Source organism: Halodurantibacterium flavum (assembly GCF_042681825.1).
Classification (GTDB): domain Bacteria; phylum Pseudomonadota; class Alphaproteobacteria; order Rhodobacterales; family Rhodobacteraceae; genus Halodurantibacterium; species Halodurantibacterium flavum.
Genome location: NZ_JBHUGH010000009.1, coordinates 109,159 through 219,939, shown reverse-complemented (window position 1 = coordinate 219,939; position 110,781 = coordinate 109,159). Strand labels below are relative to the sequence as shown.

Annotated in this window: 109 protein-coding genes, 3 tRNA genes and 2 riboswitches (2 of these 114 cut by a window edge); of the genes, 52 read left to right on the top strand and 60 right to left on the bottom strand. The window is 67.3% G+C overall.

The genetic code is table 11. The features are described 5' to 3' along the window. The 4 genes in view from ACFSGJ_RS11730 to ACFSGJ_RS11715 are tightly spaced (at most 54 nt apart) and all read left to right on the top strand, a layout consistent with a single transcriptional unit that may run on beyond the window. A protein-coding gene (locus ACFSGJ_RS11730; RefSeq protein WP_390261792.1) for a 2-hydroxyacid dehydrogenase crosses the window boundary here: on the top strand, positions 1–307 show its 3' end. 632 nt of this gene lie to the left of the window's left edge; only the last 307 of its 939 coding nucleotides appear in the window; the start codon falls outside the window, past its left edge; it ends in the stop codon at positions 305–307. Between the two features lie 54 nt (positions 308–361). Continuing rightward, positions 362–1,606: an NAD(P)/FAD-dependent oxidoreductase gene (locus tag ACFSGJ_RS11725; protein WP_390261790.1), complete on the top strand. Its 1,245-nt coding sequence runs from the start codon at positions 362–364 to the stop codon at positions 1,604–1,606. 49 nt (positions 1,607–1,655) lie between these two features. Next, on the top strand, positions 1,656–2,675 hold the full coding sequence (locus ACFSGJ_RS11720; RefSeq protein WP_390261787.1) for an SDR family NAD(P)-dependent oxidoreductase: 1,020 nt from the start codon (positions 1,656–1,658) through the stop codon (positions 2,673–2,675). 1 nt (position 2,676) lies between these two features. Beyond that, positions 2,677–3,630, top strand: a complete 954-nt coding sequence (locus tag ACFSGJ_RS11715; RefSeq protein WP_390261784.1) for an agmatinase — start codon at positions 2,677–2,679, stop codon at positions 3,628–3,630. Between the two features lie 3 nt (positions 3,631–3,633). Here ACFSGJ_RS11715 and ACFSGJ_RS11710 read toward each other — a convergent pair whose 3' ends face one another. Genes ACFSGJ_RS11710 through ACFSGJ_RS11700 form a run of 3 tightly spaced genes read right to left on the bottom strand, consistent with a single transcriptional unit; the run spans position 3,634 to position 5,734 of the window. Next, on the bottom strand, positions 3,634–4,425 hold the full coding sequence (locus ACFSGJ_RS11710) for a metal ABC transporter permease (RefSeq protein ID WP_390261780.1): 792 nt from the start codon (positions 4,423–4,425) through the stop codon (positions 3,634–3,636). Beyond that, a complete protein-coding gene (locus ACFSGJ_RS11705) occupies positions 4,425–5,231 on the bottom strand; it encodes a metal ABC transporter ATP-binding protein (RefSeq protein ID WP_390261777.1) in 807 nt (268 codons plus the stop codon). The genes ACFSGJ_RS11710 and ACFSGJ_RS11705 overlap by 1 nt, the downstream gene beginning before the upstream one ends. Beyond that, positions 5,228–5,734, bottom strand: a complete 507-nt coding sequence (locus tag ACFSGJ_RS11700; protein ID WP_390261774.1) for a Fur family transcriptional regulator — start codon at positions 5,732–5,734, stop codon at positions 5,228–5,230. Before ACFSGJ_RS11700 ends, ACFSGJ_RS11705 begins: the two co-directional genes overlap by 4 nt. Positions 5,735–5,801: 67 nt before the next feature. On the opposite strand from ACFSGJ_RS11700, the gene ACFSGJ_RS11695 reads away from it, so the two are divergent. Together ACFSGJ_RS11695 and ACFSGJ_RS11690 are read left to right on the top strand one after the other, a co-directional pair. Then, positions 5,802–6,854 carry a zinc ABC transporter substrate-binding protein gene (locus tag ACFSGJ_RS11695; RefSeq protein ID WP_390261771.1) on the top strand — a complete coding sequence of 351 codons (1,053 nt, stop codon included), beginning with the start codon at positions 5,802–5,804 and terminating at the stop codon, positions 6,852–6,854. A gap of 69 nt (positions 6,855–6,923) precedes the next feature. Then, positions 6,924–7,748 carry a 2-dehydro-3-deoxygalactonokinase gene (locus ACFSGJ_RS11690; RefSeq protein ID WP_390261768.1) on the top strand — a complete coding sequence of 275 codons (825 nt, stop codon included), beginning with the start codon at positions 6,924–6,926 and terminating at the stop codon, positions 7,746–7,748. A 6-nt stretch (positions 7,749–7,754) separates the two neighbouring features. Here ACFSGJ_RS11690 and ACFSGJ_RS11685 read toward each other — a convergent pair whose 3' ends face one another. Further along, positions 7,755–8,984 carry a urate hydroxylase PuuD gene (locus ACFSGJ_RS11685; RefSeq protein WP_390261765.1) on the bottom strand — a complete coding sequence of 410 codons (1,230 nt, stop codon included), beginning with the start codon at positions 8,982–8,984 and terminating at the stop codon, positions 7,755–7,757. Between the two features lie 160 nt (positions 8,985–9,144). Continuing rightward, the gene (gene uraH, locus ACFSGJ_RS11680; RefSeq protein WP_390261762.1) at positions 9,145–9,492 is read right to left on the bottom strand and encodes a hydroxyisourate hydrolase; all 348 of its coding nucleotides are present in this window, start codon (positions 9,490–9,492) and stop codon (positions 9,145–9,147) included. Positions 9,493–9,629: 137 nt separating this feature from the next. On the opposite strand from uraH, the gene puuE reads away from it, so the two are divergent. From puuE to ACFSGJ_RS11665, 3 genes are read left to right on the top strand one after another with little or no spacing between them, the layout of a single operon-like run. Beyond that, a complete protein-coding gene (gene puuE / locus ACFSGJ_RS11675) occupies positions 9,630–11,030 on the top strand; it encodes an allantoinase PuuE (protein WP_390261759.1) in 1,401 nt (466 codons plus the stop codon). Further along, positions 11,027–11,866, top strand: coding sequence for a bifunctional allantoicase/(S)-ureidoglycine aminohydrolase (locus ACFSGJ_RS11670; RefSeq protein WP_390261756.1), 840 nt, complete (start codon positions 11,027–11,029; stop codon positions 11,864–11,866). Before puuE ends, ACFSGJ_RS11670 begins: the two co-directional genes overlap by 4 nt. Then, the gene (locus ACFSGJ_RS11665) at positions 11,863–12,360 is read left to right on the top strand and encodes an ureidoglycolate lyase (RefSeq protein ID WP_390261753.1); all 498 of its coding nucleotides are present in this window, start codon (positions 11,863–11,865) and stop codon (positions 12,358–12,360) included. The genes ACFSGJ_RS11670 and ACFSGJ_RS11665 overlap by 4 nt, the downstream gene beginning before the upstream one ends. Here the strand turns inward: ACFSGJ_RS11665 and ACFSGJ_RS11660 are convergent. Then, positions 12,349–13,317: a type I glyceraldehyde-3-phosphate dehydrogenase gene (locus tag ACFSGJ_RS11660; RefSeq protein ID WP_390261750.1), complete on the bottom strand. Its 969-nt coding sequence runs from the start codon at positions 13,315–13,317 to the stop codon at positions 12,349–12,351. The two genes, ACFSGJ_RS11665 and ACFSGJ_RS11660, sit on opposite strands and share 12 nt — an antisense overlap. Before the next feature lie 83 nt (positions 13,318–13,400). After that, positions 13,401–16,733: a carbamoyl-phosphate synthase large subunit gene (gene carB / locus ACFSGJ_RS11655; protein ID WP_390261747.1), complete on the bottom strand. Its 3,333-nt coding sequence runs from the start codon at positions 16,731–16,733 to the stop codon at positions 13,401–13,403. A 216-nt stretch (positions 16,734–16,949) separates the two neighbouring features. Between carB and ACFSGJ_RS11650 the strand changes: the two genes are divergently transcribed. The 3 genes from ACFSGJ_RS11650 to ACFSGJ_RS11640 all read left to right on the top strand — a co-directional run bounded on the left by ACFSGJ_RS11650 (position 16,950) and on the right by ACFSGJ_RS11640 (position 20,294). Next, positions 16,950–17,645: a CPBP family intramembrane glutamic endopeptidase gene (locus ACFSGJ_RS11650; protein ID WP_390261744.1), complete on the top strand. Its 696-nt coding sequence runs from the start codon at positions 16,950–16,952 to the stop codon at positions 17,643–17,645. 73 nt (positions 17,646–17,718) lie between these two features. After that, on the top strand, positions 17,719–19,491 hold the full coding sequence (gene aspS, locus ACFSGJ_RS11645; protein ID WP_390261741.1) for an aspartate--tRNA ligase: 1,773 nt from the start codon (positions 17,719–17,721) through the stop codon (positions 19,489–19,491). 89 nt (positions 19,492–19,580) lie between these two features. Then, positions 19,581–20,294, top strand: coding sequence for a GNAT family N-acetyltransferase (locus ACFSGJ_RS11640; RefSeq protein ID WP_390261738.1), 714 nt, complete (start codon positions 19,581–19,583; stop codon positions 20,292–20,294). Here the strand turns inward: ACFSGJ_RS11640 and ACFSGJ_RS11635 are convergent. The 5 genes from ACFSGJ_RS11635 to ACFSGJ_RS11615 form a co-directional block, all read right to left on the bottom strand. Continuing rightward, positions 20,291–21,247 (bottom strand): 2-hydroxyacid dehydrogenase, encoded by a 957-nt coding sequence (locus ACFSGJ_RS11635; RefSeq protein WP_390261735.1) that lies wholly within the window; start codon positions 21,245–21,247, stop codon positions 20,291–20,293. The two genes, ACFSGJ_RS11640 and ACFSGJ_RS11635, sit on opposite strands and share 4 nt — an antisense overlap. Then, complete coding sequence (locus ACFSGJ_RS11630) at positions 21,247–21,579, bottom strand: tRNA-binding protein (protein WP_390261733.1); 333 nt, start codon at positions 21,577–21,579, stop codon at positions 21,247–21,249. The genes ACFSGJ_RS11635 and ACFSGJ_RS11630 overlap by 1 nt, the downstream gene beginning before the upstream one ends. After that, positions 21,576–22,388 carry a pyrroline-5-carboxylate reductase gene (gene proC, locus ACFSGJ_RS11625; protein WP_390261730.1) on the bottom strand — a complete coding sequence of 271 codons (813 nt, stop codon included), beginning with the start codon at positions 22,386–22,388 and terminating at the stop codon, positions 21,576–21,578. Before proC ends, ACFSGJ_RS11630 begins: the two co-directional genes overlap by 4 nt. 30 nt (positions 22,389–22,418) lie before the next feature. Then, complete coding sequence (locus tag ACFSGJ_RS11620; protein ID WP_390261727.1) at positions 22,419–22,922, bottom strand: type III secretion system chaperone family protein; 504 nt, start codon at positions 22,920–22,922, stop codon at positions 22,419–22,421. A 235-nt stretch (positions 22,923–23,157) separates the two neighbouring features. Continuing rightward, on the bottom strand, positions 23,158–23,466 hold the full coding sequence (locus ACFSGJ_RS11615) for an accessory factor UbiK family protein (RefSeq protein ID WP_390261724.1): 309 nt from the start codon (positions 23,464–23,466) through the stop codon (positions 23,158–23,160). A gap of 139 nt (positions 23,467–23,605) precedes the next feature. On the opposite strand from ACFSGJ_RS11615, the gene lgt reads away from it, so the two are divergent. From lgt to pgeF, 3 genes are read left to right on the top strand one after another with little or no spacing between them, the layout of a single operon-like run. Then, positions 23,606–24,505 carry a prolipoprotein diacylglyceryl transferase gene (gene lgt / locus ACFSGJ_RS11610; RefSeq protein WP_390261721.1) on the top strand — a complete coding sequence of 300 codons (900 nt, stop codon included), beginning with the start codon at positions 23,606–23,608 and terminating at the stop codon, positions 24,503–24,505. Continuing rightward, complete coding sequence (locus ACFSGJ_RS11605; protein WP_390261718.1) at positions 24,502–25,575, top strand: class I SAM-dependent methyltransferase; 1,074 nt, start codon at positions 24,502–24,504, stop codon at positions 25,573–25,575. Before lgt ends, ACFSGJ_RS11605 begins: the two co-directional genes overlap by 4 nt. Continuing rightward, positions 25,572–26,327, top strand: a complete 756-nt coding sequence (pgeF, locus tag ACFSGJ_RS11600; protein ID WP_390261716.1) for a peptidoglycan editing factor PgeF — start codon at positions 25,572–25,574, stop codon at positions 26,325–26,327. Before ACFSGJ_RS11605 ends, pgeF begins: the two co-directional genes overlap by 4 nt. A 29-nt stretch (positions 26,328–26,356) precedes the next feature. On the opposite strand, the gene ACFSGJ_RS11595 is transcribed toward pgeF, so the two are convergent. After that, positions 26,357–26,857: an Lrp/AsnC family transcriptional regulator gene (locus ACFSGJ_RS11595; RefSeq protein WP_390261713.1), complete on the bottom strand. Its 501-nt coding sequence runs from the start codon at positions 26,855–26,857 to the stop codon at positions 26,357–26,359. Between the two features lie 162 nt (positions 26,858–27,019). Here ACFSGJ_RS11595 and trxB point away from each other — a divergent pair, with 162 nt between their 5' ends. Both trxB and ACFSGJ_RS11585 read left to right on the top strand, forming a co-directional pair. Continuing rightward, positions 27,020–27,964, top strand: a complete 945-nt coding sequence (gene trxB / locus ACFSGJ_RS11590; RefSeq protein ID WP_390261710.1) for a thioredoxin-disulfide reductase — start codon at positions 27,020–27,022, stop codon at positions 27,962–27,964. Positions 27,965–28,099: 135 nt separating this feature from the next. After that, positions 28,100–29,806 (top strand): bifunctional sulfate adenylyltransferase/adenylylsulfate kinase, encoded by a 1,707-nt coding sequence (locus tag ACFSGJ_RS11585; RefSeq protein WP_390261707.1) that lies wholly within the window; start codon positions 28,100–28,102, stop codon positions 29,804–29,806. 159 nt (positions 29,807–29,965) lie between these two features. Here the strand turns inward: ACFSGJ_RS11585 and ACFSGJ_RS11580 are convergent, their stop codons facing one another. Next, positions 29,966–30,193, bottom strand: coding sequence for a DUF1150 family protein (locus ACFSGJ_RS11580; RefSeq protein ID WP_390261704.1), 228 nt, complete (start codon positions 30,191–30,193; stop codon positions 29,966–29,968). A gap of 12 nt (positions 30,194–30,205) precedes the next feature. After that, entirely contained in the window at positions 30,206–30,619 is a 414-nt protein-coding gene (locus ACFSGJ_RS11575; RefSeq protein ID WP_390261701.1) for an Hsp20 family protein, read from the bottom strand. A gap of 178 nt (positions 30,620–30,797) precedes the next feature. On the opposite strand from ACFSGJ_RS11575, the gene ACFSGJ_RS11570 reads away from it, so the two are divergent. The 3 genes from ACFSGJ_RS11570 to ACFSGJ_RS11560 are packed head-to-tail and all read left to right on the top strand — an operon-like array spanning position 30,798 to position 32,667. Then, a complete protein-coding gene (locus tag ACFSGJ_RS11570) occupies positions 30,798–31,016 on the top strand; it encodes a YdcH family protein (protein WP_390261698.1) in 219 nt (72 codons plus the stop codon). 54 nt (positions 31,017–31,070) lie between these two features. Then, positions 31,071–31,559 carry a 5-(carboxyamino)imidazole ribonucleotide mutase gene (gene purE / locus ACFSGJ_RS11565; RefSeq protein ID WP_390261695.1) on the top strand — a complete coding sequence of 163 codons (489 nt, stop codon included), beginning with the start codon at positions 31,071–31,073 and terminating at the stop codon, positions 31,557–31,559. Continuing rightward, positions 31,552–32,667: a 5-(carboxyamino)imidazole ribonucleotide synthase gene (locus ACFSGJ_RS11560; RefSeq protein ID WP_390261692.1), complete on the top strand. Its 1,116-nt coding sequence runs from the start codon at positions 31,552–31,554 to the stop codon at positions 32,665–32,667. The genes purE and ACFSGJ_RS11560 overlap by 8 nt, the downstream gene beginning before the upstream one ends. On the opposite strand, the gene ACFSGJ_RS11555 is transcribed toward ACFSGJ_RS11560, so the two are convergent. Next, positions 32,633–33,379 carry an esterase/lipase family protein gene (locus tag ACFSGJ_RS11555; protein ID WP_390261690.1) on the bottom strand — a complete coding sequence of 249 codons (747 nt, stop codon included), beginning with the start codon at positions 33,377–33,379 and terminating at the stop codon, positions 32,633–32,635. The genes ACFSGJ_RS11560 and ACFSGJ_RS11555 overlap by 35 nt on opposite strands. 200 nt (positions 33,380–33,579) lie before the next feature. On the opposite strand from ACFSGJ_RS11555, the gene ACFSGJ_RS11550 reads away from it, so the two are divergent. Continuing rightward, on the top strand, positions 33,580–34,026 hold the full coding sequence (locus ACFSGJ_RS11550; protein WP_390261687.1) for an NUDIX domain-containing protein: 447 nt from the start codon (positions 33,580–33,582) through the stop codon (positions 34,024–34,026). On the opposite strand, the gene hmuQ is transcribed toward ACFSGJ_RS11550, so the two are convergent. Continuing rightward, positions 34,023–34,331: an antibiotic biosynthesis monooxygenase family protein gene (hmuQ, locus tag ACFSGJ_RS11545; protein WP_390261684.1), complete on the bottom strand. Its 309-nt coding sequence runs from the start codon at positions 34,329–34,331 to the stop codon at positions 34,023–34,025. The genes ACFSGJ_RS11550 and hmuQ overlap by 4 nt on opposite strands. A gap of 86 nt (positions 34,332–34,417) precedes the next feature. On the opposite strand from hmuQ, the gene pth reads away from it, so the two are divergent. Continuing rightward, the gene (gene pth, locus ACFSGJ_RS11540) at positions 34,418–35,125 is read left to right on the top strand and encodes an aminoacyl-tRNA hydrolase (protein ID WP_390261681.1); all 708 of its coding nucleotides are present in this window, start codon (positions 34,418–34,420) and stop codon (positions 35,123–35,125) included. 10 nt (positions 35,126–35,135) lie between these two features. Next, on the top strand, positions 35,136–35,504 hold the full coding sequence (locus tag ACFSGJ_RS11535; protein ID WP_390261678.1) for a DUF2237 family protein: 369 nt from the start codon (positions 35,136–35,138) through the stop codon (positions 35,502–35,504). Between the two features lie 88 nt (positions 35,505–35,592). Here the strand turns inward: ACFSGJ_RS11535 and trpB are convergent, their stop codons facing one another. The 14 genes from trpB to miaB form a co-directional block, all read right to left on the bottom strand. Further along, complete coding sequence (gene trpB, locus ACFSGJ_RS11530) at positions 35,593–36,819, bottom strand: tryptophan synthase subunit beta (RefSeq protein ID WP_390261676.1); 1,227 nt, start codon at positions 36,817–36,819, stop codon at positions 35,593–35,595. Position 36,820: 1 nt separating this feature from the next. Beyond that, entirely contained in the window at positions 36,821–37,474 is a 654-nt protein-coding gene (locus tag ACFSGJ_RS11525; RefSeq protein ID WP_390261673.1) for a phosphoribosylanthranilate isomerase, read from the bottom strand. Positions 37,475–37,483: 9 nt separating this feature from the next. Further along, on the bottom strand, positions 37,484–37,843 hold the full coding sequence (locus ACFSGJ_RS11520) for a LapA family protein (protein ID WP_390261670.1): 360 nt from the start codon (positions 37,841–37,843) through the stop codon (positions 37,484–37,486). Further along, entirely contained in the window at positions 37,840–38,136 is a 297-nt protein-coding gene (gene ihfB, locus ACFSGJ_RS11515) for an integration host factor subunit beta (RefSeq protein WP_390261667.1), read from the bottom strand. The genes ACFSGJ_RS11520 and ihfB overlap by 4 nt, the downstream gene beginning before the upstream one ends. Before the next feature lie 258 nt (positions 38,137–38,394). Then, positions 38,395–40,077, bottom strand: coding sequence for a 30S ribosomal protein S1 (gene rpsA, locus ACFSGJ_RS11510; protein ID WP_390261664.1), 1,683 nt, complete (start codon positions 40,075–40,077; stop codon positions 38,395–38,397). 107 nt (positions 40,078–40,184) lie between these two features. Continuing rightward, positions 40,185–40,802, bottom strand: a complete 618-nt coding sequence (locus ACFSGJ_RS11505) for a (d)CMP kinase (RefSeq protein ID WP_390261661.1) — start codon at positions 40,800–40,802, stop codon at positions 40,185–40,187. Beyond that, positions 40,795–42,138 (bottom strand): 3-phosphoshikimate 1-carboxyvinyltransferase, encoded by a 1,344-nt coding sequence (aroA, locus tag ACFSGJ_RS11500; protein WP_390261658.1) that lies wholly within the window; start codon positions 42,136–42,138, stop codon positions 40,795–40,797. Before aroA ends, ACFSGJ_RS11505 begins: the two co-directional genes overlap by 8 nt. An 83-nt stretch (positions 42,139–42,221) precedes the next feature. Then, the gene (gene trmB, locus ACFSGJ_RS11495) at positions 42,222–42,920 is read right to left on the bottom strand and encodes a tRNA (guanine(46)-N(7))-methyltransferase TrmB (protein ID WP_390261655.1); all 699 of its coding nucleotides are present in this window, start codon (positions 42,918–42,920) and stop codon (positions 42,222–42,224) included. A 54-nt stretch (positions 42,921–42,974) separates the two neighbouring features. Next, positions 42,975–44,141 (bottom strand): methionine adenosyltransferase, encoded by a 1,167-nt coding sequence (gene metK, locus ACFSGJ_RS11490; RefSeq protein ID WP_390261653.1) that lies wholly within the window; start codon positions 44,139–44,141, stop codon positions 42,975–42,977. Between the two features lie 7 nt (positions 44,142–44,148). Beyond that, positions 44,149–44,198, bottom strand: a riboswitch (SAM-SAH riboswitch). Between the two features lie 32 nt (positions 44,199–44,230). Continuing rightward, complete coding sequence (gene lnt / locus ACFSGJ_RS11485) at positions 44,231–45,637, bottom strand: apolipoprotein N-acyltransferase (RefSeq protein ID WP_390261650.1); 1,407 nt, start codon at positions 45,635–45,637, stop codon at positions 44,231–44,233. 67 nt (positions 45,638–45,704) lie between these two features. Beyond that, entirely contained in the window at positions 45,705–46,571 is an 867-nt protein-coding gene (locus ACFSGJ_RS11480) for a transporter associated domain-containing protein (protein ID WP_390261647.1), read from the bottom strand. Further along, complete coding sequence (ybeY, locus tag ACFSGJ_RS11475) at positions 46,555–47,124, bottom strand: rRNA maturation RNase YbeY (RefSeq protein ID WP_390261646.1); 570 nt, start codon at positions 47,122–47,124, stop codon at positions 46,555–46,557. Before ybeY ends, ACFSGJ_RS11480 begins: the two co-directional genes overlap by 17 nt. Continuing rightward, positions 47,105–48,121, bottom strand: a complete 1,017-nt coding sequence (locus ACFSGJ_RS11470; protein WP_390261644.1) for a PhoH family protein — start codon at positions 48,119–48,121, stop codon at positions 47,105–47,107. Before ACFSGJ_RS11470 ends, ybeY begins: the two co-directional genes overlap by 20 nt. A gap of 132 nt (positions 48,122–48,253) precedes the next feature. Beyond that, on the bottom strand, positions 48,254–49,573 hold the full coding sequence (gene miaB / locus ACFSGJ_RS11465) for a tRNA (N6-isopentenyl adenosine(37)-C2)-methylthiotransferase MiaB (protein ID WP_390261642.1): 1,320 nt from the start codon (positions 49,571–49,573) through the stop codon (positions 48,254–48,256). A gap of 114 nt (positions 49,574–49,687) precedes the next feature. Between miaB and ACFSGJ_RS11460 the strand changes: the two genes are divergently transcribed. Continuing rightward, positions 49,688–50,560: a hypothetical protein gene (locus ACFSGJ_RS11460; RefSeq protein WP_390261640.1), complete on the top strand. Its 873-nt coding sequence runs from the start codon at positions 49,688–49,690 to the stop codon at positions 50,558–50,560. A 27-nt stretch (positions 50,561–50,587) separates the two neighbouring features. On the opposite strand, the gene irrA is transcribed toward ACFSGJ_RS11460, so the two are convergent. After that, on the bottom strand, positions 50,588–51,019 hold the full coding sequence (gene irrA / locus ACFSGJ_RS11455; protein WP_390261639.1) for an iron response transcriptional regulator IrrA: 432 nt from the start codon (positions 51,017–51,019) through the stop codon (positions 50,588–50,590). Between the two features lie 228 nt (positions 51,020–51,247). On the opposite strand from irrA, the gene fabA reads away from it, so the two are divergent. From fabA to ACFSGJ_RS11440, 3 genes are read left to right on the top strand one after another with little or no spacing between them, the layout of a single operon-like run. Continuing rightward, positions 51,248–51,757: a bifunctional 3-hydroxydecanoyl-ACP dehydratase/trans-2-decenoyl-ACP isomerase gene (gene fabA / locus ACFSGJ_RS11450; protein ID WP_390261637.1), complete on the top strand. Its 510-nt coding sequence runs from the start codon at positions 51,248–51,250 to the stop codon at positions 51,755–51,757. 21 nt (positions 51,758–51,778) lie between these two features. Then, positions 51,779–53,008: a beta-ketoacyl-ACP synthase I gene (gene fabB, locus ACFSGJ_RS11445; protein WP_390261635.1), complete on the top strand. Its 1,230-nt coding sequence runs from the start codon at positions 51,779–51,781 to the stop codon at positions 53,006–53,008. A gap of 16 nt (positions 53,009–53,024) precedes the next feature. Further along, the gene (locus ACFSGJ_RS11440) at positions 53,025–53,816 is read left to right on the top strand and encodes an enoyl-ACP reductase FabI (RefSeq protein ID WP_390261633.1); all 792 of its coding nucleotides are present in this window, start codon (positions 53,025–53,027) and stop codon (positions 53,814–53,816) included. A 76-nt stretch (positions 53,817–53,892) separates the two neighbouring features. Here the strand turns inward: ACFSGJ_RS11440 and ACFSGJ_RS11435 are convergent, their stop codons facing one another. Both ACFSGJ_RS11435 and ACFSGJ_RS11430 read right to left on the bottom strand, forming a co-directional pair. Further along, on the bottom strand, positions 53,893–55,323 hold the full coding sequence (locus tag ACFSGJ_RS11435; protein ID WP_390261632.1) for a Glu/Leu/Phe/Val family dehydrogenase: 1,431 nt from the start codon (positions 55,321–55,323) through the stop codon (positions 53,893–53,895). 127 nt (positions 55,324–55,450) lie between these two features. After that, complete coding sequence (locus ACFSGJ_RS11430) at positions 55,451–56,038, bottom strand: TetR/AcrR family transcriptional regulator (protein WP_390261630.1); 588 nt, start codon at positions 56,036–56,038, stop codon at positions 55,451–55,453. A gap of 96 nt (positions 56,039–56,134) precedes the next feature. Here ACFSGJ_RS11430 and ACFSGJ_RS11425 point away from each other — a divergent pair, with 96 nt between their 5' ends. The 14 genes from ACFSGJ_RS11425 to ACFSGJ_RS11360 all read left to right on the top strand — a co-directional run bounded on the left by ACFSGJ_RS11425 (position 56,135) and on the right by ACFSGJ_RS11360 (position 68,354). Continuing rightward, positions 56,135–56,410 carry a hypothetical protein gene (locus tag ACFSGJ_RS11425; protein WP_390261628.1) on the top strand — a complete coding sequence of 92 codons (276 nt, stop codon included), beginning with the start codon at positions 56,135–56,137 and terminating at the stop codon, positions 56,408–56,410. A gap of 76 nt (positions 56,411–56,486) precedes the next feature. Continuing rightward, the gene (locus ACFSGJ_RS11420; protein WP_390261627.1) at positions 56,487–57,773 is read left to right on the top strand and encodes a homoserine dehydrogenase; all 1,287 of its coding nucleotides are present in this window, start codon (positions 56,487–56,489) and stop codon (positions 57,771–57,773) included. A gap of 34 nt (positions 57,774–57,807) precedes the next feature. Beyond that, positions 57,808–58,773, top strand: coding sequence for a class II fructose-bisphosphatase (glpX, locus tag ACFSGJ_RS11415; RefSeq protein WP_390261625.1), 966 nt, complete (start codon positions 57,808–57,810; stop codon positions 58,771–58,773). After that, entirely contained in the window at positions 58,770–60,518 is a 1,749-nt protein-coding gene (gene recJ / locus ACFSGJ_RS11410; RefSeq protein ID WP_390261623.1) for a single-stranded-DNA-specific exonuclease RecJ, read from the top strand. The genes glpX and recJ overlap by 4 nt, the downstream gene beginning before the upstream one ends. Positions 60,519–60,729: 211 nt before the next feature. Next, positions 60,730–60,804: transfer RNA gene (locus tag ACFSGJ_RS11405), tRNA-Glu, on the top strand. 116 nt (positions 60,805–60,920) lie between these two features. Next, positions 60,921–61,229, top strand: coding sequence for a hypothetical protein (locus ACFSGJ_RS11400; protein WP_390261621.1), 309 nt, complete (start codon positions 60,921–60,923; stop codon positions 61,227–61,229). 21 nt (positions 61,230–61,250) lie between these two features. Beyond that, a tRNA-Glu gene (locus tag ACFSGJ_RS11395) sits at positions 61,251–61,325 on the top strand. A 136-nt stretch (positions 61,326–61,461) separates the two neighbouring features. Next, positions 61,462–62,241, top strand: a complete 780-nt coding sequence (locus ACFSGJ_RS11390) for a glycosyltransferase family 2 protein (protein ID WP_390261619.1) — start codon at positions 61,462–61,464, stop codon at positions 62,239–62,241. Continuing rightward, positions 62,238–62,549 carry a lipid-A-disaccharide synthase N-terminal domain-containing protein gene (locus ACFSGJ_RS11385; RefSeq protein ID WP_390261618.1) on the top strand — a complete coding sequence of 104 codons (312 nt, stop codon included), beginning with the start codon at positions 62,238–62,240 and terminating at the stop codon, positions 62,547–62,549. Before ACFSGJ_RS11390 ends, ACFSGJ_RS11385 begins: the two co-directional genes overlap by 4 nt. Next, a complete protein-coding gene (locus ACFSGJ_RS11380; RefSeq protein WP_390261616.1) occupies positions 62,524–63,984 on the top strand; it encodes an ArnT family glycosyltransferase in 1,461 nt (486 codons plus the stop codon). The genes ACFSGJ_RS11385 and ACFSGJ_RS11380 overlap by 26 nt, the downstream gene beginning before the upstream one ends. 69 nt (positions 63,985–64,053) lie before the next feature. After that, positions 64,054–65,163 (top strand): ABC transporter permease, encoded by a 1,110-nt coding sequence (locus tag ACFSGJ_RS11375; protein WP_390261615.1) that lies wholly within the window; start codon positions 64,054–64,056, stop codon positions 65,161–65,163. Further along, positions 65,160–65,957, top strand: a complete 798-nt coding sequence (locus tag ACFSGJ_RS11370) for an ABC transporter ATP-binding protein (protein ID WP_390261613.1) — start codon at positions 65,160–65,162, stop codon at positions 65,955–65,957. Before ACFSGJ_RS11375 ends, ACFSGJ_RS11370 begins: the two co-directional genes overlap by 4 nt. Before the next feature lie 4 nt (positions 65,958–65,961). Beyond that, on the top strand, positions 65,962–67,701 hold the full coding sequence (locus ACFSGJ_RS11365; protein ID WP_390261611.1) for an MlaD family protein: 1,740 nt from the start codon (positions 65,962–65,964) through the stop codon (positions 67,699–67,701). Positions 67,702–67,712: 11 nt separating this feature from the next. Next, positions 67,713–68,354, top strand: a complete 642-nt coding sequence (locus ACFSGJ_RS11360; RefSeq protein ID WP_390261609.1) for an ABC-type transport auxiliary lipoprotein family protein — start codon at positions 67,713–67,715, stop codon at positions 68,352–68,354. Positions 68,355–68,363: 9 nt separating this feature from the next. Here the strand turns inward: ACFSGJ_RS11360 and ACFSGJ_RS11355 are convergent, their stop codons facing one another. The 10 genes from ACFSGJ_RS11355 to ACFSGJ_RS11310 all read right to left on the bottom strand — a co-directional run bounded on the left by ACFSGJ_RS11355 (position 68,364) and on the right by ACFSGJ_RS11310 (position 80,821). Further along, positions 68,364–69,662 carry a hypothetical protein gene (locus ACFSGJ_RS11355; protein WP_390261608.1) on the bottom strand — a complete coding sequence of 433 codons (1,299 nt, stop codon included), beginning with the start codon at positions 69,660–69,662 and terminating at the stop codon, positions 68,364–68,366. Positions 69,663–69,782: 120 nt separating this feature from the next. Beyond that, the gene (locus ACFSGJ_RS11350; protein ID WP_390261606.1) at positions 69,783–70,385 is read right to left on the bottom strand and encodes an LbetaH domain-containing protein; all 603 of its coding nucleotides are present in this window, start codon (positions 70,383–70,385) and stop codon (positions 69,783–69,785) included. Beyond that, a complete protein-coding gene (locus tag ACFSGJ_RS11345) occupies positions 70,372–71,514 on the bottom strand; it encodes a glycosyltransferase (RefSeq protein ID WP_390261605.1) in 1,143 nt (380 codons plus the stop codon). Before ACFSGJ_RS11345 ends, ACFSGJ_RS11350 begins: the two co-directional genes overlap by 14 nt. Beyond that, positions 71,511–73,826 carry a glycosyltransferase gene (locus ACFSGJ_RS11340; protein WP_390261603.1) on the bottom strand — a complete coding sequence of 772 codons (2,316 nt, stop codon included), beginning with the start codon at positions 73,824–73,826 and terminating at the stop codon, positions 71,511–71,513. The genes ACFSGJ_RS11345 and ACFSGJ_RS11340 overlap by 4 nt, the downstream gene beginning before the upstream one ends. A 1-nt stretch (position 73,827) precedes the next feature. Then, positions 73,828–75,261, bottom strand: coding sequence for a hypothetical protein (locus ACFSGJ_RS11335; protein WP_390261601.1), 1,434 nt, complete (start codon positions 75,259–75,261; stop codon positions 73,828–73,830). Beyond that, the gene (locus ACFSGJ_RS11330) at positions 75,258–76,697 is read right to left on the bottom strand and encodes a WcaI family glycosyltransferase (RefSeq protein ID WP_390261600.1); all 1,440 of its coding nucleotides are present in this window, start codon (positions 76,695–76,697) and stop codon (positions 75,258–75,260) included. Before ACFSGJ_RS11330 ends, ACFSGJ_RS11335 begins: the two co-directional genes overlap by 4 nt. Further along, entirely contained in the window at positions 76,694–77,800 is a 1,107-nt protein-coding gene (locus ACFSGJ_RS11325; protein WP_390261598.1) for a GDP-L-fucose synthase family protein, read from the bottom strand. Before ACFSGJ_RS11325 ends, ACFSGJ_RS11330 begins: the two co-directional genes overlap by 4 nt. Beyond that, positions 77,797–78,921 (bottom strand): GDP-mannose 4,6-dehydratase, encoded by a 1,125-nt coding sequence (gmd, locus tag ACFSGJ_RS11320; protein ID WP_390261596.1) that lies wholly within the window; start codon positions 78,919–78,921, stop codon positions 77,797–77,799. Before gmd ends, ACFSGJ_RS11325 begins: the two co-directional genes overlap by 4 nt. Then, positions 78,908–80,323, bottom strand: coding sequence for a mannose-1-phosphate guanylyltransferase/mannose-6-phosphate isomerase (locus tag ACFSGJ_RS11315; protein ID WP_390261594.1), 1,416 nt, complete (start codon positions 80,321–80,323; stop codon positions 78,908–78,910). The genes gmd and ACFSGJ_RS11315 overlap by 14 nt, the downstream gene beginning before the upstream one ends. 411 nt (positions 80,324–80,734) lie before the next feature. Beyond that, a tRNA-Leu gene (locus ACFSGJ_RS11310) sits at positions 80,735–80,821 on the bottom strand. Positions 80,822–81,043: 222 nt separating this feature from the next. Here ACFSGJ_RS11310 and lipB point away from each other — a divergent pair. The 4 genes from lipB to ACFSGJ_RS11290 all read left to right on the top strand — a co-directional run bounded on the left by lipB (position 81,044) and on the right by ACFSGJ_RS11290 (position 84,670). After that, complete coding sequence (lipB, locus tag ACFSGJ_RS11305) at positions 81,044–81,700, top strand: lipoyl(octanoyl) transferase LipB (RefSeq protein ID WP_390261593.1); 657 nt, start codon at positions 81,044–81,046, stop codon at positions 81,698–81,700. Between the two features lie 116 nt (positions 81,701–81,816). After that, the gene (locus ACFSGJ_RS11300) at positions 81,817–82,239 is read left to right on the top strand and encodes a c-type cytochrome (protein WP_390261591.1); all 423 of its coding nucleotides are present in this window, start codon (positions 81,817–81,819) and stop codon (positions 82,237–82,239) included. Between the two features lie 173 nt (positions 82,240–82,412). Continuing rightward, entirely contained in the window at positions 82,413–84,086 is a 1,674-nt protein-coding gene (ctaD, locus tag ACFSGJ_RS11295; RefSeq protein ID WP_390261589.1) for a cytochrome c oxidase subunit I, read from the top strand. A gap of 17 nt (positions 84,087–84,103) precedes the next feature. Further along, positions 84,104–84,670: a DUF2244 domain-containing protein gene (locus ACFSGJ_RS11290; RefSeq protein WP_390261587.1), complete on the top strand. Its 567-nt coding sequence runs from the start codon at positions 84,104–84,106 to the stop codon at positions 84,668–84,670. Between the two features lie 15 nt (positions 84,671–84,685). On the opposite strand, the gene ACFSGJ_RS11285 is transcribed toward ACFSGJ_RS11290, so the two are convergent. Beyond that, the gene (locus tag ACFSGJ_RS11285; RefSeq protein WP_390261585.1) at positions 84,686–84,868 is read right to left on the bottom strand and encodes a DUF3008 family protein; all 183 of its coding nucleotides are present in this window, start codon (positions 84,866–84,868) and stop codon (positions 84,686–84,688) included. Positions 84,869–84,984: 116 nt separating this feature from the next. Beyond that, positions 84,985–85,449, bottom strand: a complete 465-nt coding sequence (locus tag ACFSGJ_RS11280; RefSeq protein ID WP_390261583.1) for a GatB/YqeY domain-containing protein — start codon at positions 85,447–85,449, stop codon at positions 84,985–84,987. A gap of 229 nt (positions 85,450–85,678) precedes the next feature. On the opposite strand from ACFSGJ_RS11280, the gene carA reads away from it, so the two are divergent. Further along, on the top strand, positions 85,679–86,839 hold the full coding sequence (gene carA / locus ACFSGJ_RS11275) for a glutamine-hydrolyzing carbamoyl-phosphate synthase small subunit (protein ID WP_390261581.1): 1,161 nt from the start codon (positions 85,679–85,681) through the stop codon (positions 86,837–86,839). A 606-nt stretch (positions 86,840–87,445) separates the two neighbouring features. Continuing rightward, positions 87,446–89,281 (top strand): glycosyltransferase, encoded by a 1,836-nt coding sequence (locus ACFSGJ_RS11270; RefSeq protein ID WP_390261580.1) that lies wholly within the window; start codon positions 87,446–87,448, stop codon positions 89,279–89,281. An 85-nt stretch (positions 89,282–89,366) separates the two neighbouring features. Here the strand turns inward: ACFSGJ_RS11270 and ACFSGJ_RS11265 are convergent, their stop codons facing one another. Continuing rightward, on the bottom strand, positions 89,367–90,017 hold the full coding sequence (locus ACFSGJ_RS11265) for a GntR family transcriptional regulator (RefSeq protein WP_390261578.1): 651 nt from the start codon (positions 90,015–90,017) through the stop codon (positions 89,367–89,369). Positions 90,018–90,136: 119 nt separating this feature from the next. On the opposite strand from ACFSGJ_RS11265, the gene ACFSGJ_RS11260 reads away from it, so the two are divergent. Beyond that, complete coding sequence (locus ACFSGJ_RS11260; protein ID WP_390261576.1) at positions 90,137–90,796, top strand: pyrimidine 5'-nucleotidase; 660 nt, start codon at positions 90,137–90,139, stop codon at positions 90,794–90,796. A gap of 66 nt (positions 90,797–90,862) precedes the next feature. Then, complete coding sequence (locus tag ACFSGJ_RS11255; protein ID WP_390261574.1) at positions 90,863–92,059, top strand: UbiH/UbiF family hydroxylase; 1,197 nt, start codon at positions 90,863–90,865, stop codon at positions 92,057–92,059. Here the strand turns inward: ACFSGJ_RS11255 and ACFSGJ_RS11250 are convergent. Then, positions 92,056–92,514 carry an Lrp/AsnC family transcriptional regulator gene (locus tag ACFSGJ_RS11250; RefSeq protein ID WP_390261573.1) on the bottom strand — a complete coding sequence of 153 codons (459 nt, stop codon included), beginning with the start codon at positions 92,512–92,514 and terminating at the stop codon, positions 92,056–92,058. The genes ACFSGJ_RS11255 and ACFSGJ_RS11250 overlap by 4 nt on opposite strands. Next, positions 92,511–92,969, bottom strand: coding sequence for an Lrp/AsnC family transcriptional regulator (locus ACFSGJ_RS11245; RefSeq protein WP_390261571.1), 459 nt, complete (start codon positions 92,967–92,969; stop codon positions 92,511–92,513). Before ACFSGJ_RS11245 ends, ACFSGJ_RS11250 begins: the two co-directional genes overlap by 4 nt. Before the next feature lie 126 nt (positions 92,970–93,095). Between ACFSGJ_RS11245 and ilvC the strand changes: the two genes are divergently transcribed. Next, a complete protein-coding gene (gene ilvC, locus ACFSGJ_RS11240) occupies positions 93,096–94,118 on the top strand; it encodes a ketol-acid reductoisomerase (RefSeq protein ID WP_377401243.1) in 1,023 nt (340 codons plus the stop codon). A 50-nt stretch (positions 94,119–94,168) separates the two neighbouring features. Here the strand turns inward: ilvC and glmM are convergent, their stop codons facing one another. The 8 genes from glmM to ACFSGJ_RS11200 form a co-directional block, all read right to left on the bottom strand. Further along, on the bottom strand, positions 94,169–95,512 hold the full coding sequence (gene glmM / locus ACFSGJ_RS11235; protein WP_390261569.1) for a phosphoglucosamine mutase: 1,344 nt from the start codon (positions 95,510–95,512) through the stop codon (positions 94,169–94,171). Next, on the bottom strand, positions 95,509–96,552 hold the full coding sequence (folP, locus tag ACFSGJ_RS11230; RefSeq protein WP_390261567.1) for a dihydropteroate synthase: 1,044 nt from the start codon (positions 96,550–96,552) through the stop codon (positions 95,509–95,511). Before folP ends, glmM begins: the two co-directional genes overlap by 4 nt. Positions 96,553–96,590: 38 nt before the next feature. Beyond that, positions 96,591–97,493 (bottom strand): dihydroneopterin aldolase, encoded by a 903-nt coding sequence (locus ACFSGJ_RS11225; RefSeq protein WP_390261565.1) that lies wholly within the window; start codon positions 97,491–97,493, stop codon positions 96,591–96,593. 114 nt (positions 97,494–97,607) lie between these two features. Then, a complete protein-coding gene (locus ACFSGJ_RS11220) occupies positions 97,608–98,300 on the bottom strand; it encodes a cell wall hydrolase (RefSeq protein WP_390261564.1) in 693 nt (230 codons plus the stop codon). Positions 98,301–98,516: 216 nt separating this feature from the next. Further along, on the bottom strand, positions 98,517–101,093 hold the full coding sequence (locus ACFSGJ_RS11215; protein ID WP_390261562.1) for a putative PEP-binding protein: 2,577 nt from the start codon (positions 101,091–101,093) through the stop codon (positions 98,517–98,519). Between the two features lie 96 nt (positions 101,094–101,189). Next, the gene (glyS, locus tag ACFSGJ_RS11210) at positions 101,190–103,283 is read right to left on the bottom strand and encodes a glycine--tRNA ligase subunit beta (protein ID WP_390261560.1); all 2,094 of its coding nucleotides are present in this window, start codon (positions 103,281–103,283) and stop codon (positions 101,190–101,192) included. A gap of 3 nt (positions 103,284–103,286) precedes the next feature. Further along, complete coding sequence (locus tag ACFSGJ_RS11205) at positions 103,287–103,751, bottom strand: DUF6446 family protein (protein WP_390261559.1); 465 nt, start codon at positions 103,749–103,751, stop codon at positions 103,287–103,289. After that, the gene (locus tag ACFSGJ_RS11200; protein WP_390261557.1) at positions 103,748–104,701 is read right to left on the bottom strand and encodes a glycine--tRNA ligase subunit alpha; all 954 of its coding nucleotides are present in this window, start codon (positions 104,699–104,701) and stop codon (positions 103,748–103,750) included. Before ACFSGJ_RS11200 ends, ACFSGJ_RS11205 begins: the two co-directional genes overlap by 4 nt. Positions 104,702–104,887: 186 nt before the next feature. On the opposite strand from ACFSGJ_RS11200, the gene ACFSGJ_RS11195 reads away from it, so the two are divergent. Continuing rightward, the gene (locus ACFSGJ_RS11195; protein ID WP_390261555.1) at positions 104,888–106,291 is read left to right on the top strand and encodes a trypsin-like peptidase domain-containing protein; all 1,404 of its coding nucleotides are present in this window, start codon (positions 104,888–104,890) and stop codon (positions 106,289–106,291) included. Here ACFSGJ_RS11195 and ACFSGJ_RS11190 read toward each other — a convergent pair. The 3 genes from ACFSGJ_RS11190 to metZ all read right to left on the bottom strand — a co-directional run bounded on the left by ACFSGJ_RS11190 (position 106,288) and on the right by metZ (position 110,201). Next, positions 106,288–107,736, bottom strand: a complete 1,449-nt coding sequence (locus tag ACFSGJ_RS11190; protein ID WP_390261553.1) for a TrkH family potassium uptake protein — start codon at positions 107,734–107,736, stop codon at positions 106,288–106,290. The two genes, ACFSGJ_RS11195 and ACFSGJ_RS11190, sit on opposite strands and share 4 nt — an antisense overlap. 103 nt (positions 107,737–107,839) lie before the next feature. Next, positions 107,840–108,934: a GTP cyclohydrolase FolE2 gene (gene folE2, locus ACFSGJ_RS11185; RefSeq protein WP_390261551.1), complete on the bottom strand. Its 1,095-nt coding sequence runs from the start codon at positions 108,932–108,934 to the stop codon at positions 107,840–107,842. Positions 108,935–109,019: 85 nt separating this feature from the next. Next, a complete protein-coding gene (metZ, locus tag ACFSGJ_RS11180) occupies positions 109,020–110,201 on the bottom strand; it encodes an O-succinylhomoserine sulfhydrylase (protein WP_390261549.1) in 1,182 nt (393 codons plus the stop codon). 38 nt (positions 110,202–110,239) lie between these two features. Next, positions 110,240–110,317, bottom strand: a riboswitch (SAM riboswitch). A 127-nt stretch (positions 110,318–110,444) separates the two neighbouring features. On the opposite strand from metZ, the gene ACFSGJ_RS11175 reads away from it, so the two are divergent. After that, positions 110,445–110,781: the beginning of a hypothetical protein gene (locus ACFSGJ_RS11175; protein WP_390261548.1), read on the top strand. It continues 578 nt past the right edge of the window; the window shows 337 of its 915 coding nt (coding positions 1–337); it begins with the start codon at positions 110,445–110,447; its stop codon lies beyond the right edge, outside the window.

The window sequence follows — 110,781 nt, the reverse complement described above, 5'->3', positions numbered from 1 at the left end:
CAGGCTCGGCTGGCTGCCCGATGGCGCGATGATCGTGAACCCGGGGCGCGGGCCTCTTGTCGACGATGACGCCCTGCTGGCCGCGCTCGATACGGGCAAGGTTGGCCATGCGACGCTCGACGTCTTCCGGCAGGAACCCCTGCCCGCGGCGCATCCCTATTGGGCGCATCCCCGCGTGACCGTCACGCCCCATATCGCGGCGGCAACGCCCCCGGACACCGCAAGCGTCGTCGTGATCGAGAACATCGCCCGATCGCTGGCGGGCAAGCCGCTTCTGCATCTCGTGGATCGTGAACGGGGCTACTGAGCCCCTTGCAAGCGCGTCCGCCGCGCGGCAGGGTCGGGCGAAAAGGGATGGGCGATGCGAGAGATGTCGGTCGAGATCGCGGTCGTGGGCGCGGGTGTCATCGGGCTCGCAATTGCGCTCAGGCTCGCGCAAGAGGGGCGAGAGGTCGCGCTGATCGACCCGAACGCGCCCGGCAGCGGCGCATCTTACGGAAATGCGGGCACGGTGGCCGATTACGCGGTGCTGCCGGTGGGGACGCCGGATGTGCTTCGGAATCTTCCGTCGCTGCTTTTCGACCGGAACTCGCCTCTTGCGATCCGCCATGCGGCCCTGCCGACGCTGGCGCCCTGGCTCTTGCGGTTTGCGCGCCAGTCGCTCCCCAAAGCGGCGCGGCGCAACAGCCTCGCGATTGCCGGTCTGCTGGCCGGCGCGTCCGACGACTGGCGCGCCCTCGCGTCAGAGATCGGCGGGGCCGATATCCTTCGGGCGAACGGCTGTCTTTACCTCTATGACAGCCCAGGGGCCGTGGCGGCGGGCAAGGCCGACATGGCGCGGCGGCGGGATTTCGGGATCGCGGTCGAGATGCTCGATGCCGATGCGCTTTCGGCGCTGGAACCGGGGCTGCCGGCGATGGCGGGGGCGGCGTTCTTCCCCAAGGCGCTCTTCATGTCCGATCCGGGGCTGATGGTGGACCGGCTGGCGCAGGCCGCGCGTGGGGCCGGTGCGATCCACCTGCCCGCCCGGGTCGAAGCGATCGCCCGCACCGCGCGCGGGGTTGACCTGACCGGCCCGCAACTGCACCTCAGGGCCCGTCAGGCGGTGATCGCCGCGGGCGCCCATTCCCGTGCGCTGGCGCGGATGGCGGGGGATGATGTTCCGCTCGATACCGAACGCGGCTATCACCTTGAATGGGATATGGAGTCGCCGCGCCTCTCTCGCCCCTCCTCGCCCACGGCGCGGGGTCTTTATCTGTGCCCGATGGCGGGGCGGCTGCGCGTCGCCGGTACGGTGGAACTTGGCGGGCTGATGGCGCCGCCCTCGCCCCACCGGCTGGCGCGGCTGGAGGATGGGGCGCGGAGCATCTTCCCGGATCTCGGCCCCCCGGACCGGAGCTGGATGGGCTTTCGCCCCTCGATGCCCGACAGCCTGCCGGTGATCGGGCCTTCCCGTGGCGGGCCCGAGATCCTCCATGCCTATGGGCATGGGCATATCGGCCTGACGCTGGCGCCGCTGACCGCGCGGTTCGTGGCGGATCTGATCGCCGGCCGCGATCCCGGCCCCGCGATGGCCCCCTGCCTGCCGGCGCGGTTCGGGCGTTGACAGGGCCGGGCCAGCCGCTACCCTGCCCCCGTTTTCGCCGGAGAGTTCCTTGCCCCCAGAAACCCGTACTGCCCTCGTCACCGGCTCGGCCGGGTTCATCGGTTTTCACCTCTGCCAGCGGCTGTTGCGGGACGGGTTCCGGGTGATCGGCATCGACAGCCTGAACGCCTATTACGATGTGCGGCTGAAGGAACGGCGTCACCAGATGCTGCTGCAGTCACCGGGCTTCACTGCCGTCGAGGCTGCGGTCGAGGAACCCGGCCGCCTCGCCGCGCTCTTCGCCGAGGCGTCCCCCGATATCGTTATCCACCTTGCCGCGCAGGCAGGCGTGCGCCATTCCATCGACGCGCCGCGCGACTATGTGAACGCGAACCTGATCGGCACATTCGAGTTGCTGGAGGCCGCCCGCGCCCATCCGCCGGCGCATATGCTGCTTGCCTCGACCTCATCGGCCTATGGCGCGAATACCGCGATGCCCTATGCGGAAACCGACAAGGCCGACACGCAGATGTCGTTCTATGCCGCCACCAAAAAGGCGACCGAGGCGATGGCGCACAGCTATGCCCATCTCTATGCTCTCCCTATGACGATGTTCCGGTTCTTCACGGTCTATGGACCGTGGGGCCGGCCCGACATGGCGCTGTTCAAGTTCACCCGCAACATTCTGCAAGGGTCCCCCATCGACATCTACAACCATGGCGACATGCAGCGCGACTTTACCTATGTCGACGATCTGGTCGAGGGCATCCGCCGCCTGATCGAGGTCGCGCCGGAACGTCCCGAAGGGCCGGTGCCCGAGGGAGACAGCCTGTCGCCGGTGGCCCCGTTCCGCGTGGTCAATATCGGCAATGGGACGCCCGTGCGCCTGCTCGATTTCGTCGAGGCGATCGAGGCGGCAACCGGACGCCCCGCCGAACGGAACCTGCTGCCGATGCAACCGGGCGACGTGCCGGCCACCTGGGCGGATACGGCGCTTCTGGAACGTCTGGTCGGGCCGCTTCCGCGCACGGATATCCGCGACGGGGTGGTGGCCTTCGTGCAATGGTATCGCAACTATTATCAGGTGTGACATGAGCGACTTTTTCACCCCCGTCTCGGGCTTCGACCTGCCGCGCTTTGCGGGCGTTCCGACCTTCATGCGGCTGCCTCATGTGACGCTCGATGATCCCCGGCTGGCCGAGGTGCAGATCGGGCTGATCGGCGCGCCCTGGGATGGCGGCACGACGAACCGCCCCGGTCCGCGTCATGGGCCGCGCCAGTTGCGGGACCTTTCGACCATGATCCGGGCGCAGAACGGCGCGACCGGCGTGCGTCCGTTCGAGCGGGTGAATTGCGCCGATCTGGGCGACGTGCCCCCAAACCCCGCCGATGTGATGGACAGCCTTCAGCGCATGACGACCTTCTACAACCGCGTCCGGGCGGCGGGTATCCGGCCGCTGACGGCGGGGGGCGATCATCTCTGCACCCTGCCGATCCTGCGGGCGCTGGCGGCGGATCGTCCGCTTGGCATGATCCATTTCGACAGCCACACCGACCTTTTCCACAGCTATTTCGGCGGCACGATGTATACCCACGGCACGCCCTTCCGCCGCGCGATGGAGGAAGGGCTGCTCGATCCCGCGCGGGTCTGCATGATCGGCATCCGGGGCACGACCTATGACACCGAGGATCGCGACTTTGCCGATGCGGTCGGCATCCGTGTGATCCCGGTCGAGGAATTCCACGCCCGCGGCCCCGAGGATGTGATGGCCGAGGCGCGCAGCATCGCGGGCGACGGCGAGACTTATGTGAGCTATGACATCGACTTCATCGACCCCGCCTTTGCCCCCGGCACCGGCACGCCCGAGGTGGGCGGGCCGAACAGCTATCAGGCGTTGCAGGTCGTGCGGGGGCTCGACGGCGTGCGGATCGTGGGCGCCGATCTGGTCGAGGTCTCGCCCCCCTTCGACCCCTCGGGCGGAACGGCGTTTCTGGGCGTCTCGGTGATGTTCGAGCTTTTGTGCGTGATGGCCACCAGCCCCTGACGCCTATCGGCGCAGGCGCCCCGTCACCACCACTGACAACGCGAAAAGGCAGGCCGCCAATGCGACGATGCTGGGCCCGGCCGGCGTGTCCCATTGCAACGAGGCCTGCAACCCCCCAAGAACGGCAACCCCGCCGATCAGGGCGGCAAGGCGGGCCATCCCTTCAGGCGTGCGGGCGATGCTGCGGGCGGTCGCGGCGGGCACGATCAGCATCGCCGCGATCAAAAGCGCGCCGACCACCTTGATTGCCACCGCCACGACCAGCGCCAGCGCGATCGTCAGCACAAGCCGTTCGCGCCCCGGGTTGATGCCCGAGGCATGGGCCAGATCCTCGCTCAGCGTCGCGGTCAAGAGCCCGCGCCAACGCCAGACCAGCAGCAGGACGACGGCGGCCGCGCCAAGCGCGATCACGGTCAGGTCGCCGCGCGATACCGCAAGGATATCGCCGAAAAGATAGGCCGAGAGGTCAACCCGCACCCTTGGCAGAAACGACACCGCCACAAGGCCGAAGGCCAGCGCCGAATGTGCCAGAACCCCCAGCGTCGTGTCCATCGCCCAACCCCGGCCCGCAAGTGTCGCGACCGTCAGCGCCATCAGCAGCGCGACGACCAGCGTTCCGGCGTAGATCGACGTCGAAAAGGCAAGCGCCAGCGCGACCCCCAGGATCGCCGCATGCGCCGTGGCATCGCCGAAATAGGCCATCCGGCGCCAGACCACGAAACAGCCGAGCGGACCGGTCGCACAGGCTACCGCAAGCCCTGCAAGGGCTGCACGGATCAGGAAATCGTCAAGCATCAATGCGATCCATGGGAATGTTCGTGCCCGTGGTCATGTGCGTGGTCATGCCCGTGATCATGCGCGTGATCATGGGGGTGATCGTGCCCGTGACCGTGGCTGTGGTCATGGTCGTGGAAGTGCCGGTAAAGCGCCAGCGCCCCGCCTGTCCCGAGGCCGAAGAGCTGGCGATATTCCGGCGCGTTCGAGACGACCTGCGGCGTCCCCTCGCAACAGATATGTCCGTTGAGGCAGATCACCCGGTCCGATGCGCTCATCACCACGTGCAGATCGTGACTGACCAGAAGGACGGCGCAGCCGATTTCCTGCCGCACCTCTTCGATCAGGCGGTAAAAGGCGGCAATGCCGGGCTGGTCGAGCCCCTGGGTCGGCTCATCCAGAACCAGAACCTCGGGCTCGGACAGCAGCGCGCGCGCCAGCAGCACCCGCTGGAACTGCCCGCCGGAAAGCCCTGTCATCTGCCGCCCGCCCAGTCCCGCGACGCCCGTCCGCGTGAGTGCCGCCTCGGCCCTGTCGTCCGTGACCGGGCGGGGCAGCGACAGAAAGCGCCGCACCGTCATCGGAAGGGCCGGGTCGATATGCAGCCGCTGCGGCACATAGCCGACGCGCAGCCCCGGCTTGCGCGCGACCCGCCCTTCCGAGGCCGCCTGAATCCCCAGAAGCGCGCGCAGAAGGGTGGATTTGCCCGACCCGTTCGGCCCGACGACCGTCACGATCTCGCCTTGAGACAGGGCGAAGTTCACCTGCGCAAGGACCGGCGCCCCTCCATGCCGCACCGTAAGATCACGCGCCTCGATCAGGGTCATGCGGCGCTCCGGCAGGCGGGGCAGAGGCCGAGCGCCTCGATATTCGTGCGCTCCACCGCAAAACCCGCTTCGGCGGCAGCGGCCTCCAGCGCGCTGCGGACACGGGCGCCGGGAGCCTCGGCCACGGTCTTGCAGCTGCGGCAAATGAGGAACATCGGCTGATGCGCCTCGCCGGGATGCATGCAGGCGGCAAAGGCGTTCAGCCGCCGCACCCGGTGGGCAAGGCCCAGATCCACCAGGAATTCCAGCGCGCGATAGGCGACCGGGGGCTGGTTCCCGAACCCGTCGGCGGCGAGCCGTTCCAGCACCTCATAGGCCCCGAGCGCCTGATGCGATTCCAGCAGGATTTCCAGTGTCCGCCGGCGGACGGGCGTCAGACGGGCACCCCGCTCGCGCGCCAATGCCTCGGCCCGCGCCAAAACGTCGTGGCTGCAATGGTCGTGGTCATGGTCCGCGAAAGCGAGACCGGGCGGGGCCGTATGGGAATCGGACGGATCAGTCATCGCCGCTCTCTTGACATGTTACGATATAACATAGGATAGGTTGGCCAAGCCGCAAGGAGTGTTCACGATGCGTTATACCATTACTGCCGCCACCGCCAGCGCCGCCCTGTTCGCGGGCACGGCCCAGGCCGAGGTTCCGCAGGTCATCACCGATGTTCCGCCGGTCCATTCGCTTGTCGCGCAGGTCATGGGCGACCTTGGCACGCCCGATATCCTTCTGGATCAGGGCGGCGATCCGCACAGCTTTCAACTGCGCCCCTCGCAGGCGGCGGCGCTGTCGCGGGCGGATATCCTCTTCTGGATCGGTCCGGAACTGACCCCATGGCTCGACCGCGCCGTCGAGGGCGTGGGCCTGCGGGGCGAGGCGATTGCCCTGCTCCACGCCGAGGGCGTGCATCGGCAGGATTATGGCGACGATCACGGGCATGACCATGGCGACCATGGGCACGGGCATGACGACCATGGGCATGATGAGGACCACGATCATTCGGCGGGTCACGACCATGACCACGCCGACGACCATGGCCACGACCACGCGCGTGATGACCACGGGCACAGCCATCACGGCCATGACCACGAACACCATGACCACTCCCATGACGGCCTCGACCCGCATGCCTGGCTCGACCCCGCCAATGCCCGTGTCTGGCTCGACCTGATCGCCGCCGAACTGGCCGGACATGACCCCGAAAACGCGGACATCTATCTTGCGAATGCCGAGGCCGCCAAGGCCCGCGTCGATGCCGCCGAGGCCGAGGTGCAAAGCGTTCTTTCGCCGGTGGGCGATGCGCCGATCTATGTGTTCCACGACGCCTATGGCTATTTCGCCGGGCATTTCGGCCTGAACATCGCGGGGACGGTCGCGCTTGGCGATGCGGCGACACCGGGGGCGGCGCGGCTCTCGGGCCTGCGGGACGACATCGCCGGCGGCAGCGGTGTCTGCATCTTCCCCGAGGCGCAGCATTCCGACGCGCAGATCACCCAGCTTGCCGCGTCCGATGAAATCCGGCTGGGCGGGGCGCTCGACCCCGAGGGCACGACGCTCGACTACGGCCCCGGGCTTTACGAGGCGCTGCTTCTGTCGCTGGCGACCACCATCGCGGATTGCGTGACGGAGTGAACCGCACCCCCATCGCGCACCTGCCGTCTTCGTGCTAGCAGAATGCCGGAACGATGAGGGAGCTTCGCGATGGACTGGATCGGCGTCGAATGGGGGGCGGAACCCCGGGCCTGGGCAATGGAGGGCAAGCGCGCCAAAGCCGAGGCCGCGATAGACCTGACCGCCGGTGAAGCCGCGCCGCAGGCGCTGTTGCGTCTCGTGGCTCCGTGGCTTGGCGACCGGCCGGTTCCGGTGATCGCCGCCGGTCTTGCCGGGGCGACAGCGGCGGTCCCGCTGCCCTGCCCGCCCCTTGCCCCACCCTTTGCAACGGATGCCCCCGATCCGCGGATGCGGCTTTACCTGATCCCCGGTCTGCGGCAGGACCGGCCCGCGACCGACCTGACGAAGGGCGCCGAGCTGCGGATGGCGGGCTTTGCCGCCCTGCATCCCGATCGCGACGGCATCCTGTGCCTGCCCGGTCCCGCGCAGACCGTCTGGGCGCATCTGAGCGCGGGCGAGGTCATCAGCCTTCAGTCCTTCCTCACGCCCAGGCTTTTGCTGGCGGTGGGGAACGCGGGTGCAACCCCGTCCGAGTCGTTCACCGAGAGCCTTGAAGAAGGGCGCGGCAGACCGGAACGCCTTGCCGCGCGGCTGGCCCAGATCGAGGCCGCCGGCACGCTGGGACTGATGGACCGCGCCGAGGCCGACGACCGTCGCGCGGGGCTATGGATCGGCGCGGAGCTTGCCGCGGCGCGCGCCTGGTGGCTGGGACAGCCGGTGACGCTTGCAGGGCCCGCGCCCCTGACGGCGCTTTATGAGGCGGCGCTGAACGCGCAGGGCGTCGCACCCGCGACCGCCGATCCGGAGGTGCTGAGCCTTGCGGGGTTGGTCGCCGCACATGGCCGGATCGCCTGAGCGGCCTCAGCCCGGATTCGTTGCCGCCCGATACCAGCGCACGATCGCCGCGCGTTCGGCAGGCTCCATCCAGGACAGGTTCGCAGGTGGCATCGCATGGGTCAGCCCGGCCTGCATGTAGATGTCGCGCGCGGCACGGGCGATATCGGCCTCGGTTTCCAGCACCACGCCCTTTGGCGCCCAGTGGAGGCCCTGCCACACAGGCTCGGCCGCGTGACACATCGAACAGCGGCCCGTGACGATCTGATGAACCTCGTCAAAACCCTCGGCCGCGGCGAAACGCTGCGCCGCGCCCTCGGGCGTCGCCGCCGCGTCACGCTGATGGAACATCGGCGCGGTCGAAAGCCACATGATGATCAGGAAGAGGATCGTCGTCGCGCCCCATGTCCAGTAGGGGTTGCCCCGGCCTGCGTGGCGCGTGTTGAACCAGTGCCGGATCGTCACGCCCATCAGAAAGACCAAGGCCGCGATCAGCCAGTTATACTCGCTCGCGAAGGCCAGCGGATAGTGGTTCGACAGCATCAGGAACAGGACCGGCAGCGTCAGATAGTTGTTATGCGTGCTGCGTTGCTTGGCAATCCGCCCGTATTTGGCGTCCGGCACCCGGCCCGCCCGCAGGTCGGCTACCACGATCTTCTGGTTCGGGATGATGATCAGAAAGACGTTGGCCGACATGATCGTCGCGGTGAACGCGCCCAGGTGCAGCAGGGCCGCGCGGCCGGAAAAGACCTGCGTATAGCCCCAGGCCATCGCCACCAGGATGACATAGAGCAGGATCATCAGCCGCGTGTTGTCATCCCCGAAGCGGCTTTTGCAGATCGCATCATAGGCCACCCAGCCAAAGCCGAGCGAGGCGAGCGAGATGCCCACCGCCTGCCAGACCGGGATGTCGAGGACGTTCGGATCGACAAGGTAGAATTCGGCCCCGAGGTAATAGACCAGCACCAGGAGCGCAAAGCCCGAAAGCCAGGTCGCATAGCTTTCCCATTTGAACCAGATCAGGTGGTCAGGCAGCCGTTCCGGCGCGACCAGATATTTCTGGATGTGATAGAAGCCGCCGCCATGAACCTGCCATTCCTCGCCATAGGCGCCGGGCGGCAGATCGGGGGATTTCCGCAGCCCCAGATCGAGCGCGATGAAGTAGAACGACGACCCGATCCACGCCACGGCCGTGATCACATGCAGCCAGCGCACCGCGAATTCCAGCCATTCGCCCATCACCGCGAGATCGTACATATCCTGTCCCTTTGTCGCCCGGCGCCGCCACACCGGCACCTTTGTCGCCCGGTGCCGGTTTGCCGGCCCGGAGTCATTCTTTTGTCACCGACGCACAGGATGATCCCTTATCGCGGTGCGATGCAATCGCCGGATGTCGCCCCGGCCCTCCGGGCCACGATCAGCTTCCGCGATAGGTGGAATAGCCATAGGGCGACAGCAAAAGCGGCACGTGATAATGACCGGTCGCCATGCCAAAGCGGATCGGCACTTCATCAAGGAACAGGGGTGCCCCGCCCGCCTGTCCCGTCATGCGCAGGTAATCGCCCGCATGGAACAGCAGTTCGTATTGCCCGGTGGCAAAATCCGCCTCGGGCAGGATCGGACCATCGGTGCGGCCATCGGCATTTGTCACCCGTTCGGCAAGCCGTTCGCGTCCGCCGTCCAGCCGGAAAAGAATGATGCGTAGTCCCTCGGCGGGGCAGCCGCGTGCCGTGTCCAGAACATGCGTCGTCAGATATCCGGCCATCTTTTCCTACCCCTTGGCTGTGTCGACGGCATCATAGCGCCCACCGGGGCAAAAGCGCCATCGCGAACCGAAAACCCCTTTCAGCTTTCGCGCGATAGTGCTTCCTTTCCCATGCGCCGTATCAAGAGGAAGACGAAATGAACCGCTACCCCCGCAACATGTCCGGCCATGGCCCGAACCCGCCGCAGGCAGACTGGCCCGGCGGGGCACGGATCGCGGTCTCGGTCGTGCTGAACTACGAAGAAGGCGGGGAAAACTGCGTCCTGCATGGCGACGCGGGGTCAGAGGCGTTCCTGTCCGACATCGCGGGCGCCGCGCCCTGGCCCGGGCAACGGCACTGGAACATGGAATCGATCTATGAATACGGGGCGCGGGCGGGCTTTTGGCGGCTGCACCGGCTGTTCACGGGAATGGATATCCCCGTCACGATCTACGGTGTTGCGACCGCCCTTGCCCGCAGCCCCGAACAGGTCGCCGCGATGAAGGAGGCCGGGTGGGAAATCGCCTCCCACGGGCTGAAATGGGTCGAACACCGCGACATGCCCGAGGAGGAGGAACGCGCCCAGATCGCCGAGGCGATCCGCCTGCATACCGAGGTCGTGGGCGAGCGTCCGCGCGGCTGGTATACGGGGCGCTGTTCAATCAACACCGTGCGCCTTGTGGCCCAGGAGGGCGGGTTCGACTGGCTGTCCGACACCTATGACGACGACCTGCCCTATTGGCTGGAAGTGGGCGACCGCGACCAGCTCGTGATCCCCTATACGCTGGAGGCGAACGACATGCGCTTTGCCACCGCGCCCGGCTACATCACCGGCGAGCAGTTTTTTCAGTATCTCAAGGACAGTTTCGACACGCTCTATGCGGAGGGCGGGCGCATGTTCTCGATCGGGCTGCACTGCCGCCTGATCGGGCGTCCGGGCAAGATCGCGGGGCTGAAACGCTTCCTCGACTACGCGCAGGGGCATGAGGGGGTCTGGTTCCCGCGCCGCATCGACATCGCCCGGCACTGGGCCGCCACGCACCCGCATCAACGCCGCGAACGGCCCAGCCGGATGCCGCGTGAGACCTTCGTCGCGCGGTTCGGGGGCATATTCGAACACTCGCCCTGGATCGCCGAACGGGCGTGGGGGCTGGAGCTTGGCCCCGCGCATGACACCGCCATTGGCGTCCACAGCGCGCTCTCCCGCATCTTCCGCAGCGCGAGCCGTGAGGAACGGCTGGGCGTCCTGCGCGCGCATCCCGACCTTGCGGGCAAGCTCGCTGCCGCGAAACGCCTGACGCCTGATTCGACCGCCGAACAGGCGAGCGCCGGTCTGGATGCGCTGACGGATGCCGAGCGCGAGACCTTCCAGCAGCTCAACCAGGACTATGTGGCGAAACACGGGTTCCCCTTCATCATCGCCGTGCGCGACAACACCAAGGCCTCCATCCTCGACGCCTTTCGCGCCCGTCTTGCCAACGACACCGCCACCGAGTTCGAGACCGCCTGCAAACAGGTCGAACGCATCGCCGAACTGCGCCTGAAGGACATGCCATGAGCCCCTATCATTTTCCCCCCGGCGGCCTTCCGCCCCAGACCGCGATCCATACCGGGCGCGCGGTCTTTACCGACGCCTATGCGGTCATCCCGCGCGGGGTCTTTTCCGACATCGTCACAAGCTCTCTCCCCGGCTGGGACAAGACGCGCGCCTGGATCATCGCGCGCCCGATGTCTGGCTTTTCCGAGACCTTCAGCCAGTATGTGATGGAGGTCGCGCCCCATGGCGGGTCATCTGCACCCGAGCCCGACCCGCTGGCGCAGGGCGTGATCTTTGTCACGGGCGGAGAGGTCTGGCTGTCGCTCGACGGGCAGGAACATGAACTGGGGCCCGGTGGCTATGCCTATATCCCGGCCGGAACGGCATGGCGGCTGCGGAACGGCAGCGACCATCCCGCGCGGTTCCACTGGGTGCGCAAACGCTATGAACCCGCGCCAGGCATACCCGCGCCAACCCCCTTCGTCACGAACGACGCCGAGATCGCGCCAATCGCCATGCCGGGAACCGAGGGTCGCTGGGCCACCACCCGTTTCGTCGACCCCGAGGATCTGCGCCATGACATGCATGTGAACATCGTCACCTTCCAGCCCGGCGGCGTGATCCCCTTCGAGGAAACCCATGTGATGGAACACGGCCTTTTCGTGCTGGAGGGCAAGGCGGTCTATCGGCTCAACCGTGACTGGGTCGAGGTCGAGGCGGGCGATTTCATGTGGCTCCGCGCCTTTTGCCCGCAGGCGTGCTATGCGGGCGGGCCGGGCCGGTTCCGCTATCTGCTCTACAAGGATGTGAACCGGCATGTGAAACTCGGCGGCGCATGGGAAGGGCGCGGCGCGTGACGGCGCGTCAGATCATTGCGCGGCCCCTGACTCAGGCGGATTTCGCGCCCTTCGGCGATGTGCTGGACGCCGGGGGCGAGGCCGACCGCATCATCAATCAGGGGCTCTGCGGGCGTTATCATGACCGGGCGCGGCTGGATTTCGGCCCCGGCGGGCGGGCGGGCATCAGCCTGTTCCGGGCCGCGCCCCGCACCCTGCCCTACCGGCTGGAGATGGTCGAGCGTCACCCCGAAGGCTCGCAGGCCTTCATCCCCATGTATGAGGCGCCGTTTCTGGTGATCGTCGCGCAGGATCACGGCGGGCAGCCGGGCAACCCGCTGGCCTTCGTCACCACCCCCGGGCAGGGGGTGAACCTGCATCGCGGCACCTGGCACGGGGTTCTTACGCCGCTATCCGCACCCGGCCTCTTTGCCGTCGTGGACCGGATCGGTGCAACGCCGAACCTGCAGGAACATTGGTACGAGGACCCGTGGGAGGTGGTTCTACATCCGTAGCGCCATGTCGAGCATCCGGCAGGAAAAGCCCCATTCGTTGTCATACCAGCCAAAGACCCGCAACATCCCGCCGCGCGTCACCCGGGTTTCCGGCAGGGCCATGACGATGCTTTCCGGCCGCGCCCGCAGGTCCGAGGACACAAGCGGCCCATCGGTCCAGCCGATCACGCCGCCCGCATCGCGCATGAGGTCGTTGACCTGCGCTACATCCGGAACCTTTTGCAGCATCAGCGTCAGATCAACGGCAGAAACGCTCGCCGTGGGCACCCGCACGGCGCCCCCCTCGATCCGGCCCGCGAGGTCCGGCAGCACGATATCCAGCAGCCGCTGCGCGCTGGTGGTCGTCGGCACCATCGACAGCGCCGCCGCCCGTGACCGCGCGTAATCGGCAGCGGGCGCGTCCACCGTGGGCTGGCTGCCGGTATAGCAGTGGATCGTCGTCATATGCCCGGTTTCCAGACCGAACGCCCCGTCGAGCAGCCGCACCAGCGGCGCGAGCGCGTTCGTCGTGCAGGACGCGTTTGAGACGATGCGCTGCCGGCCCAGCAGATGATCGTTCGCCCCGAGGACCACGGTGAATTCTGCCGCCTTGGACGGGCCCGAGACCAGCACCCGCCGCGCCCCCGCCTGCAACCCGCGCCCGGCGATTTCCGCCGTGTCGGCCCGGCCCGTGCATTCCATCACCAGATCGACCCCCGAAAGATCGAGTCGCGACAGATCGGGTTCCCGCGTCAGCGGAATGGCGCGACCGTCGATCACCAGCGCGCCGTTTTCCAGCGCGACGCGGCCCGGCCATGGGCCGAACACGCTGTCATACTGGAAAAGATAGGCGCACATCTCGGGCGCGGCGATGTCGTTGATCGCGACGATATCCACACCCGGTGCGTGACCGCCCAGCCATGCCCGCAGAACCGTGCGCCCGATCCGCCCGAATCCGTTGATCGCCACGCTGACCATCGTGTCCCCCGCTGTTCCACGGGCAAACTGCTAGACCCGCGCCCCGGCGGGTGCAACCCCGCGCGCGGCGCGGCGCGCGGGTATCAGCCTTGCAGCGTGCGCACCCCGATCTCTCCGTCCTGCCGCGCGCTCATCGCGGCGACGGCGGCGATGCTGCCGGCGGCGGTGGTAAAGTAAGGGATCTTGTCATAAAGCGCGACCGAGCGGATCTCGCGGCTGTCCTCGACTGCCTGCGTTCCCTCGGTCGTGTTCAGGACCAGCGTGATATCCCCGTTCTTCATCCGGTCGACGATGTTCGGGCGCCCCTCATAGACCTTGTTCACGACTTCGCAGGCGATGCCCGCCTCTTTCAGGAAGGCCGCCGTGCCGCGCGTCGCCACGATGGTAAAGCCGAGCGCGCCCAGGTCGCGCGCGGCCCCGGCCATGGCCGTGGTCTTGTCGGCATCCTTGATCGAAAGGAACACGCGCCCGCCCTCGGGCAGATGTGTCCCTGCGCCCATCTGCGCCTTGAGGAAGGCCAGCGCAAAGTTGCGGTCCCAGCCCATGACCTCGCCGGTCGAGCGCATTTCGGGGCCAAGCAGCGTGTCGACACCGGGGAAGCGGGCAAAGGGCAGCACCGCCTCCTTGACCGAGAACCAGGGCGTGATCGGGTCGGCAAGGGTCAGCGGATCGGCGAGCGGCAGCGGGTCGTCCGGACCCACGCCCGCCGGATAGGGCGCGCGCATCGGGAAGTTCGACAGCGGCTCACCTGCCATGAGCCGCGCGGCGATCGATGCGATGGCGCTGTCGGTGGCCTTGGCGACGAAGGGCACGGTCCGGCTGGCGCGCGGGTTCACCTCCAGCACATAGATCGTGCCATCCTTGATCGCGAACTGCACGTTCATCAGGCCGACGACGTTCAGCCCCAGCGCCATCGCGCGAGTCTGAACCTTCAGTTCCTCCACGATCTCGGGCGAGAGCGAATGGGGCGGCAGGCAGCAGGCCGAGTCGCCCGAATGGACGCCCGCCTCTTCGATATGTTCCATGATGCCCGCGACATGCACGTCCTTGCCATCGCAGAGCGCATCGACATCGACCTCGATCGCACCGGCCAGATAGCTGTCGAGCAGCACAGGGTTCTTGCCCGAGACATCCACCGCATTGGTGATGTAGCGTTTCAACTGGTCCATGTCGCGCACGATCTCCATCGCGCGGCCGCCCAGCACGTAGGACGGGCGGATGACCAGCGGGAAACCCACGCGTTCGGCGATCTCGATGGCCTGCGCATCGGACGAGGCGATGCCGTTCACCGGCTGCCGGAGGTTCAGATCGTTCAGAAGTTTCTGGAACCGCTCGCGGTCCTCGGCAAGGTCGATGGCGTCGGGGCTGGTGCCGAGGATCGGGATACCCTCTTCCTCCAGCGCGTTTGCGAGTTTCAGCGGCGTCTGGCCGCCAAACTGCACGATCACGCCGTGCAGCGTGCCGTTCTCCTGTTCGACCCGCAGGATCTCCAGCACATGCTCCAGCGTCAGCGGCTCGAAATAGAGCCGGTCCGAGGTGTCATAGTCGGTCGAAACCGTTTCCGGGTTGCAGTTGACCATGATGGTCTCATAGCCGGCATCGGTCAGCGCGAAACAGGCATGGCAGCAGCAATAGTCGAACTCGATCCCCTGCCCGATCCGGTTCGGGCCGCCCCCCAGGATGACCACCTTCTTGCGGTCCGATGGGCGCGCCTCGCATTCCACCTCGCCCATCACGGGATGTTCGTAGGTCGAATACATGTAGGGCGTCTGGGCCTCGAACTCGGCCGCGCAGGTGTCGATGCGCTTGAAGACCGCCGTGACGCCCAGGTTGCGACGGGCGCGGCGGACCTGCGCCTCTTCCCGGCCGGTCAGTTTCGCAAGGCGGGCGTCGGTAAAGCCATACATCTTGAGCCGCCGCAGACCCGCCTCGGTCGCGGGCAGCCCGGATTTCCGGATCTCGGACTCAAGGTCGATGATCTCGCGGATACGCGCAAGGAACCACGGATCGAAACTGGTCGCCGCCTGAATTTCGTCGTCGCTCAACCCGTGGCGCATGGCCTGCGCGATCAGGCGCAGCCGGTCCGGGGTCTGGGCGCTGATCGCCTTGACGATGGCCGATTTCTCGGGGGCACCCTCGATGGCGATCTCGTCAAAGCCGGTCAGGCCGGTTTCCATGCTCGCCAGCGCCTTCTGCACGGATTCGTGGAAGGTGCGGCCGATCGCCATCGCCTCGCCCACCGATTTCATCGCGGTGGTGAGTTCGGGCTTGGAGCCGGGGAACTTCTCGAAGGCGAAGCGGGGGATCTTGGTCACGACATAGTCGATGGTCGGCTCAAAGCTGGCCGGCGTGACCTTGGTGATGTCGTTGTCCAGTTCATCGAGCGTATAGCCCACGGCGAGTTTTGCCGCGATCTTGGCGATGGGAAAGCCGGTGGCCTTGGAGGCGAGCGCGGAGGAGCGGCTGACGCGTGGGTTCATCTCGATCACGACCATCCGCCCGTCGACCGGGTTGATCGCCCATTGCACGTTAGACCCGCCGGTTTCCACGCCGATCTCGCGCAGGACGGCGATCGAGCCGTTGCGCATGATCTGGTATTCCTTGTCCGTCAGGGTCAGCGCAGGCGCGACGGTGATGGAATCGCCCGTATGCACGCCCATCGGATCGACGTTCTCGATGGAACAGACGATGATCGCATTGTCCGCGCGGTCGCGGACCACTTCCATCTCATATTCCTTCCAGCCCAGCAGCGATTCATCGACCAGGATCTGCGCCATGGGCGAGGCATCGAGGCCCGAACGGCAGATGCGTTCATAGTCGTCCCGGTTATAGGCGACGCCACCCCCCGTTCCGCCCAGCGTAAAGGCGGGGCGGATGATCGCGGGCAGGCCGATATCCTCCAGCGCGGCCATCGCCTGCGACACGCCGGCATTGATGTCGTATTTGCCATTGGGCAGCTTGGGCGCGGCGACGATGGTGGCCTTGGGGTTTTCCAGCCCGATCCGGTCCATCGCCTCGCGGAAAAGCTTGCGGTCCTCGGCCATCTCGATGGCCTCACGGTTGGCGCCGATCAGCTCCACGCCGAATTTGTCCAGCACGCCCATGTCGGCGAGGGCGAGGCTGGTGTTCAGCCCCGTCTGTCCGCCCATGGTGGGCAGCAGCGCGTCGGGGCGTTCGGCCTCGATGATCTTGGCGACGACCTCGGGGGTGATCGGCTCGATATAGGTGGCGTCCGCCAGTTCCGGGTCGGTCATGATCGTGGCGGGGTTGGAGTTCACCAGGATGACCCGGTACCCCTCTTCGCGCAGCGCCTTGCAGGCTTGCGCGCCGGAATAGTCGAACTCGCAGGCCTGCCCGATGACGATGGGCCCCGCGCCGATGATCATGATCGACTTGATATCGGTTCTCTTCGGCATGACGGCCCCCATTGCGCAAATCCTCGCGGGTTATAGCCATGCGCAATTCCGGCGCAACCCCATATGGTCACCTTGCGGTGCAGCACGCTCGCGCAGCCGTGATGGCACGTCCCGCGGGCGCGCCTATATGCCAAGAAAGCCCTTTCTCTTGATGCTGCACCACAGCCCCGCCCTGACCGACCTTCCGCCCCCACCTGCCCGCCCGAGGAGCCCCGCATGAGCGATGCGTCTGCCCGCACCACCCTGCCCCGTACCCATGCCAACGGGACCGATCTGCGCAGGCTGCGGCTTTGGGCGGAAATGGCGCTGCTTTACGTTCTGGCCCCGGTCGCCCTGGCCGTGTTCTTTCCGGCGAACTGGATGTTCCCGGTTCTGTTCGCGGTGACGGCGCTGGGGCTGGTTCTCTTGCATGTGACCCGCGACTTCGAATGGGTCGAGCTATTGCGCGGCTGGCACCGGATCGGCTGGGGGGCCGTTCTGGGCCTGTCGGTCGTGACATTTCTGGCGGGCACAGCCGTCATGATGACGTTCAATCCGCAGGGCTATTTCTGGATGGTGCAGAACCGGCCCGAACTGATGCTGACGATTGCGCTTCTTTATCCGTTCGTTTCGGCCCTGCCGCAGGAAATCGTCTTTCGCCCGCTCTTTTTCCGTCGCTATGCCGAGCTTTTGCCGGGGACGCAGCTTGCCATCCTTGCGAATGCGGCGCTCTTTTCGCTGGCGCATATGCTCTACTGGAACTGGGTGGTGACGATCATGACCTTTTTCGGCGGCCTCGCTTTTGCCTGGGCCTATGAGGTGCGGCGGAATTTCCCCATGGCGGTGGTTCTGCACGCGGTTTCGGGCGTGATCGTCTTTGCCGTGGGGCTGGGGATGTTCTTTTACACCGGGAACATCCAGCGGCCGTTCTAGCCCCTGTCCCTTGACTCCTGTGGCGCTAAAGGGTGTATCGGCGCGGATACCGGAACACCCAAGGGGGCGCCTCATGCACGCTTATCGCAGCCATACCTGCGCGGAACTGAACAAGGCCCATGTGGGCGATGACGTGCGGCTTTCGGGCTGGGTGCACCGGGTGCGCGACCACGGGGGCGTTCTGTTCATCGACCTGCGCGACCATTACGGCATCACCCAGGTTCTGGCCGACAGCGACAGCCCGGCCTTTGCCGCGCTGGAAAAGGTGCGGGCAGAATGGGTGATCCGGATCGACGGCACCGTCAAGGCGCGCGACGAAAGCCTTGTGAACCCCAAGATCCCGACGGGTGAGATCGAGGTCTATGCCCGCGCGGTTGAAGTCCTTGGTCCGGCCGAGGATCTGCCGCTGCCGGTTTTCGGCGAACAGGACTATCCCGAGGAAACGCGCCTCACCTACCGTTTCCTTGACCTGCGGCGGGAAAAGCTGCATCGCAACATGATGCTGCGGTCGAACGTCGTGCGCAGCTTGCGCAACCGGATGTGGGACGCGGGCTTCAACGAATTCCAGACCCCGATCATCACGGCGTCCAGCCCTGAAGGCGCGCGCGACTTCCTCGTGCCCTCGCGGCTGCACCCGGGCAAGTTCTATGCGCTGCCGCAGGCGCCGCAGCAGTTCAAGCAGCTGATCATGGTCGCGGGCTTTGACCGTTATTTCCAGATCGCGCCCTGCTTCCGGGACGAAGACCCCCGCGCCGACCGCTCGCCCACCGACTTCTACCAGCTTGACCTGGAGATGTCCTTTGTCGAGCAGGAGGACGTCTTTACCGCCATCCAGCCGGTGATCCAGGGCATCTTCGAGGAATTCGGAGGCGGCCGGAAGGTCGATACGAACTGGGAGCGGATCGCCTACAAGGACGCGCTGCTGTGGTATGGGTCCGACAAGCCCGACCTGCGCAACCCGATCAAGATGCAGGTGGTGAGCGAGCATTTCCGCGGCTCCGGCTTCGCGATCTTCGCGAAACTGCTGGAGAACGAGGGCACCGAGATCCGCGCCATTCCCGCCCCGACGGGCGGCAGCCGCAAGTTCTGCGACCGGATGAACGCCTTCGCGCAGGCGCAGGGCCTGCCCGGCATGGGCTATATCTTCTGGCGCGAGGAAGGCGGCCAGATGGAGGCCGCCGGACCGCTGGCCAAGAACATCGGCCCGGAGCGCACCGAGGCGATCCGCCAGCAGCTTGGCCTTGGCGTGGGCGACGCGGCCTTCTTCCTTGGTGGCAAGCCCGAACAATTCGAGGCCGTCGCGGGCCGTGCCCGCAACGAGATCGGGCGCGAGTTGGGGCTGGCCGAGACGGATACCTTCCGCTTTGCCTGGATCGTCGATTTCCCGATGTATGAGAAGACCGATGACGGCAAGATCGATTTCAGCCACAACCCGTTCTCGATGCCGCAGGGCGGACTTGAGGCGCTGAGCGGCGACCCGCTGAAGGTGCTCGGCTACCAGTATGACCTTGCCTGCAACGGATACGAGTTGATTTCCGGCGCGATCCGGAACCACAAGCCCGAGATCATGTTCAAGGCGTTCGAACTGGCGGGCTATCCCAGGGAAGAGGTCGAAAAGCGGTTTGGCGGCATGGTCAAGGCCTTCCGCTATGGCGCGCCGCCCCACGGCGGCTGTGCGGCGGGCATCGACCGGATCGTGATGCTGTTGGCGGATGAGGCGAATATCCGCGAGGTCATCATGTTCCCGATGAACCAGCGCGCCGAAGACCTCATGATGGGCGCGCCCAGCCTGCCGATGAACGAGCAGCTGCGCGAACTGGGCCTGCGGGTCATCCCCAAGGAGTAATCCGGGGGGCGAAACGCAAAGGGAACTTATCGAGCGGGCGCGCGTCAGGGAATGGCGGCGCCCGTTGCCGCATCGCGGGGAGAGTCAGGATGACGGATGCGACGGTGAACGGTGAACTGGCGGGATGGATGCCTCCGCCGCGCCCCGGCGCGATGATGATCGAGGGGCGGCTCGTGACGCTCGAACCGCTGGAGGCGGAAACTCATGCGGGCGATCTCTTTCAGGCCTTTTCCGCCGCGGATGACAGCCTGTGGGAATTCATGCATCACGGGCCGTTCCACTCTGCCGCAACCTTTCACCGCTGGGTCAAAGAGGCCACGGCGCGCGAGGACATGGTCTATTTCGCGCTGCGCGATCATGCCTCGGGCCACCCTGGGGGCGTGGCGGCGCTGATGCGGATTGACGCGAGCAACGGCGTGATCGAGATCGGGTCGATCACCTTGGCCCCGGCGATGCAGCAGACCCCCGCCGCGACCGAGGCGCTCTCTCTCCTGATCGGCTGGGCTTTTGCGGCCGGATACCGCCGGGTGGAATGGAAATGCGACGCGCGGAACCTGCCCTCTCGCCGGGCGGCGCAGCGGCTGGGCTTTGCCTATGAGGGGACGTTCCGCGCCCATATGGTGGTGAAGGGGCGCAACCGCGACACCGCCTGGTTTGCGATTACCGATGCCGAATGGCCCGCGCTGCGCGAGGCGCATGAAATCTGGCTGCGTCCCGCGAATTTCGATGTGGAGGACCGGCAGGTAGAGCGCCTGTCGGACCTGACGCGGCTGGCAAGGGCCGGGACGGACCCCGCGCTCTAGACGCGGTTGGGTGGCTCGTTTCCGGCGAAGAAGGCCGTCAGGTTCCCGACCGCCATCGCGCCCATCGCCTCGCGCACCTCCAGCGCGGCAGTGCCGAGATGCGGCAAGAGCGTCACCCGATCCAGCCGCCGCAGCGCCTCGGGCACCCGGGGTTCGTGTTCGTAGACGTCGAGCCCCGCCCCCGCGATCCGGCCCGATTGCAGCGCATGGATCAGCGCCGCTTCCTCCACGATATCGCCCCGCGCGATGTTGATGAGGATCGCATGGGGCTGCATCGCCGATAGCGCATCGTGCCCAAGCAGATGCCGGGTCGCGGGCCCGCCCGGAACGGCGACCACGACAAAATCCACCGCGCTCATCAACCCGGCCAGCGTCGCGACCTGCCGCGCCGGCACCCCGGGCTCGGCAACCTCGGACCGATTGAAGAACAGAACCTCCATCCCGAAGCCGTGGTGACAGCGCCGCGCAATGGCCTTGCCGATCCGGCCCATCCCGACGATACCTACGCGCTTGCCCGTCACATGGGCGCCCAGCATCTGCGTGGGATGCCAGCCCTGCCACTGCCCCGACCGTACCAGCCTTTCGCCCTCACCTGCCCGGCGGGCGGTCATCAGAAGAAGCGTCAGCGCGATATCGGCGGTCGCATCGGTCACCGCGCCGGGCGTGTTGGTCACGACGATGCCGGCGGCCGCCGCGGCCTCGGTGTCGATATGATTATAGCCCACGCCGAAATTCGCGATGATCCGGCAGCGGAGCCCGGCCGCGCAGCCGAACGCCTCGGCGGTAAAGGCGTCGCCCAGCGAACAGAGCACGGCGTCATGCTCCGCCAGCGCCGCCACCGCGGCATCAAGCGGCAGCGGCTGCGTGTCGTCGCGAAGGGTGACGTCAAATGCGGCGCGCGCAGCATCGAGCGTCCGGGGCGGCATCCGCCGTGTGATCAGCAGCCGCGCCATCAGAACATCCGCCCGCCCAGCGGCACCGCCTGATCCGGCGAGAGCAGCACCACCTCGCCATCTGCATCCGGCACGCCGAGCACCAGAACCTCGGACATCACCGGCCCGATCTGGCGCGGCGGAAAGTTGACGACCGCGATCACCTGCCGCCCGATCAGGTCCTCGGGCGTGTAATGAACGGTGATCTGCGCCGAAGACCGCTTCTCGCCAATCTCCGGCCCGAAATCGACCCAGAGCCGATAGGCCGGTTTGCGCGCCTCGGGGAAGGGTTCGGCCCGGGTGATGCGGCCCACGCGGATATCGACCTTCTCGAAATCGGAATAGGTGATCATTGTCCCAACTCCCGGCTGCGGGCGGCGGCGGCCTGCACCGCGCGACGCAAGAGGGCCGGGAAACCCTGCGCCTCATCCATCAGGACCGCCAGCGCCGCGGCGGTCGTGCCCGCCGGGCTGGTGACGTTTTCACGCAGTTGTGCCGGGCCGGCGCCGGCTTCCTCGGCAAGGACGCCGGCGCCGGCCACCGTGGCGCGGGCAAGGTGCAACGAAAGATCGGGCGGCAGGCCCTCTGCCTCACCCGCGGCCGCCAGCGTCTCGATCAAGTGGAACACATAGGCCGGGCCCGAGCCCGAAACCGCCGTAACCGCGTCCATCTGGCCTTCGTGTTCAAGCCGGACAACCTGCCCCACCGCCGACAACAGCGCCTCGGCAAGGGTCAGGGCCGCGTTATCCGCATGGGCATTGCCGATCAGCGCGGTGATCCCGCGCCCGACGGCGGCGGGCGTGTTGGGCATTGCGCGGATGACCGGCGTTCCCGACCCCAGCAGGGCTTCATACCGGGCGATCGAGATCCCCGCCGCGACCGAGAGAAACACCGTACCGCCGCCCCCAAGCGCCGAAAGCGCCGGCAACGCATCCTGCATCATCTGCGGTTTCACGGCGATCAGCACGACAGCGGGCGAGGCTGGCAGGCCCTCGTTCAAATGAACGCCCTGCGCCTGCAGCCAGTCCGACGGGCGCGGCTCCTGAACCCAGACCGACTGCGGCGGCAGACCCTGTTTCAGCCAGCCCTGCAGCATGGCCGACCCCATCTTGCCGCAGCCCAGAAGCACAAGGCCCCGTTCCGCCAGATCGTCGAATGTCATCTTGCCCCCGTCCTTTTCCGGGGGCCAAGCCTATGCGCGACCGTAGGCCTCTGCAATGGCGACCTTGAGCGCCGAGGCCGGGCTCTGATCCGACCAGGCCGCAAGCTGGAACGCTGGGTAGAACCGTTCGCAGGCCGCAACCGCGCCGCCGATCATGCGGTCGATCTGTTCGGCCCCGGCGACCTGTCCGCCCGACAGCACAAGCCCGTAGCGCCAGACCATCAGCCGCTGCTCGGCCCAGAAGCTGAAGGCCCCGGTCCAGCAGAGCTCGTTCGCGCCGTTCAGAACCTCGTAAAGCGCGGCGTGGCGATCCTCGGGCGGCTCCATATCGAAGGTGCAGACGAGCCGCAGCGTCTCGTCATGGCCCGACCAGGCGAGCGTGAGGGAATAGGTGCGCCACTGTCCCTCGACCGCCATCGCGATCTGATCGTCGCCGACGCGGTCGAAATCCCAGTCATGGTGTTCGGCAAGCGTTTCGACGATATCGATGGGATGAAGGTCTTCGCCACTCAGGAAAAGCTCGGAGTTAGCCATGGTCCACTCCTTCATATGCGGCTGGGCGGTGGTCCCCACCACCATAAACCGGGCCTCTGCCAAGGGGCGGCGGTCATCCGGCCTCCCCTTACAAGATATGGTGTGCGCAAAGCGCGCTTCTGTAAAGAGCGGCGTTTGCATTTAGCTGTGGAAAAATGCTGCGACAGCGAAACGTCTCGCAGCTGACCCCGGCCCCCGGGGGGCAGGTTCCGATTCAAACCCGGATTCTTCGGGATCAGTCCTTGGACTTGGCGCTCGCCTTGGCCGCCGGGGCCTTGGCGGCCTCTTTCGCAGCGGACTCTGTCACAGTGGCCTCCAGCGCATCGAGCCGGGCGCGCAGGGCCTCGTTCTCTTCCCGGGCCTTCTGCGCCATCGCGCGCACGGCATCGAATTCCTCGCGCGTGACCAGATCGCGGTCGGCAAGCCAGCGGTCCACCAGCCCCTTGACCGCGGTTTCCGCCTCGGCCCGGGCGCCTTGCGCCACGCCCATCGCATTGGTCATGAGCTGGGACATGTCGTCGAGAAACTTGTTGCGGCTCTGCATGGCGGGCTCCTCATCGGTTTCAACCTATATGTGACGGGCGGAGGCAAATCACAAGGTTGACTTGCCCCTCTGCCCCCGTCCACACAAGGCGCGACCATCAGGAGGCGCGCCGGACCGCGGCAGCCCAGGGAGAAACCGAATGCTTGCCGCGATCCCCTTTCCCGACCTCAGCCCCGAGATCTTCACGATCCGCCTTGGCGGGTTCGAGTTCGCGCTGCGCTGGTATGCGCTGGCCTATATCGCGGGTCTGCTGATCGGCTGGCGGATCGTCGTTGGCCTCATGCGCCGGCCTGGCCTGTGGCCCGGGTCGCGGGCGCCGATGGAACCGGTGCAGGTCGAACAGCTTCTGACCTGGGTGATCGTCGGCGTCATCCTCGGCGGGCGGCTGGGTTTCGTGCTCTTTTACCAGCCGGCCTATTACCTCTCCAATCCGGTCGAGATTTTCCATGTCTGGGAAGGCGGGATGGCGTTTCACGGCGGCTTTCTCGGCGTCGTGGTCGCGGCGCTGATCTATTGCCGCCGGAACGGCCTGCCGCCGCTGCAGGTCGCCGACGCGATGGCGGTCGCGACGCCCATCGGGCTGATGCTCGGCCGGCTTGCAAATTTCGTGAATGGCGAACTGTGGGGCCGGCCCACTACCCTCCCCTGGGGCGTGATCTTTCCGGGTGAGGCCGCGCAGACCTGCCCGTGGGACTGGATCGGTCCCTGCGCGCGCCATCCCTCGCAGCTTTATCAGGCGGCGGGCGAAGGGCTCCTGCTGTTTCTGCTGCTTGCGGTTCTGGTCTGGGGCCTCGGCTGGCTGCGGCGCCCCGGTCAGGTGACCGGCGCCTTCCTTGCGGGCTATGGCGTCGCGCGCTTTGTGGTCGAGTTCTTTCGCCAGCCTGACGCGCAGTTCGTCGGCCCCGGCAACCCGCTGGGCCATGCGGTTCAGTTCGGCCAGGCCGGGCTGACGATGGGGCAGATCCTGTCGCTGCCGATGATCCTCGCGGGGATCGCCCTGATCCTCTGGGCGCGGCGTCGCGCCACCGCGCCTGCATGACGCCGCTGACCGGGATACTGGTCGGGCGGGTCCGGGCCGGGGGGCCGATGACGGTGGCCGATTACATGGCCGAATGCCTGCTGCATCCGCAGCACGGCTACTACACCACGCGCGATCCCTTTGGCCGGGGGGGCGATTTCACCACCGCCCCCGAAATCAGCCAGATGTTCGGAGAGCTTCTAGGGCTATCCCTTGCGCAAAGCTGGCTTGATCAGGGGGCTCCGGACCGGATCGTGCTTGCCGAGCTTGGCCCCGGCCGCGGCACGCTTATGGCGGATATCCTGCGCGCGACCCGGGGCGTGCCCGGCTTTCACACGGCGCTTTCCGTGCATCTGGTCGAGGCTTCGCCCACCCTTCGCAAGCGGCAGCGGCAGGCCTTGCCGGGTGCCGATGTGACCTGGCACGACACGACGGGCGACCTGCCGCTGGACCGCCCGCTGTTTCTGGTCGCGAACGAATTTTTCGACGCGCTGCCCATCCGCCAGTTCCTGCGCAACGGTCCGGGATGGTCGGAACGGCTGGTGGGTCTCGATGAGTCCGGCCGGCTCGCCTTTGGCCTTGCGCCCCCGGCGCCTGTTCCGGCCCTTGCACATCGGCTGGGCGACAGCGCCGAGGGCGAGATGGTGGAGCTTTGTCCGGCAGGCCCGCCGATCATGCAGGATATCGCCTCTCGTATTCAGGCCAGGGGCGGCGTGGCGATCGTCATCGATTATGGCGACTGGCGCGCGCGGGGCGATACGCTGCAGGCGCTGCGTGACCATGCGCCGGACGATCCGCTCGCCCATCCCGGAGAGGCCGATCTGACCGCCCATGTCGATTTCGAGGCGCTGGCGCAGGCCGCCAGGCCCGCCGTCGCCGTGTCAGGCCCGGTGCCGCAGGGGGTGTTGCTGCAACGGCTCGGCATCGCCGGGCGGGCCGAGGCGCTCGCCGCCCGCCTGCAGGGTGACGCGCTGGCGCAGCATCTGGCCGCCCATCGGCGCTTGACCCATCCGCAGGAAATGGGAAACCTGTTCAAAGCCATCGCCATCAGCCCACGGGGCCGGCCCCAACCGCCCGGATTTGGCACATGAGTCTCGAGATCATTACCTCCCCCCTGCTCGGTCCGCTGCGCCACGGTTTCTTTACCCGTCGCGGCGGCGCGTCATCGGGGGTGTTTCACGGGCTGAACTGCGGCCTCGGGTCCTCGGACATGGCCGAGGCGGTGGCGATCAACCGTCAGCGGGTCGCGGCGGCGATGGAGGTTCCGGGCGATCACCTTGTCACCGTGCATCAGGTTCATTCGCCCGCTGTGGTCGTGGTCGAGGGGGTGCTCGACCCCGTGCCGCGCGCCGATGCGCTGGTCACAAAAACACCCGGGGTTGCGATTGCGGTGCTTACGGCCGACTGCCAGCCCGTTCTGCTGGCCGACGTCGCGGCGGGCGTTATCGGCGCCGCCCATGCCGGATGGCGCGGCGCGCGCGACGGGGTGCTGGGTGCGACCGTCGATGCAATGGTCGGGCTGGGCGCCACGCGCGCGCGGATCAAGGCGGTGATCGGCCCCACCATCAGCCAGCGGAATTATGAGGTCGGGCCGGAGCTGCTTGAGGATTTCATGGCCGATGACCCCGCCAACAGTCGCTTTTTTACCAATGGCGCCGGCGACCGTTATCTCTTTGACCTGCCGTCCTTCGGTCTTGCGCAGTTGCGGACCGCCGGCGTGGCCGAGGCCGCCTGGACCGGCCATTGCACCTATGGGGATGCGGAACGGTTTTTCTCTTACCGCCGCGCGACCCATGCCGGCGAGGCCGATTATGGCCGCCTGATCTCGGCGATCCGGCTTTAGGCGTCAAGTTTCAGGCGTCAGGCGCCTCTTCAGGCGCTGCGGCTCAGCCGGTCCTCAAGCACGTCAAAGGGCAGGCCCGGTTCGTCCTTGGCGCAGCGGATCACCAGCGATGTCTTGACGCTTGCCACATTCTCGGCGGCGGTGAGCTGCTGGGTCAGGAAGGACTGGAAGGTCGAGAGATCGGGCGCCACGCATTTCAGGATGAAGTCGATCTCGCCGTTCAGCATGTGACATTCACGCACAAGGGGCCAGGCCCGGCAGCGGTCCTCGAAGGCGCTCAGGTCCGGTTCCGCCTGGCTGTGAAGCCGCACCATCGCGAAAACCTGCACCTCGAAGCCAAGCTCTCGCGCATTGATATCCGCGTGATATCCACGGATATAGCCGGCTTCCTCCAATGTGCGGACGCGACGCAGACAGGGGGGCGCGGAAATGCCCACCCGCTTGGCCAGTTCCACATTGGTCATGCGCCCGTCGCCCTGAAGCTCCGCAAGGATCATCCGGTCGATCGGATCGAGCTTTGAACCCGCCATGTCTGCTCCTTTATTGCTGCGCGGAACTTACGGCCAGCGCCGGTTTCGCGCAATATTATTTCACCAATTCTACCGTGCATGTCCTTCTTCGCGCCGCTCCGCATCGCCCCTTCCGAAAAGCGGCCGGAGCGAATATATCCGCCCGGCAATAAGGGGGCTGCCATGACTGACGCGCGACATACGAAGGTTCTCATCATCGGATCAGGTCCGGCGGGATATACCGCGGCGGTCTACGCGGCAAGGGCGATGCTGAAGCCGATCCTGATCCAGGGCATACAGCCGGGCGGCCAGCTGACGATCACGACGGATGTCGAAAACTGGCCCGGCGACACCAGCGTTCAGGGCCCCGACCTGATGATCCGGATGGAAGCCCACGCGCGAGAGATGGGGGCCGAGATCATCTCGGACTACATTTCCGCGCTGGACCTGTCGCAGCGCCCCTTTGTCGCCCGCGCCGACAGCGGCACGACCTACACGGCGGATGCGGTGATCCTGGCGACCGGGGCGCAGGCGAAATGGCTTGGCCTTCCGTCCGAGGAGCGGTTCAAGGGCTTCGGCGTCTCGGCCTGCGCGACCTGCGACGGCTTTTTCTATCGCGGCAAAGAGGTCGTGGTGATCGGCGGCGGCAATACGGCGGTCGAAGAGGCGCTGTTCCTCACCAATTTCGCGAGCAAGGTGACGCTGATCCACCGGCGCGATTCGCTGCGCGCAGAACGGATCATGCAGGAACGCCTCTTCGCCCATCCGAAGGTCGAGGTTCTGTGGAACCACACGGTGGACGAGGTTCTGGGCGACGACACGCCCCTGGGCGTGACCGCCGTCCGCGCGCGCCATGTGGAAACCGGCGTTGCGACCGACATCCCCTGCGCGGGCTTCTTTGTCGCGATCGGCCACGCGCCGGCCTCCGAGCTCGTGCAGGGCCAGCTGGAGACGCATCACGGCGGCTATGTGAAGGTGAAGCCCGGAACGACAGAGACCTCGATCCCCGGCGTCTTTGCCGCCGGCGACCTGACCGACCATGTCTACCGGCAGGCGGTCACGAGCGCGGGTATGGGCTGCATGGCCGCGCTGGACGCGGAACGGTTTCTTGCAGGTTTGATGACATAATGGCGACTTTTGTCCCAAAATCGGCAGTTTTCCCCGCATTTTGGGCGCCAGGCCAATCCTTTGTCTTGATGCGCCGTTGCTGCTGGGGGTAAAGCAGGTTTACGCCAATGCCGCATTAACGAGGGACAGCCTTCAATGCCATCATCCAATCTAGCCCCGATTCCGGAGCTTTACGTTTCCTATGATTCCGCGCAGAAGCTGAAGGTCGAGGCGGGGGATCTGCCGTCCTGGGATCTGACGCCGCGGCAGATCTGCGATCTGGAGCTTCTGATGAACGGGGGTTTCCACCCGCTCAAGGGCTTCCTGAGCGAGGCCGATTATGATGGCGTTGTCGAAAACATGCGCCTGACCGACGGGACGCTCTGGCCGATGCCGATCACGCTGGACGTGAGCGAGGATTTCGCCGGCAAGATCGAGACTGGACAGGACATCGCGCTGCGCGACCAGGAAGGCGTGATCCTCGCGATCCTTTCGGTCACCGACAAATGGGAGCCGAACAAGGCCCGCGAGGCGGAAAAGGTCTTCGGGGCCGACGATCTGGCGCATCCGGCGGTGAACTACCTGCATCACTCGGCAGGCAAGATCTATCTGGGCGGCCCCGTCACCGGCATCCAGCAGCCGATCCATTACGATTTCAAGGCCCGCCGCGACACGCCGAACGAGTTGCGCGCCTATTTCCGCAAGATGGGCTGGCGCCGCGTGGTCGCCTTCCAGACCCGCAACCCGCTGCACCGGGCGCATCAGGAACTGACCTTCCGCGCCGCGCGCGAGGCGCAGGCCAACCTGCTGATCCACCCGGTCGTGGGCATGACCAAGCCGGGCGACGTGGACCATTTCACCCGCGTCCGCTGCTATGAGGCGGTGCTGGACAAATACCCGGCGGCCACCACGCATCTGTCGCTTCTGAACCTGGCGATGCGCATGGCCGGCCCGCGTGAGGCACTGTGGCACGCGATCATCCGCAAGAACCACGGCCTGACGCATTTCATCGTCGGCCGCGACCATGCGGGCCCCGGCAAGAACAGCGCGGGCAAGGACTTCTACGACCCCTATGCTGCGCAGGAACTGGTGCGTCAGCACCAGGAGGAAGTCGGGATCGAGATGGTCGACTTCAAGCAGATGGTCTTTGTGCAGGAAAAGGCACAATATTACCCGGTGGATGAGGTGCCCGAGAACTCGACCGTGCTCGACATCTCCGGCACCGAGCTGCGGCGCCGTCTGCGCGAAGGGCTGGAGATCCCCGACTGGTTCTCCTTCCCCGAGGTGGTGACCGAACTGCGCCGCACCTCGCCGCCGCGCGCCAAGCAGGGCTTTACCGTGTTCCTGACGGGGCTCTCGGGCTCGGGCAAATCCACCATCGCGAACGCGCTGATGGTCAAGCTGATGGAGATGGGCGGCCGCCCGGTCACGCTGCTCGATGGCGATGTCGTGCGCAAACACCTCTCGTCCGAGCTCGGCTTCTCGAAAGAGCATCGCGACATCAACATCCGCCGCATCGGCTATGTCGCATCCGAGATCACCAAGAACGGTGGCATCGCCATCTGCGCCCCGATCGCACCCTACACCGCGACCCGCCGCGCCGTGCGCGAGATGGTCGAGGCAGGCGGCGCCTTTGTCGAGGTGCATGTGGCAACCCCGCTCGAGGAATGCGAACGTCGCGACCGCAAGGGGCTCTACAAGCTGGCCCGCGAAGGCAAGATCAAGGAGTTCACCGGGATTTCGGACCCTTACGAGGAACCCGCGAACCCCGAGCTTCGCCTCGACACCACCGGCATCGAGGTCGATCACTGCGCCCATCAGGTGCTGCTCAAGCTCGAAGGCATGGGCCTCATCAAGGCCTGAGCTGCCTACGGGCGCAGAAACACATAGAAGGAAAAGGCCGCCGGAAACGGCGGCCTTGTTCGTGGGGTCAAGCGGGAGCGTCTGCCGTCGGTGGCGCGGGGCGTCGGTCCTGTCCCGGCCCCCGTGGACCCAGGTGTCACAGCCCCGACAGCACAAGCCTCAGTGTGCGTTGACCGGGGCAAGATCATTTTGACGGGCCAGGGCAAAGGCCATCTGGCGGTCGCGCACCAGCGCCAGCCGTTCGCCGTTCGGACCATTGACCGAATAAAGCGTCTCGATCCCTTCGGCTTGATCGCGGATTTCCTGCGGCAGCTCGCTTACGGCGATGGGACGGACATAGACGATCCGGTCCTCTGCCGCATTCTCAAATTCAAAGTTCGTGTCCATCACACGCTCCTTTCAGGCTCTGGAAATACGAATGGTCTGCACAACGCTGTCGGGTTCGCTGCGTGCAAGATCAATGTGCAAGAGGCCGTTTTCCATGATCGCGCCGCGCACCTCTACCCCGTCGGCCAGCACAAAAGCGCGCTGGAACTGCCGGGCCGCTATGCCTCGATGCAGGAAGATCCGGTCACCGCTCTCCTCGGCCTGACGGCCGCGCACGACCAGTTGCCGATCTTCCAGCGTGATCGAAAGATCCTCTTCGCGGAACCCCGCCAGCGCGAGCGTGATGCGATAAGCGTTTTCGCCGCATTGCTCGATGTTGAAGGGGGGATAGCCTTCGTTTCCGGTCTTTGCGGTGCGTTCCACCAGCCGTTCAAGCTGGTCGAAGCCCAAAAGAAACGGGTGGGCGGCAAAGGTCAGTTTCGTCATGTGGCAAGCCCTTGGATAAGCGACGTTGCAATAATGGCCCCGGAAGCGGCGACCTGAGGTCAATATGGGCGCCCGAAAAACCCTCCGCAAGGGGCGGCGCATCGGCATTATCTTTCCCGAAATGCCGCATTTCAGTATATAGGTGATCCGGTGACTGCGACTCCAGCGAAGGCCAGACATGAACGCGCCCATGGAACTCAAAAGCGAAGACGTGCTGCGGATCGAGCTTGAGGTCTTTCGAAGCGAACATCGCGACCTTGACGCGGCCATTCAGGCGCTGGAAACCACCCCCGCCCCCGATGCCCTGCAACTGCGCCGGCTCAAGAAGAAAAAGCTGCAGCTGCGTGACCGGATCGCCCGGATCGAGGATCTTCTGACCCCCGACATCATTGCCTAGCGCATCGTTCCGACTATAGTGCGCGCTTTCTGAAGGCGGGCCGGCGGAGGCAGGATGACAGAGGTGAAAGTGGGCATCATCATGGGCAGCCAGTCCGACTGGCCCACCATGAAGGAAGCGGCCGACATTCTGGACGAACTCGGCGTCGCATGGGAGGCCCGGATCGTTTCGGCTCATCGCACGCCCGACCGGCTCTGGGCCTATGGGCGGGATGCCGTGGGGCGCGGCCTGCAGGTCATCATCGCGGGCGCTGGCGGGGCTGCGCATCTGCCGGGGATGATGGCGTCCAAGACGCGGCTGCCGGTGATCGGGGTGCCGGTGCAGACCAAGGCCCTGTCGGGTGTGGACAGCCTCTATTCCATCGTTCAGATGCCGCGCGGCTATCCGGTTGCGACCATGGCGATCGGTGCGGCAGGGGCGGCAAATGCCGGGCTGATGGCGGCGGGCATCCTTTCCCTGCAGGACAGCGGGCTTGCCGCACGGCTCGACGACTGGCGCGCGGCCCTCTCTGCGTCGATCCCCGAGGAGCCGCGGAATGACTGAGCGTGGCGCCACGCTCGGCCCGGGCGCGACCATCGGGATTCTGGGCGGCGGACAGTTGGGACGGATGCTGTCGGTTGCGGCTTCCCGCCTCGGGTTCCGCTGCCATGTCTATGAGCCGGCGGCAAACCCGCCCGCGGCCGATGTCGCGCACCGCACCTTCACCGCCCCCTATGAGGACCATGAGGCGCTTGCGCAGTTTGCCAAGGGCGTCGATGTCATCACCTATGAGTTCGAGAATGTGCCGACCGCCGCGCTCGACCTGCTGGAATCGATCGTGCCCATCCGCCCGAACCGCCGCGCGCTCGCCATCAGTCAGGACCGGCTGAGCGAAAAGGCGTTCCTGCGCGACCTTGGCCTTGCGACAGCGCCCTTCGCGCCCGTGGATCGGGCCGCCGATCTGGACGCGGCGCTGGCCGATATCGGGATGCCCGCAATCCTCAAGACACGGCGGCTCGGCTATGACGGCAAGGGGCAGGCGCGGATCACCGCCGCAGATCAGGCCGGGGCCGCGTTGGCTGCGATGGCCGGTGCGCCCGCGATCCTCGAAGGGTTCGTGACCTTCAGCCATGAAGTTTCGGTCATCGCCGCGCGGGGTCTCGACGGGCGGGTGGCCTGCTACGACCCCGGGGAAAACGTGCACCGAGACGGTATCCTGCATACGACCACCGTTCCGGCCCGGCTGTCGATGGCGCAGCAGACCGATGCCGTCATCCTGGCGGGGCGAATCCTCAACGCACTCGACTATGTGGGTGTGATGGGGGTGGAACTCTTCGTGACCCCGGCCGGGCTCGTGGTGAACGAGATCGCGCCGCGCGTCCACAATTCGGGCCACTGGACGCAGAACGGCTGCGTCATCGACCAGTTTGAACAGCATATCCGCGCCGTCGCGGGCTGGCCCCTGGGCGATGGCAGCCGTCATTCCGATATAGAGATGCTGAACCTGATCGGCGAGGACGTCGCGCGTGTCCCGGAACTGGCGGGCCGGGCCGATACGGCGATCCATCTCTATGGCAAGGCCGAGGCGCGGCCGGGTCGCAAGATGGGGCATGTGAACCGCCGCCTGCCCCAACCGCTCAATGCGCCGCCGATGTCTCCTCGGGGGCGGTAAATAGCAGCGCCACCGCCTCGGTCAGCGTCAGGTCATGATCGAACCGCCCCTGCTCGAGGAATTCGAGCACCTGCGCGATCACCAGCGGGTTGAGCATCATGAAGGTATGGGTGACCGGCAGGACGATATGATCGTTCATTCCCTCGACCTTCGTGCTCTCGACCGAGACCTTCCCGTCATCCGGCCCCTCGATCATCGAGGAATAGACAGGGTTGAGCGAGCGGTGTCCCGCGATCACCCCCAGTTCGAAGCGCGCCGGGCCAAGCTGGTTCGGCAGGCTGTCCGGTTCGGTGCCCAGTTCCAGCCCCGCCGGGCCGTTCAGCCACTGAAACGGCTCCAGCCCGCCCAGACGGTCCACCAGTTCCGACCCGTGGTTCGGCGGGGCGAGCATCACGACGCGCCCCATGTTCTGCGGCCGGTGATCCTCCAGCCAATAGCGCAGGATGACCCCGCCCATCGAATGGGTCACGAAATGAACGGTCTCGCCGCCGCATTGCTCGATCGCATCGGGCACATAGCCGGCAAGCTCCTCGATCGGCATGAGGGTCGATGGGTAACCCTCGTTCACCACAGTATATCCTTGCGCCGCCAGCGCCTCTGCCATCACCAGAAGCGACGCCTCGGTCCGCGCCAGACCGTGCAGCATCACGATGCAATCCGCCCGCGCGGCAGGGGCGATCAACAGGGCGAGGGCGAAAAGAACGTAACGCATTTGCGACAGATAGGATCGCGCGCGGTTTTGACGAGGGGCGGCGCGGAGAGTTGACTGAGAGGTGGGTTCGGCAAGCATGGTTGAGGAACGCGATGGGTGGTACGGAGATCCGGCGGGCCTCCGGAGGTTGCGTGTTTGGTGGCTGGACAATCCCGCCCGCCGCAGAAATGATCGCCCCGACCCAGCCAGCCCGATACCCGATGACCCCTCGTCTTGCCGTCCGCGCCCTGATCCTGCACGAAAACCGCCTGCTCCTGGTCAATGCCTGGCCGGGCGGGATCAGCGATCTTTGGTGCGCGCCGGGCGGCGGGGTGGAGCGGCACCAGTCACTGCCCGACAACCTGCGCCGCGAGGTGCATGAGGAAACCGGCCTGATCGTCGAGGTCGGCGCACCCTGCCTTGTGAACGAGTTCCACGAACCCGCGCGGGACTTTCATCAGGTCGATATCTATTTCCGCTGCACAATCACCTCGGGCACCTCGGGCCGGATCGACGCCGGCTGGCGCGACCCCGAGGGCGTGGTGACGGAGCGGCGCTTCTTCAGCCGGGCGGAGCTGGCTGGCATCCGCTACAAGCCCGACAGCCTGCCCCAGGCGGCATGGGGCAGCCGGACGCTCTATGACCCGTTGGAGCCGATCCTGCGCTAGACGCTCTGAACGCTCTCGAACACCTCAAGCTCGGGCGGGCCCATATAGATATCGGCGTGGCTGCCGGCACCGCGATGGGCGGCCCGGAAAGCCTCGGACTTCGTCCAGTTCTCGAAATCGGCGCGGCTGTTCCAAAGGGTGTGCGAGGCGTAAAGGACATGGTCGCCCTTCTCCGCCCCCTTCATCAGGTGAAACGAGACGAAGCCCGGCACCTCGGGCAGGTGGCTGTCGCGGTTCTTCCAGATGGCCTCGAATGTCTCTTCCTGCCCTGCCTTCACGCGAAACCGGTTCATCGTCAGATACATTGCCCACTCCTTCTGGCTTTTTGGCGAAGTTCGGGGCATCAAGGGGCAAGGTCAAGCCCGGCGCGGCGGACATAAGGAAGCAGGCAATGAAACTCTTTGCAGGGCTTGGCAATCCCGGCGCGAAATATGCGGGCAACCGGCACAATATCGGGTTCATGGCACTGGACCGGATCGCGGCAGATCATGGCTTTGCCCCGTGGCGGTCCAGGTTTCAGGGGCAGCTGGCAGAGGGGCGGCTGGGTTCCGAAAAGGTCGTCCTGCTCAAGCCGGAAACGTTCATGAACCTCTCGGGCCAGTCGGTGGGCGAGGCGCTGCGGTTCTACAAGCTCACCCCCGCCGATCTGATCGTCTTTCACGACGAACTGGATCTTGCGCCCGGCAAGGCGCGGGTCAAGCAGGGGGGCGGCCATGCGGGGCATAACGGCCTGCGGTCGATCCACCAGCATCTGGGCGAAGGATATGGCCGCGTGCGGTTGGGGATCGGACATCCCGGGCACAAGGATCGCGTCTCGGCCTATGTCCTGTCGGATTTCGCCAAGGCCGAGGAAGCATGGCTCGACGATCTTCTGCGTGGCGTCTCGGATGGCGCGCCGGCGCTGGCGGACGGGGACGCGACGCGCTTCATGAATGCCGTATCGCTCCGGACCGCGCCGCCGCGTGCGGCATCGGGGACACGGCCGCCAAAGTCACAGGATCCCGCGCCGCAGGAGAAACCCGCCCCGCAGGAGAGTTCCGCCGCGGAAGACCCCGCAGACCGGTCGCCCCTTCAACGCCTGATCGACCGGTTCCGGTGAGGATGTGCAGATGATGGACCCTTCCCTCAACGTGTTGGGCGATCCGCTCCAGACCTGCTCCGCCCAGCCGCTGACCGGCTTTTTCCGCAACGGCTGCTGCGACACGGGCGACGCGGATATGGGCCGGCACACCGTCTGCGCGGTGATGACGGCCGAGTTCCTGGCGCTGTCCAAATATCTCGGCAACGATCTTTCGACGCCGCGCCCGGAATACAGCTTTCCCGGGCTCAGGCCCGGCGACCGGTGGTGCCTCTGTGCCGCGCGGTTTCTTCAGGCCCATGAAGAAGGAGCCGCCCCCCGCGTCCGGCTGGAGGCGACGCATCTGCGCACGCTCGACATCGTTCCGCTGGAGGTACTGAAGCTCTACGCCGAGCCGTAGCCGCCGCCGCGCGTCAGCGCGGCCCGGCCCAACGGGATGAGCGGCCAGCGGCCGCGAAGACGGGCGGGAGAGGCCCCGCCCCGCCCGGTCAGGCCGTCAGATCGACGTTCAGCGCCTTGGCCACCGTAAAGATGTCCTTGTCGCCCCGCCCGCACATGTTCATCACGATCAGATGGTCGGCCGGCAGGTTCGGTGCGATCTTGACCACATGTGCCAGCGCATGGCTCGGCTCCAGCGCGGGGATGATCCCCTCCTGCTGGCAGCAGAGCTGGAACGCCGCCAGCGCCTCGGCATCAGTAATCGAGACATATTCCGCACGGCCCACGTCATGCAGCCAGGCATGTTCCGGTCCAATCCCCGGGTAGTCGAGCCCCGCCGAGATCGAATACCCCTCTAGGATCTGGCCGTCGCCATCCTGCAGGAGGTAGGTGCGGTTGCCATGCAGCACGCCCGGGCGACCGCCGGTCAGGCTGGCGCAATGCTGCATCTTTTCGTCGACACCCTTGCCGCCGGCCTCGACGCCGATGATCCCGACCTCCTTGTCGTCGAGGAACGGATAGAACAGTCCCATCGCATTCGAACCGCCGCCGATCGCCGCGATGATCGTGTCCGGCAGACGGCCTTCACGCTCCATAATCTGTTCGCGGACCTCCTTGCCGATGATCGACTGGAAATCCCGCACCATGGCCGGATAGGGGTGCGGCCCCGCGACCGTGCCGATGCAATAGAACGTGTCGCGCACATTCGTCACCCAGTCCCGCAGCGCGTCGTTCATCGCGTCCTTGAGCGTCCCGCGCCCCGAGGTGACCGGAATCACTTCGGCGCCCAGCAGCTTCATCCGGAAGACGTTCGGCGCCTGCCGCTCCACGTCATGCGCGCCCATATAGACCACGCATTTCAGCCCGAACCGCGCGCAGACGGTGGCCGTCGCCACCCCGTGCTGCCCTGCCCCGGTTTCGGCGATGATCCGGGTCTTGCCCATCCGCCGCGCCAGCAGGATCTGCCCCAGCACGTTGTTGATCTTGTGCGCACCGGTGTGGTTCAGCTCGTCCCGCTTGAGGTAGACCTTGGCGCCGCCCAGATAGTCGGTCAGCCGTTCCGCGAAATAAAGCGGGCTGGGCCGGCCGACATAATGCTTCCACAGGTCGTCCATCTCGGCCCAGAAGCTCTCGTCGGTCTTGGCGCGCTCGTATTCCTCTTCCAGCTGGAGGATCAGGGGCATCAGCGTTTCGGACACGAAACGTCCACCGAAATCCCCGAACCGCCCGTTTTCGTCCGGGCCGGTCATGAAGCTGTTGATAAGATCCTCGGCCATCTCAATCCTCCGTTGGATCGCCCTGCGCCGCCCGGAGGAAACGCGCGATCAATGCCGCATCCTTGACCCCCGGGGCGCTTTCGACACCCGAGGAAACATCCACCTGCCGCGCGCCCGTCAGACGCGCCGCCTCGGCTACATTCTCGGGCGTCAGCCCACCGGCCAGCATCCAGGGCCTGGGCCAGCGCCGCCCGGCGATCAGCCGCCAGTCAAAGCTCAACCCGTTCCCGCCGGGCAGGGCCGCATCCTTCGGCGCCTTCGCATCGATCAGGATCTGGTCGGCGACGCCCATGTAGCGCTCGATCGCCGCCAGGTCGTCCGGTCCCGCCACACCGATCGCCTTCATCACCGGCAGCCCGTGACGGGCACGCAGCGCCGCGACCCGTTCCTCGGGCTCGGCCCCGTGAAGCTGAAGCATGTCGAGCGGCACCTCGGACAGCACCGCGTCGATCACCGCATCATCCGCATCGACGAACAGGCCGACCTTGACCAGACCCGGCGGCGCAGCGAGAGCAAGCGTCCGCGCCTGCCCGATCTCCAGATGTCGCGGCGAGCGGGCAAAGAACACAAACCCCGCATAGGCAGCGCCCGCCTCGGCGGCCGCCGTCAGCTGGCCCGGCTCTGTCAGCCCGCAGATCTTGACGCGCATCTCCATGCCCAGCGTCTAGCGCGCCCGCCCGCCATCCTCAAGCAGGGCGAGCACATCGTCGCCCGGTTCCGCCCCTTTTTCGCGGATCTGGGCCATCTCGGCCTCCAGCCGCGACAGGCGACGCTGCGCCCGCGCCGCCTCGGACCGGATGCGGTATTCGCGCAGCCATTCCCAGATGAACCCGATCAGCAGACCCGCCAGCACACCGCCAAGGATCACGATGAAAAGCGGCAGTTCGACCATCCAGTTACCCCCGGCCAGCCCCGCCAGATCGTCGGGCAAAAGCTGCAGCGTCACGGGGCCGCGATTGGCCAGCGCCACCGTCAGCAGCACGACCGCAAGCAGGATCAGGAAGGCGTATTTCAGATATCTCATTCCGGCGTGGTTTCCTTGCCGTTCAGCCGGTCGCGCAACAGCTTGCCGGTCTTGAAGAAGGGGACGCATTTCTCCTCGACCTCGACCGAGTCGCCGGTGCGCGGGTTGCGGCCCATCCGCCCCTCGCGCCGCTTGACGGAAAAGGCGCCAAAGCCGCGCAGTTCCACCCGGTCGCCGCGCGCCATCGCCTGGATGATCTCTTCGAAGATCGTATTGACGATGCGTTCGACGTCGCGCTGATAGAGATGCGGGTTTTCCTCGGCAATCTTCTGGATGAGTTCCGAACGGATCATGCGTGTTTCCCCCGTGCGCGGCTGGTCTGCGGCAGCGCCGCGCTGTCCCCCAGACTATAGGCCTAGCTGAGGTTAATACAATGAAAAGCATAGCGGGAACAGGCCACAAGCCGGTCGCGACCGCCGCACGGAAGGGCCCGCCGGCAATTCATCGCCAATGGGCGTCCCACCATGGCTGAGGTTCGGGATGAGCAAACGAAAACGGCCCCGCCCGGTTTGGGCGGGGCCGTGTGGCGGGGCGCGCTCGGGCGCCCCTGATCAGTTGCGGTCGCCCTTGAGCGCCGCACTGAGGATGTCGCCCAGCGACGCGCCCGAATCGGACGAGCCATACTGCTCGACGGCCTCTTTCTCTTCCGCGATCTCGCGCGCCTTGATCGAGAGACCCAGACGACGGGTTTTCGCATCCACGTTGGTCACGCGGGCATCCACCTTGTCGCCGACCTGGAACCGCTCGGGGCGCTGTTCGGCGCGGTCGCGGCTCAGGTCCGAACGACGGATGAAGGACTTCATGCCGTTGTATTCGACCTCGATGCCGCCATCCTCGATCGCGGTCACGTTGACCGTGATGACCGAGCCGCGCTTCACGCCGTCGATGGCTTCGCTGAACGTGTCCTCACCCAGGGCCTTGATCGAGAGCGAGATACGCTCTTTCTCGACGTCAACCTCAAGCACCGCCGCCTGGACGACGTCGCCCTTGCGGTAGTTCTGGATGGCGTCCTCGCCGCGCTGATCCCAGCTGAGGTCCGAAAGGTGGACCATGCCGTCGATATCGTTGTCGAGGCCGACGAACAGACCGAATTCGGTGATGTTCTTGACTTCGCCTTCGATGGTCGAGCCCACGGGGTGGGTTTCGGCGAACACTTCCCAGGGGTTGCGCATGGTCTGCTTGAGACCCAGCGACACGCGGCGCTTGGCGCTGTCGATTTCCAGCACCATGACGTCCACTTCCTGCGAGGTGGAGACGATCTTGCCGGGGTGCACGTTCTTCTTGGTCCAGGACATCTCGGAGACGTGGACCAGACCCTCGACACCGGCTTCCAGCTCGACGAATGCGCCGTAGTCGGTGATGTTGGTCACGCGGCCCTTGTGGACCGAACCGAGCGGATAGCTGCGTTCCACGGCATCCCACGGATCTTCCTGCAGCTGCTTCATGCCGAGGCTGATGCGGTGGGTTTCCTTGTTGATCTTGATGACCTGAACTTTCAGGGTCTCGCCGATCGACAGGATCTCCGACGGGTGGTTCACACGGCGCCATGCCATGTCGGTGACGTGCAGCAGGCCGTCAACGCCGCCCAGGTCAACGAAGGCACCGTATTCGGTGATGTTCTTGACCACGCCGTCCACGACCATGCCCTCGGACAGCTTGCCGATGACTTCGGCGCGCTGTTCGGCACGCGATTCTTCCAGAATCGCCCGACGCGAGACGACGATGTTGCCGCGGCGACGATCCATCTTCAGGATCTGGAACGGCTGTTTCATACCCATCAGCGGGCCGGCATCGCGCACGGGGCGCACATCGACCTGGCTGCCGGGAAGGAAGGCCACGGCGCCGCCGAGGTCGACCGTGAAGCCGCCCTTGACGCGACCGAAGATCGCGCCTTCGACACGCTCTTCTTTCTCGTAGGCTTTTTCCAGACGATCCCAGGCCTCTTCGCGGCGCGCTTTCTCGCGGCTGATCGAGGCTTCGCCGCGGGCGTTTTCGACGCGGTCAAGGTAGACCTCGACCTCATCGCCGACAGCGATTTCAGGGGCTTCGCCGGGGTTCGCGAATTCTTTCAGATCGACGCGGCCTTCCATCTTGTAGCCGACATCGATGATGGCCTGGCCCGCCTCGATGGCGATGACCTTGCCCTTGACAACCGAACCTTCGTCCGGCGTGTCGATCTCGAAGCTCTCCTGCAGAAGGGCTTCGAATTCTTCCATGGTTGCTTTAGCGCACATGCGTCAGTGGATCCTTTTCAAGCGATTTTCTGGCCATGCGGTTGGCTCCGCCGGTCTTTGTTGCGGTCGCGGGCGCGCGGGCCCGGCAAAGACGAAAGGGCCGTGGTTTAACCGCGACCCTGCCCCAGTTGCCTCTCGATGGCTTTGCACGCCTTTTCGACTGCGCTGTCTATAGTCAGTTCCGTCGTATCAAGCAAGAGCGCATCGTCCGCCGGCCTCATCGGGGCCGTCGCCCGTTCCCGATCGCGCGCGTCGCGGGCGCGCAGATCGTCAAGCACCTGCACAAGGCTGATCGTGTCGCCGTTGTCGCGCAACTCGCGCCAGCGGCGTTCGGCCCGCACCTCATCGCTGGCCGTCACATAAAGCTTCACCTCGGCCTCGGGGCAGATCACCGTGCCGATGTCGCGCCCGTCCAGAACCGCACCCCCTGCCCGGCGGGCAAAGGCGCGCTGGAAATCGGTCAGCGCCGCGCGGACATCCGGAATGGCCGCGACGCGGCTTGCGGCGATCCCCGCCTCGGCGCTGCGCAGGTCGTCCCGCGCCAGATCCTCGGGCCGCAGATCTTTCGCTGCGGCAACCGGGTCGCCGCCTTTGGCCCCGACGGCGCGGTAAAGAAGCCCGGTATCGAGATGGGCAAAGCCGAACCGCGCCGCGACCGCGCGGCTGATCGTGCCCTTGCCGGCGGCGGCCGGTCCGTCGATTGCGACAGTGAATGGTTCAGTCACGAGAAATCTCCGCCCCAAGGTTCTGCATCAGCCCCTCGAAGACCGGAAACGAGGTCGCGATGGGGCCGCCGTCATCCACGCCGATCGGCGAGCGCGAGGCAAGGCCGAGGCACAGGAAGCTCATGGCAATGCGGTGGTCGAGGTGACTTTGCACGACAGCCCCGCCCGGAACGCCGCCGGTGCCCGTTCCGTGGACGATCAGCGTATCCTCATCCTCTTCGATCCGGACGCCGCAGGCCTCCAGCCCCCGGGCCATGGCGTCGATCCGGTCGCTCTCCTTCACGCGCAGTTCCTTGACCCCGCGCATCACGGTGGTGCCCTCGGCCGTGGCCGCCAGCGCGGCCAGGACGGGATATTCATCGATCATGCTGGCGGCGCGATCCTCGGGCACCTCGATCCCCTGCAGCGGGCCGAACCGCACCCGCAGGTCCGCCACCGGTTCACCGCCCTCTTCCCGCGGGTTCTCGAACGCGATATCGGCGCCCATTTCCACCAGCGTAAGGAAAAGCCCGTTCCGTGTCGGGTTCTGGCTGACACCGGGGACGAAGACCTCCGACCCCTCGACCATCAGCGCGGCACAGACCGGAAAGGCAGCCGAACTCGGGTCGCGCGGAACGGCCACCGCTTGCGGGCGCAGTTCCGGCTGGCCGGTCAGCGTGATGACGCGCCCCGCCGGCGTCACCTCGGTCGTGACCTGCGCGCCAAAGCCCGCCAGCATCCGTTCGGTATGGTCGCGGGTCGGTTCCTTTTCGATCACCACGGTCTGCCCCGGCGCGTTCAGCCCTGCCAGCAGCACCGCCGATTTGACCTGGGCCGAGGGCACCGGCGTCGCATAGCGCACCGGCACGGGCGCAGCCGCCCCCACCACCGTCATCGGCAACCGCCCGCCCGCGCGCCCGAAGGCCCGCGCCCCGAACAGCGACAGCGGGTCCGTCACCCGTCCCATCGGGCGTTTGTTGAGGCTCGCATCGCCGGTGAAGGTCGCGGTGATCGGCGTGGTCGCCATGGCGCCCATGATGAGCCGGACGCCGGTGCCGGAATTGCCACAGTCGATCACCTGTCCGGGTTCGGCAAAGCCCCCCACGCCCACGCCATGCACGGACCATTCCCCCACCCCGCGGCGCACGACCTCGGCGCCGAAGGTCCGCATCGCCTTGGCGGTATCGAGCACGTCCTGACCCTCCAGAAGGCCGGTGACGCGCGTTTCGCCCACCGACAGCGCGCCAAGGATCAGCGCCCGATGCGAAATCGACTTGTCCCCCGGCACCTCGGCCGTGCCGCGCAGGGGACCGGATTTGCGGGCAGTCATCGGAATGGGGTCGCCGTGGCCGGACATGGGGCACCTTTCGCTGAACGTCGCCCGGGTGATAGCGCAGCCACCCGCGCGGGTCCAGTCACCCGCCAGTCGCTACGGCGCGGTCAGGTCCGGCGGAAGGTCAGGTAATGCGGCTGCCGTCCTTCCCGCAGGGCCTTTTGTTCGTAGCGCGTCGAAATCCAGTCGGGCCAGGGCGCGTGGATATCGGCCTCCAGCCGCTCGAACCCCGCCTTCGGGACCTCCAGCAGGGTCTGGCGCACATAGTCGGGAATGTCGGTCGCGACCCGGAAGATCGCGCCGGGCCGCAGCACACGCGCCAGCGGTTGCAGATGATCGGGCGTCACAAAGCGGCGGCGGTGATGGCGGCGCTTGGGCCAGGGATCGGGATAAAGCAGGAAGGCGCGGCTCAGGCAGTGGTCGGGCAGCACGTCGAACAGGTCGCGCACGTCGCCGGGATGCACCCGCAGGTTTTCCACCCCCGCGCGCCGGATCTTGCCCAAAAGCATCGCGACGCCGTTGATGAAGGGCTCGCAGCCGATGATCCCGACGCCCGGGTTCGAGGCCGCCTGATGCACCAGATGTTCGCCCCCGCCAAAGCCGATTTCCAGCCACAGCTCGCGCCCGTCGCCAAAGAACGTCGCCGGGCCGATCGGCCTGCGCTCGGGGTTTTCCCGCCGCGTCACACCGCGCGGGGCCAGCGCGTCCAGATCGCTCGCCAGCCAGTCGCGCTGCGTTTCCTTGAGCGTCTTGCCATGGCGGCGGCCATAGAAATTGCGCCAGCCGGTTTCGTTCTCGTCGCTCATGTCCCGCCCCGTTCGATCCGGCGCCTTATGGGTGGCGCCGGTCAAAGGGTCAAGTCAGACCGCGCGCCGCAGCGCCTCGACCAGATCGGTGCGTTCCCAGCTGAAACCGCCGTCGTTTTCCGGCTTGCGCCCGAAATGACCATAGGCGGCGGTGCGCTGATAGATCGGACGGTTTAGGTTCAGATGTTCCCGGATGCCCCGGGGCGTCAGGTCCATCACCTCGGCCACGGCGCGCTCGATCTCGGATTCATGCACCTCGCCCGTGCCATGCGTATCGGCATAGATCGAGAGCGGCCGCGCCACCCCGATCGCATAGGACAGCTGGATCGTGCAGCGCTGCGCCATGCCCGAGGCCACCACGTTCTTGGCGAGATAGCGCGCGGCATAGGCGGCCGAGCGGTCCACCTTGGTCGGATCCTTGCCGGAAAACGCCCCGCCCCCGTGCGGCGCCGCACCGCCATAGGTATCTACGATGATCTTGCGCCCCGTAAGCCCCGCATCCCCGTCCGGCCCGCCGATGACGAAGGTGCCGGTCGGGTTCACCCACCATTCGGTGCGGTCGGTCAGCCAGCCCTGCGGCAGGACCTCGCGGATATAGGGCTCGACGATCGCGCGGATGTCGTCGCTGGTCTGATCCTCATTGGCGTGCTGGGTCGACAGGACAAGCTGCATCACCTCGACCGGCTTGCCGTCCTCATAGCGCAGCGAGATCTGGCTTTTGGCATCCGGGCGCAGCGTGGGTTCGGCGCCCGACTTGCGCGCCTCGGCCAACCGCCGCAGGATGGCGTGGGCATACTGGATCGGCGCCGGCATCAGGTCCGGGGTTTCATCGACCGCATAGCCGAACATGATCCCCTGATCGCCCGCGCCGTCCTTTTCCACCCCTTGCCAGATATGGGCGGATTGCGGGTGCAGCATGTTCAGCAACCGCAGCGTGTTCCAGTGGAACTTGTCCTGTTCGTATCCGATGTCGCGCACGCAGTCGCGGGCGATGCTGTCCACCCGGCCCATGAACTCGGACAGGCGGCCCGGGTCCGAGAGACCCACCTCGCCGCCGATCACCACGCAATCGGTCGTGGCAAAGGTCTCGCAGGCCACGCGGGCATTCGGCTCTTCGGTGAGAAAGGCGTCCAGAACCGCGTCGGAAATGCGGTCGCAGACCTTGTCCGGGTGCCCCTCCGACACGGATTCGGAGGTGAAGACGTAATTCTTGCGGGTCATCGGAAGGTGCTCCATTCGGGTGAACCACGCCACGCCAGGAAGCCGTTGTGACGGGTGATCCGCCCACCTATCCCGGGCGGTGCAGCGGGTCAACTGGCCTTTCGCCGCCCGGTTAGCAGAAGGATGACAAGCCCCGCGCCGATCAGGACCGCAAGCGGCAGATCGCCGGTGCGCGCATAGAATGGCTGGGCCAACGCACCCGGCATCCGTGCGTCCATGTAGCCATGCGTATCGAGCAGCAGCGAGTCGCGCACCCGCCCCCGCGCATCGATCACGGCCGAGACGCCGGTATTCGCCGCCCGGATCAGCGGCAGACCCTGTTCGATCGCGCGCAGCCGGGCCTGCGCCAGATGCTGATAGGGTCCGACCATCTGCCCGAACCACGCATCGTTGGTCGCCTGCAGGATCCAGTCGGCCCGTTCCGGCGCGCCGTTCAGATCCTGGGGAAAGACCGCCTCATAGCAGATCAGCGGCAGGACGCGCCCCAACGGCCCCAGATCGAGCACCGCTGGCCCCGGCCCCGAGGAATAGCCCTGCCCCTGCTGCGACGCAAAGCCATGCAGGCCGAACCGCGCCGCCAGATCCCCAAGCGGGAAATACTCGCCGAAGGGCACGAGGTGATGCTTGTCATAAAGCGCCTGAACCCGTGCCTCCGGGTCGATCACGGCAAGGCTGTTGTAGAACCGCCGCCCCTCCAGCCGCTGGATGCCAAGCGCCACGGGCACGCCCCGCGCCGCCCCCGCGATCAGGTCGAGTCCGACCTGTTCCTCCAGCAGGAAGTTCACCGCGGTTTCCGGCCAGACGATCAGGTCCGGGGCGGGTTCGGCGCTGCTCATGTCAAGCTGACGGCGGAAAAAGAGCGCCGACATCTCCGGGTCCCATTTGAGATGCTGCGCGGCGTTGGGCTGGATGATCCGCACCGTCATGGGCTGCGGCGCAGGGTCAGGCTGCGCCAGACGCCAGGCGCCACCGCCCCAGATCACCCCCAGCAGCAGGACCGCCGCGACCATCCCCCCTGCGCGCGCCATGGCCAGCGCCGCAAGAAGCGCCGCAGCCAGCGTCAGCCCGACCGGCCCGACCAACGCCGCGGCCTGCGCCACGGGCGTGTCGATCCAGATATGCCCGATCAGCGCCCATGGAAAACCGGTCAGCACATAGCCCCGCGCGAGATCGGAGGCGGCAAAGGCGAGTGCCAGCCCAAGCGCCCCGAACCTGCCGCCGATCCGCGTGCCGCCCCATGCCGCAGCGGCCCAGAACAGCGCGAGACCGAATGACAGGAACAAAAGCGCAAAGGGCGCCATCCAGCCGTGACGCGGCGCATCCACCAGAAACGGCTCGACGATCCAGAACATGCCCGCGCCGAAATAGCCCGCGCCGGCGAACCAGCCCAGGAACGCGGCCTGACCGGCTCCGCGCCCCTGCAACAGGCGGAACAGCAGGACCAGCGCCGGCAGCGCCACGAACCACAATCCCCAGGGCGCCTGTCCAAGGGCCATCGCGGCACCCAGCCCGGCAGCCGCCGCCACCGGCCGGAGGCCGGACCAGGACGCCCGCAACGCCACCCTAGCGCGCCGCGACCGCTTCGGGCATCCGCACCCGCAGCCGCTTGATCCGACGGGGATCGGCGTCGATCACCTCGAACTCGGCACCGCTTTCATGGGGAATGACCTCGCCGCGCGCGGGCACCCGGCCCGAGAGGACAAAGACCAGCCCGCCCAGCGTATCGACCTCTTCCTCCTCGTCCTCGACAAGGCGAAAGCCGATTTCCTGCTCGAACTCATCCAGGGGCGCGCGGGATTGCGCGATATAGACGCCGGGCTTTTCCAGCGACCACATGCCGCCCTCGGCGGTATCGTGTTCGTCGTCGATCTCGCCGATGACCTGTTCGATCACGTCCTCGATGGTCACGAGACCGTCCACACCGCCATATTCGTCGATCACCAGCGCCATATGCGTCCGTTCGCTCTGCATCTTCTGCAAAAGCACGGCGAGCGGCATCGAGGGCGGCACGAACAACACTGGCCGCAACAGGCGCCGCAGGCTGAACCGCCCGCCGCTGTTGAACCCGTGCTGCAGCGCGAAATCCTTGAGGAGCACAAGCCCCAGCGGATGGTCGAGCGTATCGCGATAGACGGGCAGCCGGGAAAATCCGCTCTCGCGGAACACCTCGACCAGCCGTTCGCGGGTGACATCCTCGGGGACGGCGGTGATTTCCACCTTGGGGACCGAGATATCCTCGACCCGCATCCCCGCCAGATTGTTCATCCCCGGCAAGGCCACCCCATTCGCCCGAGGCGGAGGCTCTTCGGCCTCATCCTCATCCTTGAGCGCGCCGAGCAGCCGGCCAAAAAAGCCCCGGCCCTGTTCCGCGCCCTCGTTCTGGTCCGGCGCGCCCTGCGCCGCCCTAGAACCGTCAGCCGATTCGCCCATCGTTCCTTTCCGTGTTTACCTGATCCGTCCGCGTCATTCCTGCGGTCGCCTCCCCATATGGGTCGGCAACCCCCAGCCCTGCAAGTATCTCGACCTCCAGCCGTTCCATCAGTTCGGCATCGCTGTCCAGAATATGATCGTATCCGAAGAGATGCAGCACGCCATGCACCAGAAGATGCGTGACATGGTCGGCCATCGGCTTGTCCTGTTCCACGGCCTCGCGGGCGCAGGTTTCCCAGGCGATCGCGATATTGCCCAGTTCCTCGGGCATGTCCGGATCGCCCTCTGGCAGATCGGGATGCGCCCCGGGCGCCGCCCCACGCTCCTCCGATGGCCAGGACAGCACGTTGGTCGGCAGCGGCTTGTCGCGGAAATCGCCGTTCAGTTCGGCAATCCGCCGGTCGTCGCAGGCCAGAAGGCTGATCTCATAGCCCGCGGGGTCAAGCGCCAGATGCCCCAGCGCCGCCCGCGCCGCCCTTTCGGCAAGCGGCGCAAGGCCGAATTCCTCCCAGCGGGAATCCTCGATCAGCGTGTCAACCAGGTGATGCGTCATCCTCGCGCTCATACGCTTCGATGATGCGCGCCACAAGCGGATGCCGCACCACATCCTTGGCAGTGAAGTAGTTGAACGAAATGCCCTTGACGCCCTTGAGGATGCGCTCGGCCTCGGCAAGGCCGGAATTCACCCCGCGCGGCAGGTCGATCTGGGTCCGGTCGCCGGTGATGACCATGCGGCTGCCCTCGCCCAGACGGGTCAGGAACATCTTCATCTGCATCGCCGTGGCGTTCTGCGCCTCATCCAGCACGACAAAGGCATTGGCCAGCGTCCGCCCCCGCATGAAGGCCAGCGGCGCGATCTCGATCCGCTTTTCCTCAAAGAGCTTCTGGGTCTGCTTGGCCGGCAGGAAGTCGTTCAGCGCGTCGTAAAGCGGCTGCATGTAGGGGTCGACCTTTTCCTTCATGTCGCCGGGCAGAAAGCCGAGACGTTCGCCCGCCTCGACCGCCGGGCGCGACAGGATGATCCGGTCCACATGCCCGCCAAGGAACATCGTCACGCCGACCGCAACGGCAAGATAGGTTTTGCCCGTGCCCGCAGGCCCGATGCCAAAGGCCATTTCATTGGTGAAAAGCTGCTGCACATAGGCTTTCTGCGCCTCGGTGCGCGGCTCGATCACCTTCTTGCGGGTGCGCAGCTCGAACCTGGCGCCGTTGAACATCTCCAGCTGTTCGCCACCACCGACGGGCGCCGGGACGCTGCCCATGCGCAGGATCGCCTCGATATCGCCCTGCTCGAACCCGCGCCCTTCCTCAAGCCGGGAATAGAGCGCCTCGAGCACCATGGCGGCCTGCATCCTGGGGCCATGTTCGCCCATCACGGAAAGGCGGTTGCCACGCCTCAGGATATTGACGCCGGTTCGTTCCTCGATCAGCGCGATATTGCGGTCATATTCGCCGCAGAGGTCGATCAGAAGACGGTTATCCGCGAATTCGAGAAGGGTTTCCGCAGTATCTTCCGGCCGGGGCGGGGGTGTCAGCGCGCTGATGCCCAAGAACGACTCCTTTTGCAGATGCCTGTCCCAAAGGTGGGGTGCGCGGGGGTTGAAGGCAAGCAAACATTCTCGGGTCAGGGCATTTTGATCGAATTCCGCGCAAGGCCTTGCGATCAGGCAACGGTCACCGGATCAGATCAGCGCCCCGGCCAGAGAATTCGGGGCCGTCCCGGTGATCCGCACCCGCGCGATCTGGCCCACCGCGACCTCGCCCGTCACATGCACGGCGTGCAGATATTCCGACTTGCCCACCATCTGCCCCGGCAAACGGCCGGGTTTCTCGAACAGGACCGAGACCTCGCGCCCGACCATCGCGTCCTGCGTTTCGCGCTGCTGTTGCGTCAAGAGCGCCTGCAGCACCTGCAAGCGCGCGTCGGCGACGTCAGTGGGAACGCCCGCCCTTTCCGCCGCGGGCGTGCCGGGCCGCGCGGAATACTTGAAGGAATAGGCCTGCCCGTAACCCACCGCCCGTACCAACGACAGCGTATCTTCAAAGTCCTGGTCGGTTTCGCCCGGAAAGCCCACGATGAAATCCCCGGACAAGAGAATATCGGGCCGCGCCGCGCGCAGCCGGTCGATCAGGCGCAGGTAATCCGCCGCCGTATGCTTGCGGTTCATCGCCTTCAGGATGCGGTCAGACCCCGATTGCACCGGCAGATGCAGATAGGGCATCAGCTTGCCGCAATCGCCATGGGCGGCGATCAGGTCGTCATCCATGTCGTTCGGATGCGAGGTGGTAAAGCGGATGCGCGCCAGCCCGTCGATTTCCGCAAGCTCCCGGATCAGCCGGGCCAGCCCCCAGGTCCCGCCATCCGCTGCCTCTCCGTGATAGGCATTCACGTTCTGACCCAGAAGGGTGATTTCGCGCACGCCGCGTTCCACCAGATCGCGCGCCTCGGTCAGGATGCGGGTTGCGGGACGCGAAACCTCGGCCCCCCGGGTATAGGGCACCACGCAAAAGGCGCAGAACTTGTCGCAGCCCTCCTGCACCGTCAGAAAGGCGGTGGGCGCCCGGTTCGGCCGGGGGCGCTTCGGCAGATGCTCGAACTTGTCCTCGGCCGGGAAATCGGTATCGAGCGCGCGTTCCCCTGCCCGCACCCGCGCCTCCATCGCCGGCAGGCGATGATAGCTTTGCGGCCCCACGACCAGATCGACCACCGGGGCGCGGCGCATGATCTCTTCACCCTCGGCCTGCGCGACGCAGCCTGCGATGCCGATCTTGAGATCGGGGTTCAGCGTCTTGAGCGGTTTGAGCCGGCCAAGCTCCGAATAGACCTTCTCGGATGCCTTTTCCCGGATGTGGCAGGTGTTCAGCAGGATCATGTCGGCCTCTTCGGCCGTCTCGGTCGTGACATAGCCTTGCGCGCCCATGGCCTCGGCCATACGCTCGCTGTCATAGACGTTCATCTGACAGCCATATGTCTTGATAAAGAGTTTCTTCGGCTCGGCCATGATCCCGTGGTCCTTCATCCTAAGCCCGGCTGTCTACAGAAAACCCGGACCCGCCGCAACGCTTGCAAACCCCGCCCGGCTGGTCAAATCTGCGCGCGCCGCAATGGGGGCATGATGGTATACGCGAGTCTCGGTGATTTCCTGTCGGCAGCGACGCCCCTGCGGGGGCCGGTCGCGGTGATTTTCGCGGAAGACACGGTCGGGCTGGCGCCCACGGTTCTGCATCATCTGGACAAGGGTTTTGCGCAGGTGCTGGTGCTGGCACCCTTCGACCTGCCCGACCTGGCCCTGCCCACGGACCATGCGCCGCGCGTCCACGGCATCCGCCATCCGGTCCATGGCGATGGCGCGGTTCCCGCGACGCTCAACCGGCTGATCGACGCCGCCCCGGGCGTGTGGTTCTACTATGGCTACAACAGCGAGTATTTCCACTACCCCTTCTGCGAGACGCGGAGCGTGGGCGACCTGATCGGCTTTCACTTCGATGAACGGCGCGAGGCGATGGTCGCCTGCATCGTCGATGTCTATGCCGGCGACCTGACCGCGCATCCCGACGGCGTGGACCGGGACGGCGCGCTGTTCGACCGGGGCGGGTATTACGCGCTGAACCGCAAGGACCCGGATAACGGCTGGGTCGAAAAGGACCGCCAGATCGAGATCTATGGCGGGCTGCGCTGGCGGTATGAACAACATGTGCCCTGGCTGAACAGGCGGCTGGATCGCGTGGCGCTGTTCCTTGCGCAGAAAGGGCTGAGGATGCGGCCCGACCAGACCTTCAGCATCGAGGAATACAATACGATCAACTGCGCCTGGCACCGCAATGTCACGGCCGCCGTGGTGTCATTCCGCGCCGCCAAGTCGCTTCGTAACAACCCTGGCCCGGCGGCCGAGATCGCGGATTTCCGCTGGCCCCTGTCAGAGCCGTTCCGCTGGTCGTCGCAGCAACTGATGGATCACGGCTTCATGGAGCCGGGCCAGTGGTTTTGAACTAGCGATGAACGGCCGCCCGCGCGCCTAGCTGCGCCGCAGCCGGATCACCACGTCGACCCGCGCGATCTCGGCGCCATGGGGCGCCTTGGGCAGGCGCGCGATCTCCAGCTCTTCCGCCGGGGCATCGGTCAGCTCGGCGGAATCTTCCCAGTAGAAATGGGGGTGATCGTCCATCCGCGTGTCGAAATAGCTTTTCGACCCGTCCACCGTCACCTCTTGCATCAGCCCGGCGGAACAGAAGGCGCGCAGCGTGTTGTAGACCGTGGCCAGCGACACCTGCTCCCCGCGATCGACGGCGGCGGCGTAAAGGCTCTCGGCCGTCACATGCCGGTCATGTCCATCGCCTACCAGCAGCGATGCAAGCGACAACCGCTGCCGGGTCGGACGCAGTCCGGCCTGTGCCAGCCAGCGTGTGCTCCGTTCGGTGGCTTCCGGCGAGGGTGCTTCCGAAGTCATGCCTGCTACTTTCCTGTTCATCTTACCCCATATAGAGCGCGGGGGGGCCGGTTTTCAAATGAAAACAGGATATCGCCCATGGGTGGTGACCGGGACGTGACGGCGTCGTGACGCGGTCGTGACCCGCACAGGGCCGCAAACGCGCAGGGGCCGCGCCCTTGCCACGCGCGGCGGCGCGATGATAGAGGAGGTGGAATTTTGCAGATAACGAATGGGGGACGCGGCTGAATGCCTGATTATCCGACGAGCTTTGACAAGGACGCCCTTCTGAAATGCGCCCGAGGCGAGCTGTTCGGGCCGGGCAATGCCCAACTGCCCGAGCCGCCGATGCTGATGATGGACCGGATCACCGACATCTCGGCCGATGGCGGCGAACATGGCAAAGGCCATGTGGTCGCGGAATTCGATATCCACCCTGATCTGTGGTTCTTTTCCTGCCATTTTCCCGGCAACCCGATCATGCCCGGCTGCCTCGGCCTCGACGGGCTCTGGCAGCTGACGGGCTTCAACCTCGGCTGGCGCGGCTGGCAGGGGCGCGGCTATGCCCTGGGTGTGGGTGAGGTCAAGCTGACCGGCATGGTCCGCCCCGACCGCAAGATGCTGCGCTACTACGTCGATTTCACCAAGGCCGTGCAGACCCGCCGCCTGACCATGGGCGTGGCCGATGGCCGCGTCGAGGCGGATGGCGAGGTCATCTATCAGGTCAAGGACATGAAGGTCGCTCTCTCCGAGAGCTGACGAAACGAAAGGATCTGCCCAATGCGTCGCGTCGTCGTCACCGGCATCGGCATCGTCTCTCCCATCGGCAACAACGCGGCAGAGGTCGAAGCCTCGCTGCGGGCGGGCCGGTCCGGCATCGTCTTTGCGCCGGAATATGCGGAACACGGGTTCCGCAGCCAGGTCCACGGGATGCCCCGGATCACGCTCGAGGATCACATCGACAAGCGCAACCTGCGCTTCATGGGGCCGGGCGCGGCCTATAACTTCATCGCCATGGAACAGGCCATCGCCGACAGCGGGCTGGAGGAAAAGGACGTCTCGAACGAACGCACGGGCCTGATCATGGGGTCGGGCGGGCCTTCGACATCCAACTTCTTTCAGGCGCATCAGATCGTGATCGAAAAGGGCGCGCCGAAACGGATGGGCCCCTTCATGGTCACGCGCTGCATGTCGTCCACGAACTCGGCCTGCCTGGCCACCCCCTTCAGGATCAAGGGCGTGAACTATTCGATCACCTCGGCCTGTTCGACCAGCGCGCATTGCATCGGCAACGGGGTCGAACAGATCCAGCTGGGCAAGCAGGACGTCGTCTTTGCCGGCGGCGGCGAGGAACTGGACTGGACGCTGTCCTGCCTTTTCGATGCGATGGGCGCGATGTCCTCGAAATACAACGACAGCCCCGAAACCGCCAGCCGCCCCTATGACGCCACCCGGGACGGGTTCGTGATCGCCGGCGGCGGAGGCGTTCTGGTGCTTGAGGAACTGGAACATGCCCGCGCGCGCGGCGCCAAGATCTATGCCGAGGTCACGGGCTATGGCGCGACCTCGGACGGGCATGACATGGTTGCCCCTTCGGGCGAGGGCGGCGAACGTTCGATGCGGCTCGCGGTGGCGACGCTGCCGGAAGGCCGCCGCGTCGATTACATCAACGCCCACGGCACCTCGACCCCCGCAGGCGACGTGACCGAGATCGAGGCGGTCCGCCGGGTCTTTGGCGAGGGGGCGACGCCGCCCGTAAGCTCCACCAAATCGCTGACCGGGCACAGCCTGGGCGCAACCGGCGTGCATGAGGCGATCTATTCGCTTCTGATGATGCAGGGCGGGTTCATCTCGGCCTCGGCCAACGTGACCGAGCTTGACCCCGCGCTCCGCCCCGAGGAAATCGTGACCACGCTGCGCGAGAATGTCGAACTGGACACCGTGCTTTCCAACAGTTTCGGCTTTGGCGGCACCAACGCCACCCTGGCCTTCAGCAAATATAACGATTGATCCGAGGGACAGTGCCATGGCGGAACTGATGAAGGGCAAGCGCGGGCTGATCATGGGGGTCGCCAATGACCGCTCGATCGCCTGGGGCATCGCGAGGGCGATGGCGGCCGAAGGGGCAGAGCTTGCCTTCACCTATCAGGGTGAGGCGTTCGGCAAGCGGGTCGAACCGCTGGCCGCCTCGGTCGGGTCCTCGATCCTCGTCGATGCGGATGTGACGGATGAAGCCTCGCTCGACGCGGCCTTCGCCCGGCTGAAGGAGGAATGGGGCACGCTCGACTTCGTCGTTCACGCCATCGCCTATTCCGACAAGAACGAACTTCACGGGCGCTTCATCAACACGACCCGCGCGAATTTCCGCAATTCGCTCGACATCTCCTGCTACTCCTTCATCGACGTGGCGCGGCGGGCATCGGAACTCATGCCCGATGGCGGCACGCTGCTCACGCTGACCTATCAGGGGTCGAACCGCGTCACGCCCTATTACAACGTGATGGGTGTGGCCAAGGCGGCGCTGGAATCGGCGGTGCGCTATCTGGCCAATGACCTCGGCCCGCAAAAGATCCGGGTCAACGCCATTTCCCCGGGCCCGATGAAGACGCTGGCGGGGGCGGCGATCGGCGGCGCGCGCACGACCTATCGCATGACCGAAACGAACGCGCCGCTGCGCACGAACGCGACGCTCGACTCGGTGGGCGGCACGGCGGTCTATCTCGCCTCCGACTACGGCGCCCACACGACCGGAGAGATCGTGCGCGTCGATGGCGGTTTCCACGTCCTGGGGATGATGCAGCCGGAACCGCATCACTGATCCCTGCCCCCACCAGACGTGACCAGATCGTTAAAAGGCCGGGTTCAGTACCCGGCCTTTTGCGTATCCGAAGCCCTCAGAGCCCCTTGGACCGGTAGCTGCGCGCCACCCGGTCGATGGCGACGATATAGGCGGCGACGCGCAGGTCGCTCACCTCTTCGCGGGAATGCCACACCTCGCGCATCGACTGGTAGGCGGTGCGCATCGTGTCGTCGAGGCCCGAGCGCACCAGGTCGATCTCGTTCGCGCCCTGAAGGTAGCGGCGCTTGAAGTCGGGCGAAAGCTCCCACCCCAGACCCTTGTCGGACGAGAGGCGTTCAAGCTCATCCACCAGCAGCTGGTGATGCGCCTCTTCGGCGCGGCGCTGCATCCGGCCGAACCGGATATGGCTCAGGTTCTTGACCCATTCGAAATAGGACACCGTCACGCCGCCGGCATTGGCATAAAGATCGGGGATCACCACACAGCCCTTCTTGCGCAGGATCTCGTCCGCGCCGGCGGTGATCGGGCCATTCGCGGCCTCGATGATGAGGGGCGCCTTGATCCGTTCGGCATTCGTCAGGTTGATGACCCCTTCCAGCGCCGCCGGAATCAGGATGTCGCATTCTGCCTCCAGCAGTTTCGCGCCATCCTCGACATAGGTGCCAAAGGGACATTCGCGCACGCCGCCGTGTTTCGCGATCCAGTCACGCAGCGCCGGGATGTCGACGCCGTCGGGATCGACGATGGCGCCGTCCCGCTCGATCACCGCCGTGACGGTGGCCCCGTCTTCCTGCGACAGGAACAGGGCCGCGTGATAGCCCACATTCCCCAACCCCTGCACGATCACCCGCTTGCCGTCGAGCGTGCCCGAGAGCCCGGCCTTCGCCACATCCTCGGGGTGGCGGAAGAACTCGCGCAGCGCGTATTGCACGCCGCGCCCCGTCGCCTCGACCCGGCCCATGATGCCGCCCCCATGCAGCGGCTTGCCGGTAACGCAGGCCCGGGCATTGATGTCGGTCGTGTTCATCCGCGCGTACTGATCGGCGATCCAGGCCATTTCGCGCTCGCCCGTGCCCATGTCCGGGGCGGGCACGTTCTGGCTGGGATGGATCAGGTCGCGCTTGATCAGCTCGTAGGCGAAACGCCGGGTGATCTGTTCCAGTTCATGTTCGTCATACTGGCGCGGGTCGATGCAGAGCCCGCCCTTGGATCCGCCAAAGGGCGTTTCCACCAGCGCGCATTTGTAGGTCATCAGCGCGGCCAGCGCCTCGACCTCGTCCTGATGGACGTTCGGCGCATAGCGGATGCCGCCCTTGACGGGTTCCATATGTTCCGAATGGACAGCGCGATAGCCGACGAAGGTCTCGATCTTGCCGCGCAGCCGGACGCCGAACCGCACCGTATAGGTCGCGTTGCAGACGCGGATCTTCTGTTCCAGCCCGGGCGACAGATCCATCAGCGCCGCAGCGCGGTTGAACATGAGATCGACGGATTCGCGGAAACTCGGCTCTCCTGCGACGATCATCGGTGTGTCCTTCCTCTGTTTGTCCCGGCCTCTGGTCATCCCCGGCCCCATACCGCCACCTTAGTGCCGGAAGATGAACGGGAAATCCACAGCCGGCGGATCTATCGGCGGATTTCGTCGGCGCCTTTCAGGCCCCGACGGCCTTGCGCACCATGTCCCAATAGATCTGGCCGACATCCGAGCGGCTCAGCCGTCCGCCCTCGCGGTACCAGGTCGTGACACCCGTCAGCATCGCGATCAGCGCCAGCGTGGCGAGTTTCGTGTCCGGCACGGCAAAGACGCCCTCGTCCTGCCCCGCCTGCAGGATCGCCTCAAGCTCGGCCTCATAGCTGCCGCGCAACGCCTCGATCGCGCGGAAATTCGCGGGCTCCAGGTTGCGCAGTTCCATGTAGGAGATGAAGACCGCATCGGCCCGTTCGAGGTTGAAGCGGATGTGGAACCGGGTGAACGCCTCCAGCCGCGCCAGGGGGTCCGCGCCCTTGGGTGCCTCGGCCCAGGCGGCCAGCAATTCATCCATATGCGCCTTGAGCAGGTCGAACAGCAGGCTCTGCTTGTCCGGCGTATAGGCATAAAGCGCACCGGCCTGAACGCCCACCTCGGCGGCAAGGCTGCGCATCGACACCGCCGCGTAACCCTGCCGGGCAAAGAGCCGCAGCGCCGCCGCCCGCACCCGGGGACCTGTGATTTCCGCATGTGAGCCGGATTTCCGTGCCATGGGCCGCAGATTATCTGAACGGGCGTTCAGCACAACCGGCTTTCCCCCGCGCGGCACGGGCGATATGGTCGGCACGACTGTCAGACGGGACCCTTCATGCCGCGCGCTGCCCTTTTTCTCCTGTTGCTCTCGGCCTGTGGCGCGAATGGCGAATATCCCGCGCTCGTGCCGCTGGATCAGGTGACGGCCCAGGCCGCGGCCCTGACCATCGACGCCACGACGACCGAGGGGCTTGCCGACCGGGCCGAGGCGTTGCGCAACCGAGGCGCCGCGCTGCGCCGCCCCGTCCTCGACCCCGCCGACCGCGAAAGGCTCGACCGGGAGCGTCTCGACCGGGAGAGGCTGGGCACACCGTCACCCGCGTTGCCATAGCTACCTGCTGCGTTGCGCCCCGCCGCGCAAACGGCTAACAACCTCGCACATCTTTCCTGATCGCGGAGACTGCCCCATGTCCGAACCCCTGCGCCTTGGCATCGCTGGCCTGGGAACCGTCGGAACAGGGGTCGTCCGCATCATCCAGAACCACGCCGGAATGCTCGCGGCCCGCAGCGGGCGCCCGATCACCATTTCGGCGGTCTGCGCGCGTGACCGGATGCGCAACCGGGGCGTCGACCTGTCCGGTTACGCCTGGGAAGACGACGCGACCGCCGTGGCGACCCGCGATGACGTGGACATCTTTGTCGAACTGATCGGCGGCGACAACGGCCCCGCCAAGGCCGCGACCGAGGCCGCGCTCGCCGCCGGCAAGGACGTGGTGACGGCGAACAAGGCGCTGCTGGCCCATCACGGGCCGGCGCTGGCCGAGGCGGCCGAGGCCGCGGGCCGCGTGATCCGCTTTGAGGCCGCTGTCGCGGGCGGCATCCCCGTCGTCAAGGCCCTGACCGAGGGGCTGGCCGCCAATACCCTCACGCGGGTCATGGGGGTGATGAACGGCACCTGCAACTACATCCTGACGCGGATGGAAAGCGCGGGCCTGCCCTATGAGACGGTGTTCGAGGAAGCCCGCCAGCTCGGCTATCTGGAGGCCGATCCGAGGCTCGACGTGGACGGCATCGACGCGGGCCACAAACTGTCGCTCCTGGCCGCCATCGCCTTCGGCACCCGGGTCTGCTTTGACGCGGTAGAGCTTGAGGGCATCCGCCGCATCGCGATCGAGGATATCCGCCACGCCGCCGACATGGGCTATCGCATCAAGCTTCTGGGCGTCGCGCAGATGACGGGCCGGGGGCTTGAGCAACGGATGAGCCCCTGCCTCGTCCCCGCCGACAGCCCGCTGGGCCAGTTGCAGGGTGGCACCAACATGGTCGTGCTCGAGGGCGACAGCGTCGGCCAGGTCGTGCTGCGCGGTCCCGGCGCGGGCGAAGGACCGACCGCCAGCGCGGTGATGGCCGATGTGATGGACATCGCGCGCGGCATCAGGCTGCCCACCTTCGGCCAGCCGGCGGCGAGCCTTGCCGAACCCTTCCCCGCACGCGGCGCCGTGCCCGCCCCCTATTACCTGCGCATGACGCTTGTGGACAAACCGGGCGCGCTGGCCAAGGTGGCGGCGACGCTCGGCGATGCCGGCGTGTCGATCAACCGGATGCGCCAGTATGGGCATGACGCCAGCAGCGCGCCGGTTCTGGTTGTCACGCACAAGACGACGCGCGATGCCATCGACCACGCCCTCAAGGGATTTGCCGCCACCGGCGTCGTGATCGGAGAGCCCGTCGCGATCCGGATCGAAGCCGTCTGAAGACCAGAACCCAAGCAACCAGAGGAAACTGCCCATGACTGCTCCCGTAGAATTCCATGATCGCATGTTGTCGCTGGGCCTTGCCCGTGTGTCCGAGGCTGCGGCGCTCGCCTCGGCGCGGTTCGTCGGGCGGGGGGATGAAAAGGCGGCCGATCAGGCTGCGGTCGATGCGATGCGCACCCAGCTCAACATGCTCGACATCGAGGGCGTCGTGGTGATCGGCGAGGGGGAACGGGACGAGGCGCCGATGCTCTATATCGGCGAACATGTGGGCACCGGCAAAGGGCCTGCGGTCGATATCGCGCTCGATCCGCTGGAAGGCACGACGCTGACCGCCAAGGATTTCCCGAACGCGCTGACGGTGATCGCAATGGCGCCGCGCGGCACGCTTCTGCACGCGCCCGACGTCTACATGGACAAGCTCGCCGTCGGTCCGGGCTATCCCAAGGATGTCGTCAGCCTCGACATGAGCCCGGCCGAGCGTGTCCGTGCCCTCGCCGCCGCGCGCAACTGCGACCCCGAAGATATCACGGTCTGCGTCCTTGAACGCCCCCGGCATGAGGGGATGATCGCCGAGATCCGTTCGACCGGCGCCGCGATCCGGCTGATCATGGATGGCGACGTGGCGGGCATCATCCACTGCGCCGAGGCCGAAAAAACCGGCATCGACATGTATATGGGTTCGGGCGGCGCGCCCGAGGGGGTGCTGGCGGCCGCCGCGCTCAAATGCATGGGCGGGCAGATGTGGGGGCGCCTGACCTTCCGCGACGACGATGAACGCGACCGCGCCCGCCGCGCCGGCATCACCGATCTCGACCGTATCTACACCCGCGACGAGATGGTGACGCAGGACGTCATCTTTGCCGCAACCGGCGTGACCGACGGCTCGATCCTCTCCGGCATCCGGCGCGAGGTCGGCTGGTTCACGCTGGAGACGGTGCTCATGCGGTCCAAGACCGGATCGGTGCGCCGGATGACCTACCGCACGCCCGCCAAGTGAGCGGCCGCGCCTTTCTGGGCGTCGAATCCTCGGCGCTCGGGCGGCGCTGGATCGGCCCGGGCCCGGAGGAAGAACGGCTTGCCGACGCCATGGCCCAGCAGACGGGCCTGCCCGGCGCGCTCTGCCGCACGCTCGTGCGGCGGGGCGTGGCAGTGCCGGATGCGGAACGCTTTCTGGCGCCCGCGCTGCGCGACCTGCTTCCGGACCCGCTGGTGCTGCGCGACATGGACCGGGCTGCCGCACGCTTTCTCGCCGCCGTCCGGCGCGGTGAGCGGATCGCCGTCTTTGCCGATTACGACGTGGACGGGGGTGCCTCGGCGGCGCTCCTGATCGTGTGGTTGCGCCGGATGGGACGGCAGGCGACGCTTTATATCCCCGACCGGATCGACGAAGGCTATGGCCCGAACGTCCCCGCGATGCAGGCGCTCGCCGCCGCCCATGACCTCATCATCTGCGTCGATTGCGGCACGCTGAGCCATGATCCGATCGCCGCCGCGCAGGGCGCCGATGTCATCGTGCTCGACCACCATCTGGGCGCGGAAACGCTGCCGCCCGCGCTGGCCGTTGTAAACCCGAACCGGCAGGATGAGGATGGCAGCCTCGCCCATCTCTGCGCCGCGGGCGTCGTCTTCCTGATGCTGGTCGAGGCGAACCGCCAGCTCAGGGCCGAAGGCGTGCAGGGCCCCGACCTCCTTGCGATGCTCGATCTGGTGGCGCTGGCGACGGTGGCCGATGTGGCGCCGCTGATCGGCGTCAATCGCGCGCTGGTCCGGCAGGGGCTGACGGTGATGGCGGGGCGGCAGCGTCCCGGCCTTGTCGCGCTGGCCGATATCGCACGGATGGATGCGGCGCCGAACGCCTATCACCTCGGCTTCCTGCTGGGGCCCCGGGTCAATGCCGGCGGGCGGATCGGGCAGGCCGATCTTGGTGCGCGCCTTCTCGCGACCGACGACCCGCGCGAGGCCGAGACGCTGGCCCGGCGTCTGGATGAACTCAACGCCGAACGGCGCGAGATCGAGACCCGCGTCCGGCAAGAGGCCATGGCCCAGGCCGAGGCGCGCGGGCTTGACGGTCCGCTGGTCTGGGCGGCAGGCGAGGGCTGGCATCCCGGTGTCGTGGGCATTGTCGCCGCCCGCCTGAAAGAGGCGACGAACCGGCCCGCCATCGTCATCGGGCTGGAAAACGGCATCGGCAAGGGATCGGGCCGGTCCGTCAGCGGGGTCGATCTGGGCGCCGCCGTCCACCGCGTTGCAGCCGAGGGGCTGCTCCTCAAGGGCGGGGGGCACAAGATGGCCGCGGGCCTGACGGTCGAGGCCGCCCGCCTGCCAGACGCGATGGAGCGGTTGGGAGAGCTGCTGGCGCGGCAGGGGGCGGGCAGCATTGGCCCGCAGGACCTGAGGCTCGATGCGCTGCTGATGCCGGGCGCCGCGACACCCGCGTTGGTCGAACAGATCGAGGCCGCCGGCCCCTTTGGCGCCGGGGCCGCCGCGCCGCGCTTTGCCTTTGCCGATGTGGCGGTGACGGGGCAGCGGCGGATGGGGGAACAGCATCTGCGCTTTTCGGTGACGGACGGGATGGGGGCGCGGCTCGACGCGGTCTGCTTCGGCGCCTTCGACTGCCCGCTCGGCCCCCTGCTGGATCAGGGCGGCGCCGGTCGCCTGCACATCGCGGGCCGGCTGGAGATCAACAGCTGGGGCGGCCGCAACCGCGTGCAACTGCGGCTGGAGGACGCCGCCCGCGCCTGAGCCCGGCGCGCGCGTGGCCGCGGGACGCAAGTGCCGCAGGCTGTCGCCGACGCGGGACGCGCGCGCGCCCCTGCCCCGGACCGCGGGTCGTGGCCGGCAGACAAGGCACCGCCCCGCCCCCTACGCCCCTCGCAAGAACCGTCACGAAAAGCGCAAAATCCCTCTTGCACGCCCCCGCGCCCTGCCCTAAAAGCCGCCTCACGCCAAGCGCGGCCCGTTCGTCTATCGGTTAGGACGCCAGGTTTTCAACCTGGAAAGAGGGGTTCGATTCCCCTACGGGCTGCCAGGTTTTTCCAGAAAAGCTGAAATATTCGCGCCGAAACCCGGACGCCGTGTCGATGGCTTGCGCTTGATGTGGCCGTTCCGCATCCTCTCTCGAGATGCATTCAAACGGGGACCACCATGGAAGCGTGGCTATCGGATCTGCTGACGGCCATCGGCCTCATACTGACGCTGGCAGGGGCAGGGTGGGCGGCGTGGAGCGTGATCCTGCGCGAGGAAGATGCGACCAGGATCGGACAGTCCCGCGCTTCCGGCGCGACCAAAGAAGAACAACTGCGCCTCCCCATGGTGCAAAACCTCCTCGCCGCTTCTCGCGGGGCGCTTATCGGCCTGGTCCTGATCGCCACCGGAACGGCGCTTCAGCTCCTCCCCGTCCTCTCTCGCCTCGCTCTCCAAATCCCCCTTGATCTCCTCTTTTCCTTCCCCTAAAAGCCCGCTCACGCCAAGCGCGGCCCGTTCGTCTATCGGTTAGGACGCCAGGTTTTCAACCTGGAAAGAGGGGTTCGATTCCCCTACGGGCTGCCATTTCGCGACCCTGATGCGCGGCCCCGGTCCGCGGTCTGCTGCCCCACCCGGCTTCGGCGAAATCCCGCGGATACGATCCTTTGCCTTGATGCGCCATGCCTGACGGGATAAGCCCCGCGCAGAACAATCAGCGCGAGTGCCGGACGTGATACGCTTTTCCATCGTCGTCCCGATGAAGAACGAGGCGGGCAATATCGCCGCCCTGGTGGACGGGATCGGGGCCGCCTGCGCGCCGCTCGGGCCGTTCGAACTGATCGTGGTCAATGACGGATCGACGGACGGGACCGAGGCCGCGGCGCTGAGCCTCGCCGCGACACGGCCCTGGCTGCGCGTCCTGCGGCATGAACGCTCGGGCGGGCAGTCGGCGGCGGTGCATTCGGGGGTGCGCGCGGCGCGGGGGCCGGTGATCGCGACGCTGGACGGGGACGGGCAGAACCCGCCGGACCAGTTGCCGCTGCTGCTTGCGCCGCTTCTGGCGGCCGACGCGGCCCCGGGGCTGGCGCTTGTGGCGGGCCAGCGGCAGGGGCGGCAGGACACGCTGTCGAAGCGGCTCGCCTCCCGGCTCGCGAACGCGTTGCGGGCGCGGGTGCTGCGGGACGGGACGCGCGACACGGGCTGCGGGCTCAAGGCGTTCCGGCGCGAGGCCTATCTGGACCTGCCGTTCTTCAACCACCAGCATCGCTACCTGCCCGCGCTTTTCGCCCGCGATGGCTGGCAGATCGCGCATGTGGACGTGACGCACCGGCCGCGACAGGCAGGAATTTCGAACTACAACAACCTTCAGCGGGCGCTGGTCGGCATCCATGACCTGATCGGGGTCGCCTGGCTCTTGCGGCGGCGCAAGACGGTGCGGCCCGTGGAACTGACCACGCCCACGACGGGGCCTGCGCCCGATGCACAAGGAGACATGGCATGAGCGTCGAACATCTCTGGTCGATCCTGCATGTCAGCGGCTGGGGGGAATTCTGGTGGGTGGTGATCGGCCTGACAGGGCAGCTTTTGTTCACCGCGCGCTTTCTGGTGCAGTGGCTCGCCTCGGAAAAGCAGCGCCGCTCGGTCATCCCGGTGGCCTTCTGGTATTTCTCGCTCGCCGGGGGGGTGGTTCTGTTCAGCTATGCGCTTTACCGGGCCGATCCGGTCTTTATCCTTGGCCAGAGCGCGGGCGTCATCATCTATTCGAGGAACCTCTGGCTGATCCATGCTGAAAAACGACACGCGCACTGACCGCCAATGGCTGGCGCTGACGCTGATCGCGATTCTCGGGATCACGGTCTGGCGCATCCTCTTGCTGCCCTATGCGGGGATCGACCTCTTTGTCGATGAAACGCAATACTGGCTCTGGGGGCGGGAAATGGCCTTTGGTCATTATTCCAAGCCCCCGGGCATCGGCTGGCTGATCCGTGCCACGACCTTCCTGACCGGGTCGGAAAGCGCGTTCAGCCTGCGCCTGTCGCTGCCGGTGCTGCACGGGCTGACGGCGGTGATGATCCTGATCCTCGGCGAAGAGGTGTTCGAGCTGCGCGCCGCAGCCCTTGCCGCGATCAGCTATGTGACGCTGCCGGTCGTCGCGGTCGGGAGCCTTCTGATCTCGACCGACACGCCCATGCTCTTCTTCATCGCGGCCAGTCTCGCGATCTGGTCCAAGCTGCGCCACGGGCCGCATCTGGGGCTCGCGCTCCTGCTCGGGCTCTGCCTCGGGCTGGGGATGATGTCGAAATACGCGATGTCCTATGCCTGGATCGGGCTGGCGCTGGTGGCGATCCTGGTGCCGACCTGGCGGATCGGGCGCCGCGACGGGGCGGTCGCGGTGATCGTGGCGGCCATCGTCGTCGCGCCGAACATCTGGTGGAACCTGCAGCATGACATGGCGACGCTGCGCCACACGGCCGACAACGCCGACTGGCAGGGGACGCAGGTTCACCCCGACCGGGCGCTGCGCTTTGTGCTCGAACAGTTTGCGGTGGCCGGGCCGGTGATCTTTGCCGCGATGCTGATCCAGTTCCTGCGCCCCAAGCGGGTGTGGGAGGATGAGGACATCCGCGCCATGGTCCTGCTGGCGCTGCCCGCACTGGTGGCGGTGACGGTTCAGGCCTTCCTGTCGCGCGCCTATGCCAACTGGGCGGTGGGCGCCTATGTGGCGGGCACGGTGCTGGCGGTGGACTGGCTGGCCCATCGCGCGCCGCGCCTGATGAAGCTGTCGTTGATCCTGAACGGCTTCATCGCGCTGGCCGTGCCCATCGCGATCACCCAGGCCGCTGACCTGCGCCGCCCGGATGGCGAATTGCTGCTGCGCCGGCATCTGGGCCAGGCGGAGATCAGCGCCCGCGCATTGCAGGCGACCCGGGCGGCGGGGGGCGATGTGATCGTCGCCCATGACCGGGGCCTTTTGGCCGATTTGTTCTACCGCACGCGCAAGGGCGGGCCACAGATCTTTGCCGTGCCGCAGACCGACCCGGTGCCGCATCACTACGCGCTGATCTACCCGCTGCCCGCCGACCGCGACGGGACGGTGCTTTACCTCAGCTATGCGCGCAACGCGATCCCCTGCACCGACCCCGATGCGCCCGTGGCCGAGGTCGCAAGCTGGACCGCAGGCACCGGTCATGCCGAGGGGCAGGAGATCACGCTACGCCGCGTCCCGGCCGATTGCTGGCGCTGAGTTGCGCTGGACCTGCCGCCACCGATGCGCTTAGATGCGCGCTGATGCAAAGGGGGCGGCAGGACAGGCGTGCAGGGTGACGTGGCCGACAGCTTTGAAATCCGGGAAAAAGACGGTGCGATCGTCCTGACCGGCGACCTGACGCTGCACGCGGCACAGGCGCTGCGCGACGCGCTGCAGGATGTCTCGGGCCGGATCGACCTGTCGGGCGTGGACCGGATGGATACCTCGGGCGCCTGGGTGCTGGCGGACCTGCGGCGCCAGCGGCAGGGAACAGGCGACGAACTGGAGCTTTCCGGCCTCGATGAGCGTCGCGCGGCGCTGCTTGAAACCGTGGAAAAGACCTTTCCCGAAGATGCGCCCCCGGCCGACGGGCACCTCAGCCTGACCGACCGGCTCGCCAATCTCGGGCAGGCGGTGGTGGGCGCCTGGCAGCATCAGGTGGAGCTCGCGGGGTTTCTCGGCCTCTTTCTTGCGCGGCTTGGCCGGTCGTTTGTGCATCCCCACAACCTGCGTATCACCTCGATCGTCTTTCACTGCCATGAGGTGGGGCTGAAGGCCGTGCCCATCGTCTCGCTCATGGCCTTCCTGATCGGCGTGGTGCTGGCGTTTCAGGGCGCAGCACAGCTTCAGCAATTCGGGGCCGAGGTCTTCGTGGTCGACCTGATCGCCGTCTCGATCCTGCGCGAGCTTGGCATCCTGCTGACGGCGATCATCGTGGCGGGGCGCACGGCCTCGGCCTATACCGCCGCCATCGGCTCGATGAAGATGCGCGAGGAGATCGACGCGATGCGCACGCTGGGCGTCGACCCCGCCGATGCGCTTCTGGTGCCGCGGATGCTGGCGCTCATCCTGATGCTGCCCATCCTCGGGCTGGTCGCGAACCTCATGGGGCTGATCGGCGGCGGGCTGATGTCCTGGATAGAGCTCGGGATTTCCCCGGGCATGTTCCGCACACGGCTTCTCGATATCGACATCTCGCACCTGCTTGTGGGGATGATCAAGGCACCCGTCTTCGCGGTCATCATCGGCCTTGTCGGCTGCCACGGCGGCATGAAGGTCAAGCAGGACGCGGAATCGCTCGGGCAGATGACCTCCCGCTCGGTCGTCACGGCGATCTTCACGGTGATCGTGGCCGATGCGCTCTTTTCGATCTTCTTTCAGCGGGTGGACATGTGACCGGGGACCGGACGGAAGATCTGGCCATCCGCGTACGTGGCCTCGTGAACCGCTTCGGCACGCATGTGGTGCATGACGGGCTCGACCTCGACGTGCGGAGGGGGGAGGTTCTGGGCGTCGTCGGCGGCTCGGGCACCGGGAAATCGGTGCTCCTGCGCTCCATCGTCGGGCTCATCACCCCGGCCGAGGGCTCGGTCGAGGTGCTGGGCACCGATGTGCGCACCACCGATGACGAAACCCGGCGCGAGCTTGAGATGCGCTGGGGCGTGATGTTTCAGGACGGCGCGCTGTTCTCCTCGCTCACCGTGCGCGAGAATGTGGAGGTCCCGCTCAAGGGCATCGAGGATCTGTCGGACGAGCTGCGCGCAGCACTGGCGGATATGAAGATCGGGCTGGCGGGGCTGCCGCCCAAGGCCGGCGCGAACTACCCGTCCGAGCTTTCGGGCGGGATGCGCAAGCGGGCGGGCCTTGCACGGGCGCTGGCGCTCGACCCCGATATCGTGTTTCTGGATGAACCGACCGCCGGGCTCGACCCGATCGGGGCGACCGCCTTCGACAACCTGATCCGGCAGCTCAGCCAGACGCTCGGGCTTACCGTCTTTCTCGTGACCCATGACCTCGACACGCTGCACGCCTGTTGCGACCGGATCGCGGTCCTCGCGGAAAAGAAAGTGCTGGTGACCGGGACCATGGCCGATATGCTCAAGGTCGATCACCCTTGGGTGCATGAATATTTCCACGGGCCCCGCGCCCGTGCCGCGCAGGCTACCGGCGCGCCGGACGAAAGGGACTGACGGGATGGAAACACGCGCGAATTACGTTCTGGTCGGGGCGTTCACGCTGGCGGGATTCCTCGGGATACTGCTGTTCCTGATGTGGTTCGCCCGGTTCGAGCTGAACCGCCAGTTCGCCTATTACGACGTGCGGTTCGAATCCGTCTCCGGGCTCGCCAATGCCGCCATGGTGCGGTTCTCCGGCCTGCCCGTGGGCCAGGTCGTCAGCATGGGCCTCGACCCCAGCGGCGATGGCCGCGTCCTTGTCCGGCTGGAGGTCTCGGCCGATACTCCGATCCGCGAGGACAGCGTGGCAACACTGGAATCCCAAGGGGTTACGGGCGTTTCCTACATCTCCATCACATCCGGCAGCCCCGATGCACCCCTCTTGGAGGACGTGTCGGAAATGGCGATCCCGATGATCCGTGCCGGGCGGTCGGTGTTCCAGACCCTGACCGAGGACGCGCCCGATCTCATCTCCGAGGCGGTGGAGGTCGTGCGCCAGGTCGGCCGGCTTCTGGGCGACGAAAACCAGCAGCGCGTCTCGAACATCCTCGACAATGTCGAACGGTCCTCCGGCTCGCTGGAACAGGCAATCGCCGATATCTCGAGCGTGACCGACAGCATCTCGACCGCCGTGGGCGACATCGCGGATTTCACCTCGAACCTCGGCGAAATCGCCGAAGTCGCGACCGACACGCTGCGCCGGGCCGATACCGCGCTGGAGGCCTTCGTGCAGTTCGCCGCCCGGGCCGAGGATACGCTCGATGCAGGCACCGGCGCCCTGACCGCGGCCGAGGGCGCCTTTACCGAAGGCCAGCGCCTGATGCAGAACGACCTTCAGGTGCTGATCGCGAACCTGTCCGAGGCCGCCGCCACCCTGCGCGGCGAGATCGAGCTTGTGGCCGCCGATGCGCGCGGCACGCTCACGCAGTTCAGCGAAACCGGGGCCGCCGCCACCGCCCGCCTCGATCAGGCGCAAGCGACCATCGCCGCCGCCGATCAGGCGATCGCCGCGCTGACCGAAACGCTCGACACGATCAACACCGCCGCCGGCCGCTTCGACACACTGCTGGCCGATGACGGCACCGCCCTGATCGCCGAGGCGCGCGAGGCCGTGGCAAGCGCCAATACCTTCATGGACCAGCTTGGCGCGGTGGCCGAAACCGACCTGCCGCTGATCCTTGCCGATATCCGCGCCACCAGCGCCACCGCCCGCGCCGCGATCACCGACATATCCGAGGATCTGGGCGGCTTTACCGGCAGGCTCGAAGGTCTGGCCGACAATCTTTCCGTCACGCTGGAAACCGCGAGCACCACCTTCGCCAACGCGAACAGCACCCTTCTTGCGATCGAGAACGCGATGATCGCCGCCGAGGAAACGCTCGATACCGCCGAACGCACCTTTGACAGCGCCGACCGCGTCATCAACGAGGATGTGACCGCGCTTGCGCAGGACATGCGGGCGACCATGGCGCGGCTCGACAATGCGATTGCGCAGGTGGCCGATGACATCCCCGCCGCCACCGCCGATCTGCGCGAAATGCTGGCCAACGCGAACAGCACCTTCGATGAGGTGGCGGCCGTCGTGCGCGCCTCGGGCGCCTCGGTCCAGACCTTCGCGACCAGCGGCCTGCCGCAATACACGCGTTTCGCCGAAGAGGCCCGCGGCCTTGTCCGCACGCTCGAACGGCTTACGACCCAGATCGAGCGTAACCCCACCCGCTTTTTCCTCGGGGGCCAGACGCCCGAGTTCCGTCGCTGAAAGGATCGCCCATGCGCCTGCTGCTCTCTCCGGCTTTCGGCCTGACGCTTTTTGCCCTGCTGCCCGGTTGTGCCGCCATCTCGGCGCTCAGCGGCAGCGATCCGCTCGACGTCTATGACCTGCGGCCAGCGCCCAGCCTCGGTGTCGCCAGCGCCCGCCCGACCCGCGATCTGGTGATCGAGGAGCCGACCACCCGCGGCGCGCTGGCGACCGACCGCATCCTGATCCGTCCGAACCCGCTTCAGGCGCAGTATCTGCCCGATGGCCGCTGGTCCGACGAAACGCCCGCACTCGTGCAGACCCAGCTCGTCCGCGCGTTCGAGGATACGGGCGCACTCCGCTATGTCGGGCGCCGCCCGCTCGGTCTCTCGGGCGACTATGCGCTTTTGTCCGAGATTACCGATTTCCAGGCCGAGCTTCAGCCCGACGGGCGCAGCGCCCTTGTCCGCATCCGCCTCTCGGCCCGCCTGGTGCGAGAGGCCGACACCGGCATCCTCGGCGCCCGGGTCTTCGAGGCGACTGCCCTTTCCGCCAGTACCGACACGCTCAACATCGTCTCGGCCTTCGACACGGCGGCGGCGGCGCTGGTGCCGCAGATCGCCGCCTGGGGGCTTGGCGCGATGGGCATCGCCGCCCGCGCCCCCGGCACCTGACGCAGCCCCTCAGGCGCCCTCTTCCAACGCGGCATCGGCCAGCGCCATGGCCGTCGCCACCACCGCATACCCAGCGGCATTAAGGTGGATCGCGTCAGACCGAAGCGAGCGCGGGATACGCCCTGCCGCCACGTCCCCGGCATCGTCGGCGCCCGTCCCCGCCGCCTGCAGCGCCGCCACGAGGTCGACGAACCGTGCGCCATAGGCCGCCGCCAGGTCGGCGTTCAGGGTCGCGATGGTCTGCACCCCCGATGCGGTATCATTCGCGCTCGGCAGCACCGCGCCTACCAGAAAGCGGTCGTGCCCCAGATGCGCGACCATCGCGGCGATATCCGCCTTGACGACCGAGGGCGCGCCGAAGTTGTTGCGCCCCGCCCAGATCCAGGCCGTATGATCCTTCAGCGTCGCGGCCTTGGCCGGCAGAAAGACCCCGGTCGTGCCCGTCCCGACCGGCCCCGCCACGCTGCGGGTAAAAGTCCAGGCCCCGCTCGCGTCGGTCGACATCACGCCCGCGATCCCGCCGATGCTGCCGGCGATGGTCCCTGTGAACGCGCCGCTCTGGACCAGCACGTTCACCCCCTTTTCGGGCACCGCGACGGTCGAATGGGCGGTCAGGGTCAGGTTGCTGATCCGGTAGGTGCCGACGCGGGTATGGGCAAGGATCAGGATGCTGTTCGCCGTCTGGCTCAGCGCGCTGCCGACCGTCAGGTTCAGGCTGCGCCGCCCGCCCACCGAGAACCCGGCCGATGCCGCCCAGTCCCCCGTCGGATGGCTGGCGGAGGGGGCATTGGCAAGCCCCACCTCGACCCAGCCGCTGCCGCCCATGTCGATGTCGAAGTCGAGCGTGCAGCGCGTTCCCGCCGGCAGCGTCTCTCCCAGCCAGACCTGCGCGCCGGATTGCGGTGTCCCCACCGCCTCGATCACCAGCGCATTGCCTTCGGTCCGCACCACGGCGGGCGGGTTGGCAGCCGCCCGGCTTTGCCAGCCGCCCAGCCCTTCCGCGAAGTCCCACGCCCGGTCCAGCCGCATCGGGATGGGCGCGGCCAGCGTCACGGGGATCGGAACGGCGCCCTGCCGCGCCGCGATCTGGGTCGATGTCTGCCCGCCGATCCCTTCGTTCAGGATGGTCCGTCGCGGGGCAAAGAGCCCCTGCGCCACAGCCGGATAACTCGCGGCCGCCGTGGCACCGGCGCCCGCCGTCAGGCTGTCGCCCCAGGCCACCACGGGCGGGCGGAGGTTGCGCAACCTGTGACGGCGGCTTGCGCCATGAACCGCAAGCGCGGTCGCTCCTGTTCCCAGTCCGATCATGACGGTCCTCCGGCTAAGGTTGATCGTGCCGGGGGTCCGGATGGGGCGCTCCGGGTCTCTGGCACGGGGATCAACCTGCCGCAGGGTGGTTAAGATGTTCCTGATCCAGCGCACGCCCGGTTAACCGTTTGCACCCGGGGCTGCATCCCGCGCGACCTGCGGCAGCGCCTCCCTCGGCCGGTTCTTCAACCTTTTTGCGGGGTTACCCGCCCAGACCTCCCATGCCGGAACATCGCCAAAGGTTACCGCGCGGGCGCCCAGAACCGCGCCCTCACCCATCGACACGCCCGGCCCCACAAAGGCTTCGGCCGCGACCCAGGCCCCCGGCCCGATCTCGATTCGCGCGGTTTTCAGCTCGAATCCGGGGCTGGTGATGTCGTGGCTGCCGCAGCACAGATGCGCCCCCTGCGACACGACCGCCCCCGCCCCCAGCCGGATGTCCGCCATGGAATAGACCGTGACACGCGGCCCGATCACCGCCCCGGGGCCCAGCGTCAGGTTGCGCGGCAGCCAGATCCGGGCCGAGCCATAGACCCGCGCCCCCCGCCCCACCTCTGCCCCGAAAGCCCGCAGGATCAGCGCGCGCCACCGCGCCATCCCCGGCGGCGTCCAGCGTGCCAGAACCGCCCAGACCAGCAGGAACAGCGCCCGCTCCGCCCGATGCGCGAGGGTGAAGGTCGCCCGCCCCTCCAGCACGCCGCGCCCGCCGTCAGCCAGTGACATGTCGCGCCCCCGCGACCTCTTGCAGCACGGCCAGCAGCGCTTCTGCCGCCGCCTCGATCCGATAGCGGCTCTCCCAGCTTGCCCGCGCCGCGCGGCCCATCTCGGCCCGCGTCGCACCGCCCAGTGCCTGCCAGTCGCGGATCAGCCGCGCCGCCCCCGCGACCGTATCGGGCGCCACCAGCCCCGCGCCGTCGGCCAGCACCTCTCGCCAGATATTCACCTTGTCCGAGATCAGGACCGGGGTGCCGCAGGCCAGCGCCTCGGCGACGACGATCCCGAAATTCTCCTGATGCGACGGCAGGACAAGCGCCTCGGCCCGCCGCAGCGCCTGCCATTTGGCCTCGCCCTGCAGCATCCCCGGCAGATGCACGCGTCCCCCCAGCCCCAGCGCCGCGGCCCGCGCGATCAGGCCCGGGCCCAGCCCCGCCTCATCCGGCCCCGCCAGCACCAGATCGAGTCCCGGCGCCGCGGCCCGCGCAAACCCCTCCAGCGCCAGATCGCAGCCCTTTTTCGGGTGCAACCGCCCAAGAAACAGCAGAAACGGCCGCCCGCCGGCGAGGTGTGCATCCGGCATCGTCATCCCCCCGGGCGGGCCCGCGGCGCCATAGGCCACCACCCGCCCCCGGTAGCGCGGGCCGATGAACACGTCCCGGGCCGCGCGCCGCTCCTCCTCCGAGGTGAAGAGAACCGCGTGGGCGCGCGCCAGCGCCTGCCCCTGCCCCGCCCACCAGAGCGCCTGTTTGGCCAGATGCTTGACCGGCGCCGTGCGGCGGAACCACGGGTCCATCATCCCGTGCGGAAAAAGCACATAGGGCAACCCCGCCCGCGCCGCCGCCCGCGCCCCCCCGACCGAGGCATGGGTCCAGAGCCCATGCACCACCGCCGCATCGAACCGCCCGGCATTGGCGGCGATCCACCCCGCCAGCGTGGGCGTATAGCCATATCGCCGCGCAACCGGCCCAAGCGCGTGAAGGGGCAGCCCCGCCACCTGCGCCGCATCGGGCGGATCGAGGCTCAGCACCTCGGTCTCATGCCCCAGCGCGGCGTGGCAGGCGGCGCTGCGCAGCATCCCCTCGACCGGGCCGCCCTGTTCGGCGGCAATGCTCGGGATGATCCGCAGGAACCTCATGACACCTCCAGCAGGGCGCGCAGGTTGCGGTCAAGGTTGGCGGGCGAGAAATCGGCCCTGATTCGGGCCTGCCCCGCCGCTACCATGCGGGCCGCCAGCGCGGGATCGTCCCGCAGCAGCGCAATCCGCTCCGCAAGCCGGCCCGGGTCGTCGGGCGGCACCGCGAACCCGTCCACCCCGTCGCGCACCACCTCGGGACCCGCGCCGCCCGTGCCGCAAATCACCGGCAGGCCATGGGCCCAGGCCTCCAGATAGACGATGCCGAACCCTTCCTTGGCCGAGGGCAGCACAAAGACCGCAGCCGAGGCATAAAGCGCCGCCAGTTCCGCGTCATCGACGCGGCCTGCGAAACGCACACGGGCCCCAACCCCCAGATCGGCGGCCAGCGCCTCGAGGCCCGGGCGCAGGGGGCCGTCCCCCACCACCGTCAGCCGTTCCTGCGGCAGATGGACCAGCGCGCGCAGTACCGCATCCACATGCTTGTCGGCGTCATGCGCACCCAGCCGTGTCACGGTCAAAAGACCCGCGCGCGGCACGGCCACAGGGGGCGGCACCGGATCCACCGTGTTGGGAAAGATCGTGAAGCGGCCCGCTGGAATCGCATAAACCCGCGCCATCCGCCGCGCGGTATAAAGGCTCACCGCCGCGATCCGGTCGCAGGCGCGCAGCATCCGCCCCTCGGCCCGGCGTGGGGTGCGGTGGCGCGGATCGCCCCAGACCTCGATCCCATGCGCGAAAAGAATAAGCCGCTGGCCCCGCCCGCGCAGCCGCCGCGCCAGCCATGCCAGAGGCAAAAGGTTGATATGCCCCAGCAAAACCACATCGGCCCGCAGCGCATGGGCCAGCGCCAAAAGCATCCCCGCCCGACCCCAGACGCGGATCGCCGCGTTGTCCGCCGGCAGGTCCGAGGGCCGGTCGCCGCGCAGGATCGCCCGCATCTGCCAACCCCGGGCCGCTGCGTCCCGCATCAGCGCCGCCAGCAGCCGCTGGTTGAACCGCTGCAACCCGCCCGTCCCGGAATAGGTGGCAAGCCCCAGAAAAACCACGCGTTTCGGCCGCTGGGCACGGGGCACGTCGCGCAGGAACCGCCCCAGCGCGCGCAGCACGACGCCGGCCATACCCGCCTGCGCCACGGCCAGCGCCACGGCCATGCCCCCCGCGCCCGCAACCGGCACCAGCGCGGCCCCCAGGGCCAGCCCCGCCGCCGCCAGCGCACAGAGGATGACCCCCGCCCCGCGATGCCGGTTGACGGCGGCAAGGGGCGCAAGGGCCGTCGTCCAGACCATTTCGGCCAGAACACCTGCGGCAAGGGCCGCGCCCATCCATGGGTCAAAGCGCAGTTCCCCGCGTGCCAGCATCCCGAAGGCCCAGGGCACCGCCCCCGGCAGCAGCGCCAGAAAGACCACGCCCCCTGTCAGAACCAGCCCCGCCTGAAGCCGCCAGAGCCCGCGGAACCCGGCCCCCTCGCCCCGCCCCGCCGCACGGCTGTATTCGGGCGTGAAGGCGTGGGTCAGCATGTTCGAACCCGCCGTCCCCAGGCGCAGCACGGTGCGCAGCACCGCAAAACCCGCGACCGCCACCGGCCCCGCCAGCGACCCGAGGATCAGGACCGGCCCCTGCAACAGCGCCGCCTGCCCCAGCGGCACCGTCACATACCCGAGCGCGGCGGGGGTGATCGCGCGCAGCTCCGCCCGTCGCGCCAGCCGCCACCCCTGCCGCAGCCATGGCACCCGCCGCCGCAGATGCAGCGCGAACAGCCCGACGCTCGCGATGCGCAAGGCCAGCACCGTCCCGGCGGCCGCCAGAAACCCGCCCCCGGCGAGCGCGGCAAGGACGATCCCCGCAGCCTCGGCCAGACGGGCGGTCGCGGCGGCTGCGGCCTCTTCGGCGGCATATCCCTCGGCCCGAAGCGCCGCCGCCATCAGCAGGAAAAACGGCCAGAGCACCCCCGAAACCGCCAGCAGCGCCAGCGCGCCTCCCGTCTCTCCGCCCACGAGCCACAGGAGGGGCAGCAAAACCGCCAGCAGCGACGCGCCCAGGACCGACAGCAGGGCAAGGACGCTCTGGTAAAGGACCAGCGCACGGCGCCGCGCCCCCCGGCCCACGCGCATCGTCATCTCGTTCTTGGTAACGAAGGTATAGCCAAGATCGCCGAAGGCCATCATCGACGGCAGCACCATGACCAGCAGCCAGAGCCCGAACCGCTCGGCCCCCCAGACGGCGATCAGGACCGGCGCGGTCGCAAGCTGCACCGCAATCGTCACCGCCTGTGCATAGCCCTGCGCGATCAGGTTCTGCCCTAGCCGCCCCATCTCAGGCCCCGGACGGGGCAAGGCGGGGCCGCAGCCGCAGCCCCAACCCCAGCAGCAAGAGCGTGAATGCGACCAGCGGCAGGATGCGCAACCCGAAGACCGCCAGCGCATCGAGCGTCATTTCCGGCAGCACCCAGACCAACGCCACCGCGAAAAGCCCCAGGGGATGCCCGCGCAACGGCCCCAAGATCAGGTTTCCGGCCAGCATCACCGGCCCCGCGACCAGCAGCGGCACCACCGCGAGGCCCGCCCAGCCCGCCGCCGCCAGCGCGCTCGCCGCCAGCCCGATGACCGGGCGCGCGGCATTGCCGTATTGGCGGATGCCATGGTCCCAGGCGACCAGATCGGCGCCCGTCGCCGCCGTCTTGGCGATCAGCGCCGAGGGCAGCACGCCTTCGGCGACCTCGCGCAGAAAGGGGCCGGGGCCGGTCAGGCCCGTGCCCGCCCGCAGCACCTGATCGACCGGCAGTACCAGCATGAAACGGTCGACCGGCAGGGTCGAGGGCCAGACATAGCTGCCGTTTTCGGACCAGGCATGGGTGAAGCCGCGCAGAAAGGCGCCCTCGGCCTCGCGCAGGCGCGCCGGGTTGAACCCGTGCTGCGACAGCAGGTCAAGGGCCAGATCCAGCCGCCCCGCCCAGCCGAGCGTCAGGAACGACCCGCGCATCAGGTGGATCAGCGGCGCCGCGTAAAGGACCATTCCCGCCGCCATGAGCAGGGCAAGGGCGGTCCAGACCGCGCCCCGCCCGTCCCGCCCCGGCAGGATCAGCGGCAGCGCGCAAAGCATCAGCAGGAACTCGGCGAATTCGCGGCGCGTATTGCTCGTGAGCGCCATCAGCACAAGGCCCGCGCCGCCAAGGGCCACCGCCAGCGCCGCGCGCCGGTCGGCGGACGCCCGTGCCAGCGCCAGCGCAAGCCCAAGCGGCAGCAGGAAGACGAGGCTCCCGAGCCCGCCAAAGCCCGCACCCTGTTCCACCATCCCGTCCACCATCCGGGGCCTGAGCGCCACATGCAGCGCAAGCACGGCAAAGCCCGCGGCCATCACCGGCACCGCCAGCCGCCCCTGCACCGCCGGATCGGCAAGCGGCGCGGCCAGGGGCGCCCGCCGCCCCCGGGCCAGGCGCCGCGCGAGGTCAGAGACCAGGGCCAGCATCGCAACCCCGGCGAAAAGCGCCGTCGCCGCCGCCTGCGGGTGGTGCAGATTGGCCTGCAGCGGCTGGCCCAGGAGCGGCTTGAGAATCAGCGCAAAGCCGCTCGCATAAAGCGCGCTCGCCGCGACGAAAAGATCGCCGAACCAGATCTGCGGCCGCGCGATCGCCCGGACCCCCAGCCCCGCGATCGCCAGGAAGAGCACGAGCATATAGGCGTCCGACCCGAGCCCGAGATGCCAGAGCGCGAGCGCGAGGAACCCCCAGCAAAGCCAGAGCACGCTCATGGCGCGCGGGCCGTGGCGGGGAGCGTGCCCAGAAGCTCCGCCTCGAACGCGGTCAGGATCGCATCCTGCGACCAGCGCGTGGCGGCGCGGCGGCGCGCGGCGGCGCCAAATGCTGCCGCCCGGGCGGGATCGTCGAGCAGTGCCGCCACCGCATCGGCCAGCGCCGCGCCATCCCCGGGCGGAACGACCAGCCCGCAACCCGCAACCTCGGCGGCCAAAGCGGTTCCGGGCACCGCCGTCGCCACCACCGGCCGCCCCGAGGCAAGCATGTTGGCAAGCTTCGAGGGCAGCACCAGGTCGGCCGCGCCCGCCGTCTGCGGCATCAGATGCACCCGCGCCAGCGACAAAAGCGCCGGCAGGTCTGCCGCGGGTTGCAGGGGGCACAGCGTCACCGGCAATCCCCCGACCGCGGCGCGCAGGGGCGCAAGGCCCGGCCCCTCGCCGCAGATCAGCAGGCGGAACCGGGGCCGTCCGGCAAGCCTGCGGGCGAGATCGGGCAAAAGCTCCAACCCCTGCTTGGTGCCCAGCGTGCCGGAATAAAGCACCACATCCTGCCCCGCGACACCCAGCCGGGCCGCCAGCGCCTGCACCTCGGCCCCGGGCGGTGGGGGGCCCAGATCGGACCAGTTCCGCATCTCGGCCAGCCGGGCAGGCGTGACACCCGCCGCCGCCAGTTGCGCGAGCATCGGCGCCGAGATGCTGCTCACCCGGTCGAAGCGCCGTAGCGCCCAGCCCTCATAGGCGCGGGCGATGCGCCCGATCCGCCCGGCACGCAAAAGCCCGGTGGCAAGCGCCGCGCCGACCTCCAGATCCTGCACATGCAGCCAGGCGCGGGCGCCCGTGACCCGCGCCGCCAGCCAGCCCACCGGCGCCGAGACGAGCGAGGGCGCGATCACCAGAACCACGTCCGGCCGCCCGCGCGACAGCGCCAGCGGCAGAACCAGCGCCGCGACCGCCGCAAAGCTCGCATGATGCAGCAGGCGCTTCAGCCCGCCGGGACGGCGCGGCACATGGATCGGACAGCGCCAGACCTCGACGCCCGCCTCCCGTGTCCGGCGGGGCAGCGCGCGGCGATAGCCGTCAAAGACCCGCCAGGCCGGGTAATAGGGTTGCGCCGCGACGACCCGCACCCGATGCCCGCGCGCCGCCAGCCATTCGGCCATTCCCGCAGTATATCGCCCGGTTCCGACGGTTTCCGGCGCGTAGTTGAGACCGAGGATCAGAAGGTCGAGGTGCCCGGCGCCGCCCTCGTCCCGCCCGGGCGTGATCTGCCCATCGTCCCGCGAAAGCGCGGGACTGGTTTCCAATTCATCCCGCGCCTGCGCGGGAGTGATCTCTCCTTTGTCCCGCGAAAGCGCGGGACGGGCCTCTCCTTTGTCCCGCGCCTGCGCGGGACGGGGCTGCCCCATCCTTGCCGCCTGGGCGGGGACGTTCATGCCCGGCGCCCCGGCCGCCCGGAACTGTTCCCGGCCGCGCACCAATCGGCATAGGTTTCCGCCAGACCCTGCGCCAGCGGCCGCGCCCTGTCCCAGCCGAGCGCGTGAAGGCGGCTGCAATCGAGACGCTTGCGCGGCGTGCCGTCGGGGCGCGCGGGATCGAAGGTGATCCGGCCCGCATAGCCCGTGACATCGGCGACCATCCGGGCAAGTGCGGCGATCGAGACCTCCTGCCCCGAGCCCACATTCACCGGCACCATCCCGGAATACCGCTCCAGCAGAAAGACCAGCGCATCGGCCAGATCGTCCACATGCAGGAATTCGCGCAAGGGTGCCCCGCTGCCCCAGACGGCGACCTCGGGCGCGCGGGCCAGTCGCGCCTTGTGAAAGCGGCGCAGAAGGGCGGGCAGGACATGGCTGCCCTCGGGGTCGTAATTGTCGCCCGGGCCGTAAAGATTCGTGGGCTGCACCGAGATGAAGTCGCAGCCATGTTCCTGCCGGTAGGCCGCGCAGAGCTTGAGCCCCGCAATCTTGGCGATGGCATAGGCCTCGTTCGTCGGCTCCAGCGGGCCGGTCAGCAGCGCCTCCTCGGGGATCGGCTGGGGTGCGGCGCGGGGATAGATGCAGGAGGATCCGAGAAAGAGGAGCTTTGCCACCCCCGCCTGCCGCGCGCCCTCGATCACATTCGTGGCGATGGCGAGGTTGTCATAGAGAAATGTCGCCGGCCGGGCCGCGTTGGCGGCGATCCCGCCCACGGTCGCGGCGGCAAGGATCACCACCTCGGGGCGCGCCTGCGCCATCCAGCCCGTTACCGCCGCCTGATCGCGCAGGTCACATTCGGCGCGGGTGACGGTCAGCAATTCAGAGCCCGTGCCCGCAAGGCGCCGCATCAGCGCAGCCCCCACCATCCCGCGATGGCCCGCAACCCAGACGCGCCGCCCCGCAAGGCGAAAGGGAGCGGCTTCGGGCGAGGTGGCACGCGCGGGCGGCGCTGCCGGGCGGGGGGAGGCGAGCGACGGAATTTCGCCATCGGAACCGCCGCGGGACAGCGCGCGCCCCGTGAAAGAGACGGCCTCGGCGGCGACAACCCCGGCGGCAGTCATCCGTGACGGTCCCGGCGGGTGCTTTCCTGCCGGACGGCGGCCAGATCGCTTGCCACCATTTCGGCGATCATCTGCGGCAGCCCCGCGGAATGGGTCCAGCCGAGCCGTTCCCGCGCCTTGGTCGCATCGCCGACCAGCAGGTCGACCTCGGTCGGGCGGAAATAGCGCGGATCGATTTCCACCAGCACCCGCCCCGTCCGGGGGCAGAGGCCGCGTTCCTCAAGGCCCTTGCCCTGCCAGTCGATGCCCATGTCCACGGCCGCAAAGGCCGCCTCGACGAAACCGCGCACCGTCTCGCTGTTGCCCGTGGCCAGAACATAGTCGTCGGGCACGTCCTGCTGCAGGATGCGCCACATCCCCTCGACATAGTCCCGCGCATGGCCCCAGTCGCGCCGCGCATCCAGATTGCCGAGGTAAAGCCGGTCCTGCAGCCCGAGGCTGATCGCCGCGACCCCGCGCGTGATCTTGCGCGTCACGAAGGTTTCACCCCGGAGCGGGCTTTCATGGTTGAAAAGGATGCCGTTCGAGGCGTGCATCCCGTAGGCCTCGCGGTAGTTAACGGTGATCCAGTAGGCATAGAGCTTGGCCACCGCATAGGGCGAGCGGGGGTAGAAGGGCGTATCCTCGCGCTGGGGGACGGCCTGCACCATGCCGTAAAGCTCGGAGGTGGAGGCCTGATAGAACCGCGTCCGGTCGGCGAGCTTCAGGATGCGGATCGCCTCGAGCAAGCGGAGCGTCCCGAGCCCGTCCGCATTGGCGGTATATTCCGGCGTCTCGAACGAGACCTGCACATGGGACTGGGCGGCGAGGTTGTAGATCTCGTCCGGCTGCACCTCCTGGATCAGGCGGATCAGGTTGGTGCTGTCCGTCATGTCGCCGTAATGGAGGTGAAACCGCACATTCGCCTCATGCGGGTCCTGATAGAGATGGTCGATCCGGGCCGAGTTGAAGGAGGACGCACGGCGCTTGAGCCCATGCACCTCATAGCCCTTGTCGAGCAGCAGTTCCGCAAGATAGGCGCCGTCCTGCCCCGTCACCCCGGTGATGAGCGCGCGCCGGGCCTCGGGGCGTGCGGACGCGATGCGATCGGAGGTGGGGGCAAGCGCCCTAGCTGCGGGCATAAAGATCCTCATAGCGGATGATGTCGTCCTCGCCGAGATAGGTGCCGGTCTGCACCTCGATCAGGACCATGGGCAGCCGGCCCGGGTTTTCGAGCCGGTGGACCGCGCCAAGCGGGACGTAGACGGATTCGTTCTCGGTCAGCAGCCGCTCCTCGCCATCCACGGTCACGCGGGCGGTGCCCGAGACGACGACCCAGTGTTCGGCGCGGTGCATGTGGCTTTGCAGGCTCAGGATGCCGCCGGGGCGCACGACGATGCGCTTGACCTGAAACCGGTCCTCGCGCGCCAGCGTCTCGAACCAGCCCCAGGGGCGGTGGTCGCGGGCGAAGCTGTCGGCCTGCCGGGCGCCCTTGGCCCGCAGCGCGCTGACGGCAAGCCGGACCTCCTGCGCGCGGGCGCGGTCGGCGATCAGCACCGCGTCGGGCATGGCGACGGCCACGACATCCCTGAGCCCGATGCAGACCAGTTCCAGCCCGTCGGATTCGGAGCGCAAGAGGCTGTCGGCGCAGTCGATCGCCGTCACCGGCCCCGATTGCGCAAGACCCCGGTCATCGGGCCCCATCTCGCGCCAGATCGCATCCCAGCCACCAAGGTCGGACCAGCCCGCGCCGAAGGGGACGACCGAGAGGTTCGGCGCGCGTTCCATCACAGCATAATCGACCGAGATGTCGCGCGCACCTTCCCAGGCGGCGGCATCGAGGCGCAGGAAGCCCAGATCGGGGCGCGCGCCGTCCAGCGCCGCCGCGACCGGCGCCATCAGTTCGGGCGCATGGGCGCGGAAGGCCGCGACCAGCGTTTCGGCCGTGGCGAGAAAGATCCCCGCGTTCCAGAGATACCGGCCCGAGGCGAACATCCGGGCGGCCCGCGCCGCATCGGGCTTTTCCACGAACCGCGTGAGGGGGGCCGGGGCGCCCTCGGCCACCTCGCTCTCGAGTTCGAGCCAGCCATAGCCGGTTTCCGCATGGGTCGGGCGGATGCCGAAGGTCACGATCTGCCCCGCCTCGGCCGGGGCGACACCCACCGCCACCGCCGCGCGGAAGGCCGCCGCATCGGGCACGACATGATCCGAGGGCGCGACCAGCATCAGCGCCTGCGGGTCGTCCTGCGCCAGCCGCATCGCCGCCACAAGGACGGCGGGCGCCGTGTTGCGCGCGGAGGGCTCGATCAGGATCGCGCCGGGGTCGACCCCCGCCTGCATCAGCTGTTCCGCCACCAGAAACCGGAAATCGCCCGCGGTCACGACCAGAGGCGCGCCGAAACCCGGCCCCGCCAGCCGCCGCGCCGAAGCCTGAAACAGGCTTTCGTCCCCCACCAGGGGGGCAAACTGTTTCGGATAGCCCTTGCGCGACAAGGGCCAGAGCCGCGTTCCTGCGCCGCCACAGAGAAGAACAGGGGTAATCATGCGCTTGGTCTCCCGCAGGGTGGAAAAACCCACCATCCGCGGCAGACTGCCCTCTTTGCGCTGCCGAGAACAAGACCCGCCACGCCCGGCATGGCTTTCGGAATGCGACACCGGGTGCGTCACACGAAGCGATACGGACCGCCCCACCGGCCCGCCCGTACCCCCCTGCCACCGAAGTCCCGCACCCTGCCCCATCGCCGCCACATGCCGTTTGACCTGATGCAACCTTAGATTGTGTGTTTAGGTTTTGGCAACCCTGAATTGTGATGCGAAGGCGCTTCGTTTGAACAGTCGGTTTTGAAAGCACTGGCACGAGCTTGAAGCCAATTCGCCGACACTTGCCGCGACCGAGGCTCGACACCGCCAAAACAAAAGCGGCGCGCCCTGTCCGGGGCGCGCCGCTTTTGATGATGGTGCGGTCGAGAGGACTCGAACCTCCACGGGAGTTACCCCACAGCGACCTCAACGCTGCGCGTCTACCAATTCCGCCACGACCGCACGTCCTGACTTGGTGAGGCGCGTCTTAGCCGAGGGTCCGGGGGATGTGAAGAGGAAAAATGACGAAAAAAGCCGAGTTGCGAGGATGAAGGAGATGACGAAAGATCGGCACCCCGCTCTGGACGATCGGGGGACGAGATCATACGAGTCCCGGCAGGGTCTCGGGGCGGCATCCGCGCCCTATCGGCCCGGAACGGACCCGGAGGCGGGCAGGAGGCGGGAATGACAAAGACGGTCGAGTGGCGCCATCTCGAAGGGCTCCGGCCCTATGAGGAAACGCTGGCCGCGATGGAGGCGCGCGTGGCGGCCATCGCCGCAGGCACCGCCCCCGAGGCCGTCTGGCTGCTGGAACATCCCCCGCTTTACACCGCCGGCACCAGCGCCGACCCCGCCGACCTGCGCGACGGGGGCCGCTTTCCGGTGCATGTCGCGGGGCGTGGGGGGCAGTATACCTATCACGGTCCCGGGCAGCGGGTGGCCTATGTCATGCTCGACCTCAACCAGCGCGGGCGCGATGTGCGCCGGTTCGTGACGCAGCTGGAAGACTGGGTGATCGCGACGCTGGCCGAGTTCAACGTCCGGGGCGAGCGCCGGCCGGGGCGGGTCGGCGTCTGGGTGGTGCGCCCCGACCAGCCCCCGAACCCCGACGGCACCGCGCGCGAGGACAAGATCGCCGCGATCGGCATCAAGCTGCGCCGCTGGATCAGCTTTCACGGGATCTCGATCAACCTCGACCCGGATCTGGCGCATTTCGACGGCATCGTGCCCTGCGGCATCCGGGAACATGGTGTCACCAGCCTCGTGGATCTGGGCCTGCCGGTGACGATGCCCGATCTCGACCTCGCGCTGCGGCGCGGGTTCGACCGGATCTTCGGCTGACATTCCCGGCGCGCGCGGGGGGCGACGCAAAAGGTCGCAGTGGCGGCGGGCCGCGGCGGGCGTATAACGCCGCTGCCCCGCGCGGGTCGTCCGGCGGGCTCCATGAGGGAAAGCACATGCCACGCCTGCCGATCGGATCTTTCGTCCTGCCGATGCTTCTTGCCCTGCCTTTGCCCGCCGCAGCCCAGGGCGACGCCGCCCGCGGCGAGCGCGAATTCAACAAATGCCGCAGCTGCCACATGATCGAGGCCCCGGACGGGACCGAGATATTCCGCGGCGGGCGTACCGGGCCGAACCTTTACGGCATCATTGGCCAGCCGGCGGGCGCGGCCGAGGGGTTCCGCTATTCGCCGTCCATGGTTGCGGCGGGCGAGGCGGGGCTGGTCTGGGACGCGGAGAACCTGCGCGACTATCTGGCCGATCCGACCGCCTTCCTGCGGGCGCATCTGGGCGATCCGCGGGCACGCAGCAACATGGCCTTTCGCCTGACCTCGGGCGCGGATGACGTGATCGCCTATCTGGAATCGGTCGCGCAATAGGGCACCGCGCGGGACGCGCGATAGAGTACCCGGGGCGCGGCGCACAGAAAAAGGCACCTGCGGCATCGACGGACATTGCCGAGGTTGCAGGAGCCATCTAGAAAGAGAGCGGAATTTGCGATCCGGCGGGAAGGCGCCGGCGCGCACAAGAGTCTAGGGAACGGGAGTCGACCATGGCGGACGCAGCCACACATGGCCACGATGCGCATGACAACCGTGGGTTCTTTACCCGCTGGTTCATGTCAACAAACCACAAGGATATTGGTATCCTTTACCTCTTTACCGCGGCGATCGTCGGCCTGATCTCGGTCTCGTTCACGGTCTACATGCGGATGGAGCTGATGACGCCGGAAGTGCAGTTCATGTGCCTTGAAGGCGCAAGGCTGCTGCCCGCCGCCGTCGAGGAATGCACGCCGAACGGTCATCTGTGGAACGTTCTCATCACCGCGCATGGCGTGCTGATGATGTTCTTCGTCGTGATTCCCGCGCTGTTCGGGGGTTTCGGCAACTATTTCATGCCGCTGATGATCGGCGCGCCCGACATGGCCTTCCCGCGGCTGAACAACCTGTCCTACTGGCTCTATGTCGCGGGCACGGCGCTGGCCGTGGCCTCGGTTCTCAGCCCGGGCGGCAACGACCAGCTTGGCGCGGGGATCGGCTGGGTGCTTTATCCGCCGCTTTCGACCAATGAGGCAGGCTATGCGACCGACCTTGCGATCTTTGCGGTCCATGTCTCGGGGGCCTCTTCGATCCTGGGCGCGATCAACATCATCACGACCTTCCTCAACATGCGCGCGCCGGGCATGACGATGCACAAGGTGCCGCTGTTCGCCTGGTCGGTGTTCATCACCGCCTGGATGATTCTTCTGGCGCTGCCGGTCCTCGCCGGTGCGATCACGATGCTGCTGACCGACCGGAACTTCGGCACGACCTTCTTCTACCCGTCCGGCGGCGGCGACCCGGTGCTTTACCAGCACATCCTGTGGTTCTTCGGCCACCCCGAGGTCTATATCATCATCATCCCGGGCTTCGGCATCATCAGCCACGTCATCGCGACCTTCTCGCGCAAGCCGATCTTCGGCTACCTGCCGATGGTCTATGCGATGGTCGCGATCGCGGTGCTGGGCTTTGTCGTCTGGGCGCACCACATGTACACCGCCGGCATGAGCCTGACGCAGCAGAGCTACTTCATGCTCGCGACCATGGTCATCGCGGTGCCGACGGGGATCAAGATCTTCAGCTGGATCGCCACGATGTGGGGCGGTTCGGTCGAGCTCAAGACGCCGATGCTCTTTGCCTTCGGGTTCCTCTTCCTCTTCACCGTGGGCGGTGTGACGGGCATCGTGCTCAGCCAGGCGCCGGTGGACCGGATCTATCACGACACCTATTACGTGGTCGCCCACTTCCACTACGTGATGTCGATCGGCGCCGTGTTCTGCATCTTTGCCGGGATCTACTACTGGATCGGCAAGATGTCGGGCCGCCAGTATCCGGAATGGGCAGGCAAGGTGCATTTCTGGCTGATGTTCATCGGCGCGAACGTCACCTTCTTCCCGCAGCACTTCCTGGGCCGCCAGGGGATGCCGCGCCGTTATATCGACTATCCCGAGGCCTATGCGCTCTGGAACTATGTCTCGTCGATCGGTGCCTTCATCTCCTTCGCGTCGTTCCTGTTCTTCATCGGGCTCGTGCTCTACACGCTGTTCTACGGCAAGCGCGTGACCGCCAACAACTACTGGAACGAACACGCCGACACGCTGGAATGGACCCTGCCCAGCCCGCCGCCGGAGCACACGTTCGAAACGCTCCCCAAGCGTGAGGACTGGGATCGCAGCCACTCGCACTGAGGCGGGGCGCGACATCCATGCCGGTGGAATGGGTGCTGAAATCAGAGAGGGCTCCGGATCGTTCCGGGGCCCTTTCGCGTGACACGGGGGACAGTGCGGGGCGCACCACGGGGGAAAGCCCGATCTGCCGGCTGCATCTCTGGCCCTACCGGTCGCTGCCCAAGCGGGGCTTTGCCCTGTTCTTTGCGATGATGGCGGGGCTTGCGGCGCTGCCGCTTCTGATGCTGCTCGGCTCGCCGGTGCTCTGGGGGATCTTGCCGTTTCTGGTCGTCACGCTTTCGGCGCTGTGGCTTTCGATCCAGCGCAGCTATCGCGACGGCGAGGTGCTGGAGGAACTGACCCTCTGGCCGGACCGGATAGAGATCGTGCGCCACAACCCGCGCGGGCATCCACAGGGGCGCCGGCAGGAATGGTCCGCGAACCCGCATTGGGTCAGCCTGCATCTGGACCGCGACAAGGGGCCGGTGCCCGAATACCTGACACTGCGGGGCGCGGGGCGCGAGGTGGAGCTTGGCGCCTTTCTCACCCCGTCGGAACGGCTGGCGCTGCATGACGACCTGCAACGCGCCTTGGTGAGGGTCTGAGCGCCCTTCCCGGGTTCAGTCGAGGCGCTGCCCGCGCAGATCCGGCGGGGCAAGCTCTGCCATCTCCGCCAGTTCGCGTTCGGTCAGGTTTTCATAGAGAAGCCGGGCGTTACCTCGCAGCGTTCCGGCATCCCCCTGCCCGCGTTTCGCGGCCAGCGCGATGCGGGCGGGATCTTCGAGACGGGTCTGAACGTTCATCTTCTCCTCCGCGACAATAGGACAAGGCTGTGCTGCGTTGTCTCTGTTGCGTTCCGGGCGCCGCGTTCTTTCGGCGCCGGTTCGCGATCAACACAAAGGTCGCGGGGTTGTTCCGGTCAGCCGCCCGAAAGTCGGTTCTTTACCGCCGGACCGGCGGCGCCGAAATCCATCTGGCCGGTGTGACGCTCCTTGAGGAGCGCCATCACCCGGCCCATGTCGCGGATGGATGAGGCGCCGGTTTCGGCGATGGCCGTGCCGATCGCGGCCTCGACCTCTTCGCGCGACAGCTGGCGGGGCAGGAATTCCTCGATCACCCGGATCTCGGCGGCCTCTTTCTCGGCAAGCTCCAGCCGGCCGCCCTCCTCATAGGCGCGGGCGCTTTCCTGGCGCTGCTTGACCATGCGGCCCAGGATGGCCAGCACATCCGCCTCGGTCACCTGGCCCTCGCCGCCCTCGCCGCGCAGGGCGATGTCGCGATCCTTGATCGCGGCGTTGATGAGACGCAGGGTCGAGAGGCGGTCGGCCTCCTTGTTCTTCATCGCGTCCTTGAGGGCTGCGGTAATCCGCTCTCGCAGGGTCATGCGCCTGTCCATGTTATGTCGATCCAGTGGGCATCTTAATGCCGGCGGTCCGGGCTTACAACAGATGGGGCTATAACGACCCAAAGGGGATCGGGTTTCATCGGGCGCAGCGCAGGGGTCGGGGGAACCGCCCCGGGACCCTTGACCTGCCCGGGCCCTGCACATAGGTTGCGCCGCGATCCGCGCCCGCGCTTTTGCCGCCCACCCCCTCGCCCCCGGAGACCTGCCCATGTGCGCCCAAGCCCTGACCAAGCCAACCGCCTGCCTCGCACTGGCCGACGGGACGGTCTTTTACGGGCGCGGTTTCGGCGCCGTGGGCGAAACGGTCGCGGAGCTGTGCTTCAACACCGCGATGACCGGCTATCAGGAGATCATGACCGATCCGTCCTATGCCGGGCAGGTCGTGACCTTTACCTTTCCCCATGTGGGCAATGTCGGCGTGAACGATCAGGATGACGAGACGGGCGACCCGGTCGCCGCCGGCATGGTGGTGAAATGGGACCCGACCGAACCCTCGAACTGGCGCGCGACCGACGAACTGACCAACTGGCTGGCGCGCAAGGGCCGGATCGGGATGGGCGGCATCGACACGCGGCGCCTGACCCGCGCGATCCGCCAGCAGGGCGCGCCGCATGTCGCGCTGGCCCATGACCCCGAGGGGAATTTCGACATCGGGGCGCTGGTCGCGAAGGCCCGGGCCTTCCGCGGTCTCGTCGGCCTCGATCTGGCCCGCGACGTGAGCTGCACCCAGAGCTATCGCTGGAACGAGACCCGCTGGGCCTGGCCCGACGGCTTTGGCGAGCGGCAGGGCGAGGGTCTGCGGGTCGTCGCGATCGACTATGGCGCCAAGCGCAACATCCTGCGCTGCCTCGCCTCGGCCGGCTGCGACGTGACGGTGCTGCCCGCGACCGCGACGGCCGAGGATGTGCTCGCGCTCAACCCCGAGGGGGTGTTCCTGTCGAACGGCCCCGGCGACCCCGAGGCCACCGGCGCCTACGCCGTGCCCGCGATCCGCGGCGTGCTGGAAAAGAACATCCCGGTCTTCGGCATCTGCCTCGGGCATCAGATGCTGGCGCTCGCGCTTGGGGCGCGCACGGTCAAGATGAACCACGGCCATCACGGCGCGAACCATCCGGTCAAGGATGTGGAGACCGGCAAGGTCGAGATCACCAGCATGAACCACGGCTTTACCGTGGACAGCCAGACCCTGCCCGTCGGCGTGATGGAAACGCATGTGAGCCTCTTTGACGGCTCGAACTGCGGCATCCGCATGGCCGATCGCCCGGTCTTTTCGGTGCAGTATCACCCCGAGGCCAGCCCCGGCCCGCAGGACAGCTATTACCTGTTCGAGCGCTTTGCCGAGGCGATGCGCCGCAACCGCGCCGCCTGAAGCGGGGCGCGCGCCCGGGGCATCCTCCGGGCGTTCGGCGACTGAGCGCTCACCGTACTGTTGTGGGCGCGACGCTTGCCGGCGGGGTCGCGCGCATGAACCGCTCAGCCAGCGCTGCTTTCACGGCGTTCCGCCCGCCTTTGAAGTGTAGTGCCTGCGCGGCCGGAAGCCGCTGGCGGTGCTTTCATCGCGGGTTGCTCCGCTCGGACGGGGATTATTCTTCGGATTTGCCCCTGCGCATCGCTAACGGTCAGGCAGAACAACGACCACAAGGTTCAGACCCTCGCGACGGCACGGGTGTTTCCGCTTGCGGTCGCGCGGCCCGGTCGTTGTCGCCTGACAGTCACCCGGCACGCCCCCTGCCGCTCCGGCAGAACGGCGCACGACCTCTTGCGGATCAAGGGTTGATTAACCGCTGATTAACCTTGAGGGCGCAAGCTCGGTCGCAACCCCTTCGTCCGGAGGTCAGCGTCCGTGTTCGTCACCGCCAAGATCCTGCCCGCCAAGATTATGCCCGGGGCGCCGCCCGATCCCGGGCCTGCCGCACCTCTCCCCGGCGCCACAGCCCCGGACACGCATGCACCTGACGCCCCTGCATCGCCCACCATGCGCGATATCCGCACGGCCCGTCCCCTCGCGCAGATCCTGCATGAGGGGCGGCGGCTTGCCTCGGGCGATCTGTTGCGCGCGCTGGCGCAGGAGGCGGGCGGCGCCCGGCTGGAAGAGGTTCTGGCCGGCAACGCGCTTTTGTCCCGCGACGCGCTGGTCGAAACCCTTGGCGCGCAACACGGGGCCGAGGTTCTGGCCCCCGACCCTGCCCGCGCCGATCCGCGCCGTATCACGGCCTTCGGCCTCTCTGCCTGCCTGCGCGAGGGCATCCTGCCGCTGAACGACGGGGACGCGGGCGAGGTGACCGTCCTGACCGCGCGCCCGGCCGAGTTCGACCGCCACCGGCGACGGCTGGAGGCTCTGTTTGGCCCGGTGCGCATGGCCGTCGCGTCCGCAGGGGCGATCGAGGCGGCCATCGCGAGCGCCTGTCGCGAGCCGATGCGCGCCCGCGCCGAAAGCCGGACCGCGCCGGTCTTCAGCGCGCGGACATGGCCGGCCCGCAGCCTGCGCGCGGTGCTGGGGGTGCTGGCGCTGGGGCTTGCGACGCTGGGGGTTCTGTGGCCGCAGGCGCTCTTCGCCGGGCTCCTGATCTGGGCAACGCTCTCGCTCGGTCTGGTGACGGCGCTGCGGCTGGGGGCGGCCCTTGCGCATCTCGGCCGCCGCCCGGCCGAGCCTGCGGCGGCGCGGATGCTGCGGCTCCCGACGGTCTCGATCCTCGTGCCGCTTTACCGCGAAACGGATATCGCGCCGCGTCTGGTGGCGCGGCTCGGGCGGCTCGCCTATCCGCGCGATCTGCTCGACGTGCTTCTGGTGACCGAGGAACGGGACGAGGCGACCCGGACCGCGCTGGCCGGAAACGACCTGCCGCCCTGGATCCGGGTCATCACCGTGCCGGACGCGCCCCTGCGGACGAAACCGCGCGCCCTGAACTACGCGCTCGATTTCTGCCGGGGCACGATCATCGGCGTCTATGATGCCGAGGACGCGCCGGAGCCCGACCAGATCCATCGCGTCGTGCGGCGCTTTCACACGCGCGGCGCCGATCTCGCCTGCGTGCAGGGGGTTCTCGACTATTACAACCCGCGCACCAACTGGCTGGCGCGCTGCTTCACCATCGAATACGCCGTCTGGTTCCGCGTGATCCTGCCGGGGATGGAGCGTCTGGGCCTGAGCCTGCCTTTGGGCGGCACGACGCTCTTCTTTCGCCGCGACGTGCTGGAGGATCTGGGCGGCTGGGACGCCCATAACGTGACCGAGGACGCGGATCTGGGCATCCGCCTGTCGCGCATGGGCTACCGCACCGAGGTCATGACCACGGTGACCGGCGAAGAGGCGAATTGCCACCTGATGCCCTGGGTGCGGCAGCGGTCCCGCTGGCTCAAGGGTTATGCGATGACATGGATCGTGCATATGCGCGCGCCGCGTCGCCTGCTGGCCGATCTGGGCTGGCGCCGGTTTCTGGGCGTGCAGGTGATCTTTGCGGCGACGCTGTCGCAATTCCTGCTCGCGCCGCTTTTGTGGGGGTTCTGGCTTTTGGCGCTGGGGTTCGGCTATCCGCTGGCCGGGCATCTGCCGCAACCGCTGATGCAGGGGCTGGTTACGGTCTTCCTTTGCGCCGAACTGCTGGCGATGGGGATCGCCGCGACCGCCCTTTCGGGTCCGCGCCATCACCATCTGCTGAAATGGGTGCCGAGCCTGCCGCTCTATTTCCCGCTCGCGACCCTTGCCGCGTACAAGGCGCTCGCGGAACTGGTCTGGAACCCGTTCTACTGGGACAAGACCCGGCATGGCATCTTTGATCGTCCCGCGCGGCGCCTGCGCCGGACCGCCTGATGGCGCCGGCCGCCGGCAGCCCTATGGGCGTGGTGGGATGTTGGCGGTGGGCGTGCTGCCTGTGACGTCGGCTTGAGGGCCGCGCCTAGCTGGCCCGCCGCGCGCCGGCGTCGAGCTTCAGCCGCGTCTCGAACGCCTGCGAGATATGGGTGCGCAGCGCCGCATAGGCGGCATCGCCGTCCCGCGCCTCGATCGCGCGGACGATGGCGTCATGTTCGGCAAGCGCGCGTTCGCCCCGCCCCTCGGCGGCAAGCGAGGTGCTGGCCAGAAGCGCCATCGACCGGTGCACGAGGTCGAGTTGCTGCACCAGATAGCGGTTATGGGACGCCAGGTGGATCTGCTTGTGAAAGCGCCGGTTTGCCCGGGCCAGCGCGGTCGGCGCATCAAGGAGCGCGCGGTCCTCCTCGACCATGGCGCGCAGGACGCGGACCTCCTCCTCGGTCGCGTGCCGGGCGGCGAGGCGGGCCGCCAGCCCCTCCAGCTCGCTCCGCACCACGTAAAGCTCGGCCAGCTGGTTGTGATCGAGCGAGGCGACCATCAGGCTGCGCCCGTCGCGGGTCAGCATCGACTGGGTTTCCAGCCGCTGCAGCGCCTCGCGCACGGGGGTTCGCGACACGCCGAACCGGTCGGCCAGTTCGGATTCGACCAGCCTGTCGCCCGGCTTGTAAAGGCCGAGGTCGATCGCTTCGAGGATCAGCGAATAGGCGTCTTTCTGGGCCGGGCGCGGCTCTTTCATGTGTCCTCCCCCTCGCGACGCGCCACCCTAGCCGGGGCTGCGCCGCAGGATCAAGCAGATTGCCTTGGCCATTGCTTCGGACATTGCTTTGATCCGGGGCCACGCCTATGGTCCCGGCCATGGAAACGCCGCATATTTCCCGCCAGTTCGCCCATGTCAGGACCTGGGTCTTTGACCTCGACAACACGCTTTATCCGCCCGAGGCGCGGCTTTTCGACCAGATCGACCGACGGATGAACGATTATGTCATGCGCACGCTGGGCGTGACCCGGGCCGAGGCTGACCGGATGCGGTCCGAATACTGGCACGCGCATGGAACGACGCTGGCCGGGCTGATCGCGCATCACGGCGTCGATCCGGAACCCTATCTGGTCGAGATGCATGACATCGCCTTTGACGCGCTTTCGCCCGACCCGGATCTGGCCGCGCGCATCGGCGACCTGCCGGGGCGGCGCATCGTCTATACCAACGGATCGCGGCCCTATGCCGAACGGGTGCTGGCGGCGCGGGGGCTGACCGGCCTTTTCGACGCGATCTACGGGGTAGAGCATGCGGATTACATGCCGAAACCCCAGCGCGCGGCCTATGAGGCGATCTTTGCGATGGACGGCTGCGATCCGACCACCGGCGCGATGTTCGAGGACGACCCGCGCAATCTGGCGGTGCCGCACGGGATGGGGATGCGGACGGTACATGTGGCGCCAGTGCCGCTGGTGGCCGACCACATCCATCATCACACCGACGATCTGCCCGGCTTTCTCGCGCAGCTTTTGCCCTGACGGCGACGCTTTGACACCTCGCCCTGCGGCGCCCGCCGCCCTAGCTCTGCCTCAAGGAGAAATGCGATGCGCGAGACGACCGATATCCTGATCTCTGGCGGGGGCGTGGCGGGACTGACCGCCGCGGCGGCATTCGGCACGGCCGGCTTTTCGGTGATCTGCGTCGATCCCGCCCCGCCCGTAACCGATGGCGCGGCGGATGGGGCGGACCTCCGTACCACGGCCTTTCTGCAACCTGCCGTCCGTGTGCTGCAAGAGGCGGGCCTCTGGCCACGGCTTTTGCCCCATGCGGCGGCGTTGCAGGTGATGCGGATCGTCGATGCCGGCGGGCCAGAGCCCGAGGCGCGGCTGACGCGCGATTTCGACGCCGCCGATATCTCGGACCAGCCGTTTGGCTGGAACCTGCCCAACTGGCTCTTGCGCCGGGAAATGGTGGCGCGGCTGGGGGAACTGCCGAACGTGTCGTTCCGCCCCGGCACGGGCACGCAGGTGGTCCTGACCCGCGAAAGCGCCGCCATCGTGACGCTGACGGACGGCGCGAGGATCGAGGCGCGGCTGCTGATCGCCGCCGACGGACGCAATTCGCCGGTGCGCGAGGCGCTGGGGATCGGGGTGCGCACCACGCGCTACGGGCAAAAGGCGCTGACATTCGGCGTCACGCATCCGGTGCCCCATGGCAATGTCTCGACCGAGATTCACCGGTCCGGCGGACCCTTCACGCTGGTACCGCTGCCGGACCATGACGGGCAGCCCTGTTCCGCCGTCGTCTGGATGGAGAGCGGGGCCGAGGTGCAACGGCTGGCCGCCCTGTCCGATGAGGCGTTCGAGGCCGAGGCCGCGCTGCGCTCCTGCCATATCTTCGGCCCGCTGCGTCTGGTCGGGCGCCGCTCGGTCTGGCCGATCATCAGCCAGATCGCAGACCGGATGGAGGGGGAGCGCACCGCCCTGATGGCCGAGGCCGCGCATGTGGTGCCGCCGATCGGTGCGCAGGGGCTGAACATGAGTCTTGCCGATCTGGCGCTGCTGCTGGAGCTTGCGACGGCTGCGCGGGATACGCTTGGCAGTCCGGCGATGCTGCGCGCCTATCACCGCCGCCGCTGGCCCGAGGTTCAGGCGCGCGTCGCGGGGATCGACATGCTGAACCGCGCCTCGATGCTGGGCGCGCCGGTTCTGCGCGATCTTCGGGCGGGGGCGCTGGACCTGCTTTACGGGCCACCGCCTGTGCGTCGCGCCCTGATGCGGGCGGGTCTGGGGCTGCGCTAGCCGATGGGGCCGGGGCGCAGTTCCTCGGACAAAAGGACGTTCGCATCCACCTGCCCCAGCCCCGGCAGGGTCATGATGCGCCGACGCAGGACGCGTTCGAAATCGCTCAGGTCGCGGGCGACGACCCGCAGCCGGTAGTCGAATGCCCCCAAAACGTGCTGGACGGTCTGCACCTCGGGGATCGCTGTCACGGCGCGCTCGAAATCCTCAAGGCTCACCCGGCCCTTGGTGGCGAGCTTGACGCCCAGAAACACCGTCACGCCAAAGCCGAGCGCCGCCTGATCCACATCCACCCGCTGGCCGCGAAAGATCCCGGCATCCTTCAGGCGCTGCACCCGGCGCCAGGCGGCGGGTTGCGAGAGGCCGAGGCTGCGCCCCAGCGCCCCCGCCCCCAGCGTCGCATCGGCGGCAAGCGCGCGCAGGATCGTCCGGTCGGTATCGTCGAGCGCGATCACAGCGGCAGCCCCGCGCTGTCCTTGATCGTGGCGATATGCATCAGCGCCTCGATATCGGCGATGTGGGGCAGCGTCAGGATGCGGCTGCGATAGACCTCCTGGTAATGGGCCATGTCGCGGGCAACCATGTTCAGGCGCACATCGACGCGGCCAAGGAAGGTCTGGATCTGGATCACCTCGGGCACGCCCCGGGCGGCCTCGATGAAATCGTCAAAGGCACGCGGCGCTGTCTTGTCGAGCGTGAAGCGGAGCGAGACCTCGATCTCATATCCCAGCGCGCGCCAGTCGATCGCCATGCCCTGACCGCGCAGGACCCCGTTTTCCCGCAACCGGTCCAGCCTGCGCCAGCAAGTGGCCGGGGTCACGCCCGCCCGTTCCGCCAGCGCGGCGGTTGCCAGCCCGGGGTCGGCAAGCAGATGGCGCAGGATGCGGCGGTCGGTATCGTCGATCTGCATGATAATTCGGGATCTGGCCGCTAACAGGAATGAAGTTTTCACCTGATCGCCGATATCAGGAAAAATTACAACCTGCGTCGCGGCGTCGTCCCTATTCTGGCGCAACAATAACCGGAGGAAACGCCAATGCGCGTCTATTATGATCGCGACTGCGATATCAACCTGATCAAGGACAAGAAGGTCGCCATCCTGGGCTATGGCAGCCAGGGTCACGCCCATGCGCTGAACCTGCGGGATTCGGGCGCCAAGAACATCGTCGTCGCGCTGCGCGAAGGTTCGCCCTCGGCCGCCAAGGCACAAGGTGAAGGCCTGCAGGTGATGGGCATCGCCGAGGCTGCCGCCTGGTGCGACCTGATCATGTTCACGATGCCCGACGAGCTTCAGGCCGAGACCTACAGGAAATACGTCCATGACAACCTGCGCGAAGGCGCGGCGATTGCCTTTGCCCACGGCCTGAACGTGCATTTCGGCCTGATCGAGCCGAAAAAGGGCGTCGACGTCATCATGATGGCCCCCAAGGGCCCCGGCCACACCGTGCGCGGCGAATACACCAAGGGCGGCGGCGTGCCCTGCCTCGTCGCGGTGCATCAGGACGCGACCGGCAAGGCGATGGAAATCGGCCTGTCCTACTGCTCGGCCATCGGTGGCGGGCGTTCGGGCATCATCGAGACGAACTTCCGCCAGGAATGCGAAACCGACCTCTTCGGTGAACAGGCCGTGCTGTGCGGTGGTCTGGTCGAGCTGATCCGCATGGGCTTCGAGACGCTGGTCGAGGCCGGTTACGAGCCCGAGATGGCCTATTTCGAGTGCCTGCACGAGGTGAAGCTGATCGTGGACCTGATCTACGAAGGCGGCATCGCGAACATGAACTACTCGATCTCGAACACCGCCGAATACGGCGAATATGTCAGCGGGCCGCGCATCCTGCCCTATGAGGAAACCAAGGCGCGGATGAAGGCGGTCCTGACCGACATCCAGACCGGCAAGTTCGTGCGTGACTTCATGCAGGAAAACGCTGTTGGCCAGCCCTTCTTCAAGGCCACCCGCCGCATCAACGACGAACACCAGATCGAGAAGGTGGGCGAGAAGCTGCGCGCGATGATGCCGTGGATCTCCGCCGGCAAGATGGTCGACAAGGCCCGGAACTGACACCCGGGACCATGATCGACGAAAGGCGCCCCGTGGGGCGCCTTTTCATTTTAGGCTGCCCGTTCCACCTCGGCCACGATGCTGTTGACGACCTCGGCCAGCAGCGCCGCATCCTCACATTCCGCCATGACGCGGATCAGGGGTTCGGTGCCCGACTTGCGGATCAGGAGCCGGCCGCAGCCTCGTAGCTGCGCCTCGGCCTCGGCGATGCGGGCCTGCACGGGGGTGGCGGCAAGCGGGTTGGCCCCCGCCGCATAGCGCACGTTCTTCAGAAGCTGCGGCACCGGGTCGAACTGCCGCACCAGCGCGCTGGCGGGTTCGCCGGTTTCGGCCATCGCGGCCAGGAATTGCAGCCCCGCGATCAGCCCGTCGCCGGTCGTGGCATAGTCGGTCATCACGATATGGCCCGACTGTTCGCCGCCAAGGTTGAAGCCGCCCTCGCGCATCCGCTCCACGACATAGCGGTCGCCGACGGCGGTCCGTTCCAGCCGCAACCCGCGCCCGGTCAGGAACCGTTCCAGCCCGAGGTTCGACATCACGGTGGCGACCAGCGTATCGCCCCGCAGGCGCCCTTCGGCGGCCCAGCGGGACGCGAAAAGGCCCATGATCTGGTCGCCATCCGCCACCTGCCCGCGTTCATCGAGGATCATCACCCGGTCCGCATCGCCGTCGAGGCAAATCCCCATATCCGCCCCATGCGCGACCACGGTTTCCGCCGCCGCCCGCGTGTCGGTCGATCCGCAGCCGTCATTGATGTTGTAGCCGTTGGGGGCCACGCCCACGGGGATCACCTCGGCCCCCAGTTCCCAGAGCACGTCGGGCGCGGCGCGATAGGCGGCGCCGTTCGCGCAATCCACCACCACCTTGATGCCGGTCAGCCGCTTGCGGCCCGGAAAGGTGGTCTTGGCATATTCCATGTAGCGCCCGCGCCCGTCATCGATCCGGCGGGCCCGGCCGATATTCTGGGGCTGCGCCGGCTGGATCTCGCCTTCGAGGATCGCCTCGATCTCGGCCTCGGCCTCGTCCGAGAGCTTGAAGCCGTCGGGGCCGAAGAACTTGATGCCGTTATCCTGATGCGGGTTGTGGCTGGCCGAGATCATGATGCCCAGATCGGCACGCATCGAGCGGGTCAGAAAACCCACCGCCGGCGTCGGAACGGGCCCCAGCAGCAGGACGTTCATGCCGGTCGAGGTCAGCCCCGCCGTCAGGGCGGTTTCGAGCATGTAGCCGGACAGCCGCGTGTCCTTGCCGATCACGACGCGGTGCTGCCTTTGCCCGTCCTTGCGGAAATAGCGTCCCGCCGCCGCCCCGAGCCGCAGCGCGATTTCGGCGGTCATGGGATAGCTGTTGGCCTGCCCCCGCACGCCATCGGTTCCGAACAGCTTGCGCGTCATGCGATCTCTCCTTCCATCGTCCCGGACGTCGTCCCGACCATCGTCACGGCCTGCCAGAGCTTCAGCGCCTGGGCCGTCTCGGCCACGTCATGCACCCTGAGAACCTGCGCCCCCTGCGCCACGCCGGCAAGGGCCACGGCGACCGATCCGGGCATCCGCGCCTCTGGCCGGTCGGAACCGTGGATCGGGCCGCCGATCCGCCCGATGAACCGCTTGCGCGAGACGCCGAGAAGGAGCGGGCAGCCCAAGCCGTGAAACAGGCTCAGCCGCCGCAAAAGGGTGAGGTTATGCGCCTCGGTCTTGCCGAAGCCGATGCCGGGATCGACAAGGATGCGGGCGCGGGGGATGCCTGCCGCCTCGGCCACTGCGACGCGCTCGGCAAGCCAGTCATAGACATCAAGCAGCACGTCGTCATAGCGTGGGTCGTCCTGCATCGTCTGCGGATCGCCCTGCGTGTGCATCAGGCAGACCGGCACGCCCGCATCGGCCGTCACGCCCGCCAGCGCCGGATCATGGGTGAAGGCAGAGACATCGTTGACGATCTGCGCGCCTGCCGCCAGCGCCGCGCGGGCCACGGTGGCCTTGCGCGTATCGACCGAGACCGGGGCGACCGGGGCCAGCCCCTCGATCACCGGGCGGATGCGGGCGGTTTCCTCGGGCCCCGGGACCGTGACGGCGCCGGGCCGCGTGCTTTCGCCGCCCACATCGAGGATCGCGGCCCCGGCGGCCGCCAGTGCGCGCCCATGGGCGATGGCGGCATCGGCCTGCGCGTAACGTCCCCCGTCGGAAAAGCTGTCGGGTGTCACATTGACGATCCCCATGAGGGAGGGCGCCGTCATCGCCACCCCGGCAACCGGCGCGCGCGGTGCCGTCAGCCGGTCGCGGATCTCGGGCGGCAGCGCCGTTGCGGGACGGATTTCGGGGGGTGCATCGCGGCGCAGGACCTCGACCCGGTCGAACCAGAGCCAGCCGCCGGCAAGGGGCAGCGCCTCAGGGGGCCGTGTGACGCCGTTCTGCGGCAGGGGGCGAAAATAGTCCATCGGTGGGATGTGCGGAAAATCGCGGCGCTTGGCAAGCCTCAGCCGGGGTCGCGCATGACGGGGACGCGGCTTTGCGCCGGTGGTTCGGCTGTTCCGCAGACGATCAGCCGCTGCGCGCCGATCAGCGCCGCCAGCCATTCCGCAAGTGCGACGGGGTCCGGACCGGGGCGGTCCGTCGCGTCAAGGACGAGCTTTGCGGGGGCCCAGACGATGATCTGGCCGTGGCCGATGGCCCAGTCGATCTCGGTCCGGGTTTCGACGACAGTGCAACGCGGGTCGCGCGCCGCCAAAAGCCAGGCGTTCTGCGCGATGGCCAGCAGGTCGATACGCCGCTGCGGTTCGGGGGCGCCGGCCTGCGGCACCCCTTCGCCGGGCAGGCCCACGGTCAGCACGAGCGGCGCCCCCTGCCCTGTCCAGCGGTCGATCCGCGCCGGAAGGTCCGCCGCGCGGATGGCGGCATTGTCGAGATGGACCACGATCGGCTGGACAGCGGCGCGCGGGGTTGTCGCGCCCCCAGCACCGTCCCGCCGGCTGCGCACGATTTCCACGCCCAGATCGCCCGGCCCGCGGTCAAGCTTTTCAATCCGGAGGAAAATACGCATCGCCTGCGGCGCGCGCAGCACCCGTTCGGCCACACGTTCCGCCAGGGTTTCCAGCAGGTTGAGCCGTTCCGCGGCAAGTTCGGCCGCGATCGCCTCGGTCAGCACGTCATAGGACAGGATGCGGTCCACGTCATCTTCCAGCGGGGCGGCATGGGCGCGCACCTCCACCACGATGTCAAAGCGGACCCGCTGGCGGGCGCCCCGTTCCTGCTGAAAGGCGCCGATCTCGACCTCGACCACATGATCGCGCAGCGAGATGCGGTCGCGCGGGTCGGGCCCCGCCATCGCCGCCGCACGTTCCTCGGGATGGGCGAAGGCAAGGCGGGTGTCGGTGGTCATCAGGTCCTCGGGTCTGGCATCTCGGCTGCTGCCGCGGGCAAGTCACGGCGGCAGGAGGTTAACACAGACCCGGCCGAGGGAAAGGCCGCACGGGATGGCACGGCCTTGCGGGGATCACTGGCTTGCAGCGGCAAGCTGGACCGGCTGGCGATAGAACCGATGCGCGCCGATGGTGGTGGTGCGCGGAAAGCGGCTCGCCCAGCGGGGGCGCACGGCGTTGGTGTGGAAATGCGTCGCGCCATCGGTCAGCGCGCGGGGCGCGCCCGCCATCATCAGCGCGGCGATCTTGCCGACCTGCTGATAGGCACCGGCCTCGCGGATCGCGTCCGACTTGCCGTCGCAGACAAAGCTGAACTGGCAGGCGCGGGAATTGCCCTGATGGACGACGCCGCAGATGGTGTTCGGGTATTCGACCGCATCGACGCGGTTCAGAATGACCTCGGCCACCGCAAACTGGCCGCGGATGGGTTCGCCGCGCGCCTCGAAATAGAGCGCCTTGGCCAGACATTCCCATTCGGCATTGCCGTTCTGGGCAGGCAGACCCGCGACCCAGTTGGCGTCATAGCGGATCTCGACGACCTGAAGATCGGCCGCGGCCTCGGGCGTGGTGGTCATCCGGCTGATGCGGGACTGATCCATCGCGCCGATGGCGGCATTTTCCTGACCAAAGAGCGCGGCGATCCGGTCGTCGGATATCGCCACGGTTTCAGTTGTTTCGGTTTCGCTGGCATTCACTTCGGCTGCGGCCGCGCCGGCCAGAATCAGGAGCCCCAGAAGGCCCTGAACCCCTGTCGCTAGCAATCGCATTTTTTCCGTTTCCCGGTGTTGTTCCTCGTTCCACCCGGCGACTGCATGAGGCGCCGCCGGGGCAAGTTTCGAGCGGGGGCATAGCTCAAACCGCCCGGAGGGTCCACCCGAGTGACGTTTTTGCAACATCTCTCGGCAAAAATGCGCCGTAAAAGAAGAGGCTTTGGCACCGGTCGCCGCACAATCCAAGGGCGATTCCCGATGTATTCCGGTTATTTACCCGTTGTTAACCTTTTCACGCATCGCGAGCGCCAGATGCGCCGCGGCAAGCCGCGCGACCGGCACCCGGAAGGGCGAACAGGACACATAATCAAAGCCCGCCATGCGGCAGAACGCGATTGATTCGGCGTTCCCGCCATGCTCGCCGCAGACCGCGAGCGTCAGGTCCGGGCGGGTCCGGCGGGCACGCGCGGCACCGGTCAGGAGCAACTCACCCACCCCGTCCACGTCGAGCGTGTGAAACGGGTCCTCGGGGTAGACACCGGCCTGCACATAGGCGCCCATGAAGCGGCCCGCGTCGTCGCGCGAGAGGCCATAGGTCATCTGCGTCAGGTCGTTCGTGCCGAAGGACAGAAAGGCCACATGGGTCGCGATCTCGCCGGCGCGGAGTGCTGCGCGCGGCGTCTCGACCATCACCCCCAACCGGAAGGTCAGCGGCTGGCCCGAGCTGTTCCGCACCGCCGCCGCGACGGATTCGAGCCGGGTCTTGATAAGCTCGACCTCGCGCACCGCCGAAACCAGCGGGATCATGATTTCCGGCACCGCCGGGCGTCCCCGTGCGGCGCTTTCGACCGCCGCCTCAAAGATCGCGCGGGCCTGCATTTCATAGATCTCGGGGAAGGTGATCCCCAGCCGCACGCCCCGCATCCCGAGCATCGGGTTGAACTCGGCCAGCGCCTCGGCCCGGCGGGTCACATCCGACAGCGGGCGGTCCAGCGCCTTGGCAAGCTCCAGCAGCCCGTCGCGGCTCTGGGGCAGGAATTCATGCAGCGGCAGGTCAAAGAGCCGGATGCAGACCGGAAGCCCGTGCATGATTTCAAAGAGATGCAGGAAATCGGCCCGCTGCATCGGCAAGAGCCGTTCCAGCGCCGCCGCCCGTTCCTCGGGGCTGTCGGCAAAGATCATCTCTCGCATCACGGTCAGGCGGTCGCCCTCGAAGAACATGTGTTCCGTGCGGCAGAGGCCGATGCCCTCGGCGTGGAAATCGCGGGCGATGCGGGCGTCCTGGGGGGTGTCCGCGTTCGCGCGGATGCCGATGTCGCGGATCGTGTCGGCCCAGTCCAGAAGCGTGCGGAACGCGTCGTCGGGCGCGGGTTCGAGCATCGCGACCTCACCGGCCAGCGCCTCGCCCCGCGTGCCGTCGACGGTGATCACCTCACCCTCGGCAAAGACACGCCCGTCGCGGGTGGCAAGAGTGCGGTCGCGCAGGTTGATGCGCAGGTCGGAGGCGCCGACGACGCAAGGCAGGCCCAGCCCGCGCGCGATCACCGCCGCGTGGCTTGTGGTGCCGCCCCGTTCGGTCAGCACACCTGCCGCCGCATGCATCCCGCGGATATCCTCGGGCGCGGTTTCGCGACGCACGAGGATGCAGGGTTCGCCGCGCGCGGCGCTGGCCTGCGCCCCGTCCGAGGTGAAGACGATGCGCCCCTGCGCGGCGCCGGGGCTGGCGGCGATGCCCCGGGCAAAGACGTCGCGTGGGCCGCGCGGATCGACCTGCCGGTGCAAAAGCTCCGACAGGGCGCGGGGCTCGACCCGGCGGATCGCCTCTTCACGCGGGATGATGCCGTCCCGGGCAAGGGACACCGCGATCGCGACGGCGGCGCGGGAACTGCGACCGACCCGCACCGCATCCAGAACGGCAAGCCGCCCGTCCTCCAGCGTGAACTCGATCTGCATCTCTTCGCGCAGCCGGGCGCGGCAGATCTCGCCATGGGCGCAGAGATCGGCATAGACCTCGGGGCAGAGATCCTGGAGCGAGGGGCCGCGCGGATCATGGGTGAGGAAAAGCTCCTCGGCCGTGCTGCCTTCGTCATGGGGATGGGGCCGCTGCGCCTGCCGGCGATAACGCCCGGTGATCTGCGGGCGCCCGGTCGTGCCATCGACGAACTGGATCGCACCGGTCCCGCATTCGCCCTGCCCGATCCCCAGCGCCATGCGTTGCACCACAAGGCCCAGCCCCGCATCCGCCGGCGCGCCCTTGGCCTGCCGCAAGAGCCGGGCCGACGTCCCCTCCCACGCGCGGGCCATCGAACGCAGCACCTCGGCCAGTTGCCGCGCCGGGTCCTGCGGAAAGGGTTCGTCGGTCTCCTGTTCGTAAAGGCGCAGCGCCGTCTCAATGCTCTCGCCCGGGGTCGTGTCGGCGCTTTCGGCGGCGAGCCCGGCAAAGAGATCGGGGTCGAGCCGCGCCACATGGATCGCGTAGGACTGCACAAAGCGGAGATAGAGCACATCGGCCCTGGCCGCCCCGTGCCGGGCGCAAAGGACCGCATGTTGCCGGTCGTTCATCCCGATGTTGAGCATCGTGCCCGGCCCGCCCCAGTCGGGGTTCCGGGCGCTGGGACGGACCGAGACCAGAACCTCACCCAGCCCGGACCAGAGCGCGGCCGTGTCGGGCGCCCGGCCCGCAGCGATGGCACGCACGGCATCGGAGGAAAGCGCGACGGTGCGCGGCACCGGCAGGCCGAGCCGGATCAGGCGTTGCAGACATTTCGCGCGCCAACCATGGGTTGCGGCCGCAATCGGGGCGGTCGGCGTGATCTCCTGAAAATCGGGCGGCGCTGGCGATGTCTGCACGGGGTTCTGCACTGTTTCTGCGCTGCGGCAACGGGCGGCCACCCATGCACAATAGGGCGTTTCCGCCCCCGCACAAGCGTTACGCCACGCTATGCGTTACGCACCGGCCACCTTTGTCAGATCGGCCACGCCGCCACAGATCGCCCGGATGCGATGCAAGAGGTTCAGCCGGTTCCGCCGCACGATGGCGTTGTCGCTGTTGACCTGCACCGCCTCGAAAAAGGCGTCGATGGGCCGGCGCAACGCCGCCATGGCCCCCATCGCGGCGGCGAAATCCTCAGCGGCAAGCGCGGGGGCAATCGCCCCTTCGGCGCGGTCGAGCGCGGCGAAAAGCGCCGTTTCCTCGGGGCCATCGGCCAGACGGGGATCGGGGCCGAATGAATATTCCACCCCATCCCGTTCCTCGGCCTGGGTGAGGATGTTGTTCGCGCGCCGGAACCCCTGCAGCAGGTTCTCGCCGTCATCGGTCTTGAGAAAGGCCGCCAGCGCCTCGGCCCGCCGCACCAGAAGCGTCAGGTCATCACTGCCCGGCATCGCAAGACAGGCGTCGATCACGTCATGCCGGATGCCCTGATCGCGCAGGAACACCTTGAGCCGGTCGTGGAAGAAGGCGAGGAGGTCGCCCTCGGCACCTGTCGCATCACCGCCGCCTGCCGCCTGAAGGCAAGGCGCTGCCGCCTCGGCTATGAGCGGCGACAACCGCAGCCGCAGACCGTTGGCCAGCACCAGCCGGATCACGCCGAGCGCGGCGCGGCGCAGGGCGTAGGGGTCCTTGGACCCGGTCGGTTTTTCGTCGATGGCCCAGAAACCTGCCAGCGTATCGAGCTTGTCGGCCAGCGCCACCGCAACTGAAACGGGGTCCGACGGCACGTCATCGGAGGGGCCCAGCGGGGAATAATGCGCGGCGCAGGCCGCGGCCACCGCATCGGGCAGGCCGGCGGCGCGGGCGTAATAGCCGCCCATGACGCCCTGAAGCTCCGGAAACTCGCCCACCATGCCGGACCGGAGGTCGGCCTTGGCGACGCGCGCTGCCTGTTCCGCCAGACCGGTATCCGCGCCCACCTGCGGGGCAAGCACCCGCGCCAGCGCCGCGATCCGTTCGATCCGCGCGTGCTGCGAGCCAAGCTTGTTGTGGAAGGTCACCGATTTCAGCCCCTCCAGCCACACGCCCATGCCTTCCTTCGCAATGCGAAGGTCGTTTTCCCAGAAGAACCGCGCATCCGACAGCCGCGCCGACAGCACCTTCTGGTTGCCGCGCAGGATCGTTTCGCCGTGATCGGCGGTGGTGCGGTTTGCCACGGTCACGAAACGCTCGATCCGCCCGGTTTTCGGATTGCGGACCGAAAAGAACTTCTGATGCTCTTTCATCGAGGTCCGCAGCACCTCGGGCGGGAGTTCCAGAAACTCCTCGCCAATCCGCCCCATCAGGACGACCGGCCATTCCACAAGCCCCGCGACCTCGGCCAGCAGGCCGTTATCCTCGACGATCTCCAAGCCTTGGGCAAAGGCCATGTTCGTGGCCTCGGCCCGGATCGTGTCCTGGCGTTCGGCGGCGTCAAGGAGCACATGCGCGCGCTTCAGTTTCGCCTGATAATCGTCGAACCCCGTCACCGCAAAGACGGCCGGCGCCATGAAGCGGTGGCCCTGGGTGGTGTTGCCGGCCCTGATGCCGTCGATCTCCAGCGGGACGATCTCGGCCCCTGCTTCATCCGTCAGGATGCAGAGAATCGAGTGCAGCGGGCGCACCCAGCGCAGGCTGCCGCTGCCCCAGCGCATGGATTTGGGCCAGGGAAAATTGCGGATCGCGTGCTCGAGCACCTCCGCCACGATCCCGGCGGCCTTGCGGCCCGGGCGGGTCAGCACCGCGAAATAGACCTGCGCCTTGCCCGCGTCGCGCAGTTCCAGCTGGTCGCGCGCAAGCCCGGTCGAGCGGCAGAACCCCTCGATCGCCTGTTCGGGCGCGTCGGCGCGGGGGCCTTTGCGTTCCTCGCGCGTGGTGGGGCTTTCGGCGGTCAGGCCCTGCACGGTCAGTGCCAGACGCCGGGGCGTGGCAAAGGCCGCCGCACCCGCATAGGTCAGCCCGGCCTCGACCAGCCCGTCGGTGACAAGGCGCCTCAGGTCCTCGGCCGCCCGGGCCTGCATCCGCGCCGGGATCTCTTCGGAGAAGAGTTCGATGAGAAGATCGGGCATCGGTCAGTCCCTCAGACTATCGTTGAGCTGATGCCAGGCAAAAGCCCGGCCATCGGAATAGACGGCCACCACACGGTCCACGCCGGGGGCGATCTCGGGCACGGAAAGCCAGGCCTCGGCCCGCCCCGCCACCAGATCGGCGCCGAGTTCGGCTGCATCGAAGCAGGAAAACCAGTTCGGCGCATTCAGCGGCTCGGCCTGCGGGTAGGGCGCAAAGTCGAGCGCGCGGGTTTCCGGCGTGATGCTGAAACAGGCACGGAACCGCAGGGGCGAGCTGTTCGCGTCGATCCCGTCGAAATCGAGGACGGGAACCGGCACGGGCGTCTCCTCACCCGCGGGGACAAGGGCGATCGCGGCCTCTTCCTCGGTCACGGGGCGGTAGAACGCATAGACCTGCATGTAATACATGAGGCCCCCGCCCAGAAGCGCCGCCCCGAGGACCGCAACGCCAAGGATGCGCCCGTTCATGCCGCGTCCCCGGCCTGCGCCTCATCCGGCTGTGCGCCGCCTGCCTCGGTCTGGACAAAGGCATCGGCGCAGCGTTTCGCCAGCGCCCGCACCCGGCCGATATAGGCCTGCCGTTCCGTCACGGAAATCACGCCCCGCGCGTCGAGCAGGTTGAACAGGTGGCTTGCCTTGATGCACTGGTCATAGGCGGGATGCGCCATGATGATCGCGCGCCCGGCCTTGTCGGTCAGGGGTGTGGACAGGATGCGGTCGCATTCCGCCTCGGCATCGCGGAAATGCTGGAACAGCATGTCGGTATCGGCCACGTCGAAATTCCAGCGGCTGTATTCCTGCTCCGTCTGGCGGAAGACATCGCCATAGCTCAGCGGGATCGGCGATTGCGGGTCGTTGAAGGGCATGTCCATCACATGATCCACGCCCAGCACATACATCGCCAGCCGTTCCAGACCATAGGTCAGTTCACCCGAGACGGGGCGGCAGTCATGGCCGCCGACCTGCTGGAAATAGGTGAACTGGCTCACCTCCATCCCGTCGCACCAGACCTCCCACCCAAGACCCCAGGCGCCGAGCGTCGGGCTTTCCCAGTCATCCTCGACAAAGCGGATGTCATGCAGGCTGTCGTCGATCCCGATGGCGCGCAGGCTGCCCAGGTAAAGCTCCTGCAGGTCGGGGGGCGACGGTTTGATCAGCACCTGATACTGATAGTAATGCTGCAGCCGATTGGGGTTTTCCCCATAGCGCCCGTCCGTCGGACGCCGCGAGGGCTGGACATAGGCCGCCGCCCAGGCGCGGCTGCCGAGCGCGCGCAGCGTCGTCGCCGGGTGGAACGTGCCCGCACCCACCTCCATGTCATAGGGCTGCAACACGGCGCAGCCCCGGGACGCCCAGTAGGACTGAAGCCGCAGGATTATTTCCTGAAAGCTGCGTGGGGTCGTGGGGGATTGGGTCATCGGTGCCTCGTTCCGGAAAGCATGCGTTCAATAGGCAAGGCTGCGCGCAGGGTCAATGCGGCAGGGGCGCCTGCGCGCACGGTCAAGACGGCAAGGGGGGGGGCGCCTGCGCCCCCCCGGGGGGGCTGCACATGCGGCCCGGTTCCGCTAGTGTCGCCGGTGAATCGGAACGACGGAGGTGGGGCGGTGTTCAAACGGCTATGCGTGGCGCTGATGGTGGCGGTGGTCAGCCTTGCGACATCCGGGCGGCCCGCCGACGCGCAGGACCAGGCCTGGGTGCAGATCGAGGCCCGGCCCACGCTGCGCGAGGCCGAGGCACAGGCACGGGCCTGGGCGGCCCGTCTGGACCGGGTGAACGGGTTCCGCCTGCCTTCGGGCTGGTATGCGATCGCGCTTGGCCCCTTTTCCCGCCCCGAGGCCGAGGCGCAGTTGCAGACGCTGTTGCAGGGCAACCGGGTGCCTCCGGACAGCTACATCGTGGACGGGCGCGGCTTTGGCCAGCGCTACTGGCCGCTCGCCGCGGCCCGCCCGGGCGCAGCCCCTGCCGAGCCCCTGACCCGCGACCTGCCGGTGGTGGAGGTCTTTCCCGACGGGACCGAGCCACCCCCCGCGACGGACAGCGAGACCGTCGGCGAGGCGCTTGCCTCGGAAGGCAGGCTGGACAGGGATGCGCGGGCGCGGCTGCAAGAGGCGCTGCAGGCGCAGGGCTTCTATGGCGGGGCGGTGGATGCGGCCTTTGGTCCCGGCACGCGCAGCGCGATGGCCGGGTGGCAAGCCGCGCAGGGCCATGAGCCGACGGGCGTCCTGACCAGCCAGCAGCGCGCAGAGCTTCTGGCGACCCTCCCGCCCGAACCGATAGCGGAACCGGAGGCCTTGCAGATCACCGTTCTGCCGACGCCGGGGGAAGAGACTGCGCTGCCCGATCCACCCGGCGCCGGACCCGGCGAAGAAACGACAACGGAAACACCCGGCACGCTTTTGCCCGACACCGGCGACATCGCGCCCCGGCGCAGCGCAAGCGGGATCTACCTCAACAGCCGGGGCGATGTCGCGACCAGCCTTGCGGTGGTGGCGGGCTGCGGGCGCGTCACAATCGACCACAGCCACGCCGCGACGGTGACGCTGGAGGACGCGGCGCTGGGGCTCGCCGTGCTGCGCCCGGATCAGGCGCTGGCGCCGCAGGGCTCGGCCGAGTTCCGCACCCGTCCCCCCGCGCCGCAGGTCGAACTGGCGGCAGCCGGCTATTCCTTCGGCGAGGTGATGAGCCGGCCGGCGCTGAGCTTCGGGCGGCTTGCGGCGCTGGAAAACGACCGCCGCGCCCGCCTGACGCTGCAACTTGCCGAAGGCGACGAGGGTGGGCCGGTGCTGGATGAAAGCGGCGCCGTGCTGGGCATGGTCCTGCCCGCGGGAACGGATGCCCGCCTTTTGCCCCAAGAGGTCGCCTATGCACTGCCTGCGGCGGCATTGGCGGAACGCCTGCGCGCGGCGGGCATCCCGATTGCCGAGAGCGAGCGGCACAGCACGCTCGACCCCGCCGATCTGGCCGCACTGGCGGGGCGCATCACGCCGCTGGTGTCCTGCTGGAACTAGCCGCGCCAGAAGCGGGGCAGAAAGAGGACGAACACGGTCAGAAGCTCCAACCGGCCGAGCAGCATGGCAAAGATCATCAGCCATTTCGCCGCCGTCGGAAAGGCGTCCATCGCCCCGGTGGGGCCGACGCCCGCGCCGAACACAGGACCGATGTTGAACACCGCCGTCCAGGCGGCGGTGATCGCGGGCAGCGTCGGCAGGCCGGTCATCGAAAGGCCCACCGCCGTCAGCCCGAAGGTCAGGATGAAGCAGGTGAAGAGCACGATGACCGAGTTCACCACATCCTCGCCCACGGCTTGGCCGCCCAGCCGCACGGGGATCACGCGGTTCGGGCTCTGGATGCGGCGAAGCTGGGCGCGTATCCCCTCGATCAGCACGAGATAGCGGAAGACCTTGACCGAACAGCCGGTGGAGGATGTGCAGCCGCCGATCATCCCCACCACGATCAGGACGACAAAGGGGAAGGCGCCCCATTGCGTCACATCGGTGCTGCCGTAGCCGGTGCCGGAAAAGATGCTGATGATGTTGAAGGTCGATTCCCGCAGCGCCTCGGCGAGGCCCACATCCTCGACCGCGATGCGGTAGATCACCGTGACGCCGATCGCATAGCCGATCCAGCGCAGATAGGCCCGGACCTGAAGGTCGCGAAAGAGCGGCATGGCCGTCCCGTTCAGCACCTGCACATAGCGGATGAAGGGCAGCGTCGCGAGGATCATGAACACCGAAGACGCGTATTCCGCCGGGCCGATGAACCGCCCGAATGAGGCGTCGTAGGTGGAAAACCCGCCCGTGGCGATGGTGGTCAGCGCGTGGACAAGGGCGTCGAACGTGCTCATCCCGACCATGACATAGACGACCATGCAGGCCAGCGTCAGCGCGACATAGACTTGGATCAGCGCGGAAGAGATATCGAGCGCGCGCGGCAGGATCTTGCCCAGCGTGTCGAACCCCTCGGACCGGAAATACTGCATCCCCCCGACCTTCATCACCGGCAGGAAGATCAGCGCGACGATCACGATCCCGAGCCCGCCGAGCCATTGCAAGAGCCCCCGCCACAAGAGCGTGCCGGCCGGCATGTCGTCCAGCCCCACGAACACGGTCGCGCCGGTCGTCGTCATGCCCGACATGGCCTCGAAGACCGCATCGGTGAAACTCGCCCCCGGCACCCCCAGCATGAACGGAAGCGCCCCGAAGGCCGGCAGCGCCACCCAGACCCCGGTCGTCAGAAGAAAGGACTGTTGGATGGTCAATCCGCGCCCGAGGCTGTTCGAACAGGCAAGCGCGATGAGCCCCCCCGAAAGGCCGGTGATGATCGCACATTCGAGGAAGACCAGCCAATGCGGATCGCCCCGCGCCAGATCGGCAAGCATGGGCAACAGCATCGCCGCCCCGAGAACCGCGACAAGCAGGCCGATGACATATCCGACGGGGCGAACATCAAACATCGGCGCAGGCTTGGCCGGGGCGGCGTCAGGTGTCAAGCCACCGCGCGCGGGGACATCCCGAAGATGCCGTCAGGTTTTCCCACACCCGGTCGCCGCAAGGCGGTCAGCCGACGTGAAAGAGCGTGTTGAAAAGCTTCGGATCGAGGCTTTCCGCCGCAAAGGTCTCACCCTCGGTCAGCACGCTCACCGCGTCATGGCTGTGCAGGCTTTCCTGATGGCTGGCAATGACGCGGAAATCGCCCACGCGCGGGTCGCGCTGCAGCACGTCGCAGAAAGACCGGGCCGCATCCTCGACAAAGATCGGATTCGCGGCGTTCAGTTCGGCGAAGGCCTGTTCATCCTCGCGCTTGACCATGACCTGCGTTTCCGTGGGCACCGCCCCCCGGCACAGATCCACCAGATCCTCGAACCAGAGCCGCGCATCGCCCAGCACCTCGACCGAGATACGGGCGACCGAGCGTTGCGAATGCGGCGTGGCAAGCTGGCCCCGCACCCGGCGCGCATGTTCCGAAAGTTCCAGCGAGCAGGGGCAGGTGGAGCTGTAGACATAGTCCAGATGCATGATCTTCTTGCGCGCGCCGCCGCGTTCCACCAGTTCCAGCGCGATGTCGTAATACTGATAGCCCTGCAGCCCGGACCGCAGCGACATGACCTTCATCGGAAAGGAAAACCGCATCTGGATGCGCGCATCGAGGCTTTCCAGGTCCGACTTGTAGTCATCGAGCGCCGCCTCGACCACGCGAAAACTGAAGCTCCGTTCCGCATGGTTGTAAAAGCTGCGCATGATCCGGGACATGTTGATGCCCTTCTTCTCGGCCTCGAGGCTCACCGTGCCGGTGACCGAGGTTTCGAGCGTCACCTCGCCATTGTCGCGGGTCAGGAACCGGATCGGGAGACGGAAGTTGGAAATGCCCACATGCTGGATCTGACGGCGTGCGCCCTTGATCAGGCTCGACGGGCCGTTCTGCAGGTCGGGCAGGCCCGCCTTGTAGGCCGCATCGACGACAAAGTCGTGGGGATAGTCGCGGCGCAGTTGCGGATAGGGCACCTGCCCCTGCATCAGGTTCGCGACGGAGGGATCGAGCGCCGCAATCTCGGCATCGCTCGACCGGTCGGCCCATTGGCGCAGGACGGCAAGGGCCGCTTCGGCCTCCTGCCGGGTCGGCTTGCGCTCGATCTCGGGCGTATGGATGTTCATCTCGTCCCCTCTCCTCTGGACGGCCCGCGCCTTATGTGGGGGTGCGCGGGCCGAAGTCCAACCATTTTGCTTCTTCTTCCGAGGATCAGACCTTGTCGAGCGCCTGCCGCAGATCGGCGAGCAGATCGTCGGTATCCTCCAGCCCGATGCTGATGCGGATCAGGCCGGGGGTGATGCCCAGAAGGGCCTTCTGGTCGTCAGGCAGGCGCTGATGCGTCGTCGTGGCCGGATGGGTCACAAGGCTTTTGGAATCGCCGAGATTGTTGGTGATCTTGAAGATTTCCAGCGCGTTGAGGAACCTGAAAGCGGCCTCCTTGCCCCCGGCGAGGTCGATCGAAAGGACCGTCCCCCCCTTGTCCATCATCCCGCGCGCAAGGGCCGCCTGGGGGTGGCTGTCGAGGAACGGGTGCAGCACACGGGCGATCCGCGCGTCGCCTTCCAGTGCCCGGGCGATGGTTTCGGCGCTTTCGGCCTGCGCCCGGACCCGCAGGTCGAGCGTTTCGAGCCCCTTGAGCATGACCCAGGCGTTGAACGGGCTCATCGCGGCGCCGGTGTGCTTGAGATAGGTCTCAAGCGTCTTGCGGATGAACTCCTTGCTGCCGCAGACCACGCCGCCCAGACAGCGCCCCTGCCCGTCGATATGCTTGGTCGTCGAATAGACCACCACATCGGCACCCAGCTCGACGGCGCGGGAATAGATCGGCGTCGCAAAGACATTGTCGACCACCACCAGCGCGCCCACCGTGTGGGCGATCTCGGCCACGGCGCGGATGTCGATCACCTCCAGCGTGGGGTTCGAAACGCTTTCGAAGAACACGGCGCGGGTGCCGGGCCGGACGGCGGCGCGCCACTGGTCCAGATCGGTGCCGTCGACCAGCGTGATCTCGACCCCGAAACGGGCCAGGATCTCTTCGAGGATGTAAAGGCAGGACCCGAACAGCGCGCGGGCCGAGACGACGTGATCGCCCGCCTTGAGCATCGACATCAGCGCGCCGTTGACGGCCGCCATGCCGGATGCGGTGGCGAATGCATCCTCGGTCCCCTCGATCGCGGCCATCCGGTCCTCGAACATGGCGACGGTCGGATTGCCATAGCGGGCATAGATGAATTCGTCCGGCCCGGCCTCGACAAAGCGGGCCTCGGCCTGTTCGGCGGTCTCGTAGACGAACCCCTGGGTGAGGAAGATCGCCTCGGACATCTCACCGTACTGGCTGCGCCTTGCGCCCGTATGCACCAGTTTCGTCCGCGTCTTCCAGTTCTGCGACATCGCCGCCCCCACAATAGAAAAAGCCCCCACCGGTCAGGGCGAGGGCAAGCCAGACCCTTTTAGCGGCATGTTTAACGTGGCCCGCAATCCGGTAACAAAGCGCCACGTTCCCGCGATAGACCCCGCCGCGCGTCGCGTCAACAGGCAGAAGATCGCCCCCGTCACCAAGGGTTCATGCACCGGTCACCTCAGTGTTGCCCGCGGCCCCTATTCCACCGCCATATGTTGCGAGGGCCGCGGGACATGCCCCTACTGCCGGTGAATCTCCACAAGGACGGGACGCTGCGGGATGCGTCAGGCGGATGCGCCCGCCAAAGCCTTGGCGCGCATCTGGCCCGGCTGGACCCCGGCGCCCCGGTCATCGTGATGATCCACGGTTTCCGCTACAGCCCGTTCGGCCCCGGCAACGACCCGCATCGTCATATCTTTGCCGCGGCGCCCGAACGGGGCCTGCTGCGCACGGTGTCCTGGCCGCGCAGGCTCGGCATCCGCGAAACGGGCGGGCCGCTTGGCCTTGCCTTTGGCTGGGATGGCTGCGGACGCCTGGACAGGGTCCATGGGCGGGCGCAAGCGGCCGGGC

Coding starts and splice junctions, on each gene's coding strand:
- ACFSGJ_RS11690 (WP_390261768.1), top strand. CDS start 6,924: ATGGACTGGATCGGCGTCGAATGGGGGGCGGAACCCCGGGCCTGGGCA.
- lnt (WP_390261650.1), bottom strand. CDS start 45,637: ATGGCCCTTGGACAGGCGCCCTGGGGATTGTGGTTCGTGGCGCTGCCG.
- folE2 (WP_390261551.1), bottom strand. CDS start 108,934: ATGAACATCCATACGCCCGAGATCGAGCGCAAGCCGACCCGGCAGGAG.
- ACFSGJ_RS11440 (WP_390261633.1), top strand. CDS start 53,025: ATGGCGGAACTGATGAAGGGCAAGCGCGGGCTGATCATGGGGGTCGCC.
- ACFSGJ_RS11670 (WP_390261756.1), top strand. CDS start 11,027: ATGAGCCCCTATCATTTTCCCCCCGGCGGCCTTCCGCCCCAGACCGCG.
- ACFSGJ_RS11615 (WP_390261724.1), bottom strand. CDS start 23,466: ATGCAGAGCCGCAACAAGTTTCTCGACGACATGTCCCAGCTCATGACC.
- ACFSGJ_RS11280 (WP_390261583.1), bottom strand. CDS start 85,449: ATGACCCTGCGAGAGCGGATTACCGCAGCCCTCAAGGACGCGATGAAG.
- ACFSGJ_RS11725 (WP_390261790.1), top strand. CDS start 362: ATGCGAGAGATGTCGGTCGAGATCGCGGTCGTGGGCGCGGGTGTCATC.
- folP (WP_390261567.1), bottom strand. CDS start 96,552: ATGGACTATTTTCGCCCCCTGCCGCAGAACGGCGTCACACGGCCCCCT.
- ACFSGJ_RS11635 (WP_390261735.1), bottom strand. CDS start 21,247: ATGGCGCGGCTGCTGATCACACGGCGGATGCCGCCCCGGACGCTCGAT.
- ACFSGJ_RS11430 (WP_390261630.1), bottom strand. CDS start 56,038: ATGGCACGGAAATCCGGCTCACATGCGGAAATCACAGGTCCCCGGGTG.
- ACFSGJ_RS11435 (WP_390261632.1), bottom strand. CDS start 55,323: ATGATCGTCGCAGGAGAGCCGAGTTTCCGCGAATCCGTCGATCTCATG.
- trxB (WP_390261710.1), top strand. CDS start 27,020: ATGACTGACGCGCGACATACGAAGGTTCTCATCATCGGATCAGGTCCG.
- hmuQ (WP_390261684.1), bottom strand. CDS start 34,331: ATGTATCTGACGATGAACCGGTTTCGCGTGAAGGCAGGGCAGGAAGAG.
- ACFSGJ_RS11225 (WP_390261565.1), bottom strand. CDS start 97,493: ATGACCACCGACACCCGCCTTGCCTTCGCCCATCCCGAGGAACGTGCG.
- trpB (WP_390261676.1), bottom strand. CDS start 36,819: ATGGCCGAGGATCTTATCAACAGCTTCATGACCGGCCCGGACGAAAAC.
- ACFSGJ_RS11620 (WP_390261727.1), bottom strand. CDS start 22,922: ATGGCTAACTCCGAGCTTTTCCTGAGTGGCGAAGACCTTCATCCCATC.
- ACFSGJ_RS11270 (WP_390261580.1), top strand. CDS start 87,446: ATGCGCGATATCCGCACGGCCCGTCCCCTCGCGCAGATCCTGCATGAG.
- ACFSGJ_RS11695 (WP_390261771.1), top strand. CDS start 5,802: ATGCGTTATACCATTACTGCCGCCACCGCCAGCGCCGCCCTGTTCGCG.
- ACFSGJ_RS11190 (WP_390261553.1), bottom strand. CDS start 107,736: ATGTTTGATGTTCGCCCCGTCGGATATGTCATCGGCCTGCTTGTCGCG.
- ACFSGJ_RS11660 (WP_390261750.1), bottom strand. CDS start 13,317: ATGGTCAGCGTGGCGATCAACGGATTCGGGCGGATCGGGCGCACGGTT.
- lgt (WP_390261721.1), top strand. CDS start 23,606: ATGCTTGCCGCGATCCCCTTTCCCGACCTCAGCCCCGAGATCTTCACG.
- ACFSGJ_RS11575 (WP_390261701.1), bottom strand. CDS start 30,619: ATGACGAAACTGACCTTTGCCGCCCACCCGTTTCTTTTGGGCTTCGAC.
- ACFSGJ_RS11585 (WP_390261707.1), top strand. CDS start 28,100: ATGCCATCATCCAATCTAGCCCCGATTCCGGAGCTTTACGTTTCCTAT.
- ACFSGJ_RS11425 (WP_390261628.1), top strand. CDS start 56,135: ATGCCGCGCGCTGCCCTTTTTCTCCTGTTGCTCTCGGCCTGTGGCGCG.
- ACFSGJ_RS11605 (WP_390261718.1), top strand. CDS start 24,502: ATGACGCCGCTGACCGGGATACTGGTCGGGCGGGTCCGGGCCGGGGGG.
- fabB (WP_390261635.1), top strand. CDS start 51,779: ATGCGTCGCGTCGTCGTCACCGGCATCGGCATCGTCTCTCCCATCGGC.
- ACFSGJ_RS11220 (WP_390261564.1), bottom strand. CDS start 98,300: ATGCGATTGCTAGCGACAGGGGTTCAGGGCCTTCTGGGGCTCCTGATT.
- ACFSGJ_RS11595 (WP_390261713.1), bottom strand. CDS start 26,857: ATGGCGGGTTCAAAGCTCGATCCGATCGACCGGATGATCCTTGCGGAG.
- ACFSGJ_RS11685 (WP_390261765.1), bottom strand. CDS start 8,984: ATGTACGATCTCGCGGTGATGGGCGAATGGCTGGAATTCGCGGTGCGC.
- rpsA (WP_390261664.1), bottom strand. CDS start 40,077: ATGTGCGCTAAAGCAACCATGGAAGAATTCGAAGCCCTTCTGCAGGAG.
- carA (WP_390261581.1), top strand. CDS start 85,679: ATGTGCGCCCAAGCCCTGACCAAGCCAACCGCCTGCCTCGCACTGGCC.
- aroA (WP_390261658.1), bottom strand. CDS start 42,138: ATGTCCGGCCACGGCGACCCCATTCCGATGACTGCCCGCAAATCCGGT.
- ACFSGJ_RS11555 (WP_390261690.1), bottom strand. CDS start 33,379: ATGCGTTACGTTCTTTTCGCCCTCGCCCTGTTGATCGCCCCTGCCGCG.
- ACFSGJ_RS11710 (WP_390261780.1), bottom strand. CDS start 4,425: ATGCTTGACGATTTCCTGATCCGTGCAGCCCTTGCAGGGCTTGCGGTA.
- ACFSGJ_RS11385 (WP_390261618.1), top strand. CDS start 62,238: ATGAGCGTCGAACATCTCTGGTCGATCCTGCATGTCAGCGGCTGGGGG.
- ACFSGJ_RS11335 (WP_390261601.1), bottom strand. CDS start 75,261: ATGAGCGTGCTCTGGCTTTGCTGGGGGTTCCTCGCGCTCGCGCTCTGG.
- ACFSGJ_RS11400 (WP_390261621.1), top strand. CDS start 60,921: ATGGAAGCGTGGCTATCGGATCTGCTGACGGCCATCGGCCTCATACTG.
- glyS (WP_390261560.1), bottom strand. CDS start 103,283: ATGCCCGATCTTCTCATCGAACTCTTCTCCGAAGAGATCCCGGCGCGG.
- ihfB (WP_390261667.1), bottom strand. CDS start 38,136: ATGATCCGTTCGGAACTCATCCAGAAGATTGCCGAGGAAAACCCGCAT.
- pth (WP_390261681.1), top strand. CDS start 34,418: ATGAAACTCTTTGCAGGGCTTGGCAATCCCGGCGCGAAATATGCGGGC.
- metK (WP_390261653.1), bottom strand. CDS start 44,141: ATGACCCGCAAGAATTACGTCTTCACCTCCGAATCCGTGTCGGAGGGG.
- lipB (WP_390261593.1), top strand. CDS start 81,044: ATGACAAAGACGGTCGAGTGGCGCCATCTCGAAGGGCTCCGGCCCTAT.
- ACFSGJ_RS11285 (WP_390261585.1), bottom strand. CDS start 84,868: ATGAACGTTCAGACCCGTCTCGAAGATCCCGCCCGCATCGCGCTGGCC.
- ACFSGJ_RS11350 (WP_390261606.1), bottom strand. CDS start 70,385: ATGTCACTGGCTGACGGCGGGCGCGGCGTGCTGGAGGGGCGGGCGACC.
- glpX (WP_390261625.1), top strand. CDS start 57,808: ATGACTGCTCCCGTAGAATTCCATGATCGCATGTTGTCGCTGGGCCTT.
- ACFSGJ_RS11345 (WP_390261605.1), bottom strand. CDS start 71,514: ATGAGGTTCCTGCGGATCATCCCGAGCATTGCCGCCGAACAGGGCGGC.
- miaB (WP_390261642.1), bottom strand. CDS start 49,573: ATGGCCGAGCCGAAGAAACTCTTTATCAAGACATATGGCTGTCAGATG.
- ACFSGJ_RS11265 (WP_390261578.1), bottom strand. CDS start 90,017: ATGAAAGAGCCGCGCCCGGCCCAGAAAGACGCCTATTCGCTGATCCTC.
- proC (WP_390261730.1), bottom strand. CDS start 22,388: ATGACATTCGACGATCTGGCGGAACGGGGCCTTGTGCTTCTGGGCTGC.
- ACFSGJ_RS11330 (WP_390261600.1), bottom strand. CDS start 76,697: ATGAACGTCCCCGCCCAGGCGGCAAGGATGGGGCAGCCCCGTCCCGCG.
- ACFSGJ_RS11480 (WP_390261647.1), bottom strand. CDS start 46,571: ATGGGCGAATCGGCTGACGGTTCTAGGGCGGCGCAGGGCGCGCCGGAC.
- metZ (WP_390261549.1), bottom strand. CDS start 110,201: ATGTCGCAGAACTGGAAGACGCGGACGAAACTGGTGCATACGGGCGCA.
- ilvC (WP_377401243.1), top strand. CDS start 93,096: ATGCGCGTCTATTATGATCGCGACTGCGATATCAACCTGATCAAGGAC.
- trmB (WP_390261655.1), bottom strand. CDS start 42,920: ATGAGCGACGAGAACGAAACCGGCTGGCGCAATTTCTATGGCCGCCGC.
- ACFSGJ_RS11315 (WP_390261594.1), bottom strand. CDS start 80,323: ATGATTACCCCTGTTCTTCTCTGTGGCGGCGCAGGAACGCGGCTCTGG.
- ACFSGJ_RS11365 (WP_390261611.1), top strand. CDS start 65,962: ATGGAAACACGCGCGAATTACGTTCTGGTCGGGGCGTTCACGCTGGCG.
- aspS (WP_390261741.1), top strand. CDS start 17,719: ATGCACGCTTATCGCAGCCATACCTGCGCGGAACTGAACAAGGCCCAT.
- ACFSGJ_RS11380 (WP_390261616.1), top strand. CDS start 62,524: ATGCTGAAAAACGACACGCGCACTGACCGCCAATGGCTGGCGCTGACG.
- ACFSGJ_RS11420 (WP_390261627.1), top strand. CDS start 56,487: ATGTCCGAACCCCTGCGCCTTGGCATCGCTGGCCTGGGAACCGTCGGA.
- ACFSGJ_RS11245 (WP_390261571.1), bottom strand. CDS start 92,969: ATGCAGATCGACGATACCGACCGCCGCATCCTGCGCCATCTGCTTGCC.
- ACFSGJ_RS11200 (WP_390261557.1), bottom strand. CDS start 104,701: ATGACCCAATCCCCCACGACCCCACGCAGCTTTCAGGAAATAATCCTG.
- puuE (WP_390261759.1), top strand. CDS start 9,630: ATGAACCGCTACCCCCGCAACATGTCCGGCCATGGCCCGAACCCGCCG.
- ACFSGJ_RS11460 (WP_390261640.1), top strand. CDS start 49,688: ATGGTATACGCGAGTCTCGGTGATTTCCTGTCGGCAGCGACGCCCCTG.
- purE (WP_390261695.1), top strand. CDS start 31,071: ATGACAGAGGTGAAAGTGGGCATCATCATGGGCAGCCAGTCCGACTGG.
- pgeF (WP_390261716.1), top strand. CDS start 25,572: ATGAGTCTCGAGATCATTACCTCCCCCCTGCTCGGTCCGCTGCGCCAC.
- ACFSGJ_RS11705 (WP_390261777.1), bottom strand. CDS start 5,231: ATGACCCTGATCGAGGCGCGTGATCTTACGGTGCGGCATGGAGGGGCG.
- gmd (WP_390261596.1), bottom strand. CDS start 78,921: ATGCCCGCAGCTAGGGCGCTTGCCCCCACCTCCGATCGCATCGCGTCC.
- ACFSGJ_RS11535 (WP_390261678.1), top strand. CDS start 35,136: ATGATGGACCCTTCCCTCAACGTGTTGGGCGATCCGCTCCAGACCTGC.
- ACFSGJ_RS11650 (WP_390261744.1), top strand. CDS start 16,950: ATGAGCGATGCGTCTGCCCGCACCACCCTGCCCCGTACCCATGCCAAC.
- ACFSGJ_RS11715 (WP_390261784.1), top strand. CDS start 2,677: ATGAGCGACTTTTTCACCCCCGTCTCGGGCTTCGACCTGCCGCGCTTT.
- uraH (WP_390261762.1), bottom strand. CDS start 9,492: ATGGCCGGATATCTGACGACGCATGTTCTGGACACGGCACGCGGCTGC.
- ybeY (WP_390261646.1), bottom strand. CDS start 47,124: ATGACGCATCACCTGGTTGACACGCTGATCGAGGATTCCCGCTGGGAG.
- ACFSGJ_RS11360 (WP_390261609.1), top strand. CDS start 67,713: ATGCGCCTGCTGCTCTCTCCGGCTTTCGGCCTGACGCTTTTTGCCCTG.
- ACFSGJ_RS11570 (WP_390261698.1), top strand. CDS start 30,798: ATGAACGCGCCCATGGAACTCAAAAGCGAAGACGTGCTGCGGATCGAG.
- ACFSGJ_RS11300 (WP_390261591.1), top strand. CDS start 81,817: ATGCCACGCCTGCCGATCGGATCTTTCGTCCTGCCGATGCTTCTTGCC.
- carB (WP_390261747.1), bottom strand. CDS start 16,733: ATGCCGAAGAGAACCGATATCAAGTCGATCATGATCATCGGCGCGGGG.
- ACFSGJ_RS11205 (WP_390261559.1), bottom strand. CDS start 103,751: ATGAACGGGCGCATCCTTGGCGTTGCGGTCCTCGGGGCGGCGCTTCTG.
- ACFSGJ_RS11260 (WP_390261576.1), top strand. CDS start 90,137: ATGGAAACGCCGCATATTTCCCGCCAGTTCGCCCATGTCAGGACCTGG.
- ACFSGJ_RS11340 (WP_390261603.1), bottom strand. CDS start 73,826: ATGGGGCGGCTAGGGCAGAACCTGATCGCGCAGGGCTATGCACAGGCG.
- ACFSGJ_RS11700 (WP_390261774.1), bottom strand. CDS start 5,734: ATGACTGATCCGTCCGATTCCCATACGGCCCCGCCCGGTCTCGCTTTC.
- ACFSGJ_RS11560 (WP_390261692.1), top strand. CDS start 31,552: ATGACTGAGCGTGGCGCCACGCTCGGCCCGGGCGCGACCATCGGGATT.
- irrA (WP_390261639.1), bottom strand. CDS start 51,019: ATGACTTCGGAAGCACCCTCGCCGGAAGCCACCGAACGGAGCACACGC.
- ACFSGJ_RS11630 (WP_390261733.1), bottom strand. CDS start 21,579: ATGATCACCTATTCCGATTTCGAGAAGGTCGATATCCGCGTGGGCCGC.
- ACFSGJ_RS11325 (WP_390261598.1), bottom strand. CDS start 77,800: ATGACTGCCGCCGGGGTTGTCGCCGCCGAGGCCGTCTCTTTCACGGGG.
- ACFSGJ_RS11520 (WP_390261670.1), bottom strand. CDS start 37,843: ATGAGATATCTGAAATACGCCTTCCTGATCCTGCTTGCGGTCGTGCTG.
- fabA (WP_390261637.1), top strand. CDS start 51,248: ATGCCTGATTATCCGACGAGCTTTGACAAGGACGCCCTTCTGAAATGC.
- ACFSGJ_RS11580 (WP_390261704.1), bottom strand. CDS start 30,193: ATGGACACGAACTTTGAATTTGAGAATGCGGCAGAGGACCGGATCGTC.
- ACFSGJ_RS11255 (WP_390261574.1), top strand. CDS start 90,863: ATGCGCGAGACGACCGATATCCTGATCTCTGGCGGGGGCGTGGCGGGA.
- ACFSGJ_RS11550 (WP_390261687.1), top strand. CDS start 33,580: ATGACCCCTCGTCTTGCCGTCCGCGCCCTGATCCTGCACGAAAACCGC.
- ctaD (WP_390261589.1), top strand. CDS start 82,413: ATGGCGGACGCAGCCACACATGGCCACGATGCGCATGACAACCGTGGG.
- ACFSGJ_RS11640 (WP_390261738.1), top strand. CDS start 19,581: ATGACGGATGCGACGGTGAACGGTGAACTGGCGGGATGGATGCCTCCG.
- ACFSGJ_RS11525 (WP_390261673.1), bottom strand. CDS start 37,474: ATGGAGATGCGCGTCAAGATCTGCGGGCTGACAGAGCCGGGCCAGCTG.
- ACFSGJ_RS11290 (WP_390261587.1), top strand. CDS start 84,104: ATGCCGGTGGAATGGGTGCTGAAATCAGAGAGGGCTCCGGATCGTTCC.
- ACFSGJ_RS11355 (WP_390261608.1), bottom strand. CDS start 69,662: ATGATCGGACTGGGAACAGGAGCGACCGCGCTTGCGGTTCATGGCGCA.
- glmM (WP_390261569.1), bottom strand. CDS start 95,512: ATGACGCGCAAGCTGTTCGGAACCGATGGCGTGCGGGGGCAGGCCAAC.